The organism is Enterococcus sp. AZ177, from assembly GCF_050544585.1.
In the GTDB taxonomy this organism is placed as follows: Bacteria; Bacillota; Bacilli; order Lactobacillales; family Enterococcaceae; genus Enterococcus_L; species Enterococcus_L plantarum.
In genome coordinates this window covers 1,959,633-2,074,975 of record NZ_CP172944.1, presented here as the reverse complement: position 1 = coordinate 2,074,975, position 115,343 = coordinate 1,959,633, and the positions used below count along the sequence as shown (strand labels likewise).

General features: G+C 36.4%; 120 protein-coding genes, 2 pseudogenes, 1 riboswitch and 1 other annotated feature (2 of these 124 cut by a window edge). Of the genes and pseudogenes, 98 read left to right on the top strand and 24 right to left on the bottom strand.

Features of this window, described 5'->3' with window-relative positions; genetic code table 11:
- The 4 genes from IGJ34_RS10155 to IGJ34_RS10140 all read right to left on the bottom strand — a co-directional run.
- Window positions 1-17: the 5' end (the start) of a QueT transporter family protein gene (locus IGJ34_RS10155; protein ID WP_069655576.1), read on the bottom strand. Its footprint begins 490 nt before the window's first position; only the first 17 of its 507 coding nucleotides appear in the window; it begins with the start codon at window positions 15-17; the stop codon falls past the left edge of the window.
- Between the two features lie 193 nt (window positions 18-210).
- Complete coding sequence (locus IGJ34_RS10150; RefSeq protein ID WP_430597389.1) at window positions 211-975, bottom strand: 3-oxoacyl-ACP reductase; 765 nt, start codon at window positions 973-975, stop codon at window positions 211-213.
- Between the two features lie 206 nt (window positions 976-1,181).
- Window positions 1,182-1,418, bottom strand: a complete 237-nt coding sequence (locus IGJ34_RS10145) for a DUF2829 domain-containing protein (protein WP_069655578.1) — start codon at window positions 1,416-1,418, stop codon at window positions 1,182-1,184.
- Complete coding sequence (locus IGJ34_RS10140) at window positions 1,408-2,067, bottom strand: YigZ family protein (protein ID WP_430597388.1); 660 nt, start codon at window positions 2,065-2,067, stop codon at window positions 1,408-1,410. The genes IGJ34_RS10145 and IGJ34_RS10140 overlap by 11 nt, the downstream gene beginning before the upstream one ends.
- A gap of 196 nt (window positions 2,068-2,263) precedes the next feature.
- Here IGJ34_RS10140 and IGJ34_RS10135 point away from each other — a divergent pair, with 196 nt between their 5' ends.
- The 24 genes from IGJ34_RS10135 to IGJ34_RS10020 all read left to right on the top strand — a co-directional run bounded on the left by IGJ34_RS10135 (window position 2,264) and on the right by IGJ34_RS10020 (window position 26,939).
- Complete coding sequence (locus IGJ34_RS10135) at window positions 2,264-2,551, top strand: DUF7662 domain-containing protein (RefSeq protein ID WP_069655580.1); 288 nt, start codon at window positions 2,264-2,266, stop codon at window positions 2,549-2,551.
- 121 nt (window positions 2,552-2,672) lie between these two features.
- Window positions 2,673-2,996, top strand: a complete 324-nt coding sequence (locus IGJ34_RS10130) for a PTS sugar transporter subunit IIB (protein WP_069655581.1) — start codon at window positions 2,673-2,675, stop codon at window positions 2,994-2,996.
- Window positions 2,997-3,239: 243 nt separating this feature from the next.
- A complete protein-coding gene (locus tag IGJ34_RS10125; RefSeq protein ID WP_430597387.1) occupies window positions 3,240-4,568 on the top strand; it encodes a DEAD/DEAH box helicase in 1,329 nt (442 codons plus the stop codon).
- A 109-nt stretch (window positions 4,569-4,677) separates the two neighbouring features.
- Window positions 4,678-5,244, top strand: coding sequence for a ComF family protein (locus IGJ34_RS10120; protein WP_430597386.1), 567 nt, complete (start codon window positions 4,678-4,680; stop codon window positions 5,242-5,244).
- Window positions 5,245-5,381: 137 nt separating this feature from the next.
- A complete protein-coding gene (gene hpf / locus IGJ34_RS10115; protein ID WP_430597385.1) occupies window positions 5,382-5,933 on the top strand; it encodes a ribosome hibernation-promoting factor, HPF/YfiA family in 552 nt (183 codons plus the stop codon).
- A gap of 260 nt (window positions 5,934-6,193) precedes the next feature.
- Entirely contained in the window at window positions 6,194-8,725 is a 2,532-nt protein-coding gene (gene secA / locus IGJ34_RS10110) for a preprotein translocase subunit SecA (RefSeq protein WP_111247350.1), read from the top strand.
- Window positions 8,726-8,805: 80 nt separating this feature from the next.
- A protein-coding gene (gene prfB / locus IGJ34_RS10105; protein WP_111247351.1) for a peptide chain release factor 2 occupies window positions 8,806-9,907 on the top strand; the annotation gives its coding sequence in 2 pieces (ribosomal slippage) (window positions 8,806-8,877 and window positions 8,879-9,907; 1,101 coding nt in all).
- 107 nt (window positions 9,908-10,014) lie between these two features.
- Window positions 10,015-10,701, top strand: a complete 687-nt coding sequence (ftsE, locus tag IGJ34_RS10100; RefSeq protein WP_069655586.1) for a cell division ATP-binding protein FtsE — start codon at window positions 10,015-10,017, stop codon at window positions 10,699-10,701.
- A complete protein-coding gene (gene ftsX / locus IGJ34_RS10095; RefSeq protein WP_069655587.1) occupies window positions 10,694-11,578 on the top strand; it encodes a permease-like cell division protein FtsX in 885 nt (294 codons plus the stop codon). Before ftsE ends, ftsX begins: the two co-directional genes overlap by 8 nt.
- Before the next feature lie 204 nt (window positions 11,579-11,782).
- Window positions 11,783-13,231, top strand: a complete 1,449-nt coding sequence (gene cls / locus IGJ34_RS10090; protein ID WP_430597384.1) for a cardiolipin synthase — start codon at window positions 11,783-11,785, stop codon at window positions 13,229-13,231.
- Window positions 13,232-13,412: 181 nt separating this feature from the next.
- Entirely contained in the window at window positions 13,413-14,267 is an 855-nt protein-coding gene (locus tag IGJ34_RS10085) for a phosphate ABC transporter substrate-binding protein PstS (protein WP_069655589.1), read from the top strand.
- 372 nt (window positions 14,268-14,639) lie between these two features.
- Window positions 14,640-15,560 carry a phosphate ABC transporter permease subunit PstC gene (gene pstC / locus IGJ34_RS10080; protein ID WP_069655590.1) on the top strand — a complete coding sequence of 307 codons (921 nt, stop codon included), beginning with the start codon at window positions 14,640-14,642 and terminating at the stop codon, window positions 15,558-15,560.
- Window positions 15,560-16,444: a phosphate ABC transporter permease PstA gene (gene pstA / locus IGJ34_RS10075; RefSeq protein ID WP_069655591.1), complete on the top strand. Its 885-nt coding sequence runs from the start codon at window positions 15,560-15,562 to the stop codon at window positions 16,442-16,444. The genes pstC and pstA overlap by 1 nt, the downstream gene beginning before the upstream one ends.
- 16 nt (window positions 16,445-16,460) lie before the next feature.
- The gene (pstB, locus tag IGJ34_RS10070; RefSeq protein WP_069655592.1) at window positions 16,461-17,261 is read left to right on the top strand and encodes a phosphate ABC transporter ATP-binding protein PstB; all 801 of its coding nucleotides are present in this window, start codon (window positions 16,461-16,463) and stop codon (window positions 17,259-17,261) included.
- 10 nt (window positions 17,262-17,271) lie between these two features.
- Window positions 17,272-18,030 (top strand): phosphate ABC transporter ATP-binding protein PstB, encoded by a 759-nt coding sequence (pstB, locus tag IGJ34_RS10065; protein WP_069655593.1) that lies wholly within the window; start codon window positions 17,272-17,274, stop codon window positions 18,028-18,030.
- Window positions 18,031-18,048: 18 nt separating this feature from the next.
- Window positions 18,049-18,720 carry a phosphate signaling complex protein PhoU gene (gene phoU / locus IGJ34_RS10060; protein WP_069655594.1) on the top strand — a complete coding sequence of 224 codons (672 nt, stop codon included), beginning with the start codon at window positions 18,049-18,051 and terminating at the stop codon, window positions 18,718-18,720.
- A 200-nt stretch (window positions 18,721-18,920) separates the two neighbouring features.
- Complete coding sequence (gene uhpT, locus IGJ34_RS10055; RefSeq protein WP_069655595.1) at window positions 18,921-20,300, top strand: hexose-6-phosphate:phosphate antiporter; 1,380 nt, start codon at window positions 18,921-18,923, stop codon at window positions 20,298-20,300.
- Window positions 20,301-20,315: 15 nt separating this feature from the next.
- Window positions 20,316-21,077 (top strand): tyrosine-protein phosphatase, encoded by a 762-nt coding sequence (locus tag IGJ34_RS10050; protein ID WP_111247353.1) that lies wholly within the window; start codon window positions 20,316-20,318, stop codon window positions 21,075-21,077.
- 70 nt (window positions 21,078-21,147) lie between these two features.
- The gene (locus tag IGJ34_RS10045) at window positions 21,148-22,086 is read left to right on the top strand and encodes a sugar-binding transcriptional regulator (RefSeq protein WP_206848202.1); all 939 of its coding nucleotides are present in this window, start codon (window positions 21,148-21,150) and stop codon (window positions 22,084-22,086) included.
- A 105-nt stretch (window positions 22,087-22,191) separates the two neighbouring features.
- Window positions 22,192-22,863, top strand: coding sequence for a deoxyribose-phosphate aldolase (gene deoC, locus IGJ34_RS10040; protein ID WP_430597383.1), 672 nt, complete (start codon window positions 22,192-22,194; stop codon window positions 22,861-22,863).
- 35 nt (window positions 22,864-22,898) lie between these two features.
- Window positions 22,899-24,200 carry a pyrimidine-nucleoside phosphorylase gene (locus IGJ34_RS10035; protein ID WP_430597382.1) on the top strand — a complete coding sequence of 434 codons (1,302 nt, stop codon included), beginning with the start codon at window positions 22,899-22,901 and terminating at the stop codon, window positions 24,198-24,200.
- A gap of 263 nt (window positions 24,201-24,463) precedes the next feature.
- Window positions 24,464-26,062, top strand: a complete 1,599-nt coding sequence (gene liaX / locus IGJ34_RS10030) for a daptomycin-sensing surface protein LiaX (RefSeq protein ID WP_430597381.1) — start codon at window positions 24,464-24,466, stop codon at window positions 26,060-26,062.
- A 194-nt stretch (window positions 26,063-26,256) separates the two neighbouring features.
- Window positions 26,257-26,580, top strand: a complete 324-nt coding sequence (locus tag IGJ34_RS10025; protein ID WP_069655600.1) for a PspC domain-containing protein — start codon at window positions 26,257-26,259, stop codon at window positions 26,578-26,580.
- Window positions 26,580-26,939: a phage holin family protein gene (locus IGJ34_RS10020; RefSeq protein ID WP_069655601.1), complete on the top strand. Its 360-nt coding sequence runs from the start codon at window positions 26,580-26,582 to the stop codon at window positions 26,937-26,939. Before IGJ34_RS10025 ends, IGJ34_RS10020 begins: the two co-directional genes overlap by 1 nt.
- A gap of 41 nt (window positions 26,940-26,980) precedes the next feature.
- On the opposite strand, the gene IGJ34_RS10015 is transcribed toward IGJ34_RS10020, so the two are convergent.
- Complete coding sequence (locus IGJ34_RS10015) at window positions 26,981-27,949, bottom strand: GIY-YIG nuclease family protein (RefSeq protein ID WP_430597380.1); 969 nt, start codon at window positions 27,947-27,949, stop codon at window positions 26,981-26,983.
- 253 nt (window positions 27,950-28,202) lie between these two features.
- On the opposite strand from IGJ34_RS10015, the gene hprK reads away from it, so the two are divergent.
- From hprK to IGJ34_RS09985, 6 genes are all read left to right on the top strand, one after another.
- Window positions 28,203-29,141, top strand: coding sequence for an HPr(Ser) kinase/phosphatase (gene hprK / locus IGJ34_RS10010; RefSeq protein ID WP_069655603.1), 939 nt, complete (start codon window positions 28,203-28,205; stop codon window positions 29,139-29,141).
- Between the two features lie 249 nt (window positions 29,142-29,390).
- Window positions 29,391-30,221: a prolipoprotein diacylglyceryl transferase gene (gene lgt / locus IGJ34_RS10005; RefSeq protein ID WP_069655604.1), complete on the top strand. Its 831-nt coding sequence runs from the start codon at window positions 29,391-29,393 to the stop codon at window positions 30,219-30,221.
- 377 nt (window positions 30,222-30,598) lie between these two features.
- On the top strand, window positions 30,599-31,615 hold the full coding sequence (locus IGJ34_RS10000; protein WP_069655605.1) for an NAD(P)H-dependent glycerol-3-phosphate dehydrogenase: 1,017 nt from the start codon (window positions 30,599-30,601) through the stop codon (window positions 31,613-31,615).
- Window positions 31,616-31,634: 19 nt separating this feature from the next.
- Window positions 31,635-32,531: a UTP--glucose-1-phosphate uridylyltransferase GalU gene (galU, locus tag IGJ34_RS09995; protein WP_069655606.1), complete on the top strand. Its 897-nt coding sequence runs from the start codon at window positions 31,635-31,637 to the stop codon at window positions 32,529-32,531.
- Window positions 32,532-32,965: 434 nt separating this feature from the next.
- The gene (locus IGJ34_RS09990; RefSeq protein ID WP_069655607.1) at window positions 32,966-33,403 is read left to right on the top strand and encodes a DUF948 domain-containing protein; all 438 of its coding nucleotides are present in this window, start codon (window positions 32,966-32,968) and stop codon (window positions 33,401-33,403) included.
- A gap of 28 nt (window positions 33,404-33,431) precedes the next feature.
- Window positions 33,432-34,022 (top strand): YtxH domain-containing protein, encoded by a 591-nt coding sequence (locus tag IGJ34_RS09985; protein ID WP_430597379.1) that lies wholly within the window; start codon window positions 33,432-33,434, stop codon window positions 34,020-34,022.
- Between the two features lie 51 nt (window positions 34,023-34,073).
- On the opposite strand, the gene IGJ34_RS09980 is transcribed toward IGJ34_RS09985, so the two are convergent.
- A complete protein-coding gene (locus IGJ34_RS09980) occupies window positions 34,074-35,174 on the bottom strand; it encodes an aminopeptidase P family protein (protein WP_111247148.1) in 1,101 nt (366 codons plus the stop codon).
- A gap of 213 nt (window positions 35,175-35,387) precedes the next feature.
- Here IGJ34_RS09980 and ccpA point away from each other — a divergent pair, with 213 nt between their 5' ends.
- Complete coding sequence (gene ccpA / locus IGJ34_RS09975; RefSeq protein ID WP_069655610.1) at window positions 35,388-36,389, top strand: catabolite control protein A; 1,002 nt, start codon at window positions 35,388-35,390, stop codon at window positions 36,387-36,389.
- A 110-nt stretch (window positions 36,390-36,499) separates the two neighbouring features.
- Here the strand turns inward: ccpA and IGJ34_RS09970 are convergent, their stop codons facing one another.
- Together IGJ34_RS09970 and IGJ34_RS09965 are read right to left on the bottom strand one after the other, a co-directional pair.
- Window positions 36,500-38,962: a transglycosylase domain-containing protein gene (locus IGJ34_RS09970; protein WP_069655611.1), complete on the bottom strand. Its 2,463-nt coding sequence runs from the start codon at window positions 38,960-38,962 to the stop codon at window positions 36,500-36,502.
- Between the two features lie 151 nt (window positions 38,963-39,113).
- Window positions 39,114-39,443 carry an iron chaperone gene (locus IGJ34_RS09965; RefSeq protein ID WP_430597378.1) on the bottom strand — a complete coding sequence of 110 codons (330 nt, stop codon included), beginning with the start codon at window positions 39,441-39,443 and terminating at the stop codon, window positions 39,114-39,116.
- Window positions 39,444-39,873: 430 nt separating this feature from the next.
- Between IGJ34_RS09965 and IGJ34_RS09960 the strand changes: the two genes are divergently transcribed.
- From IGJ34_RS09960 to lpdA, 11 genes and pseudogenes are all read left to right on the top strand, one after another.
- Entirely contained in the window at window positions 39,874-40,326 is a 453-nt protein-coding gene (locus IGJ34_RS09960; protein WP_430597377.1) for a DUF1801 domain-containing protein, read from the top strand.
- Between the two features lie 87 nt (window positions 40,327-40,413).
- Window positions 40,414-41,304: a deoxyribonuclease IV gene (locus IGJ34_RS09955; RefSeq protein ID WP_430597376.1), complete on the top strand. Its 891-nt coding sequence runs from the start codon at window positions 40,414-40,416 to the stop codon at window positions 41,302-41,304.
- 253 nt (window positions 41,305-41,557) lie between these two features.
- Window positions 41,558-41,779, top strand: coding sequence for a YneF family protein (locus IGJ34_RS09950; protein ID WP_069633758.1), 222 nt, complete (start codon window positions 41,558-41,560; stop codon window positions 41,777-41,779).
- A 163-nt stretch (window positions 41,780-41,942) separates the two neighbouring features.
- Window positions 41,943-43,694, top strand: a complete 1,752-nt coding sequence (locus IGJ34_RS09945; RefSeq protein WP_430597375.1) for an ABC transporter ATP-binding protein — start codon at window positions 41,943-41,945, stop codon at window positions 43,692-43,694.
- A complete protein-coding gene (locus tag IGJ34_RS09940; protein WP_069655615.1) occupies window positions 43,694-45,478 on the top strand; it encodes an ABC transporter ATP-binding protein in 1,785 nt (594 codons plus the stop codon). Before IGJ34_RS09945 ends, IGJ34_RS09940 begins: the two co-directional genes overlap by 1 nt.
- A gap of 391 nt (window positions 45,479-45,869) precedes the next feature.
- Window positions 45,870-46,805 carry a thioredoxin-disulfide reductase gene (gene trxB, locus IGJ34_RS09935; RefSeq protein WP_206848172.1) on the top strand — a complete coding sequence of 312 codons (936 nt, stop codon included), beginning with the start codon at window positions 45,870-45,872 and terminating at the stop codon, window positions 46,803-46,805.
- 571 nt (window positions 46,806-47,376) lie between these two features.
- Window positions 47,377-47,545, top strand: a riboswitch (M-box (ykoK) riboswitch).
- 749 nt (window positions 47,546-48,294) lie between these two features.
- Window positions 48,295-50,919 (top strand): annotated as a pseudogene (gene mgtA / locus IGJ34_RS09930) (magnesium-translocating P-type ATPase); the annotation flags it as partial.
- Between the two features lie 570 nt (window positions 50,920-51,489).
- Window positions 51,490-52,605: a pyruvate dehydrogenase (acetyl-transferring) E1 component subunit alpha gene (pdhA, locus tag IGJ34_RS09925; protein ID WP_010764467.1), complete on the top strand. Its 1,116-nt coding sequence runs from the start codon at window positions 51,490-51,492 to the stop codon at window positions 52,603-52,605.
- 2 nt (window positions 52,606-52,607) lie between these two features.
- Window positions 52,608-53,585 carry an alpha-ketoacid dehydrogenase subunit beta gene (locus tag IGJ34_RS09920; RefSeq protein WP_069655618.1) on the top strand — a complete coding sequence of 326 codons (978 nt, stop codon included), beginning with the start codon at window positions 52,608-52,610 and terminating at the stop codon, window positions 53,583-53,585.
- A gap of 138 nt (window positions 53,586-53,723) precedes the next feature.
- Window positions 53,724-55,370, top strand: coding sequence for a dihydrolipoyllysine-residue acetyltransferase (locus IGJ34_RS09915; protein WP_430597374.1), 1,647 nt, complete (start codon window positions 53,724-53,726; stop codon window positions 55,368-55,370).
- 7 nt (window positions 55,371-55,377) lie between these two features.
- Window positions 55,378-56,784, top strand: a complete 1,407-nt coding sequence (gene lpdA, locus IGJ34_RS09910; protein ID WP_069638714.1) for a dihydrolipoyl dehydrogenase — start codon at window positions 55,378-55,380, stop codon at window positions 56,782-56,784.
- Window positions 56,785-56,842: 58 nt separating this feature from the next.
- Here lpdA and IGJ34_RS09905 read toward each other — a convergent pair whose 3' ends face one another.
- The 3 genes from IGJ34_RS09905 to tyrS form a co-directional block, all read right to left on the bottom strand.
- Window positions 56,843-58,387 carry a glycosyltransferase family 39 protein gene (locus tag IGJ34_RS09905; protein ID WP_430597373.1) on the bottom strand — a complete coding sequence of 515 codons (1,545 nt, stop codon included), beginning with the start codon at window positions 58,385-58,387 and terminating at the stop codon, window positions 56,843-56,845.
- Between the two features lie 122 nt (window positions 58,388-58,509).
- Entirely contained in the window at window positions 58,510-58,824 is a 315-nt protein-coding gene (locus tag IGJ34_RS09900; RefSeq protein ID WP_069655621.1) for a YerC/YecD family TrpR-related protein, read from the bottom strand.
- Window positions 58,825-59,083: 259 nt separating this feature from the next.
- Complete coding sequence (gene tyrS / locus IGJ34_RS09895) at window positions 59,084-60,352, bottom strand: tyrosine--tRNA ligase (RefSeq protein WP_069655622.1); 1,269 nt, start codon at window positions 60,350-60,352, stop codon at window positions 59,084-59,086.
- A gap of 51 nt (window positions 60,353-60,403) precedes the next feature.
- Window positions 60,404-60,606: a binding site (T-box leader), on the bottom strand.
- 383 nt (window positions 60,607-60,989) lie between these two features.
- Between tyrS and tyrP the strand changes: the two genes are divergently transcribed.
- From tyrP to nhaC, 3 genes are all read left to right on the top strand, one after another.
- Entirely contained in the window at window positions 60,990-62,396 is a 1,407-nt protein-coding gene (gene tyrP, locus IGJ34_RS09890) for a tyrosine-tyramine antiporter (protein WP_430597372.1), read from the top strand.
- A gap of 64 nt (window positions 62,397-62,460) precedes the next feature.
- On the top strand, window positions 62,461-64,314 hold the full coding sequence (gene tdc / locus IGJ34_RS09885; protein ID WP_430597371.1) for a tyrosine decarboxylase: 1,854 nt from the start codon (window positions 62,461-62,463) through the stop codon (window positions 64,312-64,314).
- 142 nt (window positions 64,315-64,456) lie between these two features.
- Window positions 64,457-65,830 carry a Na+/H+ antiporter NhaC gene (nhaC, locus tag IGJ34_RS09880; protein WP_430597370.1) on the top strand — a complete coding sequence of 458 codons (1,374 nt, stop codon included), beginning with the start codon at window positions 64,457-64,459 and terminating at the stop codon, window positions 65,828-65,830.
- 67 nt (window positions 65,831-65,897) lie between these two features.
- Here nhaC and IGJ34_RS09875 read toward each other — a convergent pair whose 3' ends face one another.
- On the bottom strand, window positions 65,898-66,326 hold the full coding sequence (locus IGJ34_RS09875) for a helix-turn-helix domain-containing protein (RefSeq protein WP_069655626.1): 429 nt from the start codon (window positions 66,324-66,326) through the stop codon (window positions 65,898-65,900).
- A 121-nt stretch (window positions 66,327-66,447) separates the two neighbouring features.
- Between IGJ34_RS09875 and IGJ34_RS09870 the strand changes: the two genes are divergently transcribed.
- Both IGJ34_RS09870 and IGJ34_RS09865 read left to right on the top strand, forming a co-directional pair.
- The gene (locus IGJ34_RS09870; RefSeq protein ID WP_430597369.1) at window positions 66,448-67,674 is read left to right on the top strand and encodes a serine/threonine protein kinase; all 1,227 of its coding nucleotides are present in this window, start codon (window positions 66,448-66,450) and stop codon (window positions 67,672-67,674) included.
- A gap of 152 nt (window positions 67,675-67,826) precedes the next feature.
- Window positions 67,827-68,345, top strand: coding sequence for a DUF5067 domain-containing protein (locus IGJ34_RS09865; protein ID WP_430597368.1), 519 nt, complete (start codon window positions 67,827-67,829; stop codon window positions 68,343-68,345).
- A 281-nt stretch (window positions 68,346-68,626) separates the two neighbouring features.
- Here the strand turns inward: IGJ34_RS09865 and IGJ34_RS09860 are convergent, their stop codons facing one another.
- Window positions 68,627-69,673 carry an AI-2E family transporter gene (locus IGJ34_RS09860; RefSeq protein WP_111248301.1) on the bottom strand — a complete coding sequence of 349 codons (1,047 nt, stop codon included), beginning with the start codon at window positions 69,671-69,673 and terminating at the stop codon, window positions 68,627-68,629.
- Between the two features lie 199 nt (window positions 69,674-69,872).
- Here IGJ34_RS09860 and IGJ34_RS09855 point away from each other — a divergent pair, with 199 nt between their 5' ends.
- Both IGJ34_RS09855 and IGJ34_RS09850 read left to right on the top strand, forming a co-directional pair.
- Window positions 69,873-71,171, top strand: a complete 1,299-nt coding sequence (locus tag IGJ34_RS09855; RefSeq protein ID WP_206834025.1) for a Y-family DNA polymerase — start codon at window positions 69,873-69,875, stop codon at window positions 71,169-71,171.
- Complete coding sequence (locus tag IGJ34_RS09850; RefSeq protein ID WP_069655631.1) at window positions 71,168-71,509, top strand: hypothetical protein; 342 nt, start codon at window positions 71,168-71,170, stop codon at window positions 71,507-71,509. Before IGJ34_RS09855 ends, IGJ34_RS09850 begins: the two co-directional genes overlap by 4 nt.
- A 133-nt stretch (window positions 71,510-71,642) precedes the next feature.
- Here IGJ34_RS09850 and IGJ34_RS09845 read toward each other — a convergent pair whose 3' ends face one another.
- A complete protein-coding gene (locus tag IGJ34_RS09845) occupies window positions 71,643-72,857 on the bottom strand; it encodes a YdcF family protein (RefSeq protein ID WP_069655632.1) in 1,215 nt (404 codons plus the stop codon).
- Between the two features lie 207 nt (window positions 72,858-73,064).
- Complete coding sequence (locus IGJ34_RS09840; protein WP_430597367.1) at window positions 73,065-74,915, bottom strand: ATP-binding protein; 1,851 nt, start codon at window positions 74,913-74,915, stop codon at window positions 73,065-73,067.
- Window positions 74,916-75,025: 110 nt separating this feature from the next.
- Between IGJ34_RS09840 and IGJ34_RS09835 the strand changes: the two genes are divergently transcribed.
- Window positions 75,026-75,754 (top strand): response regulator transcription factor, encoded by a 729-nt coding sequence (locus tag IGJ34_RS09835; RefSeq protein ID WP_206834022.1) that lies wholly within the window; start codon window positions 75,026-75,028, stop codon window positions 75,752-75,754.
- Between the two features lie 165 nt (window positions 75,755-75,919).
- On the opposite strand, the gene citG is transcribed toward IGJ34_RS09835, so the two are convergent.
- From citG to IGJ34_RS09820, 3 genes are all read right to left on the bottom strand, one after another.
- Complete coding sequence (gene citG, locus IGJ34_RS09830) at window positions 75,920-76,807, bottom strand: triphosphoribosyl-dephospho-CoA synthase CitG (RefSeq protein WP_430597366.1); 888 nt, start codon at window positions 76,805-76,807, stop codon at window positions 75,920-75,922.
- Complete coding sequence (locus tag IGJ34_RS09825) at window positions 76,791-77,495, bottom strand: GntR family transcriptional regulator (RefSeq protein WP_430597365.1); 705 nt, start codon at window positions 77,493-77,495, stop codon at window positions 76,791-76,793. Before IGJ34_RS09825 ends, citG begins: the two co-directional genes overlap by 17 nt.
- Before the next feature lie 130 nt (window positions 77,496-77,625).
- Window positions 77,626-78,969: a CitMHS family transporter gene (locus tag IGJ34_RS09820; protein ID WP_430597364.1), complete on the bottom strand. Its 1,344-nt coding sequence runs from the start codon at window positions 78,967-78,969 to the stop codon at window positions 77,626-77,628.
- A gap of 399 nt (window positions 78,970-79,368) precedes the next feature.
- On the opposite strand from IGJ34_RS09820, the gene IGJ34_RS09815 reads away from it, so the two are divergent.
- From IGJ34_RS09815 to IGJ34_RS09745, 15 genes and pseudogenes are all read left to right on the top strand, one after another.
- Window positions 79,369-79,713, top strand: a complete 345-nt coding sequence (locus IGJ34_RS09815) for a hypothetical protein (protein ID WP_069655638.1) — start codon at window positions 79,369-79,371, stop codon at window positions 79,711-79,713.
- 525 nt (window positions 79,714-80,238) lie between these two features.
- Window positions 80,239-80,619, top strand: coding sequence for an acetyl-CoA carboxylase biotin carboxyl carrier protein subunit (locus IGJ34_RS09810; protein WP_069654459.1), 381 nt, complete (start codon window positions 80,239-80,241; stop codon window positions 80,617-80,619).
- Window positions 80,620-80,663: 44 nt separating this feature from the next.
- Entirely contained in the window at window positions 80,664-81,779 is a 1,116-nt protein-coding gene (locus IGJ34_RS09805) for a sodium ion-translocating decarboxylase subunit beta (RefSeq protein WP_430597363.1), read from the top strand.
- Window positions 81,780-81,815: 36 nt separating this feature from the next.
- Window positions 81,816-81,941 carry an OadG-related small transporter subunit gene (locus IGJ34_RS09800; RefSeq protein WP_010760868.1) on the top strand — a complete coding sequence of 42 codons (126 nt, stop codon included), beginning with the start codon at window positions 81,816-81,818 and terminating at the stop codon, window positions 81,939-81,941.
- Window positions 81,942-81,954: 13 nt separating this feature from the next.
- Window positions 81,955-82,950 (top strand): [citrate (pro-3S)-lyase] ligase, encoded by a 996-nt coding sequence (gene citC / locus IGJ34_RS09795; protein WP_430597362.1) that lies wholly within the window; start codon window positions 81,955-81,957, stop codon window positions 82,948-82,950.
- Between the two features lie 13 nt (window positions 82,951-82,963).
- Window positions 82,964-83,272 (top strand): citrate lyase acyl carrier protein, encoded by a 309-nt coding sequence (gene citD, locus IGJ34_RS09790; RefSeq protein ID WP_430597361.1) that lies wholly within the window; start codon window positions 82,964-82,966, stop codon window positions 83,270-83,272.
- Window positions 83,260-84,147 (top strand): citrate (pro-3S)-lyase subunit beta, encoded by an 888-nt coding sequence (gene citE / locus IGJ34_RS09785; RefSeq protein ID WP_430597360.1) that lies wholly within the window; start codon window positions 83,260-83,262, stop codon window positions 84,145-84,147. The genes citD and citE overlap by 13 nt, the downstream gene beginning before the upstream one ends.
- A gap of 1 nt (window position 84,148) precedes the next feature.
- Entirely contained in the window at window positions 84,149-85,678 is a 1,530-nt protein-coding gene (gene citF, locus IGJ34_RS09780) for a citrate lyase subunit alpha (protein ID WP_430597359.1), read from the top strand.
- Window positions 85,671-86,213, top strand: a complete 543-nt coding sequence (gene citX / locus IGJ34_RS09775; protein ID WP_430597358.1) for a citrate lyase holo-[acyl-carrier protein] synthase — start codon at window positions 85,671-85,673, stop codon at window positions 86,211-86,213. The genes citF and citX overlap by 8 nt, the downstream gene beginning before the upstream one ends.
- A complete protein-coding gene (locus IGJ34_RS09770) occupies window positions 86,210-87,601 on the top strand; it encodes an oxaloacetate decarboxylase subunit alpha (RefSeq protein ID WP_430597357.1) in 1,392 nt (463 codons plus the stop codon). Before citX ends, IGJ34_RS09770 begins: the two co-directional genes overlap by 4 nt.
- A 498-nt stretch (window positions 87,602-88,099) precedes the next feature.
- Window positions 88,100-90,808 carry an aconitate hydratase AcnA gene (acnA, locus tag IGJ34_RS09765; protein WP_430597356.1) on the top strand — a complete coding sequence of 903 codons (2,709 nt, stop codon included), beginning with the start codon at window positions 88,100-88,102 and terminating at the stop codon, window positions 90,806-90,808.
- Window positions 90,809-90,961: 153 nt separating this feature from the next.
- Window positions 90,962-92,107, top strand: coding sequence for a citrate synthase (locus tag IGJ34_RS09760; protein ID WP_430597355.1), 1,146 nt, complete (start codon window positions 90,962-90,964; stop codon window positions 92,105-92,107).
- Complete coding sequence (gene icd, locus IGJ34_RS09755; protein ID WP_430597354.1) at window positions 92,104-93,381, top strand: NADP-dependent isocitrate dehydrogenase; 1,278 nt, start codon at window positions 92,104-92,106, stop codon at window positions 93,379-93,381. The genes IGJ34_RS09760 and icd overlap by 4 nt, the downstream gene beginning before the upstream one ends.
- A gap of 290 nt (window positions 93,382-93,671) precedes the next feature.
- Complete coding sequence (locus IGJ34_RS09750) at window positions 93,672-94,856, top strand: IS110 family transposase (RefSeq protein WP_430597353.1); 1,185 nt, start codon at window positions 93,672-93,674, stop codon at window positions 94,854-94,856.
- 83 nt (window positions 94,857-94,939) lie between these two features.
- Window positions 94,940-95,119: pseudogene (locus tag IGJ34_RS09745) on the top strand (hypothetical protein); the annotation flags it as partial.
- Window positions 95,120-95,215: 96 nt separating this feature from the next.
- Here IGJ34_RS09745 and IGJ34_RS09740 read toward each other — a convergent pair.
- From IGJ34_RS09740 to IGJ34_RS09720, 5 genes are all read right to left on the bottom strand, one after another.
- Complete coding sequence (locus tag IGJ34_RS09740; RefSeq protein ID WP_010760878.1) at window positions 95,216-95,416, bottom strand: cold-shock protein; 201 nt, start codon at window positions 95,414-95,416, stop codon at window positions 95,216-95,218.
- A gap of 477 nt (window positions 95,417-95,893) precedes the next feature.
- Window positions 95,894-97,024, bottom strand: a complete 1,131-nt coding sequence (locus IGJ34_RS09735; protein ID WP_430597352.1) for a hypothetical protein — start codon at window positions 97,022-97,024, stop codon at window positions 95,894-95,896.
- 466 nt (window positions 97,025-97,490) lie between these two features.
- On the bottom strand, window positions 97,491-98,633 hold the full coding sequence (locus IGJ34_RS09730; RefSeq protein WP_430597351.1) for a tyrosine-type recombinase/integrase: 1,143 nt from the start codon (window positions 98,631-98,633) through the stop codon (window positions 97,491-97,493).
- Window positions 98,634-98,646: 13 nt separating this feature from the next.
- Window positions 98,647-99,324, bottom strand: a complete 678-nt coding sequence (locus IGJ34_RS09725; protein WP_430597350.1) for an ImmA/IrrE family metallo-endopeptidase — start codon at window positions 99,322-99,324, stop codon at window positions 98,647-98,649.
- Window positions 99,325-99,335: 11 nt separating this feature from the next.
- The gene (locus IGJ34_RS09720; RefSeq protein ID WP_430597349.1) at window positions 99,336-99,710 is read right to left on the bottom strand and encodes a helix-turn-helix domain-containing protein; all 375 of its coding nucleotides are present in this window, start codon (window positions 99,708-99,710) and stop codon (window positions 99,336-99,338) included.
- 289 nt (window positions 99,711-99,999) lie between these two features.
- On the opposite strand from IGJ34_RS09720, the gene IGJ34_RS09715 reads away from it, so the two are divergent.
- The 3 genes from IGJ34_RS09715 to IGJ34_RS09705 are packed head-to-tail and all read left to right on the top strand — an operon-like array spanning window position 100,000 to window position 100,678.
- Window positions 100,000-100,203 (top strand): helix-turn-helix domain-containing protein, encoded by a 204-nt coding sequence (locus tag IGJ34_RS09715; RefSeq protein ID WP_430597348.1) that lies wholly within the window; start codon window positions 100,000-100,002, stop codon window positions 100,201-100,203.
- Window positions 100,204-100,221: 18 nt separating this feature from the next.
- Window positions 100,222-100,521 carry a hypothetical protein gene (locus tag IGJ34_RS09710; RefSeq protein ID WP_430597347.1) on the top strand — a complete coding sequence of 100 codons (300 nt, stop codon included), beginning with the start codon at window positions 100,222-100,224 and terminating at the stop codon, window positions 100,519-100,521.
- Window positions 100,514-100,678 (top strand): hypothetical protein, encoded by a 165-nt coding sequence (locus tag IGJ34_RS09705; protein ID WP_430597346.1) that lies wholly within the window; start codon window positions 100,514-100,516, stop codon window positions 100,676-100,678. Before IGJ34_RS09710 ends, IGJ34_RS09705 begins: the two co-directional genes overlap by 8 nt.
- A 175-nt stretch (window positions 100,679-100,853) precedes the next feature.
- Here IGJ34_RS09705 and IGJ34_RS09700 read toward each other — a convergent pair whose 3' ends face one another.
- Window positions 100,854-101,477 carry a hypothetical protein gene (locus tag IGJ34_RS09700; RefSeq protein ID WP_430597345.1) on the bottom strand — a complete coding sequence of 208 codons (624 nt, stop codon included), beginning with the start codon at window positions 101,475-101,477 and terminating at the stop codon, window positions 100,854-100,856.
- A gap of 74 nt (window positions 101,478-101,551) precedes the next feature.
- Between IGJ34_RS09700 and IGJ34_RS09695 the strand changes: the two genes are divergently transcribed.
- The 30 genes from IGJ34_RS09695 to IGJ34_RS09550 all read left to right on the top strand — a co-directional run.
- The gene (locus IGJ34_RS09695; protein WP_430597344.1) at window positions 101,552-101,737 is read left to right on the top strand and encodes a hypothetical protein; all 186 of its coding nucleotides are present in this window, start codon (window positions 101,552-101,554) and stop codon (window positions 101,735-101,737) included.
- On the top strand, window positions 101,738-101,941 hold the full coding sequence (locus IGJ34_RS09690; RefSeq protein ID WP_430597343.1) for a hypothetical protein: 204 nt from the start codon (window positions 101,738-101,740) through the stop codon (window positions 101,939-101,941).
- Between the two features lie 12 nt (window positions 101,942-101,953).
- Window positions 101,954-102,178, top strand: coding sequence for a helix-turn-helix transcriptional regulator (locus IGJ34_RS09685; RefSeq protein ID WP_430597342.1), 225 nt, complete (start codon window positions 101,954-101,956; stop codon window positions 102,176-102,178).
- 1 nt (window position 102,179) lies between these two features.
- A complete protein-coding gene (locus tag IGJ34_RS09680; RefSeq protein ID WP_430597341.1) occupies window positions 102,180-102,428 on the top strand; it encodes a hypothetical protein in 249 nt (82 codons plus the stop codon).
- Window positions 102,429-103,115, top strand: coding sequence for a Rha family transcriptional regulator (locus tag IGJ34_RS09675; protein ID WP_430597340.1), 687 nt, complete (start codon window positions 102,429-102,431; stop codon window positions 103,113-103,115).
- 26 nt (window positions 103,116-103,141) lie between these two features.
- Window positions 103,142-103,465, top strand: coding sequence for a hypothetical protein (locus IGJ34_RS09670; RefSeq protein WP_430597339.1), 324 nt, complete (start codon window positions 103,142-103,144; stop codon window positions 103,463-103,465).
- Between the two features lie 71 nt (window positions 103,466-103,536).
- On the top strand, window positions 103,537-103,836 hold the full coding sequence (locus IGJ34_RS09665; protein ID WP_430597337.1) for a hypothetical protein: 300 nt from the start codon (window positions 103,537-103,539) through the stop codon (window positions 103,834-103,836).
- A complete protein-coding gene (locus IGJ34_RS09660; RefSeq protein ID WP_430597336.1) occupies window positions 103,833-104,456 on the top strand; it encodes an ERF family protein in 624 nt (207 codons plus the stop codon). The genes IGJ34_RS09665 and IGJ34_RS09660 overlap by 4 nt, the downstream gene beginning before the upstream one ends.
- A 5-nt stretch (window positions 104,457-104,461) precedes the next feature.
- The gene (locus IGJ34_RS09655; protein ID WP_430597335.1) at window positions 104,462-105,172 is read left to right on the top strand and encodes a putative HNHc nuclease; all 711 of its coding nucleotides are present in this window, start codon (window positions 104,462-104,464) and stop codon (window positions 105,170-105,172) included.
- Between the two features lie 4 nt (window positions 105,173-105,176).
- Window positions 105,177-106,139, top strand: a complete 963-nt coding sequence (locus IGJ34_RS09650) for a Lin1244/Lin1753 domain-containing protein (protein WP_430597334.1) — start codon at window positions 105,177-105,179, stop codon at window positions 106,137-106,139.
- Complete coding sequence (locus IGJ34_RS09645) at window positions 106,139-106,549, top strand: RusA family crossover junction endodeoxyribonuclease (RefSeq protein WP_430597333.1); 411 nt, start codon at window positions 106,139-106,141, stop codon at window positions 106,547-106,549. Before IGJ34_RS09650 ends, IGJ34_RS09645 begins: the two co-directional genes overlap by 1 nt.
- Window positions 106,546-107,049 (top strand): HNH endonuclease signature motif containing protein, encoded by a 504-nt coding sequence (locus IGJ34_RS09640; RefSeq protein ID WP_111248853.1) that lies wholly within the window; start codon window positions 106,546-106,548, stop codon window positions 107,047-107,049. Before IGJ34_RS09645 ends, IGJ34_RS09640 begins: the two co-directional genes overlap by 4 nt.
- Complete coding sequence (locus IGJ34_RS09635) at window positions 107,049-107,582, top strand: single-stranded DNA-binding protein (RefSeq protein ID WP_430597332.1); 534 nt, start codon at window positions 107,049-107,051, stop codon at window positions 107,580-107,582. The genes IGJ34_RS09640 and IGJ34_RS09635 overlap by 1 nt, the downstream gene beginning before the upstream one ends.
- A gap of 12 nt (window positions 107,583-107,594) precedes the next feature.
- Window positions 107,595-107,756 carry a hypothetical protein gene (locus IGJ34_RS09630; protein WP_430597331.1) on the top strand — a complete coding sequence of 54 codons (162 nt, stop codon included), beginning with the start codon at window positions 107,595-107,597 and terminating at the stop codon, window positions 107,754-107,756.
- A complete protein-coding gene (locus tag IGJ34_RS09625) occupies window positions 107,749-108,144 on the top strand; it encodes a YopX family protein (protein WP_430597330.1) in 396 nt (131 codons plus the stop codon). The genes IGJ34_RS09630 and IGJ34_RS09625 overlap by 8 nt, the downstream gene beginning before the upstream one ends.
- Window positions 108,145-108,324 (top strand): hypothetical protein, encoded by a 180-nt coding sequence (locus IGJ34_RS09620; protein WP_430597329.1) that lies wholly within the window; start codon window positions 108,145-108,147, stop codon window positions 108,322-108,324.
- A 14-nt stretch (window positions 108,325-108,338) separates the two neighbouring features.
- On the top strand, window positions 108,339-108,866 hold the full coding sequence (locus IGJ34_RS09615) for a DUF1642 domain-containing protein (protein ID WP_430597328.1): 528 nt from the start codon (window positions 108,339-108,341) through the stop codon (window positions 108,864-108,866).
- Window positions 108,863-109,108, top strand: a complete 246-nt coding sequence (locus IGJ34_RS09610; RefSeq protein WP_430597327.1) for a hypothetical protein — start codon at window positions 108,863-108,865, stop codon at window positions 109,106-109,108. The genes IGJ34_RS09615 and IGJ34_RS09610 overlap by 4 nt, the downstream gene beginning before the upstream one ends.
- 195 nt (window positions 109,109-109,303) lie before the next feature.
- Window positions 109,304-109,891: a hypothetical protein gene (locus IGJ34_RS09605; RefSeq protein WP_430597326.1), complete on the top strand. Its 588-nt coding sequence runs from the start codon at window positions 109,304-109,306 to the stop codon at window positions 109,889-109,891.
- The gene (locus IGJ34_RS09600; RefSeq protein ID WP_430597325.1) at window positions 109,884-110,120 is read left to right on the top strand and encodes a hypothetical protein; all 237 of its coding nucleotides are present in this window, start codon (window positions 109,884-109,886) and stop codon (window positions 110,118-110,120) included. The genes IGJ34_RS09605 and IGJ34_RS09600 overlap by 8 nt, the downstream gene beginning before the upstream one ends.
- Window positions 110,121-110,138: 18 nt before the next feature.
- Window positions 110,139-110,456 (top strand): DUF5406 family protein, encoded by a 318-nt coding sequence (locus IGJ34_RS09595; protein ID WP_430597324.1) that lies wholly within the window; start codon window positions 110,139-110,141, stop codon window positions 110,454-110,456.
- A 65-nt stretch (window positions 110,457-110,521) separates the two neighbouring features.
- The gene (locus IGJ34_RS09590; RefSeq protein ID WP_430597323.1) at window positions 110,522-110,701 is read left to right on the top strand and encodes a hypothetical protein; all 180 of its coding nucleotides are present in this window, start codon (window positions 110,522-110,524) and stop codon (window positions 110,699-110,701) included.
- A gap of 31 nt (window positions 110,702-110,732) precedes the next feature.
- Window positions 110,733-111,167 (top strand): class I SAM-dependent methyltransferase, encoded by a 435-nt coding sequence (locus tag IGJ34_RS09585; protein ID WP_430598519.1) that lies wholly within the window; start codon window positions 110,733-110,735, stop codon window positions 111,165-111,167.
- Window positions 111,164-111,379, top strand: a complete 216-nt coding sequence (locus IGJ34_RS09580) for a hypothetical protein (protein WP_430597322.1) — start codon at window positions 111,164-111,166, stop codon at window positions 111,377-111,379. The genes IGJ34_RS09585 and IGJ34_RS09580 overlap by 4 nt, the downstream gene beginning before the upstream one ends.
- Window positions 111,380-111,523: 144 nt before the next feature.
- Window positions 111,524-112,024, top strand: a complete 501-nt coding sequence (locus IGJ34_RS09575) for a hypothetical protein (protein ID WP_430597321.1) — start codon at window positions 111,524-111,526, stop codon at window positions 112,022-112,024.
- Between the two features lie 304 nt (window positions 112,025-112,328).
- Complete coding sequence (locus IGJ34_RS09570) at window positions 112,329-112,601, top strand: hypothetical protein (protein WP_430597320.1); 273 nt, start codon at window positions 112,329-112,331, stop codon at window positions 112,599-112,601.
- 75 nt (window positions 112,602-112,676) lie between these two features.
- Window positions 112,677-112,859, top strand: a complete 183-nt coding sequence (locus IGJ34_RS09565) for a hypothetical protein (RefSeq protein ID WP_430597319.1) — start codon at window positions 112,677-112,679, stop codon at window positions 112,857-112,859.
- A 212-nt stretch (window positions 112,860-113,071) separates the two neighbouring features.
- Window positions 113,072-113,854, top strand: a complete 783-nt coding sequence (gene terS / locus IGJ34_RS09560; RefSeq protein ID WP_430597318.1) for a phage terminase small subunit — start codon at window positions 113,072-113,074, stop codon at window positions 113,852-113,854.
- A gap of 7 nt (window positions 113,855-113,861) precedes the next feature.
- On the top strand, window positions 113,862-115,253 hold the full coding sequence (locus tag IGJ34_RS09555; protein ID WP_430597317.1) for a DEAD/DEAH box helicase family protein: 1,392 nt from the start codon (window positions 113,862-113,864) through the stop codon (window positions 115,251-115,253).
- Window positions 115,253-115,343 carry the 5' portion of a phage portal protein gene (locus IGJ34_RS09550; protein ID WP_430597316.1) on the top strand. Its footprint extends 1,280 nt past the window's final position, so 91 of the gene's 1,371 nt are visible here — the first part of the coding sequence; it begins with the start codon at window positions 115,253-115,255; its stop codon lies off the right edge, out of view. Before IGJ34_RS09555 ends, IGJ34_RS09550 begins: the two co-directional genes overlap by 1 nt.

Here is a 115,343-nt window from a genome sequence, read left to right as displayed (position 1 = left end):
GTGTTTGGATTATTCATTTGTGTTCTCCTTTGTAAAACAGATGCTCTGTTTTAGTAATAACTATGACCAAAGGAAGTGACAAGAGAATACTGCCAACTGAAGTGTCATAGTGTTGAAACTGGTGAAGCTAGCTTGTAAAAACTGCTTGACTGCTTTTTATGGTATCGAAAATCAGAGCATTTGTAAAGCAGTTATGATCATTTCAGTAGATTATTTTTCCAACCAACCACCATCGATTGTCATGACGGTTCCATGAATATAATCTGCTTGCTCGCTTGCCAGAAAAAGGGATAACGAAGCAACTTCCTCCGGTTTAGCCCAACGTCCAGCTGGCGTTTCGTTCGCAACCCAAGCCGCCATTTTTCCATCACCAGCAAAATCAGCGGCATTCATGGGGGTTTGAATTGCACCAGGAGCAATCGCATTTGCGCGAATACCTTGTTTCACGTAGTCATGATCCAATTGTTTAGTATAGCCGATAATAGCGTGTTTTGAGGCAGTATAGGCTGCTCCGCCACCACCTGCAACCATACCAGCAATCGAAGCCATATTGATGATTACGCCGTGTTTTTCTGCTAACATTTGCGGTAAAATTTGGTTGGTCACTAAAAAAGTTCCTTTTAAGTTGATCGATAATACGCGATCCCACATAGCTTCTGTTATTTCCAAAGTCGGTGTATAGTCATCCAAAATACCAGCAGTATTCAGTAAGATATGGATAGGACCAAATAAGCTGTTTGCTTGTTTAACTGCAGCCGCGATATCCCTTTTTTCGGAAACATCGCCAATGTAAGCAGAAAATTGTCCAGTAACATCAGTTGTTTTTTCTATTGTTGCAGCTAAGCCAATCTGATCAAGATCGAAGCCTAATACATTGGCTCCTTGATTTGCAAAAGCAACGGCTTGTGCTTGTCCTATACCAGAAGCTGCGCCAGTTATAAAAATCGTTTTTTTTCTATATTCATCGAAATGCATCCATGGCCCTCTTTTCTTGATGCTATAAGAAAGGGTGTGGGACAAAAGTAAAATCACTTTTGTTTCACACCCCATATGCGAATAAACGGTGGGAGTAGAAGCAATCACTACGCTTCGCTTCGATCACATCAAATTCTAAGTGCTAAAGCACTAAGATTTGAAGGCTTCGAAAATAAGCTTTTGTCCCAGACTTTTTTATAGAATCTTTAATCAACGCTGACGATTTTCCAGTCTTCTGCCAAAACGTCACATGGCGTTGGTGAAAACATACTATATCCCTCGTCGGATGTTTTGATCAAAAAATAGGGAGTCACTTGAAGAAATGTACCATCCGATGTGCCAATCTCATCCCTGATCTCAATGTACAATTCAAACCCGCCCCAACCTTCTCTTACCGCTTTTGCCCCGTTTTTTATATGAGGTAATACTTCTTCAAATGTCATCTGTTTGCTCCTTTTTTATAATTGGTAATTCATGATAAGAACATTCGCCTTCTTCAAAAGTGACTTGTCCGTTTAATAGCTCCACGATTTCTGACAAAAATTGCTCGGATCTTGCCTCATCTACCAAGCAAATCACCTCAACATGTTCTCCGTAAATCGTGTCTTTTAGAGTATATGGATTGTGCTCCATAAAGTTTTGAACGCTACCTAGGTTAGGATAACTGATTGTTAAACGAATTTCTAGCTGTAATTTTCCTTCAACCAATCCAATAGCATTCAAGGCATGAGAAACTGCATGACTATATGCCCGAATCAACCCGCCAGCGCCAAGTTTAGTACCACCGAAATAACGAGTGACAACAGCGACGACATTGATCAATTCCTGTTTTTTTAAAACTTCTAGCATAGGGGTTCCGGCTGTTCCACTAGGTTCACCATCATCATTACTACGCTGAATCTCGCTTTTTTCACCGATCACAAACGCGCTGCAATTATGAGTGGCTTTCCAATGCTCTTTTTTCTTTTGAGCAATAAATTCTTTGGCTTCCGCTTCTGAATAGACTCGTTTAAGAGAGCAGATAAAACGAGATTTTTTTATCTCGATTTCACTTTCCCCGTCAGAGCGAATGGTAAAATAACGATCAAGCATCTGCTCAGTCCTTTACTACATAATACTTCAAGTATAAAAAAAATAAAGGAGAGAAGCAACTATTCTCTACAAAATAGAGAAGAGACCATCATTTGCTTCTTTAAACTTTTATGAGATAATCATTAAAAAGAGAGGGAATATAGTAAAGCTAGTTCCTGGTAAATAAAGCTATAAAAAGAAAGAAGGAGTGACTGATTTGGCAAAAGAGCGTCAAAAGAAATATGATAGCGTTACCCATTATTTAACAACCAATGGCGGGTCACAAGTAACTTTAACGTTTACTCAGTTTGACGAGTTACTTTTCCCACATTCAGGACTTCCTAAAACGGCACGCACAGATGTCGATTGGTGGGCAAATGATCACAAACATCCTGAAAAAGGTGCATATGGTTGGCTCAATGCTAGTTATCAAGTTGTACAAGTCAATATTGGAAAAGAATACGTAGTTTTTAATAAATTACTGAAATCTAAGTGGCTTTTTTAAATTGCAAAATCAGAATAACTCATAAGCGGGAAGCGTTGACAAAATTCAGTTTTTTACTATACTATGGGTAAAGAGAATATAAACAGTATTATATTATCATTAGAATAAGGAGATGGCTAACATGGCTAAAAAAACAATTATGCTTGTATGTTCAGCTGGTATGAGTACAAGCTTACTCGTAACAAAGATGCAAAAAGCAGCAGATGCACAAGGTTTGGATGCAGATATATTTGCAGTTTCTGCTTCTGATGCAGATAACAACCTAGAAAGTAAGCCCGTGGATGTGTTATTATTAGGCCCACAAGTTCGCTTTATGAAAAATGATTTTGAGAAACGTTTGGAACCAAAAGGCATTCCTTTAGAAGTAATCAATATGGCAGATTATGGCATGATGAACGGGGAAAAAGTTTTACAACAAGCATTGAATCTAATTGAAAATAACTAGTACAATAAGTGAGCCAAGACTTGTTTTAAGTTTTGACTCACTTGTTTTGTTTTTTACTCGAATTGAATGTCAATTTCATTTTCTTCATCTGACTAAGCAACTCATTTAACTAAATAAAAAGCGACTTATTTTTGGGAAAAGAATGAGTCGCTTTTTTCATGATGTCCTAGATAACGACTTAAAAAGTTGAAACAAGAAAAAATAGTCCGTTAAAATTGCGTAAGTTAACAATGGAGGGGATAAATGAAAGAGTTATGGGGGAGAAAAGTTTTAAAAAAAGAAATTGAACATATCGAACAAGCTGAACGACAGAGCCAAAAGCTGGTGACAATGCAAGATGTGAATGAAAAAACTATTCAATGTTTACGCTGTGGTCAGATTCACAATAAGAACACAGTCCAACTGGCGAATCGTCATTATTTTTGCCCAGCGTGCATTCAATTAGGCAGAGTAGATACTAGTCATGAGTTTTATCATTTACCTGAACCAAACCCAGTTAAGAGAACGGTCAATTTTGCTTGGGAAGGGCAACTCACTGAAGGGCAACAAGCAGTATCCAATGATCTTTTAGAATCGGTGAAGAAAGGTGAATCTAGAATGATCTGGGCGGTTACCGGTGCTGGAAAGACCGAGATGTTGTTTGAAACGATCCACTATTCTTTAGAACACGGCTTTCGCGTTGGGATTGCCTCGCCTAGAGTAGATGTTTGTCTGGAACTTTTCCCTAGAATACAGGCTGTTTTTCCAGAGGAGCCAACGATTCTTCTTCATGGAAAGATGGAAGAACAGTATCGCTATACTAAGCTTGTAGTATGCACAACCCACCAACTATTACGTTTTTTTCAAGCATTTGATGTATTGATCATCGATGAAGTAGATGCTTTTCCTTTTGTCGATAACGAACTTTTACAATACGGTGTCGGTCAAGCAATCAAGCAAACTAGTTCACTTGTTTATCTCACTGCAACGCCAACCAAAGAATTAACAAAAAAAACAGCTCAAAATAAATTAAAAACGAGCATTTTACCAGCGCGCTATCATCGAAGAGTCTTGCCGGTCCCAAAATTGAAATGGTGTTCTAAGTGGCATGAGAAAATAAAGAAAGGGAACAGTCCTAGAACCCTTGTAACGAAAATTCGCACATTAGTGACAAAAAATGATGTCCTGATTTTTTGTCCAAGTATTTCTTTAATGGAAAAGTTGAAGGAAGCTGTTGAAAAGCATTTTCCAGAAGTACCATTAGCATGCGTTCATTCACAGGACCCAGAGCGATTAGAAAAAGTTCTAAAGATGAGAAACAAGGAATATCGAATTCTATTGACGTCCACTATATTAGAAAGAGGCGTGACGTTTGATGGTGTTTCGGTGATTGTTTTAGGAGCAAATCATGATGTTTTTGCAACATCAGCTCTTGTTCAAATTGCTGGTAGAGTCGACCGAAGAAAAGAATACACTGCTGGGGAAGTCTGGTTCTTGCATGACGGCTGTACGAAGGCAATGAAAGAAGCGATAAAGCAGATCAAAAAAATGAATACATTAGGTATCGAGAGGGGCTTGATTGATGAGATGTAATTATTGTAGTCAAAGGATCACCAGAAATTTAACAATCAAGGAAATTTTTTTGCCACAAAAAATAGTGTCAGAACAACTGTGTTCCCAGTGTGTCAAAGAATTCATATTATTGGAAAGAAAAGGAAGCTGTTATGGATGTCAACGTCGGTCTAACAATACATACTGCAATGATTGCATAAGATGGCAACAGCTTTATCCGAAGTATGATTTTCATCATGAAGCCCTTTTTTCATACAATCCAGCGATGCAAGAATGGTTTGAAGAATACAAATTTAAAGGGAATTATGGACTTAGATATAGTTTTAGGGAATTTTTGCAGACATACTTCAAGCAAAAAAAGAACTTTTTGGTGATCCCGATGCCGATTTCAACTGAACGAATGAAGAGTAGGGGCTTCAATCAAGTTGAAGGCTTATTGGATGCAGCGAATATCTGTTATCAGCCCTATCTTGTTCGTTTTGCAGATAGCTTATCGCAAGTGCAAAAAACAAGGAAAGAACGAATGGCGTTAAAACAACCTTTCAAACTGACGCTAGAAGGGCAAAAAGCTGTCCTAAATAAAGACATCCTTTTAGTGGATGATATTTATACAACAGGTCGGACGATTTTTCATGCTGCACAGGTTATTTTGGAAAATGATCCTTCAAAACTGTATACGTTTTCTATCGCGAGATAGCAGAACAATTAAAATAAAAAATCGACCGCAATTTGGTTGGCAAAAGGAATATAATTCGTTATAATAGAATTAAGAAGAAGGATAACAGAGTGGTCCTTTTATTCCTTCTTTAGTGGCAGATGAAAGGGGTAATCGTTATGTTTAGATACAATGTGCGTGGAGAAAACATCGAAGTTACTGAAGCAATCCGAGACTATGTAGAGAAAAAAGTTGGTAAACTAAAACGTTATTTCAGTGATTCACCTGAAGCGACTGTTCATGTTAACTTAAAAGTCTATACTGAAAAGACAGCAAAAGTCGAGGTTACTATTCCTCTACCTTATTTAGTTTTACGTGCTGAAGAAACATCACCTGATTTATATGCAAGTGTTGATTTAGTTGTAGATAAATTAGAACGACAAATTCGTAAATTTAAAACAAAAATTAACCGTAAATCTCGTGAAACTGGGATGAATACTGCTAAAGCAGCTATTTTCTTAAATGGTGAAGAAACACCAGACGAAACGCCAGAATTAGACATCGTTCGTACAAAACGTCTTTCATTAAAACCAATGGATAGTGAAGAAGCTGTTTTACAAATGAATATGTTAGGACACAACTTCTTTATCTTTGAAGATTCAGAAACAAATGGAACCAGTATTGTTTACCGTCGTAAAGATGGCAAATATGGTTTAATTGAAACAGATTAAGTCCCTTTGATTTAACAAGGTTATCAAAGGTCGATTATTTTAAACTATTCGATTTGGAAGAGACTGAAGCAAGACGGCATACGTTTTGCCGAAGTCTCTTTTCCTTATTTTTAGAATATGTACATAAAAAGTGATATAATATATTATTAATATTAAGAGAAGTTATTTCCTTTCTTAGCAACTAGTGATAAAATAGAAAGGATGATTGTGCATTTAGTGCAAAAAATAAATAGAGCTTATTGAAAGGAACACTTAAAAACATGGCTAATTTTTTAAAAAAGATGATTGAAAATGATAAAAAAGAACTAAAACGCTTGGACGGAATTGCTGGTCAAGTGGAATCTCATGCTTCAGCTATTGCAGCATTGAGCGATGAAGAATTAAAGGCAAAGACAGATGAGTTCAAATCTCGTTACCAAAAAGGTGAAACACTAGATCAATTATTACCAGAAGCTTTTGCGGTAGTTCGTGAAGCAGCAAAACGCGTCTTAGGATTATATCCGTACCGCGTTCAATTAATGGGTGGTATTGTCTTACATGATGGGAACATCCCAGAAATGAGAACGGGTGAAGGGAAGACGTTGACTGCTACAATGCCAGTTTACTTAAATGCATTGACTGGCGAAGGGGTTCATGTAGTAACAGTCAATGAATATTTAGCAACCCGTGACTCTGACGAGATGGGCGAATTGTATAATTTCTTAGGCTTAACAGTCGGACTGAATATCAACTCAAAAACATCAGAAGAAAAACGTGATGCTTACAACTGCGACATTACCTACAGTACTAATAATGAATTAGGGTTTGATTACTTACGTGATAACATGGTTGTTTATCGTAATCAAATGGTACAACGTCCATTGAATTATGCAATCGTAGATGAGGTCGATTCAATCTTGATCGATGAAGCTCGTACGCCGCTGATTATTTCTGGACAAGCAGAAAAATCAACAGCACTTTATACACGTACGGATAATTTTGTTAAACGTCTAAAAGAAGACGAAGACTACAAAATCGATGTTCAATCTAAAACAATTAGTTTAACCGAAGCAGGTATTGAAAAAGCAGAAGAAAACTTTGGTTTAGAAAATCTTTATGATATTGAAAATACAGCCTTGACACATCATATGGATCAAGCCCTACGTGCGAACTTTATCATGTTACGTGATATCGATTATGTGGTTCAAGAAGGGAAAGTCTTGATTGTTGACCAATTTACTGGTCGTATCATGGATGGTCGTCGTTATTCAGATGGGTTACACCAAGCGATTGAAGCTAAAGAAGGCGTAGAAATCGAAGATGAAACAAAAACAATGGCAACAATCACATTCCAAAACTATTTCCGTATGTACAAAAAATTAGCTGGGATGACGGGGACTGCTAAAACAGAAGAAGAAGAATTCCGTGAAATTTATAACATTCAGGTTTTCCAAATTCCAACAAACCGTCCAATCGTTCGTGATGACCGTGCGGATTTATTATACCCAACACTACAAAGTAAATTTAAAGCAGTAGTTCAAGACATCAAAGAACGTTACCATAATGGTCAACCCGTTTTAGTTGGTACTGTAGCTGTTGAAACGTCTGAATTATTATCAGAGTTATTAAATCAAGAAAAAGTGCCGCATGAAGTGTTAAATGCGAAAAATCACTTTAAAGAAGCTGAAATCATCATGAATGCTGGTCAAAAAGGAGCGGTAACGATTGCGACCAACATGGCTGGTCGTGGTACTGATATCAAGCTTGGTCTAGGCGTTATTGAACTCGGCGGTTTAGCTGTGATTGGTACAGAACGTCATGAATCACGCCGTATCGATAATCAATTGCGTGGGCGTGCAGGTCGTCAAGGGGATCCAGGGGTTTCTCAATTCTATCTATCACTTGAAGATGATTTGATGAAACGTTTTGGTTCAGAAAGAATCAAAGCGTTCTTGGATCGTATGAATATTGAAGAATCAGATGCAGTGATCCAAAGTAGAATGTTAAGCAAGCAAGTAGAGTCAGCGCAAAAACGTGTTGAAGGGAATAACTATGATACACGTAAGAATGTCTTGCAATATGATGATGTAATGCGTGAGCAACGTGAAGTGATTTATGCACAACGCCAAGAAGTTATAATGGAAGATAAAGAATTGACTGATACATTACTAAATATGGTGAAACGTACGATCACACGTGTGGTAGACAGCCATACACAATTAGAAAAAGAAAATTGGAATCTTGATGGAATTGTTGATTTTGCTTCTTCTACATTGGTTCATGAAGATTCTATTTCTAAAGCAGATTTAGAAGGGAAGTCACCAGAAGATATCAAAGATTACTTAGTGAAACGTGCTCAAGAAGTCTATGATGTCAAAGTAGAACAATTAAATGGGCCAGAACAAATTCTAGAATTCCAAAAAGTTGTCATATTACGTGTTGTAGATACAAAATGGACAGATCACATCGATGCGATGGATCAATTACGTCAGTCTGTGGGCTTACGTGCGTATGGACAAAATAATCCATTAGTTGAATATCAAACAGAAGGCTACAATATGTTTGAAGAAATGATTGGAGCCATTGAATACGAAGTAACGCGTCTATTTATGAAATCTGAAATCCGTCAAAATGTGCAACGTGAACAAGTTGCACAAGGTGAAGCTGTTCATCCAACAGAAGAAGATGAGCCTCAAAGTAACACAAGTGCTAAGAAGCAACCTATTCATGTTGACGAAAAAATAGGCCGTAACGATCCTTGTCCATGTGGGAGTGGCAAAAAATACAAAAATTGCCACGGTAAAGATCAATAACAAGCGATGAAGGTGAGGCGTTCGCCTCGCCTTCATTTATTTGTAAACTAGCGTATTGAAAGTGAAAGGAAGAAAATATCATGGAAAATGCTGAAATCCGAACTATTTTAGATGAAATGAATCAATCAATTACTAGCTTCAGGGGGTCTCTTTGACTTAGATCAGTTAGAAGAAGATATCGCAGAAGCCGAAAACAGAATGGCAGAACCTGGATTTTGGGATAATTCAGAAACCGCGCAACAGTTGATTAATGAAACCAATTCTTACAAAGAAAAATATCAACAATTTCATCAATTTGCAGATGAGCTGGAAGAATTAGAAATCATGAGTGAGATGCAGCAAGAAGAGTACGATGCTGATACGCAGGTGGAACTGGAAGAACGTTTATTGACCCTAAAGGAAAAATTAAGCATTTATGAACTTTCTTTATTGTTAAACGAGCCATATGATAAAAATAATGTTATCATGGAACTTCACCCAGGAGCTGGAGGAACTGAATCACAAGATTGGGGTAGCATGTTACTTCGGATGTATACTCGTTGGGCTGAAAGCCATGGGTTTCAAGTTGAAACATTGGATTACCAATCTGGAGATGAAGCAGGTATTAAAAGTGTGACTCTTCTTATTAAAGGATATAATGCATATGGTTATCTGAAATCCGAAAAAGGTGTGCATCGTTTAGTCCGTATTTCTCCATTTGATTCGGCAAAACGTCGTCATACGTCTTTTTGTTCGGTTGACATTATGCCTGAATTGGATGAAAATGTTGAGATTGACATCAATACCGATGATTTAAAAGTCGATACGTATCGTGCGAGTGGAGCTGGTGGGCAGCATATCAATAAGACCGAATCAGCGGTACGAATTACGCATATTCCGACTGGAACCGTTGTTGCAAGCCAAGCTCAACGTTCTCAACTTAAAAACCGTGAGCAAGCAATGGGGATGCTTAAAGCAAAACTTTATCAACTAGAAATGGATAAAAAAGCCCAAGAAGCAGCATCATTACGCGGTGAACAATTGGAGATTGGATGGGGCTCGCAAATTCGTTCCTATGTTTTTCATCCTTATTCAATGGTCAAAGATCATCGTACCAATTATGAAACAGGAAATGTACAGGCAGTAATGGATGGAGACTTAGATGGATTCATTGATGCTTACTTGAAACAAAAATTAAATTGATCAATTTACAGAAATGAAATAAAATTGTAAACTGTTGAAAGAGCCTTGAAACAAAGTCATGTTATAATGGTTGATAGTCTAGAAAACAGAGATGGAGAGAATACGCCATGATTGAAATGAAAGATGTAATGAAGAAATACTCGAATGGTACAACTGCTATTCGAAATATTTCAGTAGAAATAAAACAAGGTGAATTCGTTTATGTTGTTGGCCCTTCTGGAGCCGGAAAATCAACGTTCATCAAATTAATGTACCGTGAAGAAAAAGCAACAAAAGGACGTTTGAAAGTTGCCAGTCATGATTTAATGAAAATAAAAAATTCAGAAGTTCCTTACCTTAGAAGAGAAATCGGGATTGTCTTTCAGGATTACAAATTATTGACAAAAAAAACAGTATATGAAAATGTTGCCTATGCAATGCAAGTTGTTGGGCGTAAACCAAGAGATATCAAGAAAAGAGTAATGGAAGTTCTTGATTTAGTTGGTTTAAAACATAAAGTTAGAGTATTCCCAAGTGAACTATCTGGTGGGGAACAACAACGTGTTTCTATTGCTCGAGCAATTGTAAATACACCAAAAGTGTTGATTGCCGATGAACCAACAGGAAACCTTGACCCGGAAAACTCATGGGAAATCATGAAATTGTTGGACCGGATCAATGCTCAAGGAACAACGGTTGTAATGGCAACACACAACAGCACGATTGTAAACACGATCCGTCATCGCGTAATCGCCATCGAAAATGGCCGGATTATTCGAGACCAAGCGGAAGGAGAATATGGCTACGATGATTAGAACGTTCTTTTCTCATGTCCTAGAAAGTATCAAAAGTTTAAAACGTAATGGGTGGATGACAATTGCTTCAGCCAGCGCCGTTACAATTACTTTAGTTCTTGTTGGGATTTTTATGGCAGTAATTTTTAATGCAACAAAATTAGCAAAAGACATTGAAGAAAACGTAACAGTTTCTGTTTTCGTTGACATCGGTACAACACCGGATGAAATGCAAAAACTAGAAAAAGATTTAAATAAAATCGACAATGTAGAAACAATCTCCTATTCAAATAAAGACAAACAATTAAAGAAAATCCAAAAACAAATGGGTGAAGCTTGGAACTTGTTTGAAGGTGACAGCAATCCATTGTACGATGTGTATTACGTAAGTGCGAAAGAACCATCAGATACGAAAGAAATCTCAGCAAAAGCAGCAAAACTACCGAATGTATTTAAAGCGGATTATGGTGGCGTTTCTTCCGATAAGATTTTTAGTATCGCAGGAAAAGTTAGAACATGGGGACTAGGTGCCGCAATATTACTATTGTTTGTTGCAGTATTCTTAATTTCTAATACGATTCGAATTACGATTATTTCGCGCCAAAGAGAAATCCAAATCATGCGTTTGGTTGGAGCAAAAAATGGTTATATTCGTTGGCCTTTCTTTATAGAAGGAGCTTGGATCGGTTTGATTGGTGCGATCATTCCAATTTTGGTACTAACGTTTGGCTATCAAAAATTTTATACATTGTTCAATCCACAATTGCTAAGTTCAAATTATTCATTATTAAAACCTGAATCATTTGTTTGGCAGATTGATGTATTGATGATCGTCATTGGTATGACGATAGGATCACTCGGATCTATTATCTCAATGCGTCGCTTCTTAAAAATTTAGTGAACTTAAAGAAGTTGGGATAGAATATGATGTAATCGAAGCAAAGCATAATAGTTGCTTATGCTTCAACCGTTTATCCGGATTCCTTAGGGGGTGGGGTGTGACTCGTAGAGTCATGTCCCACCTCCTTTTTTTCTTTACTTATTTTCATAATTTCGTTATGCTTTATTGGGGATGTATGAGTGAAGTGATTGGGGTGCGTAAATGAAATTTTTATATGATAATTTATTTGTTATTATTTTTATTGCTAATATGCTTTTATCATTAATTATCGTTTTTCGAGAACGGAAACAAACAGCTCAGACATGGTCGTGGCTGTTGGTCTTGATGTTTATTCCCGTTTTAGGGTTCATTCTTTATATTTTCTTAGGTCGAGGTATTTCAAAAGATAAAATCTTTGATATGAAAATGCAGGCAAAAATCGGGATGAATGCCGAAATAGAAGCGGAGAAACAATCATTATTAAGAGGGTTATTTCCTCATCCTCCAACTGGAGAAGTAGATTCAAAGCAATTGATTTATATGTTGACTATTTTCGAAAGCTCTTTATATACAACAAAAAATGAGGTTCTTTTATATACAGATGGTCGAGAGAAATTTGATAGCTTGATTGAAGATATCCGACAAGCTACAGATCATGTTCATATGGAATACTACATTTATCGCGGTGATACTTTAGGAAAAGAAATTCGACAAGAACTCATCAATGCTGTGAAAAGAGGCGTAAAAGTTCGTTTGCTTTTAGATGCTTGGGGTTCGACACAAGTAAATATGAAATTTTTTGAAGAACTAAGAAAAATTGGTGGAGAAGTGGCTTTTTTCTTTCCGTTGTTTGTTCCCTATCTAAATCCAAGAATCAATTATCGCAATCATCGGAAAATTGTAGTGATCGATGGAAAAATTGGTTATACTGGTGGATTTAATGTTGGAAATGAGTACCTTGGTAAGGTTAAAAAATTTGGTTATTGGCGAGACAATCATCTTCGAATTTATGGTGAAGCTGTTTATAGTTTGCAAAATCGTTTTTTAATGGATTGGAATTCACAACATCGAAAAGAACTGAGCTATGATGCAGCATATTTTCCACCAATTCATTCTGATGGTAAAAAAGCTGTTCAAGTTGTTACTAGCGGTCCTGATTCAGAACTTGAGCAAATAAAAATGACGTATTTAAAAATGATTTCAATAGCAAAGAAAGAAATTTTGATCCAAACGCCATATTATATACCAGATGCCTCGATTCACGAAGCGCTAAAGTTAGCTTTGTTATCAGGTGTAAAAGTGCGTATGCAAATACCAAATAAGCCAGACCATATGCTAGTTTACTGGGCGACATACTCATTTTCAGCTGAACTGCTAGAATATGGTGCTATTATTGAAACCTATGAACAAGGATTTATTCATGCTAAAACGATGATTATTGATGGTGGAATCGTATCTGTAGGATCTGCAAATATTGATGTCCGTTCATTTCGACTTGATTTTGAAGTAAATACAGTTATTTATGATCAAACATTTTCTGAAGAAGTACGAAATGCATTCTATGAAGATTCTAAAGTATCAGAATTGTTAACAGAAGAAAAATACTGCAATCGCGGTGTACTCATCAAATTAAAAGAAGGTTTAGCTCGGCTAATTTCACCTTTATTATAAATTAGTGCAAAAAGTGCAACCTGGTAGTTCAGTTGTACTTTTTAATTTATTCTGTTTCTTAAACGCTATGTTTGTTATTTAATTCAAAAAAATGATGAACTGGAGCAACTTATAATTTTCAATGGAAAGAGTTAATGTTAAAATGAATTGATTGAATTGAGTTTGGAGGATTATCAGATAAATGAAAAAGAAAATGCTATTATTTTTTAGTTTAATTGGAGTACTAACTTTATCAGGTTGCGCTAAGTGGATTGATCGTGGTGAATCGATCACTGCCGTCGGATCTTCAGCATTACAGCCTTTGGTTGAAACTGCAGCGGAAGAATTTCAAAATCAACATCCAGGTCGCTTTGTTAATGTTCAAGGTGGCGGAAGTGGTACAGGATTAAGCCAAGTTCAGTCAGGTGCAGTGGATATTGGAAATTCAGATTTGTTTGCGGAAGAAAAAAAAGGAATTGACGCGTCTAAATTGACAGATCATAAAGTTGCCGTAGTAGGAATTACGCCAATCGTTAATAAAAAGGTTGGTGTATCAGATATTTCTTTAGAAAACCTAAGAAAAATTTTTTTAGGAGAGATAACTAATTGGAAAGAAATCGGTGGGAAAGATATTCCTATTGTTATGCTGAATCGTGCTGCAGGAAGTGGTACACGAGTGACGTTTGAACGTTGGGTATTAGATGGCAAAACAGCGATTCAAGCTCAAGAACAAGATTCAAGTGGAATGGTACGCTCTATTGTTGCTGATACACCAGGAGCAATTAGTTATACTGCTTTTTCTTACGTTAATGACGAAGTCAATACACTAAGTATTGATGGTGTAAAACCAACAGACGACAATGTTGTCACAAACAAATGGACTATTTGGTCTTATGAACATATGTATACATTAGGAAAGCCAAAACAATTGACAGACGAATTCTTGGACTTCATGTTGTCAGACGATGTACAGGAAAAAATCATTGCGCAATTAGGCTATATTCCTGTGTCTAAAATGGAAGTAGAACGTGATTGGCAAGGAAATCTTATTAAATAATCAACCTTTACACAAAATTTACAAACTTAACATAAGATTTACATGTTATTAAACGTAAATTTATGTTCAAAAGTTAGACTGTTTTTATTATGGAACGTGTTGAGCATATGGGGAATTGTTGGAAAAATTAAATTCTGATCGAGCTCGTTACGTTTTTGCTTTGACACACAGTGAATGAAATGAACTGATGTTGGAAAGTGCAAGGTGAAGCAAAGCGGAACGTTGTTACCATATGATATCTAGCTTCACGAGCTAACTCTTCGGGAAAAAGATAAAAATAGAGTGTGGCAAAAAACGCCACATTCGATTTTTCCTATTTTCCAGTCAGAGTCAAACAAGCTCGTTACGCTTTTAATTTAAGGAGGAATTTTCTTGGAAGATGTTCAGAAGAAATTGTTAACAAAATCAAAGCGCGCCAGAATGGAACAACGAGGGAAATTTATTAGTTTTCTTTGTATCGCTTTGATTGTTTTGGTTGTTTTATCGATCTTTTATTTTGTGGCAAGTAAAGGTTTGGCGACTTTTTTTACAAATAAAATTAAAGTATCCGACTTTTTATTCGGTACAAACTGGAATCCAAGTGAAACGGGAACGGATGGCCAACCAATGGTAGGGGCTTTACCGATGATTGCGGGTTCTTTTATTGTAACATTTATGTCAGCAATTATTGCAACACCATTTGCGATTGGAGCAGCTGTATTTATGACAGAAATTTCACCAAAAAAAGGATCGAAAATTTTACAACCAGTTATTGAACTATTAGTTGGAATTCCTTCTGTGGTATATGGTTTTATCGGTTTATCTGTGATCGTCCCTTTTATTCGTTCAATTTTCGGTGGTACAGGTTTTGGGATCTTAGCGGGTACATTTGTACTATTCATTATGATTTTGCCAACAGTTACAACTATGACAGTTGATGCGTTAAAATCAGTTCCTCGTCACTATCGTGAAGCATCGCTAGCCTTGGGAGCGACCCGCTGGCAAACGATTTACAAAGTGGTTTTACGCGCTGCTGTGCCTGGCATTCTAACTGCTGTAGTTTTTGGGATGGCACGTGCCTTCGGTGAAGCATTGGCAATTCAAATGGTTATCGGAAATGCGGCTATCATGCCATCAAGTTTGACAACGCCTGCGTCTACTTTAACAAGTATTTTGACGATGGGGATTGGAAATACAATTATGGGAACTGTAGAAAACAATGTGCTTTGGTCACTTGCGCTGATCCTATTATTGATGTCATTATTCTTTAATATTATTATTCGGATCATTGGTAGGAAAGGGGCCTTGAAATAATGAATGCAAAAAAAGCAGATAAATTTGCAACAGGCGTCTTATATGCTATTTCAGGCGTGATTGTTTTGATTTTGGCAGCATTGCTGCTTTATATTTTAATTCGTGGGATCCCCCATATATCTTGGAACTTTTTGACAAAACCTTCTAAAGCGTATCAAGCTGGCGGCGGTATTGGGATTCAATTATTTAACTCGTTGTACTTATTATTGATAACGATGCTCATCAGTTTTCCTATCTCATTAGGTGCGGGTATTTATCTATCAGAGTATGCGAAGAAAAATTGGGTTACAGATGTGATTCGCACATCAATCGAAATTTTAAGCTCACTTCCTTCAGTTGTTGTTGGTTTGTTTGGTTTCTTGATTTTTGTAGTGCAACTTGGGTATGGTTTCTCAATTATTTCAGGAGCATTGGCCTTAACATTTTTCAACTTACCTTTATTGACAAGAAATGTGGAAGAATCATTAAAAGCAGTTCATTATACACAGCGAGAAGCTGGACTCTCTCTGGGATTATCCCGTTGGGAAACCGTGATGAAAGTAGTCGTTCCAGAAGCGTTGCCAGGTATTTTAACTGGTGTAATTTTGAGTTCTGGAAGAATTTTTGGTGAGGCAGCAGCATTGATTTATACTGCAGGACAAAGTGCACCAGCATTAGATTTCAGCAATTGGAATCCGTTAAGTGTCTCAAGCCCAATCAGTATTTTCCGTCAGGCTGAAACGTTAGCAGTCCATATTTGGAAAATCAATACAGAAGGTACAATGCCAGATGGCGCAGCTGTTTCTGCTGGAGCCTCTGCTGTTCTGATTTTAGTCGTGTTACTCTTTAATTTCGGCGCACGTTTTATCGGAAACAGATTATATAAAAGAATGACATCAGCCTAATGTTAGGGGAATCAGAATGAAAGAATATAATTTAAATGACACCAATATTATTAAATTACCAGAACCAATCGCTTTACATACCGATGATCTACACGTTTGGTATGGTGAAAATGAAGCCATCAAAGGCGTTGACTTAGAGTTTGAAAAAAATAAAATCACTGCTTTGATTGGTCCTTCTGGTTGTGGTAAATCGACTTATTTACGCTCGTTGAATCGGATGAATGATGGTATCGCTAATACCAAGGTAACGGGAGATATCATGTATAAAGGGGTAAACGTCAATACCAAAGAAGTCGATGTCTATGAAATGCGTAAACGAATCGGCATGGTATTTCAACGTCCTAACCCATTTAGTAAATCTATTTATGAAAACATCACCTTTGCTTTAAAGCAACATGGTGAAAAAGATAAGAAAAAACTAGATGAAATTGTTGAAACTAGTTTAAAACAAGCTGCACTTTGGGAACAAGTCAAAGATAATCTAGATAAAAGTGCACTTGCTTTGTCTGGTGGGCAACAGCAACGTTTATGCATTGCTAGAGCCATTGCCATGAAACCGGATATTTTACTTTTAGATGAACCTGCCAGTGCACTAGATCCAATTTCAACCGGAAAAGTCGAAGAAACATTAGTCAATTTAAAAGATGATTATACGATTATTATCGTAACGCATAATATGCAACAAGCTGCTCGTATCAGTGATTACACGGCCTTTTTCTACCTAGGTAAAGTGATTGAATACGATGAAACAAGAAAAATCTTTACACGACCAAAAATTCAAGCGACAGAAGATTACGTTTCTGGACATTTTGGTTAGGAGGAGCAAGATGACAAAAGAGATTATTTCATCAAAAGATTTGCACTTATATTACGGTAAAAAGGAAGCTTTAAAAGGCATTGATTTGAGCATTAATCAAGGAGAAATCACTGCGATGATTGGTCCTTCTGGTTGCGGTAAATCGACCTACCTACGCTCGTTGAATCGGATGAACGATTTGATTCCAGGCGTAACGATTACTGGTAGTGTAGTGTATAAAGGCAAAGATATCTACGGTCCAAAAACAGATATTGTAGATTTACGCAAAGAAATCGGTATGGTCTTTCAACAACCTAATCCGTTTCCCTTTTCTATCTACGAAAATGTGATTTATGGTTTACGCTTAAAAGGTGAAAAGGATAAACAAGTTTTAGATGAAGCTGTTGAAAATAGCTTAAAAGCAGCCTCTGTGTGGGATGATGTAAAGGATAAACTACACAAAAGCGCCTTGTCTTTATCTGGTGGACAGCAACAGCGTGTATGTATCGCTCGTGTTTTAGCGGTCGATCCTGAAATTATCTTATTAGATGAACCAACAAGTGCACTAGATCCTGTTTCCAGTGGTAAAATCGAAAATATGCTTTTAACGCTAAAAGAAAAATATACGATGATCATGGTAACACACAATATGTCTCAAGCATCTAGAATCTCCGATAAAACGGCTTTCTTTTTACAAGGAGAATTGATAGAATTCAACGATACAAAGAAAATATTCTTAAACCCTAAAGAAAAACAAACAGAAGATTATATTTCTGGAAAATTTGGTTAAAAAAAAGGAGGATAATACATGTTGCGTAGCCAATTTGAAGAAGAGTTATTAAATCTGCATAATCAATTTTATGAAATGGGCATGATGGTAAGTAATGTCGTACATAAATCTGTGCGTGCTTATATTAATCATGATAAAAAGATTGCCAATGAAGTGATCGAATACGATGTACAAATCAATGATATGGAAGTAAAATTAGAAAAGAAAAGCTTTGAAATGATTGCTTTACAACAGCCAGTTACTACTGATTTAAGAATGATTATCACTGTGATGAAAGCCAGCTCTGACTTAGAAAGGATGGCAGATCATGCTGTATCGATCGCAAAATCTACGATTCGTTTAAAAGGAGAAACAAGAATTCCTGAAATCGAAAAAGAAATTTCAGATATGTCTGATTATGTGAAAAAAATGGTTGATAATGTCTTGATCGCTTATGTAAAAACAGATCAAAAAGATGCGCGTATGATTGCTAAGATGGATACTCGTGTGAATGAGTATTTTGATAGTATCTATAGTCATTCGATCAAAGCCATGCAAGCAAATCCAGAAACGGTTGTTAGTGGAACCGATTATCTGCATGTTGCGACATATTTAGAACGTATTGGAGACTATGTAACGAATATCTGTGAGTGGATTGTTTATCTAGCAACAGGAAAAATCACAGAATTGAATAGCAATCACGACGAATAAAAAGATAATTAAAAGACAAGAGGATGACTCAAAGAGTTGTATTCTTGTCTTTTTAGTTAATATAGTTTAGCAGTTAAAATGTAAAAAATAAATTTGAACATAATTTCAATATCGTGTTTACATTTGTTCTTACCTCGTGTATTATACAATTATATTGGAAAGCGCTAACCATTATAATTAAAATTTTGGGGTGAGTTAATTTGGAAGAAACGAATGCAGTTGTTGGTACAATCAGTCGACCAACGTTGGCTGAACAAAGAAAACAATGGTTCAAAGAATTTATGAAACCGTTTTTGGTCGTTGTGGTAATCTACATCACAATGTACATGATTCGTAATAACTTTAAAGCAGCACAACCATTACTGAAAAGCCAACTAGGCCTTACAACGACAGATCTTGGTTACATTGGTTTTGTCTTTTCGATTGTTTATGGATTCGGTAAATTTATTGTGGGTTATATTGTTGATGGGAAAAATACAAAGAAAATCCTATCTATCTTGTTATTATTATCTTCAATCACCGTTTTATGTATGGGAATACTGTTTACAATGAATAATGTCCCTATGGGCTGGATTGTTGTTTTATGGTCATTAAACGGCTTATTCCAATGTGTTGGAGGACCAAGTTGCGCTTCTGTCATCACGCAATGGACAACAAGAAGCAATCGTGGTAGATACATTGGATTATGGAATGCTTCTCACAATATTGGGGGCGGTTTCGCCGGGATTTTTGCGGTCTGGTGTGCTACTACTTTCTTTAAAGGCCAAGTTGCAGGAATGTTTATTATTCCAGCAATCGTAGCTGCTGTCGTTGCGATAGGAACTTTTTTTATTGGCAAAAATAGACCGGAAGATTTAGGGTGGAATTCTAGTGAAGAAATCTTTGGTGAGCCAGTTGAAGAGGCCAACGTCGATGCTGAAAACTTAACGAAATGGGAAATTTTTAAAAAATATCTATTAACCAATCCTTATATTTGGGTGTTGTGTGTTGCGAATGTTTTCGTTTATATTGTACGAATTGGGATCGATAACTGGGCACCACTATATGTTACTGAACATTTGAATTTTTCACAGGAAGCCGCCGCTCAAACCATTTTTTATTTTGAAATGGGTGCTTTAGTTGGGTGTTTAGCTTGGGGATATATTTCAGATTTACTAAAAGGGCGTCCGGCACTGGTTGCTACTGTAAGTACGATTTTACTCCCGATTGGTATTATCGGATATCAGCTTGGTACAACTGAATTTGTGATCAATGCTTCATTATTTATGTTAGGTATGATGGTTTTTGGACCACAATTATTGATCAATCTATCAATGCTGGGATTTGTTCCTAAAAAAGCAACAGTTGTTTCAGGTGGATTATTAGGAGCTTTTGCCTATCTGTTTGGAGATTCAATGGCAAAGATTCTCTTAGCTAAAATTTCCGATCCAGCAAAAGACGGAGTGAATTTTTTTGGTCATGTTTTGCATGGTTGGAATGATACATTTATTATCTTTTACATTTCAATCGTAATCATTGCTGTTCTTTTAGGAATTGTGGCATTTGCAGAAGAAAAAAGAAGAAAACAATTAAGTGCATAAAGGTGGAATAAACAAATGAACGTACAAATTACGAATTTTAGAGATTTAGGTGGTATTAAAAATAAAGAAGGGAAAACAATCAAGTCCAAAAAATTATTGCGCTCAGGTCATTTAGTGAACTTAGATGAAGAAACACAAAGGCTATTAGTAGAAGGGTTTAATCTGACTAGAATCATTGATTTTAGACGAGGTTTTGAAATTAGTGAATCTCCAGATACGCCGATTCAAGAAGTGGAGTATGTTAATTTAGATTTACTTGGAAAAATGAATGCTAAAAACTCTAGTTTGGCTGATTTTGCTAAGTTGAAATCAATTGAAGCTGTTGATAAACATATGTTAGGCGTATATGAAGACTTGATTTTAAATCCAGGAGCACAAGAAGGGTTTACAGAATTTATGGACTACATATTAGCCAATAAAGAGGGAGCAACGATTTTCCATTGTTTTGCTGGTAAAGACAGAACAGGTTATGCATCAGCGTTATTGTTATTGTTGCTAGATGTGGAAAAGGAAGAAATTTACAAAGACTTTCTAATTACAAATACTGAAAGAAAACAAGCCAATGATGAACTCGTACAACACTTCAGAGAGCAAGGATTTAATGAAGAACAACTAGAGTCTTTAGCTACGGCTCTTTATGTAAAAGAAGAATACTTGGATCATACCTTTAAATTGATTGAGAAACAGTTTGGGACAGCTGAAAACTATGCGGCTGAGTGTTTGAATTTCGATCAAGTAAAATTGGCTGAATTGAGAAACATCTATTTAACTGACTAAAAAACGCTATTTGTCTTCCTTGATTGTTCTTGCTATAATGGGCTTAAATAATAAGGAACGGACAATGAGTATGGATAAAGAAAAACAACAACTGAGTATTGAAGTTGCAAGACTGTACTATCAATCTTCGTTTAGTCAACAAGAAATCGCCGAAAAATTAAATGTGTCACGTCCAACGATTTCTCGTCTATTGCAATATGCAAAAGAAAAAGGCTATGTTCAAATCACGATTTTTGATCCTTTTTCTGATTTATTTGAAATCGAAAAAAAACTCAAAGAGAAATATGGACTAACGGAGGTACATGTCGCTTTTTCACCTGATCCAAACTACAATTCGATATCGGAGTATCTAACTTCATACGCAGCTGAGTATCTTGAAGAAACAATCAAAAACGGGGATATCGTCGGGGTGAGCTGGGGTACGACAATGCATAAGACGGTCTCTAAAATGAGTCGACTGGATGTAAAAGGTGTCGAAGTTGTTCAGTTAAAAGGTGGTATTGCGTATTTCGATGTTAATAACTATGCGTTTGAGACAATCACATTATTAGCTGAACAATTAAATACAAAAGCAAGAACCTTTCCTTTGCCAGTCATTTTAGATAGTAAGAAAGCCAAAGATTTAGTTGTAAAAGATCGTCATATCAGCAAGGTTATCGAATTAGGTAGGCAAGCTAATATCGCTGTCTTCACTGTAGGAACAGTCCAAAGTGAATCATTGCATTTCCGTTTGGGTTATTTTACGGAACAAGAAGAAACGTCACTTAAAGGGAATGCAGTAGGGGATATCTGTTCAAGATTTTTTGATAAAAATGGACAAATCAGCGACCAAGAAATCAATAGTCGGACGATCGGTATTGAACTTGATGAATTAAAAACAAAAGAAAAATCAATTTTAATTGCAGGCGGTGACCGAAAGATCAAGGCGATTCATGGCGCCTTAGTTGGTGGTTATGCTAACGTACTGTTGATTGATAAATTTACAGCAATGAAATTGTTACAGCACTAGTTATACTACTAAATCGGAGTAGAGGTTATTTCTACTCTTTTATAAAAATTTTATTTGAACGGAATTTCAATCGTTAAGAACAGATGTTCTGAAAGGGAGAGTACAATGAACGTAAACAAAATGATCGATCACACATTACTAAAACCAGAAGCAAATGAGGACGCTCTATTCGCCTTGATAGAAGAGGCTAAAAAATATGAATTCGCATCGGTATGTGTGAATCCTTACTGGGTTTCTTTAGCCAGTAAAGAATTAGCTGGGACTACTGTTGAGGTATGTACAGTTATTGGATTTCCTTTAGGTGCAAATACAACAGCTACAAAAGCATTTGAAACAGAAGATGCCATCAAAAATGGTGCAACAGAGGTTGATATGGTCATCAATGTTGGCGCGCTGAAATCAGGAAATGACAACATTGTTTTAAAAGATATTGAAGCCGTTGTGAAGGCTGCTCAAGGTAAAGCACTAATTAAAGTGATTCTAGAAACTTGTTTATTGACGGACAGAGAAATTGCGTTAGCATCAAAACTATCGGTTCAAGCAGGAGCTGATTTTGTAAAAACATCAACTGGTTTTTCAACTGGTGGTGCTACAATCAAGGATATTGCGTTGATGCGTAAAACCGTAGGGCCAGATATCGGAGTGAAAGCCTCTGGTGGTGTTCGGACGGCAGAAGATGCTAAAGCAATGATTCATGCAGGGGCTTCAAGATTAGGTGCAAGTTCAAGTGTAGCTATTGTGGATGAAACAAGCAAAAATACAACCGATGGCTATTAAAAAATATAAATAATGGAGAACGCGAGGCCCGAACTATGAGAATGGTAGATATTATTGAAAAAAAAAGAAACGGTAAAGAATTAAGTAAAGACGAAATTGAATTCTTTATTGATGGTTTAACAAATGGTACGATTCCAGATTATCAGGCAAGTGCCTTTTTAATGGCTGTATATTTTCAAGATATGTCAGATGAAGAAAGAGCTAATTTAACATTGGCAATGGTTCATTCTGGTGATGTGATTGATTTATCGAATATCGAGGGAATTAAAGTGGATAAACATTCAACTGGTGGTGTTGGTGATACAACAACCTTAGTTTTAGCGCCTCTTGTGGCGGCTCTTGATATTCCATTTGCAAAAATGTCAGGACGCGGTTTAGGCCATACAGGTGGTACGATTGATAAGCTAGAAGCTTTTGCTGGTTTTCATGTGGAACTGACAGATGAAGAATTTACTGAGATGGTCAATCGAGACAAGATATCAGTAATCGGTCAATCTGGTAACTTAACGCCAGCTGATAAAAAGTTATATGCTTTAAGAGATGTAACTGCCACTGTTAGTTCAATTCCGTTGATTGCAAGCTCGATCATGAGTAAAAAAATTGCAGCCGGTGCTGATGCGATTGTTTTAGATGTAAAGACGGGAGCAGGAGCCTTTATGAAAACCGAGGAAGATGCGGCAGAACTCGCTTCAGCAATGGTGAGAATTGGCAATTTAGTAGGTAGAAATACAATGGCGATTATTTCCGATATGTCTCAACCTTTGGGAAATGCGATCGGGAATTCATTGGAAGTGCAAGAAGCGATTGACACTTTACAAGGCAATGGACCAGAAGATCTAACTGAACTAGTCTTAACATTAGGAAGCCAAATGGTTGTCCTTGCTGGCAAGACTGATTCTTTAGTTAAAGCGAGAGAGCTCTTGCAAGGAGTTATCACAGACGGTTCAGCTCTGGTTAAATTTAAACAATTCATCAAAAATCAAGGTGGTAATCCTGCATGGGTAGATGACCCGAAGCTGTTGCCGCAAGCAAACTTCGAAATAGAAGTTATTTCTGATTCAGACGGTTTCGTTTCTGAGATAGTTGCTGATAATATTGGGGTAGCTGCGATGAAACTTGGTGCAGGTAGAGAAACAAAAGAAGATGACATCGACTTGGCGGTTGGTTTAGTCCTAAGAAAAAAAGTCGGCGATCAAGTGAAAAAAGGAGAAAGTTTAGTCACGATTTTTGCTAATCAAGAAGAGGTTGAGGATGTTGTAACGATGATCAAAGAGAACATTCGTCTCGGATCAGACGTTCCAGAAAGTAAGTTGATTTATCGTGAAATTCACAATTAGTCAAAATAAGTAAAAAGTGCGAGTTTCATGTTGAATATAAGAGGATGGGATGTGACTCGTAGAGTTTTATCCTATCCTTTTTTCTGATATAATACGACTTTCTACCTATTATATGATTCGAAAATTAAAAGAAATGACGAGTTACCCTTTAGGACTACCAAAAATTCATTCTTAAGTCCTATGACAAACAACTAAAAAGAAGGCATAATAGGTACATAAGGAAAACACCCTCGGGTGAAAAATTTGCTAAGGAGGCAATTTCCATGAAAGAAAGAGAAAGAGTATTAGACTTAGTTAAAAAAGGTATCCTATCTTCAGAGGAAGCTTTAGTCTTATTAGAAAATATGGCGACAGAAAAAGATGAAAAACAAATCAAAAAAGCTGCCGACCAAGTAAACGTAACAAATCCAATGGTTGATACAAAAGAAAATGATAAAGTCGTAGATTTATTAAATAAGTTAGAAAATCAAAAAGAAGATACAGTAGAATCAGAAGTTTCTGATGAAGATGTCAAAGCAAAAGAAGCGCAAGATCATGAACGTTTAGAAAAAATTCTAGATGATCTAGCGACAGAAGCAAATCGTGCTTCCGTTGAACTAGATGAAATCAATGCTGAAATTGCTGGCGTTAAAGAAGAAATCAAAGAAGCACAAGAAAAATTGATGGAATTAAACACTAAAGAAGAATTAAGCGAATTAACAAACGAAGATTTAGCGTTAAGAACATCACTTGAAACAGAAGTTAAGTCATTAGAAGATTCTTTAGATGAACGAACGCAAGAAAAAATCGCGTTAGAAGCTGAATTGAAGAATATTCGCAAAGAACAATGGTCTGGTACAAAAGATCGAGTTGCATCAAAATTTGATATTCCAGATGATTGGAAAGATCAAGCCACAGACACAATCAATCAAGTCGGAGAAAAAATGAGTGAAGCAGGATCTCAATTAGGCTCATTCTTGAAGAAAACATTTAACTCATTCTCAGAAACAATGAATGATAACATGGAATGGAAAGATGTTAGTTTTAAAGTTCCTGGTGTTGCTACAACAAAATTTGAACATGAATTTAATTATCCATCTCCTCTTGCGAGTTTGATTGATGTCAAAGTAGCAAACGGAAATATCGTATTTAAAACTTGGGATCAGCCAGATGTTAAAGTAGAAGGAAAAATCAAACTGTATGGTAAAATGGATGCTGAAACCCCACTTGAAGCTTTCTTAGAAAGAAGTCAAATCGATGTGGATGATGAAGTGATTTCCTTCCAAATTCCAAACAAACGTGTTCGGGCAGACCTGATTTTCTACTTACCAGAACGTACATTTGATCATGTATCCATTAAACTATTAAACGGAAACGTAACAATCGAATCATTAAAGGCAAAAGATGTTTATGCTAAATCAACAAATGGGTCAATCACATTTAATAAAATTGATGCAACAATGCTTGAAATTGAAGGTGTAAATGGCGATATCAAAGTCTTAGATGGAGAAATTTTAGATAATATCATTGAAACAGTCAATGGGACTGTAACAATCACTGCAGCACCACAAACAATCGGAGTTTCATTAATCAATGGTGATGTTCGTATCACTGCCAAAGAAAATACACTACGTAAAGTAGAAGCAAGTTCTGTTAATGGCAATGTAAAGATTGCTTTACCAAATGAACTTGGTATCGAAGGGACAGTCAAAACAAGTTTAGGCAGCATCAATAGCCGATTAAGTGATTACGAAGTGATTCGTGAAAAGAAAGAAAGAACCAATCAATTATTACAATTTAGACGTTTAAATGATGATGATATGGCTCAAATCAATGCTTCTACAACAACAGGAAACATTTATTTAAAAGACACAGATAAATAAATGTGTAGAACAATGAATCGACAAAAAGTGTCCATTCTTCCAACAAAAGTTAAGAGAACAACTCTTAACTTTTGATCAAGGAAAACAAATAAAAGAATGGTAGAACAGGAAACAATCTAGTTTTTTCAGTTGAAAAAACTTTTGTCTCACTATCTATTCTAGTGTATAATTTTTAAGATGAGAGGTGAAAAGAGATGAAAAAACAATTGACAAAATCTCCTAATAATGTGGTATTAACAGGAAGTTTAGCAGGGATTGCTGAGTGGATCGGTGTTGATCCTACCATAGTACGTGTGATTTATGTTATTCTTGCAATTTTCTCTGCAGGATTTCCAGGATTCTTACTATACATTGCGTTAGCTGTATTGCTTCCTTCTGGAAGAAGTAGAAATTACGACAATTATGGAAATAAAAATCCGTATAATAGAAATACACGTAATCCAAATCCATATGCAAACTCACAAAAACAAAGAAAACAAGCTGAGAAAGTTGATGATGATGACTGGAGTGACTTCTAATGACCTATTTTCAACGTTTGATCGTTAATACGTTGACATTCGTTTCACTCTCTGTGATTTTTCCAAATATGATTTTCGTAAGAAGTATTTGGATGGCGGTGATCGCAGCATTTGTGCTCTCCATATTGAATATGTTAGTAAAACCAGTGTTGACGATTTTATCCCTTCCATTTACTTTACTTACTTTTGGTTTGTTTAGCTTTATTGTGAATGCAGCCATATTGAAGATGACGTCTTCATTCGTTGGAGAAATGAACTTTGGTTTTTCAAGCTTTGGAGCAGCGATTCTAATGGCAGTGATTATGTCTTTAGTCAATATGATCGTTAGTGAACGTAATTTAGATAAATATAGTGAATAAGGATAAAACCCAACTTAACGTTCTGGGTTTTATCCTTATTTTTATACAAATGGATCAGTAAGTTCCACTAGTTGACATTCTTTATGATAATGAATATAGCTATATAAAATAGTGATAAAATCGACTTGTTGTTTGGAAAATGGGTAAATAGTATCAGGCTTATTTTTAGGAAGAATTTTTTTTGCAAGTTCATTCGGTGTATATTTAGTGGCAGTTCGTTTGGTCAGTGTTCGACTACTTACAACAAGTCCTTGATAGATCAAATAATATTTTATTTTCGATTGAATTGGAATAATTAAAAGTTGCCAATTCGTTTGAGAGGCTAAAATCAATTTTCTATTTTGATTGAAAAAACGTGTAATAAATTGCCAATCTTCTCGTAACTTTAACGCTTTTTCAAATGACTGGTTTTCAGACGCTAAAATCATTTTTGTTTCTAAACGATTTTGGGGCATCTGATTATTTAGCGTAAATGCCTCAAGTAATTCTGTAGAAATTGTTTTTGAGTCAAGTAGAGATGTGGAACTCTCAGAGAATGAGTGTTGCCAATCATTCGTTTGGTTTAATCCGTATAGGTTTTCTAATATTTGTTTTAGTTCTGACAATTTTCTGTTTGTTGAAAAAGGCCCGAAGCAATTTTTTTTCGTGGGAACAGTACGTATATTGATTGAAATTTCTGGTTGTTCAGTATTGATCTCAATGTATTTATATTGTTCAAAAGAATTCATTTGCCGATTATAGATTGGGCGGTATTTTTGAATTAAATGACATTCTAATAATAGTGCATCAAGTTCAGTATCTACTTCAAGAACCTCAAAATCAGATAGTTGTCGAATCATTCGGATTGTTTTACTTGAATGTTGGTTGTTCTTCCTAAAATAGCTACTAACGCGTTCTCGTAATTTTTTTGCTTTGCCTACATATATAACTGTTCCGTGTTTATCTTTCATCAAATAAACACCTGGGGTTAAAGGGAGATGTCTTACTTGCTCTTTTAAATTATCGTTCATAAGAAACACATCCAATTGATTGTTTTTGGCTGGATACGGTAATACAAATTAAGTATACAAATTAATTGGGGATAGTCAATCGTTAACTAGGAATAAATAGGCAGCACAATTTTTGAATAAAAATAAGACCCAGAAAAAATTTATCAGTGAGAACACAAACAAAACAAAGACAATCTTCCTAATAGCTAGAAACTTCCCACATGAAATGATAAAATGGAACGAGTAGGAAACTGGAAAGGAATGAATGATAAAGATGGAAGAAGTTGTAAAAATTCATCAACTGGTAGAAAAGCTTTCTTTAGAAGTCGTTTATGGCGATGAAGAAAGTTTAAATAGAGAAATCACAACAGGAGATATTTCCCGTCCGGGATTGGAATTGACTGGATATTTTAATTATTATCCTCATAATCGTTTACAGCTATTTGGTAGCAAGGAGATTACATTTTCTGAACGTATGATACCAGAAGAACGATTGATGGTGATGCGTCGTTTGTGTGAGAAGGACACGCCTGCTTTTATTATTTCTAGAGGTCTGGAAGCACCTGATGAAATGGTGCAAGCAGCAAAAGAAAAAGGCTTGGCTGTTTTACGTTCGCCAATCTCTACATCGCGTTTGTTAGGAGAATTATCAAGTTATCTCGATAGTCGATTAGCAGCAAGAACAAGCGTACATGGTGTTTTGGTTGATGTTTATGGACTTGGTGTCTTGATTCAAGGTGATAGCGGTATTGGTAAAAGTGAGACAGCATTAGAGTTGATCAAGCGTGGACACCGTTTGATTGCAGATGACCGAGTAGATGTTTATCAGCAAGATGAATTAACCGTTGTGGGTGAACCACCTAAAATTTTACAGCATTTGATTGAGATTCGAGGCATTGGAATCATTGATGTGATGAATTTATTTGGCGCGAGTGCTGTCCGCGGCTTTATGCAGGTTCAACTAGTTGTTTATTTAGAAGCATGGGAAAAGGACAAGAAATATGACCGTTTAGGGTCAGATGATGCGATGGTCGAAATTGCTAACGTGGATGTTCCTCAAATTCGTATTCCTGTTAAAACAGGGCGGAACGTGGCAATTATTATTGAAGTGGCTGCAATGAATTTCCGTGCGAAAACGATGGGATATGATGCAACTAAGTCATTTGAAGAACGGTTGACACGATTGATAGAGGAAAATTCAGGGGGTATCTAGCTATGCGGGCTAGCTCTTCGGAAAAAAGACAAAATCTGATTGTGGTAAAGAACACCACGCTCATATTTTTCTATTTTTCATTCAGAGCTAAACGAGCCCGCTTCGCTTTTAATGTTATCTAGCTATGTGGGCTAGCTCTTCGGAAAAAGACAAAATCTGATTGTGGTAAAGAACACCACGCTCATATTTTTCTATTTTTCATTCAGAGCTAAACGAACCCTTTTCACTTTTAAATTAGGAGGAAGCCAAATGTTAGGACAAGTAAATCCAGTGGCGTTTAATTTCTTTGGAATATCCGTATACTGGTATGCAGTTATTATTGTTTCAGGAATCGTGCTAGCTGTTTGGCTAAGTAGTAGAGAAGCCGTTCGAGTTGGCTTGAAAGAAGATGATGTGATCGACTTTATGTTGTGGGGCTTACCAAGTGCAATTATTGGTGCTCGTTTGTATTATGTGATTTTTCAATGGCAAGATTATGTTGATAACCCAATTGAAATTATTTTGACCAGAAATGGTGGACTAGCAATATATGGTGGGCTGATTGGTGGAGGAATCGCATTGTTTTTCTTTACAAGACATCGATTTATTTCCACTTGGACATTTTTGGATATTGCAGCACCAAGTGTTATTTTAGCGCAAGCAATCGGGCGCTGGGGTAATTTTATGAATCATGAAGCATATGGGCCAGCTACTACACGGACATTTTTAGAAGGATTGCATTTACCGAAGTTTATTATCGACAATATGAATATCGACGGAACATATCATCAACCAACTTTTTTATATGAATCCATCTGGAATGTTTTAGGATTTATTGTGTTGATTGTTTTAAGGAAAAAGAAAAATTTCTTAAAAGAAGGCGAAGTATTCTTCGGCTATATTATCTGGTATGCTTTCGGCCGTTTCTTTATTGAAGGGATGCGGACAGATAGTTTATATGCCTTCGGAAGTATTCGAGTTTCACAAGTAGTTTCCCTGGTGTTATTTTTCGGTGCAATTTTACTTGTGATCATTCGTCGTAAAACAGGAACTATAAAATTTTACGATCGTGATAAAGGAACGTCAAAAAAGGCAGTTTAGAACTGCCTTTTTCAACATAGCTATGGTAAAATGGTAAGTGAGTATGAAAGTTAAAAAGCTAGTTATTTAAAGAGATCGTAAGTGGAGTATTTGAAAGGTTTATGGAGATGTTATGATCTAGCGTCATCAACTAGCTCTTCGTAAAGAAGATAAGAATTAAAGGAGTCAAAGAACGACTCAATAAATTTTTCCTATCTTTCAGTCACAGCTGACAAGTTTATTCAGCTTTTCTATGGTCTAGCTTCACAAACTAGCTCTTCGGAAAGAAGATAAAAATTAAAGGAGTCAAAGAACGACTCAATTAATTTTTTCCTATCTTTCAGTCATAGCTGACAAGTTTATTCAGCTTTTCTTATTTTGAAAGGAGATTTTCACCAATGAAACAAAAAGTTGCTGTTTTAGGTCCCGGATCATGGGGAACTGCATTGGCACAGGTTTTAGCAGAAAATGGTCATGAAGTTCGTATCTGGGGACATAATGAAGCACAAATTGATGAAATCAACAAGCACCATACCAATCATCACTATCTGCCTGATTTGGTTATCCCAGAATCGATTAAAGGGAAATTGTCATTAGAGGAATGTATTCAAGATGCAGATGCAGTCTTGTTTGTTGTTCCAACGAAAGCGATTCGAACGGTTGCACAAGAGTTTGCGGAGAAATGTAAGAATCAACCGTTAATTATACATGCTAGTAAAGGATTGGAGCAAGGGAGTCATAAACGAATATCTGAAGTTTTAATGGAAGAAATTCCAACGAATAAAAGAAGTGGTGTGGTTGTGTTATCAGGCCCAAGCCATGCAGAAGAAGTTGCTGTTCATGACATTACAACAATAACTGCTGCAAGCGAGACGATCGCTGAGGCAACTTATGTTCAGTCTTTATTTATGAATGATTATTTTAGAATCTATACAAATGACGATGTAATTGGTGTCGAAACAGGCGCTGCATTGAAAAATATCATTGCTTTAGGAGCAGGTGCAATTCGTGGCTTAGGATTTGGAGATGATGCGAAAGCTGCAATTATGACACGTGGGTTAGCTGAAATCAGTCGTTTAGGTGTGGCGATGGGAGCAAATCCTTTAACGTTTATTGGGTTAAGTGGAGTGGGAGACTTGATTGTTACTTGTACAAGTGTTCACTCTCGTAACTGGCGAGCTGGAAATCTCTTAGGAAAAGGACACAGTCTAGATGAAGTTCTTGAAAATATGGGAATGATCGTCGAAGGCGTCTCAACAACTAAGGCGGCCTATGAGCTGTCGCAACAGCTAGATGTCGATATGCCAATCACAGAAGCGATATATAACGTCCTGTATGAAGGTCAAGATGTAAAACAAGCGGCAAAAGAGATTATGCTACGTGACGGTAAGACAGAAAACGAATTTTCTATATAATTTTAGGAGGCCAATTGGCATGAAAGTAAAAAAAGCGGTTATTCCAGCAGCTGGGCTGGGAACAAGATTTTTACCAGCAACTAAAGCGATGGCAAAGGAAATGCTTCCAATCGTAGATAAACCAACGATTCAATTTATTGTTGAAGAAGCATTGGCAGCAGGAATCGAAGATATTTTGATTGTTACTGGCAAAGCAAAGCGTCCAATTGAAGATCATTTTGATGCAAACTTCGAATTAGAGAGCAATCTTCGTGAAAAAAATAAAACAGATCTATTAAAATTAGTGGAAGAAACAACTGATGTTAATCTTCATTTTATTCGTCAATCTCATCCAAAGGGATTAGGACATGCTGTATTACAAGCAAAAGCATTTGTTGGAAATGAACCATTTGTTGTTATGCTGGGTGATGATATCATGGAAGATAAAATCCCATTATCTAAACAATTGATGAACGATTATGATGAGACACATGCGTCAACGATTGCTGTAATGAAGGTTCCTCATGAAGAAACATCGAAATATGGTATTATTAATCCAGAGGCAGAAGTGTCAAAAGGCTTGTATAATGTAAATAATTTTGTTGAGAAACCAACACCAGAAGAAGCGCCTAGTGATCTAGCGATTATCGGTCGTTACTTGTTAACACCTGAAATTTTCCACGTGTTGGAATCACAAGAACCAGGAGCTGGTGGTGAAATTCAATTAACAGATGCTATTGACACTTTGAACAAGACTCAACGTGTATTTGCTAGAGAATTTACGGGCAAACGTTATGATGTAGGAGACAAGTTTGGTTTTATGAAAACAAGTATTGAATATGGATTGGTTCACCCTGAAGTGAAGGACAACTTACGTGAGTATATTATTGAGTTGGGTGCTGAACTTGCTAAAGAAGATACTCAAAAAAAGAACTAAGCTAAAGTTTTTTAGGATTTTTTCATTTGAAGGATGCTGGGACAGAAGCGTTTAATCCCGAGAACCACGTAGGTACTGTGCAACATCAACTCATACTTCGTTGTGTTTTACAGCAATAAGAAGGAATTCACGAAAATTGTTTCTCAAATTTTTGTGAATTTCAGCTTATTTCCGAAGCCTTCAAATCTTAGTGCTTTAGCACTTAGAATTTGATGTGATCGAAGCGTAGTGTAGTGATTGCTTTTGCTTCCACCGTTTATTCGTATCTGGTGTGTGAAACAAAAGTGATTTTACTTTTGTCCCACGTCCCTTTTTTTATAAAATTTAGCGCTGTAAATTATACTTAAGATAACAAGGTTAACTGAATAATTTGTGAAAAAGATCAGTTGGTGTTATTCTAAGAATATGGAATAACTGATGGAAGGAGCAAGAAGATGACAGGTGGAGAGGTTGCAGCGATTATCGCTGCAGTAGCGTTTGCTGTATTAGTGGTATTTATTGTTTTAGTATTGATGAAAATCAGTAAGACTGTAGAGAAAGTTACTACTACGGTTGATGAAGCAAATAAAACGATTGAGGTTGTAACGAAAGATGTTGATATTTTATCTAGGCAAGTCGAGGGACTTTTAGTGAAAAGTAATGAGTTGCTAGATGATGTTAATAAAAAAGTTGCGACGATTGACCCATTGTTCGAAGCAGTGGCAGAGTTAAGTGAAAGTGTTTCCGAATTAAACTTTTCTAGCAGAAATTTACTTGGAAAAGTAGGGGCAGTCGGAAAGACGACAGCTAAAGCTGGTGTCGTCAGTAAAGTAGGCGGAGCGGCATTTAGAGCATTCCGTCCAAAAAATCACCCAAAACAAGTGAAACAATAAAATAATAAAAGATAATGGAGGAATAAACATGGCGAAAAAAGGCGGATTTTTTATAGGAGCAATTATTGGTGGAACAGCAGCGGCAGTAGCAGCACTTTTGTTGGCACCAAAATCAGGTAAAGAGTTACGTGAAGATCTAGCAAATCAAGCAGATGATTTTAAAGAAAAAGCAACGGATTATACAGATTACGCTGTGCAAAAAGGTTCTGAGTTATCATCGATTGCTAAAGAAAAAGCTAGCGTGCTAGGTGAACAAGCAGGTGATTTAGCTGGAAATGTTAAAGATAAGACAAAAGATTCATTAGACAAGGCGCAAGGCGTTTCAGATACAGTTTTAGAATCGTTCAAAAAACAAACAGATGATTTGTCTGATCGTTTTAAAAAGGCAGCGCAAGATGTAAACGATCAAGTCGATGAATTAGGTGACATCGCAGAAGACGCTTCTGACGATATCTTTATTGATGTTAAAGAATCAGCGCAAAAAGCTAAAGAGACTGTTTCAGAAGGTGTTGCTGAAGCAAAAGAAGCAACAAAAGATGTTCCAGAAAAAGCAGAAGAAGCAAAAAAAGATACAAAGAAGGCTGTTAAAGAAACAGTTGAAGATGTTAAAGGTAAATAACAGTAAAAAGCAAAGCCCGCATTCGCACAAGGATGTGGGCTTTGCTTTTTGTTATTCGATGATTATTAATTCTTTTGATGTTTTTGTAAATGCTTCACAGCCATTTTTAGTCACATGTAAACAGTCTTCAATACGCACACCGACTTTTCCAGGTATATAAATCCCTGGTTCAATTGAGAAGCACATCCCTTCTTCAATCACCAAATCATTTCCAGTTACTAAAGAAGGGTATTCATGAACAGTAGTACCAATACCATGACCCAAACGATGATTGAAATAGTCGCCATAGCCATAACCACTGATCACGCCACGAGCAACATCGTCTAATTCACCAGCAGTAACGCCAGGTTTAACCGCATCCATAGCCTTTAATTGTGCTTCCAATACGATTGAATAGATTTCTTTTTGGAAATCAGTTGGTTCTTTGTATGCAACTGTTCGAGTAACGTCACTGCAATAGCCATTATAAACAACACCTAAATCAAATAAAACCAAGTCTTGCTTCGCAACAGCCGTATTTCCAGGATTACCGTGAGGACTTGCTGCGTTTTTTCCAGTTAGAACTAAAGTATCAAAGCTCATTGAACGAATACCTTGACGTTTCAGCTGATATTCGATTTCAGCGAGAATTTCTTGTTCTTTAGCCCCTTCCTTAATGGCTTTGAAGCCAATCTCTAAAGCGACATCTGCCCAATCCCCAGCTTCCATTAGTTTCGTTACTTCAGATGGTGTTTTAAGTAATTGTAATTTTTCAATAATTGGAGTGACACTAGCTGAAAAATCGCTATTTGAAAAATAATTAGTTAAAATATCAAAACGGCTGACCGTTAAAGAGTCTTTTTCAGTTGCAATTTTACTTGGATTTCCATTCTTTTTGATCAATTGAGCAATTTTTTCCCAAGGGTTTTCACTATCAAGATATCCATAGACAGGATAAGACCATGAGCTTTTTTCAGCATCTTCAACTTCTAAAGCTGGGGTAAATAGAAAAGGATCATGGTTTAATGAGATAAATAAAGCTAACACTCGTTCATGAGGATCACTTTTGTAGCCAGAAAAATAGGCAATATGTCCAGGATCACTAATATAAGTGAGGTCAATATTCTCGTTGGCCATCCATTTTTTTAATTCATTCATTTTTTCTTGATTCATAAATATCCTTCTTTCTGTTAAGGCTGATTACTGTAAAACTTATCTTTATCATACCACGAAATTGTGTAAAGCGCTTTTTGAAATGTAGAGTAAATTTTCATGAAAATAGGATAAAACGGTTGCAATAATAAAAAAACTCTGCTATTCTTAGTGAGAAATGTAAACAGCGTTTTCAGAAAATGAAAACAACTATAAATATTTAGGAGAATTAACATGGAAAAACAAACAATTACTATTTATGATGTTGCTCGTGAAGCAAATGTATCCATGGCGACTGTATCTCGTGTAGTTAACGGCAATCCCAATGTGAAGCCAGCTACACGCAAAAAAGTGTTAGAAGTAATTGACCGCTTAGACTATCGTCCCAATGCTGTAGCTCGTGGTTTAGCTAGTAAGAAGACAACGACTGTAGGAGTTATTATACCTGACGTGAGTAATGTCTTTTTTGCTTCATTAGCTCGAGGAATCGATGACGTTGCTACAATGTACAAATATAATATTATTTTGGCAAACTCTGACAGTAATGATCAAAAAGAAGTTAATGTATTGAATAATCTGTTGGCAAAACAAGTGGATGGAATCATCTTTATGGGACACCATATTACAGATGAAATTCGTGGCGAGTTTTCACGTTCTAAAACACCTGTTGTTTTAGCTGGTTCAATCGATCCAGATGAACAGGTTGGTAGCGTAAATATTGATTATACAGAAGCAACAAAAGATGCTACAAATCTATTAGCTAAAAACGGCAATAAAAAAATTGCTTTTGTTAGTGGCGCATTGATTGATCCTATCAATGGTCAAAATCGCATCAAAGGCTATAAAGATGCATTAGCTGACAATGGCTTATCTTATAATGAAGGCTTGATTTTTGAAGCTGAATATAAGTTTAAAGCAGGTATCTCTTTAGCTGAACGTATCCGCAATAGTGGCGCGACAGCAGCTTATGTGACAGATGATGAATTAGCAATTGGTTTATTGGACGGAATGATTGATGCTGGTGTGAAAGTACCAGAAGAATTCGAAATCATCACAAGCAATAACTCACTGCTTACGGAAGTTTCTCGTCCGCGTCTTTCAAGTGTGACACAACCTTTATATGATATCGGTGCTGTAGCAATGCGTTTGTTAACGAAATTAATGAACAAAGAAGAGATCGAAGATAAAACAGTTACCTTACCTTATGGAATGGATCAAAAAGGTTCAACTAAATAAAAATTTTAAACACCTAGTTAAAGGATTCTTTTTGGCTAGGTGTTTATTTATCATTTAGAAAGTGAAGACGCAAAAATAAGTCAGCTATTTTTTTAGCTGACTTATTTTTATTAGTTACTATTACCGCTTGAAGTTGGCGTAGAATTTTCTTTCTTATCATCCTCTTTCTTCTTTTCTTCTTTTTTCTCAGAAGAAGAAGGTGGTGTTGAAGAGGAAGGCGTTTTTGGTGTTGCATAGCGGCCCCAATAGGCGCTATAGTTAGCATCTGATCCACCATAGCCAAATTTATATTGACTCTTCGGAGCACCATCTTTCGCATAGAAGGATTCGACATTTGGCCCAGGCGCAGTATAGGTTCCGCCATTATAGGTGAAAGTACCTGGTTTTTCTCCTGTGAAGCTTGAGACAGTTGATTTAATCACGTCTTTTGAAAGCGTGAATTTTTCACCAGCGCCGAATAAATCAGGTCTGACTGAATAGATTGCATTTGCCAAATTTGCTAAGTAGGCACTATTTTGATCACCACTATTTGGGCTCATTGCTGTTGGGTTATCATAACCTGTCCAAGAACCTAAGGTAATAGTCGGTGTTGAAACAACTAACCAAGCGTCTTTATAGGCATCGGTTGTTCCTGTTTTACCGACCCAATCCACATTGCCAAAAGCAGGATTAAGACCATTGATCATATTTTTGAAGGGAGTAGTTATCTTTGAATCTAAGACTGAACGCATCATATCATTCATGATAGAAGCCGTCGCTTCTGAATAGACTTGAACAGGTGCATCTTTATGTTCATAAATAACTTTTCCGCTATTATCAGTAATCTTATCGATCATATAGCCTTTTTGATATTGCCCTTTATTAGCGAGTGTTTGAAATCCATTTGTTTGAGTTAAAACAGTTGCTTCTATAGAACCTAAAGGCGCTGATTCGTAAGCCCATCCATCGTTAGCAGGGTAATTCATTTTGCTTAGATAGTTATTGTAAGCAAAATTATCATCGCCCATCTGTGCTTTCATCGCTTCATTTAGATGATAGACAGGAATATTATACGACCACTCTAATGAATGGCGAACAGTATCGAATGTGTTTGTTCCAGAATTTGTTGCATTTGTTAGCTCATCACCACTTCTGTATGACGTAGGATAATTGGCTAAGCGACTCTCTGAACCAACCATTCCCTGATCGATAGCAGGGCCATAAACTGAAATTGGTTTAATCGTAGAACCAACTTGTCTGAGGGTGTCTAATGCATGGTTGCTTTGGCTGACATTGAAGTCACGACCCGCTACAAATCCAATGATTCTACCTGTTTTATTGTCCATCAAAACATTCCCAGTCTCGACAAGTCCAGCACCATACCCATCATCTAACATATAACCATAGGTTGCAACAGCATTTTGCATGGTATCGTAAACGGTTTGATCGATTGTTGATTGAATCGTATAGCCTCTATTTTGAATTTCCTTTCGAGCTTGATCCTTGTATTGAGAAAGTCCTAGGTCATCTAATGTTTCTTTTTTTACCCCAGCTTTTTCTATATTGATATCCATTACGACATTCGTTGCTTGTTCCAATACGGCATTATATAAGTAGCCTTGAGTATTTTGATTAGATTCTTGTTGTGGTTGGAAATCTTGCTTTAAGTCATAGTTTTTCGCCGCTTCATATTCTTCTTTAGTAATGGCTTTTTCACGATACATACTGAATAAAACAAAATCTTTTCGTTTCATGCCATAGGCCATATTCTCGTCATCTTTTAAAGCGCCTGTATTGCTATATGGCGTATAGATGATCGGACTTTGTGGTAAACCTGCAATAAATGCGGCTTGAGGAAGTGTTAGATCATTGGCATTTTTACCAAATAAACCTTTCGCCGCTTCTTCAACACCTGCAATATTTTCCCCTTTGTTATTACGACCAAAAGGAGAAACATTTAGATATGTTGTCACGATTTCATCTTTTGAAAAATACTTTTCAATACGGTAGGCAAGTAGAATCTCATTTGCTTTTCGCTTGAATGTTGTTTCATCTGTCAAGATTTGTTGTTTGACTAACTGTTGTGTTAACGTCGATCCTCCAGATGAACCGCCTATACCTGTCGCGTCAGAAACGAGCGCTCGGATGACCGCTTTTGGAACGACTCCTTTATGTTCTTCAAAGTATTCATCCTCGGTAGAAATAATCGCCTTTTTCAAGAGTGGTGAGATGTGTTCTGAGTCAACTCTTGTTCTGACTAAATCGGATTTGATCATCGCAATATTTGTACCGTCAGCATAAGTCATTCGGGATACTTCGGAGATGTCACTAATTTCCGTTTGGAGTTCTTCTTTTGTTGGTGGTTGTGTATCTTCAACCAGAAAAGCAAAATACCCCATACCGATCCCAAGGCCTAAAGCGCCTCCTAATAATAGAACAACAACTGCAAAGACAAATAATGATTGCAGTACACGAATCACGACATTTATAGTTAAAAAAATCTTTTTCTTTTCTGGTCCTTTAGTAGAATGTTGTTCCGTTTTACGGGAATTATTCTGATTGTCCAAAAGCTTCACCTCAATATAATGATACATTCCGTGATATTATAGCAAAAAAAATCTATAATGAACAGTTGTTCAGTTATTTCTGGGTACTTAATCAAAAAAACTTACTATAAATGACTGAATAACCTTAGTTTTATTTTTTTAATCTATAAGAAAGTTTTACTTGTTTTTATAACTATTTTTACTTTTTAGTATTTTCTTTTAATCTAAAGAACACGATTTTTTCAATCAATTCTATTGGTAACTCCTGATCAAGAAAAAATCGAATGGCACCTTTACTTGTGGTGAATTTTGTTACTTCATTTTTGAATGCTTTGATTGCAGTTGGTGCTGGATAAAACCTAACATTAGCAAAGTGAACTAAATTCCCGTTTAAATAGAAGGTGGGCATGCCATAAGACATTTTTTCAGTTGCTTCTGGGATAAGTTGCTTGATAGTCGAATAGAGTAATTTTAGTTTAGCTTGGCGATTTTCTGGTGCGTTTGAGATATAGTCTTCAATAATGGGCATGGTATTTACCTACTTTTTTCATGGTTGATGTATTTAGTATACCATGGTGTCAGGAGTGGTGTATTCATTTTCATTCATAAAAATCAAGAAGGAAATAATGGTCTATCGCGACGAAATTTTTTCAGCTCTTAATGTAGATAAAAAGGATAGCTATATCGCAGATAGTACGTTAAAATTTAATCGAATGGTTCTTTTTTATAAACCATAGAATCATTTATTGAAAATCACAAAGAAGCAAAAATCGTCTTCAATCAACTAACATTAGGATATAAAAAAGTTAGGCGAGGTATATCTATAGTGCTAGGAAATTAAAGAACGCAAAGGAAAAAAATGAAATGATTGAGTTTTTGGGAAATGGAGTTAAATCTAAAGAATTATACCGAACAGATAGCTCTGTTAAAAAAGCGTTTAAACTAAAGGGGGGCTGAAGATGGATCAAGTGCAAAATTATATAGAGAACATTGAGGCAAAATGGCAAGATGCATATTTAAGATTAGCGAATGTTATTACGGAAAATATACCTGAAGGATTTGTCTTACGTTTACAATATGGGATGCCAACTTATGTTGTTCCACTAAGTGTTTTTTCAGAAGGATATTTAGGCAGATCGGACGAACCATTACCGTTTATTAGTTTAGCTGCTCAGAAAAAGCATCTATCTTTGTATCATATGGGAATCATGGGAAATAAAGAATTGTTGGCATGGTTTCAAGAAGAATATCAAAAGGTAGTTCCAACAAAACTAAATATGGGAAAGAGTTGTATCCGATTTACTAATCCAAACACAATTCCATATGAACTGATTGGGGAATTGATCGGAAAAATTTCAATGAAAGAATGGATTGCGAGTTATATTCATTTTACAGAAAAAAATAAGAAGTAGTTGTGCTTATTATAAGAGGCAAAAAGATTGTTTTTTCTGTTCGTTTCACGTACTCTTTTAAAGAATGGAAAATTTAGGAGGATCATTATGTTATTAGGTTCACATGTTAGCATGAGTGGGAAAAAAATGTTATTAGGTTCGGCAGAAGAAGCCGCAAGTTATAATGCAACAACATTTATGATTTATACGGGGGCACCGCAAAATACACGCCGTAAACCAATCGAAGAAATGAACATCGAAACAGGTCAAACATACATGGCTGAGCACAATCTGAGCAATATTGTGGTTCATGCTCCTTATATTATTAATCTAGGAAATACAATTAAAGTAGAGAATTTTGGATTTGCGACTTCATTTTTACGTCAAGAAATTGAACGTGCGCATGCATTAGGAGCAACGCAAATCACACTTCATCCAGGTGCTCACGTTGGAGCCGGCGTAGACGCTGGTCTGAAGCAGATTATCAAGGGACTTGATGAAGTATTATGGAAAGAGCAAATTCCGCAAATAGCACTTGAAACAATGGCAGGCAAAGGCACTGAATTGGGTCGTACCTTTGAAGAGTTGGCAACAATCATTGAAGGGGTTAAGTTAAATGAAAAGTTGTCTGTTACAATGGACACCTGTCATATCAATGATGCAGGTTACAACGTAAAAGATGATTTTGACGGAGTTTTGGAAGAATTTGATAAAATTATTGGATTAGATCGTTTGAAAGTAATCCATGTAAACGATTCAAAAAATCCGATGGGTTCTCATAAAGACCGTCATGCCAATATTGGTTTTGGAACAATTGGTTTTGATGCGTTAAATAAAGTTGTTCATCATGAAAAGTTAAAAGAATTACCTAAAATTTTAGAAACACCTTATGTCGGAGCGGATAAAAAAACGAGCAAAGCACCATATGGCTACGAAATTGCGATGCTAAAATCACAAAAATTTGATCCTGATTTATTGGAAAAAATTGAAGGGCAGTAGGCTCAATTTTACTCTTTAAAAAAAGCGAAAAAAAGCGGAAGTTGTCTTTTGAAAATTTCTTGTGAGGAATATGACAAAAGACCTTTTCTTTTTGGTCTGTTTCTAGTAAAATGATTTCTTGAGAGCAATTTGTCAAAAGAGGGATAAATCCCTCATTAAAAATAAGAAACGGTAAGTAAGATAAGAATAGTGACTGCACAACAAATCCGCAGAAGTTCTTGTCTGGCTTTTCTAATAGAAAGGAGAGTTTTATATGTCAACAGGTTTAGTAGTATTGATCGCGATTATCGCTTTATTAGTAGGTGCAGCAGGTGGATTTTTCCTTGCGCGCAAATATATGCAAGATTACTTTAAAAAGAATCCTCCCGTTAATGAGGATATGTTACGAATGATGATGATGTCTATGGGACAAAAACCTTCTGAGAAGAAGATTCGTCAAATGATGCAGCAAATGAAGAACCAAGGAGACAAATAAGTTTTTTTGCTGCTATTCAACATTCAAGAGTGCAACGGGCCGATTTTTTGGTCCGTTTTTTTGTACTTATTTTTTAATAAATGAAAGGAGTTGTACTGAAATGAGTAAACAACAAATAAATGATGTGAGCGCACAGTAGTCAATTTAGAAGAGGAGAATGTAAATGTCTATTTTTAAAAAGTTAGGGTGGTTTTTCAAACAAGAGAAAAAAAGCTATATCATTGGGGTTTTTTCATTGGTTATGGTAGCTCTTGTACAATTAGTTCCGCCAAAAGTAATCGGAATCGTGGTGGATGAGATCGCTGCAAAAAATCTGACGATAAAACCTATTTTATTTTGGGTCAGTATTTTATTAGCAGCAGCATTAGCACAATATATTTTTCGATATATTTGGAGGACGCACATTTGGGGTAGTGCAGCAAAGCTTGAAAAAGAGTTAAGACGGCAATTATTCCATCATTTTACAAAAATGGATACTGTTTTTTATCAGAAATACCGAACAGGTGATTTGATGGCTCATGCAACGAATGATTTAAATGCTATTCAGAATGTTGCAGGAGCAGGGATTCTAACCTTTGCAGATTCACTTATCACAGGTGGGGCCACGATTGTTGCGATGATTTTATTTGTGGATTGGCGTTTAACATTGATTGCATTGATTCCGTTACCATTATTGGCGGTCACGTCTAGAGTTTTAGGGTCGAAATTACATGATGCTTTCCGTGATTCACAAGCAGCCTTTTCAACAATCAACGACAAAACACAAGAGAGTATTACTGGAATAAAAGTTATCAAAACTTTTGGGCAAGAAAAAGAAGATATTCAAGATTTCACAGAAAAGATTGATGACGCGATTGTGAAAAACAAGCGCGTAAACTTTCTAGATGCTTTGTTTGATCCGTTTATTACGTTGATTATTGGGATTTCTTATGTTTTGACAATTATTATAGGCGGACGTTTTATTATGGAAGGCACGATCACGATCGGTCAGTTGATATCGTTTATCAGCTATATTGGGATGCTGGTTTGGCCGATGTTTGCCATTGGTCGTTTGTTCAATGTCTTGGAGCGAGGCAATGCAAGTTATGATCGTGTGAATGAGTTGCTGCATGAAAAAACACATATCATCGAGAAAAAAGATGCAATACAAACACCTGCTATAGGTCAGGTGTCGATGGAAATTACTCAGTTTACTTATCCTAAAGATGACCACGTAACGTTGGAACAAATCAACTTTACGATTGGTGTGGGAGAAACATTAGGCATCGTTGGTAAAACGGGAGCCGGAAAAACAACGATTTTAAAATTGTTGATGCGTGAATACGATCATTATCAAGGTCAAGTGACTTTTGGTGGGCATGACATAAAAGAGTATTCATTGGATGCGTTAATGAATTCAATGGGGTATGTTCCTCAAGATCATTTTCTGTTTTCAATGACTGTACGGGATAATATTCGTTTTGCTAATCCTGATTTTACAGAAGCAGAAGTGGAACAAGCAGCTGAAATGGCTTTTATAAATAATGAGATCAAAGCGTTTCCTAAAGGCTATGATACATTGGTTGGAGAACGAGGTGTTTCTTTATCAGCTGGTCAAAAACAACGGATTTCAATTGCTAGAGCGTTGATTGTCGATCCTGAATTATTGATTTTGGACGATGCTTTATCAGCGGTCGATGCTAAAACAGAAGAAGCAATCCTCTCTAATCTGAAAGAAGCAAGAAAAGAAAAAACAACGATTATTTCAGCCCATCGATTAAGTAGTGTTATGCACGCAAAAGAAATCATTGTCTTAGATGAAGGGAAAATCGTTGAACGTGGGACGCATCAAGAGCTATTAAGTCTTGCTGGATGGTATAAGCGCATGTGGGATAAACAACAATTAGAAGCGAAGATTGAAGGGAGTGAAGCATAATGGAAGAAAAATATGAATCAGAATGGACAAAATCGGTTCCGTTAAAAGAACAAGTCTCGATCGTCAAACGATTGCTAAAATTTGCACGGCCATTTCGGCGGACTTTTTTTACAGCGATTTTGTTTGCATTGATCCTATCAATTATCAATATTATTTTACCAAGAATCATTCAAACCTTCATGGATGATTATTTAACACCGAAAACGGCTACTAATCAAGTGATTCTCTTTTTTGCTGGGCTATATCTATTCGGTGTGATGGTTAAAAGTATCGTCTGGTTTTTCCAGTGGTTTTTATATTCCAATGCTTCGCTAAAAACCTATCAGTATATTCGTGTGAAGTTGTTTGAAAAGTTACAGACATTAGGGATGCGTTATTTCGATCAAACACCAGCGGGGTCGATTGTTTCACGTGTCACGAATGATACAGAAACGTTGTTTGAATTTTGGTATGTCTTTTTGATGGTGTTAACAGGAATTTTTGCCGTAATTTCATCCTTTATTGCGATGTTTCAAATCAGTGGGAAAATTGCGTTGTACAACTTGATTTTCTTACCTATTTTATTGATTGTGATTTGGTATTATCAAAAATTCAGTTCTAGAATCTATAGAAGTATGCGTGAAAAATTAAGTCAGTTGAATACAAAGTTAAACGAATATATATCAGGGATGCAAATCATTCAGCAATTTAGACAAGAACAACGTTTGGAAAAAGAATTCGAAGCGACCAATAATGATTATTTACAGACACGTTTTTCAATGATCAAAACGAATTCTTTGCTTTTGGGTCCAATCATTAATTTCCTCTATACGTTAGCGATTGGTTTGACATTGACTTTGTTTGGTTATGACGCACTACATTCTCCTGTTGAAGTTGGAATGATTTATGCTTTTGTGACCTATGTCCAAGCGTTCTTTAACCCGATGACACAAATGATGGATTTTCTAAGTGTTTTTACAGATGGGATGGTAGCTGGTAGTCGAATATTGAAAATCTTTGATAACGAAGAAGTCACACCACAGCAAAAAATCGGAGCTAATGCCGAAATTATCCGTGGGAAAATTGAGTTTCGTAATGTTAGTTTTTCTTATGATGGTCAGAATAATGTTTTAAATAATATCAGTTTTATTGCGAATCCTGGTGAGACAGTTGCATTGATTGGGCACACCGGGAGTGGTAAGAGCTCAATCATTAATGTTTTGATGCGATTCTACGAATTTTATGAAGGTGAAATCTTGATTGATGATCGGGATATTCGTGAGTACCCATTACCTGAATTAAGAAAAAAATTAGGGCTGGTTTTACAAGATGCTTTTATGTTTTATGGTGATATCGCTGGGAATATTCGAATGTTGAATCCAAAAATCACGGATGAACAAATTAAAGCCGCGGCAGAATTTGTTCAGGCAGATAAATTTATAGAAACTTTACCAAAAAAATACCATGCTAAAGTGATTGAACGAGGGGCAAGCTATTCTAGTGGTCAACGTCAGCTGATTTCATTTGCTAGAACAATTGTGACCGATCCAAAAATCCTTGTACTGGATGAAGCTACAGCGAATATCGATACGGAAACAGAAGGGCTGATTCAAGAAGGGTTAGCAAATATGCGTCAAGGTAGGACTACAATTGCAATTGCTCACCGATTATCTACTATTCGTGATGCCGATTTAATTTTAGTATTAGACAAAGGTCGGATCGTCGAACGCGGCAATCATGAACATTTATTAGCTCAAAATGGATTGTACGCAGATATGTATCAATTACAAAATAGTGAAGGATAAAAAAGAGCCTGAGAAAAGCGTTTAGCTCCTAGAAATAAGAAGAGATTCACGAAAATTACTTTTCAACTTTTTGTGAATTTCTGCCTATTTCGGACGCTATCAAATCTTAGTGCTTTAGCACATAGAATTTGATGCAATGGAAGCACAGCGTACTCGTTCCTTTTCCTTATCGTACAGTTAGATTTAGAGGTGACTTTTAAAGTTAGTTCTAAATCTTTTTTTTCTTATTAAAAGTAAGTACAAAAGAGATGCTATCCAAAAAAAAGCATGCTATAATAAAAAACGAAATAAATTTATTTTGAAAATACCATCATTGGGCAGAAAGATAGACATTCAACTTGTTAAGTTGTAAAGTAAATGTACTTGAAAAATTCGGAGGGTGAAATGACTTATGTATGATGTAATTATAATTGGGGCAGGGCCTGCTGGAATGACTGCAGCGCTATATGCGTCACGTTCTAATCTTTCGGTATTGATGATTGAACGCGGTGCGCCTGGCGGACAAATGAACAACACAGCTGAAGTAGAAAACTATCCAGGTTTTGATTCAATCATGGGACCTGAGTTAGCTTATAAAATGTACGAAAACGTCGAAAAATTTGGGACTGAAAATGCCTACGGTATTGTGATGGATATCAAAGATCAAGGTACCTACAAAGAAGTTATTTGTGATGATAAAACGTATCAAGCGAAAACTGTAATCATTGCGACAGGTTGTGAACATCGTAAATTAGGTGTGAAGGGCGAAGAAGAATTTGCAGGACGCGGTGTTTCTTATTGTGCTGTATGTGATGGGGCCTTTTTCCGCAATAAAAAACTTTTAGTGATTGGTGGCGGGGATTCAGCGGTTGAAGAAGCGATTTATTTAACACAATTTGCTTCAGAAGTTGTGATTGTGCATCGTCGAGATGAACTACGTGCACAAAAAATCATCCAAGATCGTGCGTTTGCCAATGAAAAAATTTCTTTTGAATGGAATACTGTTTTAGAAGAAATCGTTGGGAATGATATGGTCGTGACAGGTGGACAATTAAGAAATATCCTAACCGATGAAGTGAAGGAAATTGAAGCAGATGGTGTCTTTATCTATGTTGGACTTGATCCATTGACTGAGCCATTCAAAAAATCTGGTTTAACAAATGCAGAAGGCTGGATTGAAACAGATCAAGATATGAAAACAAGTATGCCTGGTGTATTTGCTATTGGAGACGTTCGTGAAAAAACATTACGTCAAATCACGACAGCAGTAGGCGAAGGCGGAATTGCAGGACAACAAGTTTATAAATATATTGAAGATATGACTGAGGCGGAAGAATCCTCGTTATAATTTTGGTTGATCAAGAGCTAGGTCAAAACTTATTAAGTTTTGGCTTAGCTCTTTTTTCGTACAAAAAAACTTTTTTAATCATCTAATTAGTCTAGCTTTATTCGTTATGAAAATGTATCCGCTTCTTGTAGTCAATCAGCCAATGCCTTAAACAATATAAAAGAACCAACCAATACCGCGACAAGAATGAAGGCGTTACCGTTGTCGTGTCCAACTTACGTATGGATGTGGGTGACCGATCCAAGTAAAGTCACACAAGCAGACGTTTAATTCAATGAAAAATACAAAGAATACCTAGATATTTTGACGAAACCAGAAAAGGGTTTGGTTGGCGAGTATTTTCAAACAATTACAGGAGAACTGAAAACAGGGAAGCCATTAACGGGTTTAGAAAAAGCGTAACGGTGGTCGACCATCGCAAGTGCGATCACAACCATAGCAATTGGTGCTTATTATGGAGGAAAAGACTTTACTGGTAAAGGGACAAATGCACCGAAAAACAACTATAATTTGTTGGTTTTTTCTTTTGACAATTGTAAAAATATGAACTATGATGGTTAAGGACTAATAACTGAATAATTGTTAGGTGAGGCTCCTATTTGGACACAAGCTACTGCCGCGAAAGAATCGAGAGACTCTTAGTTGGTTGAACAGGAATGATCGTGAAGGTTATTCATAATGTAGCTGATAAGAAATTATCTACGCCCTATAGTGCTAAAGCTCAACGATAGAGAAACTGTTATTTATGTTGCTATTTCACGCACACTCTATTGTTGAGTGTGCGTTTTTGCTGTGAATCACAGCGATTAGCTACGCCAGAGCTGATGATGAACAGTACTTGGCGACCATAGGGAGCGAAGTTCCGCAAAAAGAAACAAGCGTGTAGAAGGAAAACAGAAGCTAGTAAACAAAAAGTTTAAGAACAGAAGAACGTACTGGCTACGCCAGAGCTGATGATGAACAGTACTTGGCGACCATAGGGAGCGAAGTTCCGCAAAAAGAAACAAGCGTGTAGAAGGAAAACAGAAGCTAGTAAACAAAAAGTTTAAGAACAGAAGAACGTATTGGCTACGCCAGAGCTGATGATGAACAGTACTTGGCGACCATAGGGAGCGAAGTTCCGCAAAAAGAAACAAGCGTGTAGAAGGAAAACAGAAGCTAGTAAACAAAAAGTTTAAGAACAGAAGAACGTACTGGCTACGCCAGAGCTGATGATGAACAGTACTTGGCGACTGCAAGGAGAGAAGTTCCGCAGAAAGAACCAAACAGCTAGAAGAAAAACCAGATAGTAAAAAAAGTACAAGGAACAGTCTGCAGGATAGTAAAATACCCACCTAACAAAAAATCCATCGTTCCAAAATAAACGAAAGAGAGGAAGAGTCACATGGAAGACCCCAGTCAGACGAGAAATAAATTAAATGTAGCCTTAATCTTGAAGACGATGGAAATGAAATGATTTTTTCTTTCCCTTCAAACAGATGAAGCAAAGGAGGAAAAGAAAATGATGAATAAAAAAATAGTAGATACAAAGAAAACAACAAAAGACCAAGAATTAAGAAAATTAGCAATGCTTTCTGAACGTGAATTGATGATGGAACTACGGACATCAGAAAATGGGTTATCTGAAGAAGATGCAAAGAATCGTTTGGAAGAATATGGACCAAATGAAGTATCCGCACAGAAGCCAACTCCAGCAATTATCATGTTTTTAGAAGCATTTAAAGATCCATTTGTTTATGTTTTAGCTTTATTGATGGTCGTTTCAGCTGCAACAAAAGATTTTGAAGCAGCACTTGTGATGGGAATCATGATTTTAGCTAGTGTTATTATTGCCTTTATTCAAGAATATCGTTCCCAAAAAGCGAGTTTGAATCTAAAAGAACTTATCGAAAATACGACTGCTGTAACACGTGCTGGTCAAACGAAAGAAATTCCAATGGACGAAGTTGTACCTGGGGATCTTGTAACGCTTGCGACGGGTGATATGATCCCAGCAGATGCTGTGTTGATTTGGACAAAGGATTTATTTATTAATCAATCTTCTCTAACAGGGGAGTCAATGCCAGTAGAAAAATTTGTGGATGCAGGTATTGATAAAAATTCAGAATCTGTTTCCGCCTTAGATATGCAGGACTTGATTTTTATGGGAACTGACGTATTGAGTGGACAAGGAAAAGCGATTATCTTAAAGACTGGACAAAATACTTTTTTTGGTGATATTGCTAAAAATGCTACGACACAACGTGGAAAGACTTCTTTTGATATTGGTTTGACAAAGGTGAGTAAATTTTTACTAAGAATGGTGATGATTCTGTTTCCAATCGTTTTTTTGATCAATGGCATTACAAAAGGTGAATGGGGCGAAGCGTTTTTCTTCGCAATTGCAGTTGCTGTTGGATTAACGCCTGAAATGTTGCCAATGATCGTAACGAGTAACCTAGCAAAAGGGGCATTAAGTTTATCCAAACATAAAGTCATTGTGAAAGAATTACCTTCTATTCAAAATTTAGGTAGTATGGATATTCTTTGCACCGACAAGACCGGTACGATTACAGAAGACAAAGTTGTTTTGGTTCAACACTTAGATCCACTAGGCGAACTTAATAATCAAGTTCTAGATATGGCTTATCTAAATTCTCACTACCAAACTGGTTGGAAAAACTTGATGGACGTCGCTGTGATCAACTTTTATGAGGAAAATAAAAATCACAGTCCATATCATTCCGTGACAAAACTTGATGAAATTCCGTTTGATTTTTCTCGTCGTCGTTTAACGGTGGTGGTCAATGCAGATGGTCATCAATTTATGATCACTAAAGGGGCAGTAGAAGAGATGGAAGCAGTTTGTACACATGCTGAAATCAATGGAGAGATCGTACCGTTAACACCTGAATTACAAAAAAGAATGCGTGAAGTCAATATTCGTATGAATGAACAAGGTATGCGCGCTTTAGCAGTTGCTGTTAAAAAAGATGTGCATAGTGAAGCCATTTATAGTGTTGAAGATGAGCAAGGAATGACGCTGATCGGTTTTATGGGATTTTTAGATCCAGCCAAAAAATCAGCGATCACTGCAATCAAATCCTTACACGAACATGGCGTCAATGTAAAAGTTTTAACCGGTGATAATGATATTGTTGCTAAAAAGGTTTGTAGGGATGTAGGAATTGAAGTGTCTCATGTTGTACTTGGCTCTGATATCGATAATATGTCGGATGAACAAATGAAAGACGAAGTCGAAAAAACCAATTTATTTGCCAAATTAAATCCGATGCAAAAGTCTCGAATTATTGAAACACTGCAAGGGAATGGTCATACAGTCGGTTTCATGGGAGATGGAATCAATGATGCACCAGCACTTCGTAAAGCAGATGTAGGAATTTCAGTTGATACAGCAGCTGATATTACGAAAGATGCTAGTTCAATCATTCTGTTGGAAAAAAGTTTGAACGTTTTAGAAGATGGCGTGATAGAAGGGCGAAAAGTCTTTAGTAATATGATGAAATATATTAAAATCACGATCAGTTCTAACTTTGGAAATGTTTTTTCAATTTTGATTGCAAGTGCCTTTTTACCATTTCTACCAATGCTTTCGATTCAATTACTGATTCAAAATCTAATCTATGATATCGCGCAATTAGCTATTCCTTGGGATAATGTAGATGAAGAAGATCTACTGAAACCTGTACGTTGGGAAACGAATGGCTTGATGAAGTTTACCTTATGTATTGGTCCAGTAAGTAGTATCTTTGATATCATGACCTACCTCGTAATGTGGTTTGTCTTTAGTGCGAATACAATCGGAAGCCAACATTTGTTCCAAACAGGTTGGTTCGTGGTTGGCTTGGTTAGTCAAACATTAGTTGTGCAAATGGTCCGGACAAGAAAGTTACCATTTATCCAAAGTATCGCATCAACTGCAGTAATTCTTTCCAGCTTAGGAGCAGTGGTTTTAGGATTATTGATTGTCTTAACACCAATTCGGGAGTTTTTCGACTTTGTGAAACTTCCAGCTAATTATTGGGGCTGGTTCATTTTGATCATTGTACTATATTTAATTACAGTGGAAGTTGCTAAAAGACTTTATATTCATATGACCAAAGAGTGGATTTAATTCAAAAAAAGACAAAGTTCATTTTTTTAAAGAGCAGTTTTTATCGAAATTAAGATTTTGATTCATTCATTTACAACAAACTATTTAAGTGCAAATGCCGAAATTTTTTTTTGTGATTGAAGTTGTTATTCGTAAAGAATGAAGAAAAACTATTTTTAAATTATGAATATTCGTTTTTTAAAGAACAAAGACAAAATACACCAATTTTTGTCTTTGTTCTTTTTCTTATGTTTTGGAAAAGTATGTTCATTTTTCAGTAAATAATGTCTAACTTGTGAATTTTCTGTAGCATAACAATGAACTGGATGACTATAACAGCCTGTTGTCAAAAGATATGATTAGGAAAGCCATTTGTAAAACGGTTTCCTGTTTGTGATTTTAATCACTAACCTTTGATACGAAAGGTTTCAAGTATTTTAATCAAATTTAAAGAAATGCTCACTTTTTACTTGCTCTTTTGTCTGTTTAGTGATAATTTGTAAGAGTAGTCGATAAAAAGTAATACAGTTTTTAACGCTGTTTTACCTTTTACGAAAAAAAGAAACGTAACAGAGAGGATTGTGTGACAAAATGGCAAAGGCAAAGAAACAAAAACCTATTGACTTTAAAGCACTTATGGAAAAAGTCGACGCTGATTTCCCAACATTTCAAATTTTAGATAAAGATGGGAAAATCGTAAACAAAGACGCTGTACCAGATTTATCAGATGACGAATTAGTAGAATTAATGACTCGTATGGTTTGGTCGCGTGTGTTAGACCAACGCTCAACTGCTTTGAACCGTCAAGGTCGTCTAGGCTTCTTCGCACCAACAGCTGGACAAGAAGCAAGCCAATTAGCAAGTCAATTTGCGATGGAAAAAGAAGATTACCTATTACCAGGTTACCGTGATGTACCTCAATTAGTTCAACACGGCTTACCATTAACAGAAGCATTTTTATGGTCTCGTGGCCACGTAGCAGGTAACCACTACGCACCAGAATTAAATGCTCTACCACCACAAATCATTATTGGTGCGCAATACATCCAAGCAGCAGGAGTTGCTTTAGGGATGAAAAAACGAGGCAAGAAAAACGTTGTCTTCACTTATACAGGTGATGGCGGTTCTTCACAAGGTGATTTCTATGAAGCAATCAACTTTGCAGGAGCGTATCATGCAAACGGCGTGTTCATCATCCAAAACAATGGTTTTGCGATTTCAACACCTCGTGAAAAACAAACAGCAGCTAAAACTTTAGCACAAAAAGCTGTAGCTGCAGGAATCCCAGGAATCGTCGTTGACGGAATGGACCCATTAGCGGTTTATGCAATTGCAAAAGAAGCACGTGAATGGTCTGCAAATGGCAATGGTCCTGTATTGATCGAAACATTAACTTACCGTTATGGTCCACATACATTATCAGGTGATGATCCAACTCGTTACCGTTCAAAAGATATGGATGACGAATGGGTACAAAAAGATCCATTAGTTCGTTTCCGTAAATATCTTGAAGACAAAGGCTTATGGTCTGAAGAAAAAGAAAACGAAGTAATTGAAAAAACTAAAGAAGAAATTAAAGTAGCAATTGCAGAAGCAGATAAAGTTCCAAAACAAAAAGTATCTGATTTCTTGAAAAATATGTTTGAAGTTCAACCACAAAACATTAAAGAACAAATTGCATTCTACGAAGCGAAGGAGTCGAAATAATCATGGCACAAAAAACAATGATCCAAGCAATTACAGATGCCTTAGCTCTTGAATTAGAGAAAGACGAAAACGTACTGATCTTCGGTGAAGACGTTGGTAAAAACGGCGGAGTTTTCCGTGCAACTGAAGGCTTACAAGAAAAATTTGGCGAAGACCGTGTCTTCGATACTCCTTTAGCAGAATCTGGAATCGGTGGTTTGGCTTTTGGTTTAGCTTTAGAAGGATACCGTCCAGTTCCAGAAATCCAATTCTTTGGATTTGTATTTGAAGTATTTGATGAAATCGTAGGTCAAATGGCTCGTACTCGTTACCGTATGGGTGGAACTCGTAATATGCCTATTACTGTTCGTGCGCCATTTGGTGGTGGTGTGCATACACCAGAACTTCACTCTGATAACTTAGAAGGATTGATTGCTCAATCTCCTGGTATCCGTGTGGTTATTCCATCAAATCCATATGATGCAAAAGGACTATTGATTTCTGCAATCAGAAGCAATGACCCTGTTGTTTACCTAGAGCACATGAAATTGTACCGTTCATTCCGTGAGGAAGTGCCGGATGAAGCGTACGAAGTACCATTAGATAAAGCAGCTGTGACTCGTGAGGGTACTGATATTTCTATTATTACCTACGGTGCAATGGTTCGTGAAGCAATCAAAGCCGCTGACAACTTAGCAAAAGACAATATTTCTGTTGAAATCATTGACTTGCGCACTGTCGCTCCTTTAGATGTTGAAACAATCATCAAATCAGTTGAAAAAACTGGTCGCGTAGTCGTAGTTCAAGAAGCGCAAAAACAAGCTGGCGTTGGTGCTATGGTTGTTTCTGAGATTTCTGAACGTGCAGTATTATCATTAGAAGCGCCAATTGGCCGTGTATCTGCTCCAGATACAATCTTCCCATTTGGACAAGCAGAAAACATTTGGTTGCCAAATGCTAAAGATATCGAAGCGAAAGCTAGAGAAATCGCAGAATTTTAATTAGAAACTAAACAAATTTTATTTTAAAAACATGCCTTGATTTTCACGTGATATCTTATCACGTGGAAATTTAGCGCTGTTATTTTCAGTAAATGACTAGTTAGACAGATACGATAAAGGAAGGGAAGGCTTAAAAAAATGGCTTATCAATTTAAATTACCAGATATTGGTGAAGGGATTGCAGAAGGCGAAATCGTAAAATGGTTCGTTAAAGCAGGAGACACCATCAATGAAGACGATACATTACTAGAAGTTCAAAACGATAAATCTGTAGAAGAGATCCCATCTCCCGTTACAGGAACAGTTAAATCGATCGTAGTACCAGAAGGCACAGTAGCAAATGTTGGAGATGTATTGATCGAAATCGATGCACCTGGACATCCTGAAAATGATGCAGCACCAGCGGCTCCAGCTCAAGAACAAACGCCTGCTCAACCAGCAGCTGTTCCAGAAGCACCTGCAACAGACAGTAATGGCGGTGTGTTCCAATTTAAATTACCAGATATCGGTGAGGGTATTGCAGAAGGCGAAATCGTAAAATGGTTCGTTAAATCAGGCGATACAATCAACGAGGATGATACATTATTGGAAGTTCAAAATGACAAATCTGTTGAAGAAATTCCTTCACCAGTTACAGGGACAGTTAAAAACATCGTTGTTCCAGAAGGTACAGTAGCAAACGTTGGGGATGTATTGATTGAAATCGATGCACCAGGACATAATTCTGCATCAAGTTCAGCAGCTCCTGCAACAAGTGCGCCTGCTCAAACAGAACAAGCAGCACCAGCTCCAGCAGCGTCAACAGGTGTTGTAGCAGCGGCTGATCCAAACAAACGTGTGTTGGCTATGCCATCAGTACGTCAATTTGCTCGTGAAAAAGATGTAGACATCACACAAGTTGCACCAACCGGAAAAGGCGGACGTGTTACAAAAGCAGATATCGAAAGCTTTATTTCAGGTGGCGGACAAGTAGCAGCACCAGCACAAGCTGAACAAACTGCAGCAGCTCCACAAACAACAACTACAACTGAAACAGCTGCTCCAAAAGCACCAGCTAAACCATTTGTTTCTGACTTAGGTGAAGCTGAAACACGCGAAAAAATGACACCAACTCGTAAAGCAATTGCGAAAGCAATGGTGAACAGTAAACATACTGCTCCGCATGTTACGTTACATGATGAAGTTGAAGTGTCTAAATTATGGGATCACCGTAAGAAATTCAAAGATGTTGCAGCAGCTAACGGCACGAAATTAACATTCTTACCTTACGTTGTGAAAGCATTGACAGCAACTGTTCAAAAATTCCCAATCTTGAATGCATCAATTGATGACGCAGCACAAGAAATTGTTTATAAAAACTACTATAACATTGGTATTGCAACAGATACTGATCATGGTTTATATGTACCAAACGTTAAAAATGCGAATACTAAGAGCATGTTTGCGATCGCTGATGAAATCAACGAAAAAGCAGCTCTAGCAATCGAAGGCAAATTAACTGGTGCGGATATGCGTGATGGTTCTATCACAATCAGTAATATCGGTTCAGTTGGTGGCGGCTGGTTCACACCAGTTATCAACTACCCTGAAGTTGCGATTTTAGGTGTTGGTACAATCGCTACTCAACCAGTTGTAAATGCAGATGGTGAAATCGTTGTTGGACGTGTTATGAAACTTTCAATGAGTTTTGACCACCGTATCGTTGATGGTGCAACTGCTCAAAAAGCAATGAACAACATCAAGCGTTTATTAGCTGATCCAGAATTATTATTAATGGAAGGATGATTATCACATGGTAGTAGGAGATTTCGCCATTGAATTAGATACAGTCGTAATTGGTTCAGGCCCTGGAGGATACGTTGCAGCGATTCGTGCTGCTGAAATGGGTCAAAAAGTTGCGATCATTGAACGTGAGTTTATCGGCGGTGTATGTTTAAACGTTGGATGTATTCCTTCTAAAGCATTGATCGCAGCTGGACATCACTATCAAGAATCATTAGATTCAACTATGTTTGGTGTAACAGCTAAAGAGGTTGAGTTAGACTTTACAAAAACACAAGAATGGAAAGACAACAAAGTTGTTAATACGTTGACAAGCGGTGTTGGTTTCCTTCTTAAAAAACATAAAATCGAAATTATTGAAGGAGAAGCGTTTTTCGTTGATGAAAACACATTACGTGTGATTCATCCAGATTCAGCGCAAACATACTCATTCAATAATGCAATCGTAGCGACAGGTTCTCGCCCAATCGAAATCCCAGGATTTAAATTTGGCGGCCGTGTCTTAGATTCTACAGGTGGTTTGAACTTGAAAGAAGTGCCTAAGAAATTTGTGATCATCGGTGGCGGTGTTATCGGTGCAGAATTAGGTGGCGCATATGCGAACCTTGGTTCTGAAGTAACGATTTTAGAAGGTAGTCCTTCAATTTTACCAACATATGAAAAAGATATGGTTAAATTAGTTACAGATGATTTCAAGAAGAAAAATGTAACAGTTGTAACCAAAGCGATGGCTAAAGAAGCAATCGACAACGGCGACAGCGTAACGGTTAAATATGAAGTAGACGGCAAAGAAGAATCAGTAACTGCTGACTACGTAATGGTAACAGTTGGACGTCGTCCAAACACAGATGATCTTGGTTTAGAACAAGCTGGTGTTGAAGTTGGCGAACGTGGTTTAGTTCAAGTGGACAAACAAGGTAGAACAAACGTATCAAACATCTTCGCTATTGGGGATATCGTACCAGGCGCTGCTCTTGCTCATAAAGCAAGCTACGAAGCAAAAATTGCCGCTGAAGCAATTTCTGGTAAAAAAGTAGAAGTAGACTACAAAGCAATGCCTGCTGTAGCCTTTACTGATCCTGAATTAGCAAGTGTTGGTATGACAATCGCTGAAGCCAAAGAAGCGGGATTAGAAGCAACAGCTTACAAATTCCCATTCGCTGGTAACGGCCGTGCTATTTCTTTAGGTAAAACTGAAGGATTCGTACGTTTGGTAACAACAAACGAAGACAATGTCATTATCGGAGCACAAATCGGTGGAGTTGGCGCAAGTGATATGATTTCTGAATTATCATTAGCGGTTGAATCTGGCATGAATGCTGAAGATATTGCATTAACAATCCATCCACACCCATCTTTAGGGGAAATTACTATGGATGCTTCTGAATTGGCTTTAGGTTTGCCAATTCATATTTAAATAGCATATTTGTCACACAAAGAAAGACCGAGCTGGCCAGGCTCGGTCTTTTGTTTTTTTACATATTTAATGTTGTTGTTTTCGTCTGTTGAAAATGCAGAAAGAAACCATTGGCGGATAATATATAAATGGTGGGGAGGTACTGAATTAAATACCTCGACCTACCACCTTCAAATAAGAGTAAATATAAAAAAGCGCCCAAAATAGTTAATTTAAAGATGGCTAACAAAGTATCGTACTCATCATCGTTATATTGTTTTTTTGTAACCAATAACAGTCCAATCAAGGTAATGATCCACATGAAATGCATGAAAAAACGGACAGTTTTAACTTTTTCACCTTGCTGATAATAAGTATCTCTTAAAAAGGTTTGTATAGGATTAGTTGATTGTAGATAAATCTGAGGACCACCATCTATGCCCCAGCCAAAATCACCTCTGCTAGTATTGTTGAAATGTTTTTTCATTAGAAATTTAGTATAACCTGCAAAACCATAATTTTTAAGTCGTTCTACGATTTTGGTATTGGCGTAGTTTATTTTTTCCTTTTTTGTAGGGATGGAAATAATTGCTTGCGTGTCTTCTTCACTGAATCCTCCTGAACCAGTTAGTCCCATCATTACAAAATGTTGCCAAGGTTTAGCTTGGTCTTTATTAATAATAATAAGTTTTTGATGGTCTTCATACATATGAAAAAGTTTTATTGTTCCAGTAAAAGGTAGACAAAAGAGTAAAATAACCAGACCACATTTTTTTATCTTTATTTTTCCAGGAGTAGTCAATAAAACCAAGAGTTTAATCATAATAAAGGCAATTAGAAAAACTATCGAAGAAGGTTTTAAAAGGTAACAGATGGCAATTAAAATACCTAAAATAGCAATTAAGGTTTTAGTTTGATTTTTTTCAACGAGTGAATATACCCAAAAAATAAGGCTAACAACTAGCAACATAATAGTATCTGTGTAAACTACCAAGAGCCATGGTGATAAAGCAAGTGGAATAAAAGCTAAGTAAAAGGAGAGGTAGGCAATGTTTTTATTGAATAGATTTTTCGCTGCTAAAAAAATAAAAATAAAGCCTATATCCATAAAAATTGTATTTATTAGTTGCCAATACAGCCAAGAATACCCTAGAGATTGATGAAAAACAGTGCCTATTTGACTTATAAAATACATTAAAAAGAAAAATAAAGTATTATTTGGGTTTTTTGATAAATAAATACTTGCGATAGAATCAGGTGAACTTTTGACCAACTCTGTTACACTAGCGTGAATAGCATCTACATCCCAACCAATTGGCACGTGAATGTAGTATAGAATAATAACCTGCAAAACAAGAGTTAAACAAAACAGTAATTGAGTAATTATAGTTCTATTCTTTTTAAAAATATCTATACATCTCGCTATTTTTTTTAGTATATGCGAACGGATAGTTTTTGAACACAGCGTGATGCTGCAAATAAAGACCAGGATTAGCATCACGTTCCAAATTTTATCACCAATGTTTGAACTATCTAACAGACAACTTCTAAGAGCACCGTAAAAAGTATATAGAATCGATAACAGAAATAGATAGTTTAAGAGTGAAAACATCGTTTTTTTCATTTAAATCTCCTCATAATTAGCATTAGTTACGTTCCTTTATAGATTAGTATAGATTCTTTTGTTATACACCCCCTTTTTAGTGAATAATACAGTTTAATAAGTGGGGGGGAATACTATATTTTCTAGCGATGGCGTTCTCTGTCATCTTGTTCATCGATTCTATGGACCATTTCAAGCAATCCACCATTTCCTTCATCTATAATTCGTTTCACTCTAGAAATCGTTGTAGTGCTGCTACCAGTGGCTTCTGCGATATCACTGTACGTTTTATTCAGTAAGAGTAACTTTGCGACTTCAAACCGCTGAATCATAGAATCTAGTTCCTTTAAAGTCATCAAGTCATCAAAATAATGGTAGCAATCTTCCAATGTTTCTAAAGCTAATAGAGAGCGGAAAAACTCATCACCGTGGCCGTCTTGTATCTTGTCGATTTTCATAAGTTCCTCCTAATTTAAAAGCTGAGTAGGGATGTAAAGCTGGATAACAACATACTGTAAAGATGTCTCACCTATACTATTTGATTTCCAACAAGCATTGTTTATTATAAAACTTTTTTTTATTTTGTCCAGTGAATTGAGTGAATGAATCAAAAAAAGAGCTAGTATATCACTCTAAGAGTCATATTCCAGCCCAAGAAATAAAATTAAGGGTTTAGCTTTTCTGCCCTAATCTCATTTAAACGAACGTCATTATTCTTTAGTTAGAAATTAATTTAACTAAAGTGTATTGTTTTTTACCTTTTCTCACAATAATGAATTTTCCATCAAAGCTATTTTCAGAAGTAACCACAAAATCCAATTCTTTAATTCGATCACCATTAATTGAAATAGCCCCATTTGAAATGTCTTCTCTAGCTTGTCTCTTAGAAGGTTCAATACCCAATTCAATCAGCCAATCTACAAGATTTTGTCCAAGAGACGCTGTTTCAACAGTCGGCATATTTTTAAAGCCTTCTTCAATCTGTTTTGAAGTCAGATTTTTCACATTTCCTGAGAACAATGCCTCTGAAATTGCTAAAGCATCATCTAAATCTTTTTCACTATGCACAAATTTTGTCATTTCTGCAGCTAATACGCGTTGTGCTTGGCGTAAATGTGGTTCTGTTTGGACTTTAACTTCCAAGGCATCGATTTCTTCTTTTGTTAAGAAGGTAAAGAATTTCAAGTATTTGATTACGTCACGGTCGTCTTGGTTTACCCAGAATTGGTAGAACTCGTAAGGCGTTGTTTTTTCTGGATCCAACCAAACAGCACCACCAGCTGTTTTACCGAATTTTGTTCCATCTGCTTTTAACATCAATGGAATGGTTAAACCAAAGGCTTTTGCATCAGCGCCTTCTTTTTTGCGAATCAAATCTAGGCCTGCGGTAATGTTGCCCCATTGATCTGCACCACCGATTTGCATGCGAACATTATTATTTTGGAATAAATGTAAAAAGTCCATTGATTGTAGAATTTGGTACGTAAACTCTGTAAATGAAATCCCTGTTTCTAAACGGCTAGCAACAATATCTTTCGCTAGCATTGTGTTGATATTGAAGAATTTACCGTAATCTCTCAAGAAATCCAGCAAAGTAAGGTTGTGCGTCCAATCGTAGTTGTTGACTAACGTTAATGTGTTGTCTGTATCCACTGCAAATAATTTTTCCATCTGTCTTGTTAAAGAATCAACATTGTGTTGAACAGTTTCCATTGTTTGTAATTGGCGTTCTGTCGTACGTCCACTTGGATCTCCGATCGTGCCTGTTGCGCCACCGATCAAAATAAATGGATGGTGTCCAAATGCTTGGAATCTTTTTAGCATCATAAAAGGAATCAAATGCCCAATATGCATACTATCTCCTGTAGGGTCCACACCGCAATATAGTGAAATGCTTTCGGTTTCAACGTATTCACGTAAACCTTCGCTATCTGTTTGTTGGTTGATGGCGCCACGCCATTCTAATTCATCAATAATGTTTTTCATGTCTTTTCTTCCTCTCTTAAATAAAATAAAAACGTCCCATAGGCTATTAGCCTATGGGACGAACTTCGCCGTGTTACCACCCAAATTGTATATGAGTCATCATATACCTCTCAAATCTGTATCGTAGATAGACGCCTACTTACGGTAGGAAACTAAAAGTGTAATTCACAAAAAATGTATATGTCAACTCTCACTAAATGTTGACTCTCTGAAATAGGAACATTCTTGCTACTTCGCTTTATTAACGTTTGATATGTTATTTTGTAGCAATTCTACGACAAATAAGCCAACTTGTCAAATCCTTCTTTTTTTCTATTATTATTTTTGAATGAGTTATTTCTCATATAAGTCGATGTTGATTTAATCTAGGTTTTTTGAATGACTAGAGATGAAAGTGCTATTTCTAACAATTATGAACGAGCTTTTTACAATTAGCTATTTTATGTTATTTTTTTCACACAATCGCTTTAGCGCGGTGAAGTGTTGACGCGCTGTATAGAGTATATAAATGTTAAATAACAGGCTATTTTTTTAATTCTGCTCTTTTTGACTTGGAGTCTAAAGCTACCTATACTTTGGGAGTGATTTCACATGTGGGAAACAAAAAATAAATTTAATCAGGAGGTCAAATTGAAACATGAATAAGAAATTATCATTATTTGGATTAATTGGAATTACCATGGCCTTTTTTGGAACGGTTCGTAGTGTTCCAACATTAGCATCAACCGGCTGGGCACAAATATTTTATATGTTGATCGCAGCTTGCTGTTTTGCTTTACCAATTGCGCTGATTTCAGCTGAGCTATCAACTGGCTGGCCGGAAGAGGGTGGGCCGCAAGTCTGGGTACGTAATGCGTTTGGTGAAAAATGGGGGTTTGTTACTTCGTGGTTATTATGGGTACAAATGTTTTTCGGAATGGTGATGGTCGCTTCAACTGTAGGTGTATTACTAGGTTACGTGATCGACCGTCCAGATTTAGGGCATAATAATTTATTTATTTTTATTATGATATTGATTTCTTATTGGGGCATTACGTTACTTAATTTGAAATTTGACATGGTAAAAATTGCTGGTGACTGGGGCGCTGTGATCGGTGTGTATATTCCATTCGTTGCGTTAGTTGTTTTAGGCATGATGTATATGGCAAAACATGGAATCAATCAAAATAGTTATTTAGGTCATTTTGAAGCAAGTAAGTTATTACCAGATTTTAGTGATTTAGGTAGCTTACCAACCTTGACTGGAATCATCTTTATCTTTGCGGGAGTGGAAATTTCTTCTGTTCATGCGAATAATATTGATAATCCAAAACGCAATTATCCAATCGCTGTTATTGCTTCTGTTTTACTATTAGTTGTCTTCAACTTAGCTGCTGGTTTAAGTGTGGCTGACAGTGTTCCAGCTGGACAAATGGAACTTGCCAATATTACCCAACCATTTGTCATTATGACACAAGATCTTGGGATTCCAGCTATTTTCAATAATATTATTTCACTGATGATCTTGGTAGGTGTTTTAGTTCAATTGAGCGCTTGGGTCTTAGGTCCAAGTAAATCAATGATCAAAGTTGCAGAAGAGGGAAACTTACCACCATTCTTCCAAAAACGGAATGCAAAAGGGATTCCAATTGTTTTTGTTATGATCCAAGCGATTGTTATTTCACTTGTGTCCTTTTTATACGTAGTAGTTCCGGATATTAGTGCCGCTTTCTTGATCATCACGATTACAACAACGATCCTTTATTGTGTGGTGTATCTATTGATTTCACTTTCAGCTATCAAATTGCGCTATAGCATGCCAACAGTTGAACGTCCATTTAGATTAGGCAGTAAAGGAAACGGTTTGATGTGGGTTGTTTCAACTCTAGCAATTGTGAGTGTTATTATCACGATTCTAGTCAGCTTGATTCCGCCAACCTCCGTTCCTCAAAGTGGACACGTAGCCTATGTTATTTATCAAGTAGCAGCAACAGTCATCATGGTCGGTATTGCCTTGATCATTTATAAGAGAAAGAAACCAGAATGGAAAAAAACGGATAAATAAGAGACGACAATTAAAAATAAATATTTTAGCATGATCAATTATGAAACTATTGGAGGAAAATATCATGAAAGATTTCAACACTGATGATACAAATTTAAAAGCATTATTTATCGGGGATAAAGGTGAAAACGTTGATTTATTCAAAGAACTGCTAAATAAAATGATCGATGAGCATGTTGGCTGGAGACAAAACTATATGCCACAAGATTTACCTGTTATCTCACCCCAAGATAGAAGTTCTAAAAGTTTCCAAGAAACAGCAGATAATATGAGAAGTGTCTTCAATGTGCTGTCTTCTCGTTTACGTACAGAATCACTTCCATGGCACTCAGCAGGGCGTTTTTGGGGACATATGAACGCTGAAACGTTAATGCCATCCATTATTGCCTATACAACTGCAATGCTTTGGAACGGCAATAACGTGGCGTATGAATCATCACCAGCAACGTCACAAATGGAAGAAGAAGTTGGGTTGGAATTTGCTACATTGATGGGGTACAAAAATGGTTGGGGTCATATCGCAGCAGATGGTTCTATCGCAAACTTAGAAGGTCTATGGTATGCCCGCAATATGAAATCTTTACCATTTGCCATCAAAGCCGTTGTGCCAGAAATGGTTGCAGGCACAACAGATTGGGAATTATTGAATATGTCAACAACAGAAGTCTTAGATATGTTAGATCAAGTCCAAGATAACGTTGACGAAATCAAAGCGCAATCAGCTCGTAGCGGTAAAAACTTGGATAAATTAGGTAAATGGATCGTACCACAAACGAAACACTATTCATGGTTAAAAGCCGCTGACATTATTGGGATTGGATTAGATCAAGTGATTGCGGGTGAAGTCAATAGCGAATACCGTATGGATATTGACAAATTAGAAGTACAAATTCGTAATTTAGCAGCTCAAGGTATTCCAACACTTGGTGTCGTTGGCGTTGTTGGTTCAACTGAAGAAGGGCAAGTTGACCGTATTGATCAAATCATTGCTTTACGTGATAAATTAGCCAAAGAAGGCATCTACTTCTATGTACATGTTGATGCAGCATATGGCGGTTATGGACGCTCTATTTTCTTAGATGAAAATAATCAATTTATCGAATGGGATAAAATTGAAGAAACATATGCTAAACATAACATCTTTCAAGAAAAAAATGATTGGTTAACAAGAGAAGTTTATGACTCTTTCAAAGCAATCGAACAAGCTGAATCTGTAACGATTGATCCACATAAAATGGGCTATATTCCGTATTCAGCTGGTGGTGTCGTAATCAAAGATATCCGTATGCGTGACGTGATCTCTTACTTTGCGACTTATGTATTTGAAAAAGGAGCAGATATTCCAGCGTTATTAGGTGCGTATATTCTTGAAGGCTCTAAAGCGGGCGCAACAGCTGCAGCCGTTTGGACTGCTCATAAAGTATTACCATTGAACGTAACAGGTTATGGTAAATTAATGGGAGCAAGTATTGAAGGAGCTTATCATTTCTATCACTTTATCGATGGCTTAGAATTTAAAGTTGGCGACAAAACAATCGAGATCCATGCGTTAACAAAACCTGATTTTAACATGGTGGATTATGTATTCAATGAAAAAGGCAATACAGACCTTGTGAAAATGAACAAATTAAATCATGATTTCTATGATTATGCATCTTATGCAAAAGGTGGATTATATAACAATGAATTCATCACTTCACATACAGATTTTGCTATCGAAGAATACGGTCACAGCCCGTTTGAATTTGTTAATAGCTTAGGATTTTCACGAGCAGAATGGGAACGTGCAGATAAAGTAACGATTTTACGTGCCGCTGGAATGTCTCCATATATGAATGACAAAGATGTTTTCGATGAGTATGGTGAAAAAATTAAACAAGCCATACAAGAAAAATTAGAGGCAATCTACGCTGAATAAATAAACAAGAAAAGCAGTTGATCACTGTGGGTGTGGCAAAGCGATTAATTCGCTTTGCCATAGCCGCAGCTTTTCTATAAAAAAATAGAATAGAGAGAAGTGTTGTTTTTAAACTCTCTATTAAAAATGTGAGGAACACTGTATGAAAAAATATCAAGTAAATTTTAATGAAGCTGTTTTTTTATTGATTACACTATTATTGATGATCGGAACTAGTATTATTGGGTTTGGTATTCCTGCTCATGTAGCTATTTTGAGTGGGATTGGTTACTTGCTCTTATTTGCGGTGTATAAAAAGTATTCTTGGGATTTCATTCATGGTGCATTAGTCGATGGGGTATCTTCAGGTATCATCCCCATGTTGATTTTTATTCTAATCGGCGCGTTGATTAGCGTTTGGATTGCGGCAGGAACGATTCCAACCATCATGGTTTTAGGCTTTTCTTTTTTGTCGGTGAACTATTTTGTTCCAACTATTTTTATTATTTGCGGTATCGTAGGTGGTGCAGTCGGAAGCTCTTTCACTACGATTTCAACGATTGGGATTGCATTTTTAGGAATGGGTGGCTTGATTGGAGTCGATCCTGCATTGACAACAGGTGCCATTGTTTCAGGTGCATTTTTAGGAAATTCGATTTCGCCACTTTCAGACACAGTGAACTTAGCAGCGGCGATTTCAGAAGTCGATTTATTTGACCATTTGAAAAATACATATAAAACAGCAATTCCAGCAGCTGTGCTTTCGTTCGGTTATTTTTTAGTCATGGGATTACACTATGATGGGGCTTTGGATAATACAAGCGTTCACGATATTGTAACTACACTAGATAATCATTTTACGATTTCTTTTGTTGAGTTAATTCCATTGGCAATTTTATTTGTTTGTGCGTGGAAGAAAATTCCGGCAATTCCTACATTACTGTTGAGTATTTTTACATCATTGAGTTTGATGTTCTTTACGAATGCTCATTTTTCATTTATCGATACAGCAGAGATAATCCAAAATGGTTTTGTGTCTCAAACTGGCAATACACAAGTTGATGAATTACTTTCTAGAGGTGGTATCCAAAGTATGATGTGGTCAGTATCTTTGATTATTTTAGCCTTAGCTTTGGGTGGACTATTAGTAAAAATGGAAGTTATTGATTGTTTGCTTTATCAGTTTGAAACAGCGATTAATAACCGTCAAAAGCTGATTTTTGTTACAATGATGAGTTCAATCGGAATCAATGTGCTGATCGGTGAACAATATCTGTCAATCATTTTACCAGGAAAATCATTTATTGCTAAATTTAAAGAGAAGAAAATTCCGTTGTCTATGCTGTCTAGAAGTTTGAATGATGCAGGATCAGTAGTTAACCCACTGATTCCATGGGGCGTAAGTGGTGTCTTTATTTCAGCAACATTAGGGATTGGCACAATAGACTATTTGTCATATGCGGTATTCTGTTATATGTTACCGGTAGTGTCATTTTTAGTCACGATTATTGATAAAAAGAAAACTAAAGCAGAATAAAAAAAACATGAGGTTGGGATTCACGGCATTACATCCCATTCTCATGTTTGTATGCGGATAAACGCAATTATTCACCAAATGTTTTAAGACCTTCATTATACAGATAATCATCGATTTCTGGAATAGCTAGTCCATGTGAAATACCGTAAATAACGACAGCGTCCCAAGGATGTTTCGGATAAAGTTGAGCATAGCCAGTTTTTTTCATTAGTTCATTGGTTTCTTCCAAAGTTAATTCCAAGCCGATCGTCAAGGCAATGACTTTTTCTCTGGAGGGATTCCGTTTACCATCAAAGTATTGGTAGCCAGTTGCCTCAGTAATCCCAGCCTTTTTTAGTACAACACTTTTTGAGCGTTTTTTCTCATGTAACCAATAAGCTAAATAGTTTTTTAGGTTTTGATCAATGACATATTGGCGTGTTTCGGATAAAACCGTTTGAAAATCTTCGGCTTGTTTGAGTGAGTGCAGCAATTTGTCTGTATCTTTTTCATGCATATTTGTTCTCCCCTATAGTTGAACTAAATTATACTATACATCGATTTTAACAAAGATAAATCCTATTACAACTATTTATTTGCTATAATTAAAAAGTAAATCAAATCAATGGAGTGTAATCATGGAAAACATCAAAAGTGAGCCAGCTCTTTGCTATAAAGAAATAGAACCTTTAACAGATAAAACCAATGGACCCATTCTTGTTCGGAAGAAGGACACTAAAGAATTTTTTGTGAAAAAGTGCTATCCATTATATTTAGAAGAGCATCTACTCACACTTCAAAAAATCAAACATGCTCATTTACCTAAAATTCAAGAGTTGATTGTTCAAGAAGGAAAGCTGTGGTTGTATGAAGAATTTGTTCAAGGGAAAACGTTGACTGAAGTGATTCAAACATCTGAAAGGTTAGAAACAAATCAAATTATAACGATTGCAATGTCTATCTTAGAGGCATTAGGTGCCTTGCATAAGAAAGGGTTAGTCCATCGAGATGTAAAACCTGGGAATATTATGATGACAAATGAGGGAAATGTAAAATTGATTGATTTTGATGCAGTTCGGGCTGTTGACGGAGGGAAAGAAAATGATACGGTCCAGTTAGGCACAATGGGTTTTGCTTCACCAGAACAGTTTGGTTTTGCAGAATCTGATGAACGGAGTGATCTATATTCATTAGGAGTTGTGATGAATATTTGCTCAGTACAAGAGTACCCCAAAAAGTATTTGACAGAAGATCATGCACTTAGAGGAATCATTCGTAAAGCTACAAAACTGGAACCAGCAGAACGTTATCAGTCTGCTTTAGAAATGCATCTGGCTCTTAGACAGCAACTGTCACGGCGGATAGTTGCAGCCAAACGAAGCAAACCCAAAGCGGTTACTTATGAAAACAGACCAACAAAAATGTCTACCACTACTAGATTAATTACCGCTAGATGGTCCACAAACAAACACGTGAGGCAGTTTGTTCGCATAAAAAATCCTCTGACAGAAGCCGTTGCTCGTTTTTTTAGGAAGTATATCCCAGGTTTTCGAACGGAAACGATCTGGAAAAGAGCAATTGCCATCGTATGGTATAGTATTTTGTTTATTGGGATAGCAGGAAATGTAATGGATCAACCTACAGGTAGTTTGAAGATGAGAGAATTGTTTGATTATCTTCTGATTTTTGGATTTCCGGCGGTTTTATTCACTAATTTTTTAGATTATCAAAGAAAGTTACCGTTGTTTTCTTCTGAAAATAAGTTGTATCATTATTTAGGATATGGGGGATTATTTTTATTTTGGCTTGTGTTTACAAAAGCGGGGTTAGAGCTTAATTCGTTTATATACAAGTATTTTAATTAATAAAACAGGCTTATTCTGTCATACGAATCATGACTATTCGTAGTAGAATAAGTTTTTTTGTATTAGATTATGCAAAATGCATAAGATTATTTTTGGTTTATTGGGTAATATCAAGGTGTATTAACGGACTAAATAACAAAGGAGACAGCAAAATGAATGTGAAGAAAATTGTTTTGATCGGGGGCGGCGTTTTAGTAGTAGGCGGTATTTTAGCCAATATGGGGTCAGATTTTAAAGAAGAAGTAAAAGCAAAAAAAGAAACAACAACAAGTACCGTTGCTAAAAGCCAAGAATCAGAAGTAGAATCAGCTGCAACAGATGCTGGTGATCTAGGTGATTATCATGTCGTGATCAAAGACTTGACCTTTGCCAAAGACTACATTGGAGAAGATGTCGCTGTAATCGATTATGAATTTACGAACAATAGCGATAAAAATGCGATGTTTTTAACCTCAATCTCAACAAAAGCTTTTCAAAATGGTATTGCATTAGACTCAGCAATTATGGGAGAAGAAGGGTACGTAGATTCAATGACTGAAATTCAACCAAGAGCCACATTGAATTTGAAAGTGCCATATAAATTAGCAGACATGTCAACGCCAGTATCTGTTGAGGCAACGAAATTATTCAGTGATAAAGTGAAATTGACAAAAGAGTTTGTTTTACAGTAAAACGAGATTTACTATAAAATAGTTGTAAAAGGTGGTACAGCTAGTTTTTTTCTTGGAGTAAAGAAGAACTAGTTTTTAGCTTCAAAGGGAGCAAAGGAAAATTGATTTTCCTTATATATGGCCGTGTATTGGGGTATTGATCAGGTAGCTGTTAAGATATAGTTATTTGGTCCGAAATCAATTAGTCTTTGCTGCCTGACTGATTTTCCAAATACGAAAACAGCCAAAACCACAAGAACGTGAATGTCTGGAGAAAATTCCAACATTCACGTTCTTTTTTATCAATTATTTTCTGGATCGTGTGGTATTTTTTCAGTAACAGAATGAATTGGTTTAACCTTTAAAATATCTAAAAAGAAAGTGAAAATCGGGATACCAACGATGAGTCCCCAAACGCCAAATAGCCGTTCACTGATCAGTAAAATAACGAATGTATAAAAAATTGGTAAATCTGTTTTACTAGACATAAATTTAGGATTCAACACATAAGACTCAAATAAATGGACGACGATAATCACAATTAAAATATAAATGACGTCATTGATTCCACCTTCTGAATAAGCGATAAAACTCAATGGAATACAGGAGATGATGACTCCTGCGACGGGGATCAAACTCAAGATAAAAATCATGATTGCTAAACTTGGTAATTGATGAAACCCGATCAAAGCCAAGCAAATCGTTGTAATACTGGTATTCACAACAGCAATAAAAAATTGAGCTTCCATTACCACGCCAAAGGTATTTACAAATTTATCAGCAAAGAAATAAATATCTTGAAAGAACCAGTCAAAATCACTTTTCAAAAACAACTTAGAAAATTCTGTCATCTGTTTTTTCTCGATCATGAAAAAGAAACTTAGGATGAATGAAAGAACAAAGGACAATCCAAGCGAACCGATGTCTTGAATATAACGTAAAATCACACTTGCGCCATTTTGGATTTGAGACATTAAATTCGATTTTTCTAGATAATCATCAATGATCATCAACAACTGATTGTGATCATCTCCCGGATTTTGATAAAAATGAACAACTGAATTATACATTTGAGCAGTTTGATGAATAAGAACAGGTACATATTTTGTAATGGCCAGATAAATTAAGAAAACAATCAAAGAATAGGTGGCTAAAACGAGTATCAATGATGGAATCTTAAAAAAATGTTGAACAAATTTCACGAAATGAAGTACTAAAAACGTAAAAATGAATGTTAATAAAATCATTGTGATCATACTTCTAGCTAAAAATAGGACAAAAATAACAACAGCTAAAACAAAAAAACGTCTTAACCGCTCGTTTTGAATAAATTTTTCATAAATCGACACAGACTTCACTCCTTTTAATCAGTAACTTTATTCTATATAAGATAACTATAATGCTTTTTCTCATTTTAAGATAGCAGTTTTATCTATAATTCTAAAAAAAATTTATTTCTCATATACAAATTTAAAAAAATGTTCCCCTTTACAAAAAGAACGCATGTTCGTATAATTAGGTATGGAATAAAACAAGGAGAGGAATGCTATGTTTTTTGATTATGAAAAAGAGCCTAGAAGAGTGATTTTTTGTATAGATGTAAAATCTTTTTACGCTTCAGTTGAATGCGTTGCGAGAGGATTTGATCCGCTTGAAAAAATGCTGGTCGTGATGAGTCATGCTGAAAATAGCGGGGGGATCGTTCTAGCTTCTTCTCCAAAGGCGAAGAAAGTTCTTGGTATCACCAATGTAACACGTAAATATGATGTACCAGATCACCCAGAATTAGTGATTGTTCCGCCACGAATGAATGAGTATATCAAGGAAAACATGAAAATCAATGATATCTACAAAGAATATGTAGCAGAGGAAGATTTACATATTTATTCAATCGATGAATCCTTTTTAGATGTAACGGCAAGCTGGAAATTATTTGGTCAAACACCGATAGAACTAGCTAAGATTATTCAGCAAAGAATCAAGAAAGAGACAGGACTAGCAATCACGGTCGGTATTGGCGACAATCCATTATTAGCTAAATTAGCGATGGATATTGATGCCAAGCATAATAAGGAGCGCTTAGCTAAATGGCATTATGAAGATGTAGCTGAAAAAATTTGGACAATTGAACCGATGTCTGAGATGTGGGGAATCGGTCAACGATTAGTGAAACGATTAAATAATTTAGGTATCCGTTCTATTTATGATCTGGCCCATGCAGATTTGACGAGTTTAAAACGAAATTTAGGGATTATTGGGGAACAGCTGTATGCCCATGCTCATGGTATCGATCGCAGCCGTTTATCTGAAAAATATATACCAGAAGAACGATCGTATAATAATTCTCAGATCTTGATGCGGGATTATTTAAGACAAGACGAAATCGAAGTCGTGATTCGAGAAATGGCAGAACAAGTAGCGGCAAGACTTAGAAAAGCTCAGTGTCAGACGGAGTGTGTCCATCTATCTGTCGGCTTTTCACGAGCCTCTAAGTCTGGTGGGGCAGGTTTTTCAAGGCAAATGAAAGTGCCTCTAACGAATAGTAGTAAGGTGTTGATTGACTATTGTTTGATGATTTTCAGACAGAATTGGCATGGAGAGGAAGTACGACATATTGGAATTACCTATTCCAAACTGAATTATAATACTTATGTACAATTAGATTTATTTCATGAACCAGATGAGCAGATGAAAGAACAAAAACTAGATCAATTGATTGATGAAATCCGTCAACGTTTTGGCTACGTTTCTTTAGTCCATGCAAGTTCAGTATCGTCTGGTGGTACAGCAATTTCAAGAGCATCATTAGTCGGTGGACATGCTGGAGGAATGGAGGGCTTGCAATGAGCAAGGAACGGGATTATTATTTTGAGCAATATCAAGATCGTAAAATGAAAAAATGGGCCGGTTTTTACTTGTCTGAACATACTGCGATGATTGAAAAAGAGAAAAAGAGACAGCCAACAAAAAAGAAAACTCAAATGAGTTGGATAGAAATTGATGCGGTATTAGCTCAGGCTTTTCAAAATCAAGTTGAAGTGATGATTCAAAAAGAAGAATTGGATTGTGAAGGGAATTATGGAGCGGATATTGTCGGGATGATTCAAGGACATGATGAGTTAGGTATTTATGTGGATGGTCACAAGATTGGCTATGACGAGATCCGTCATGTTCAGTTTCGTTAAAAAAAACGGATGTGATACAAAAGAAAAAATCACTTTTGTATCACACCCTAAATGCGAATAACTAGTTGGAGCAGAAGCAATCCCTTCTTATTTCTCGGAATTAAACGCATCTATCTCAGCCCCAGTTCAATTTTTAGTAATGGGAGACCAGAAAAAATTGAGCTAATGCTGAAAGGATCATCATTAAAGCAATCAAACCACATATAATTAAGTGGCGCCGTTTATGCATCATTACGATTGCAATGAATTCTCTTAAAAAAGCATTTGGCAAAAAGTAAAAGGCTGTTTTCGCACCAATTCCATCTGCTTTTAGATTGGCCATTTTTGCAAAAAGACCTGCACGAAACAGATGGAAATTATTAGTAGTGAAGAGGGCATGGAAGTCTGTTCCCCCAAAATCTGTTTCGATGATTTCTTTAGAAAATTTCATATTTTCTAAAGTATTTTTTGAATTTGTTTCAACTAAAATATCTTCTTCTGGAATTCCTTTTTCAAGAGCATAATGTTTCATTGCAAGACTTTCAGCGATATGTTCATCGTCCCCTTTGCCCCCGGACATAACAAGTTTAGGTGGATTTAAAGTAGCGCTGGATTGAGCTTTATAAAATTGAATGGCTTTTTCGATTCGTTTCCCTAATAGGGGCGGTACCGTTTTCCCATCAATCAAACCTGAACCTAAAACAATGATGTAATCTTGAGTATATTTAGGCTGATTGAATTGATAAATGACGGAAATCGTTAGAAAATTATAAAAAACGATAGAAAAATAAAACATAGTTAGTGGTAAAATCCCAAAGAGTAATGAGGCCCACTGTGGTAAAATTCGTGTTGAATAATGATTGAAAATCAGGAAGGCTGTTAAGCCAATGGCTAAAAGCAATGTCAACAAATTGGCTAAAGAATGACCTTCTTTCCGCATAACAACAATTGCATTCCAATACAAGAAAACAAGCAATGCATAAAGGCCAATCAAGAGAAGCACTAATAAGGCAATACCTGTGATTCCCGCCAAAATAATCAATAATGGATTGTATGTTCTAACAAGTAAGACACCCAAATAAGTCATGCCAATGAGTAGAAATAAATTGAACAATAATCCGTTTATCAATCTACGTTTTTCTTTAAAATAACTGAAAAGAAAAAGAAGTAAAAAGCTTGAGGGAATCAAAAAATAATAAGTGTGAAGCTGTGCTTCCAAATAAATGACATAGACGATAAAACAAATCGAAAACCAAAGCAATTCATAAAATTTCCAATCCTTGTTCAGCTTTTGCTGACGCCACTTTGGAATCGTGAACATGCCAATAAGATAAACAATACCAATGATAATACTAAAATAATTCCCCATAGTAGAACTCCTTCAATGAATGATTTCCTTATTAGTATAACGAAAAATGAGTGAAAAAAATACTATAACGTTTATTTTATACTACTCAGAAATGAGGACATCCAAATGAATAATGTTCAATATACTATAGCAAGTGAGTGTTAACACGCTTACTGGAGGCTAAAAACCGCAGAATAAATGTTCAGTATTGTGCGGTTTTTAGTCCAATTATTTGCAAGAGCAGACGGGAAACGTGATAAAAAAACTAGTTCCAGCGCCTTCTGTTGACTCTAATGAGAGATGCCATTCATATTTTGCAACGATTGAAGTCACTGCAAACAAACCAAGACCAGTACCTTCATCAGCAGATTTCGTTGTGAAGAAGGGTTCAAATATTTTTTCTCTTAACGTTGCTGGGATTCCAGAACCATTATCTGAGATTTCTAATGTAACAAATGTGTCAACATGATTCATTCGGTGATTATCAGCTTTTAAGAAATCCGTTAATTCTTTTGAAGCTGGGGCAACAACGATTTGAATCTTTTGCGGTTTGTTTAGGTTTTCTTTTGTTGCTTGATAGGCATTTGTGATCAAATTATAGATCAAATTCTGCAAATCGATTTCTTCTAATTTCGTGGTTCCCAAATTTTCTTGAATAGATAGGGTCAGTTGAACTTTTTTTGGAATAATTTCTCCAATCAAATGAATAGCTACACCAATAGCCGCTGAGATATCGATCCATTCCTGAACACTTTTTTGAGTTTTAGAAAAGCGTAGGACATTTGACGAAAGTTGTTTTCCTTTTTGAGCAGAATGTAAAATTTCTTCTAAATCAGCCTCTAATACTGGATCATCGCTATGTTCTTCTAGTAACAATTGGGTGTTGCCGATGATTGGTGTTAAAAAATTATTCATATCATGGACGATTGAGGTCGTTAGTAAACCAACTGTTTCCATTTTATTTCGTTGATATAATTCTAATTCAAGTTGATGTTGAATTTTTTGTTGTTTTTGTTTTTCGATCAGTTGCCGATTTTCTGCTTCAATCGTTTCTTTTTTTCTGAAATTATGAATAAAAAGCGAGCAAATAATGATCAATAGTAATAATAGGACTAAAAGAAAAGATAAAGCGATCACAAAATTAAGGATAGCGTCATTTCGTTCATTATAATCCGCGTTGATTGCAACGACCCAATGTGCAAGGCCAACATCGATCCATTGAAATGCGCTGATTTTCAAGACTTCTCTTGGTATGTCTTCATCCCACCAATAAGAGTTGTAGGTCAATTTTCCGGAAGGATGATTGAGTTGATATTTTTCCAAGCGTTTTAAATCAGAATAATCGAAGTCAGGGTAAATTTTTTCTCGGTCTTTGATAATATCTAAACCGACTTGCTCCTTTACTGGATGCATGACAACTGTCATTGATTGATCTTTGATCATCGGGTAGCCTTTATACCCTACTTCAAAATCTTGTAGAAAATTCTTATAGAAAGCCTCTAATTTTAGCGGTAAAATCAAATAACCATCGATATCGCCAGAAGAAGTTTTAATTTCCTGATAAAAATTAACATACGCTTTTTTATTGATAAAATAAGAGTCCCCATTTTGTGCGGTTGGTTTAGCCAAAAGCTGTTTTAAAGATAGATCATGGCTAATAAATGGGCGAATGGTTTGAAGGTCAGCAATTGATACTTGTTTGTTTTTAGAATCCCAGTGAAATGCGTATAGAGGTGTTCCATCTGGTTTCATGTAAAAAAGTGCATCTGCTTCATCATTTAATGATTCAAAAAATGTATTCAAAGAAGAAGAGCTATTTTCGAGATAAGTTGCAGGGGTATCACTGTTCTTTAAGTTCCCATCAATAGCCAGATAATTGAGTGCTTGGTGTCGATTTTTCATAGAAAGTTGTATCACTTTTCCAACATATTCTGTCGATTGCAATAAAAAATCTTGTCCACTGGCGGTAGTTGTTTTGCGAATGACGGAAAACCCGCGAATTGCAAAGAAAACTGACACAACAATAAAGACGATCATTGCGGCTATCATGATGTTCACAATTCTATTCGTTCGTTTCATTGGTCTAGCTCCTTTTAACATTTGTTCGCAACTTAACAAGTTCATGTTGAAATGTAAAGATAATTCCGCTATTGTATAGATAATGTAAAAACAATAATGAGGTGTGTACGTTGCGTAACGAAAAAATTTTAGTGGTAGATGATGATCCTGCAATTCGCCGGTTGATTTGGAAGTCGCTTCAGTCGACGGGATTGTTGGTCTATCAAAGTGATACGATTGAGAAAACATTAGATATCATGAACCGAGTGACGTTTCAATTATTTCTCTTAGATGTAAGTTTAGAACATGAAAATGATGGGTATCATTTGGCTCAGCTGATTCGAGAACGTCAACCTTTGACACCGATTATATTTGTTAGTGGGAAAAAAAGCGAGCAAGATATTATCAGTGGTCTAGAATCTGGAGGGGATGTGTATCTTTCTAAACCATTTGCACCGAATGTTTTACGAGCCCAAGTCGTTAATATATTAAACCGAACAGAACAGTTATTGACATTAAGTCAGCAACGTGAAGAAACGATGCTGCGAGATGGAATTTTTTCATTTGATAAAAATCAATATCAATTTAGTAAAAATGGTGAAATTGTAAATATGACTTCTAAAGAAATCATGATGATTTTATTTTTCATGGAAAATCCTTATCAAGTGTTTAGTAAAGAACAGATATATGCTAGTGTTTGGAGCGATGGAGAGTTGGATAAAAATTTGATCACCGTATATATTAATTACTTAAGAAATAAAATCGAAGATGACCCCAAAAAACCGAGATACTTACAAACTGTTTGGGGCATCGGCTATCTTTTTAATCCAGAAGGGAAAGAGTCTGGTGCAAATGCGTAGCTTTAGGACACTCTATTTATAAAATGACATTGAGAAAGAAGTGTTTCACTCCGAGAAATAAGAGGATGTACTTCTGCTCCCAACGTCTATTCGGATTCCTTGAGACAGAGGTATGACTCGTAGAGTTATATCTCTGTTTCGTTTGTGATTGATACTATGTAACCCTTAAAATAACCCTTCTAACCGACCAAAAAAGAAACTTAGTGCTAATAAATCAGCTGATCCGCCAGGGCTAAGATTTTCACTGATCAGCTGTTGATCAAACAGAATCATCGCCTCTTCGAGATCTTTCACTGAGCAATTTAAGGAAAACATCTCTAACAATTCAGTCGCTTGCTTTTTGACCTTTTGCCAAGCTATGATCCCACCGCGGTTAATGACATTAGAATCTTCAGTCGTGCTCATTAAATGAAGTAACAGCAGTAGGAATAGGAGGCGTAGATCACTAGTTTGATGCTGTCTTAAAAAAGGTAAGGTTTTATTTTTAAGTGTAGGATATCCTAATTCCGCTTCGCCCCTAATCCCAACGATTCCGTGTTCTAAATACAATTTTTCACCATAACTTAATTGTTGTTTTTTAGCTAAACCACTAAAATCTTTTGAAAGTAATCCTTGTGTCATTTGCTTTACATAATTGAAAACGGTTGACGTATCTTCTTTTGAAAAAGGGATTTTAAGTTGTTGATCATGTATTATTTTTCCCGTTGCACTCAAAAGTAAAGCGAAAGAAAAATTAGCTCCTTTATGGGTATTGACGCCATTGGTTTGACTCAGCATAGCCAATTCAGCTTGTTGCCCGAGTGTCCGAACTTTTTCAAATAATTCTAAAGGCGTACCGTCATGAGTAGTTCCTAAATGGACATACTCACTAAGAAAGGGATCAAGGGCAGTGCTACTATCAATAAAAGTAAAATAATTCATATCTACATGTGCACCACAGCTTGTAGGATCGACCAGGCCTGGTTTAGGATATAAGGCAGCTTCATATAATAAAGCTTGTAAAGCAAATTCGCCAATTACTTTTGGGGTAGTCTTTTTATGTTGTTCTTTCATTTAAATGTTTGTCCATTTCTTTGAGAATAAAAGTTTGAGAATAATCTAAATGCTCTGTAATTAATAATTTCAATTGCTCTTCTTCGTGGTTTATCATACAGTTATAAATCAACCAATGCTCTTTCAAAGCCTTGTCTCGTCGATCTTTAGAACGGATCGAGATATCTCGAAAATAAACGAGGTATTCACGTAATTTTATAACGATTGATTTTAACCGTAGCATTTTACTTTTTTTATAAATCAATTCATTGAAATCAGAAAATTTTTGTAATACCTGATCGATTTCATCGGCTTCATTAAATCGTTCTGTATCTTCGAGCAACTCTTTCAATTCATCAAAATCCTCAGCTGACATTTCTTTCATCGCCGTGATTGTTGCTAAGACATCCAACGATTTTCTTATAGCATAAATTTCGTTGGCATCATTGAGTGAAATTCCTCGAACGATAATACCCACACCACGAACATAATCAACAAGTCCTTCTTCCACAAGCTTTTGTAAAGCATAGCGAATAGGGGTCCGACTAATATTCATCACTTCAGAAAATTCTTTTTCATTGATTCGTTGCCCGGCTGGAATTTCGCCAAGAATAATTGTTTTTCTAAATGCTTTGTAAACAAGTTCTTTTAAAGGTTCGTTTATGCTTAAATCTAAATTTTTTCCGACTGCTTCTGATAGTGAACTCATCTGATTACTCCTCTTCTGAATTAATAGTAGAAAAATAAATAACTATTTTTATTCTATAGTGCTAAGAAAAAGATCAGAAAATCGCACAATTCTTTTTATAAAATATGCGATTTTCAGTAAATAAGAATGGCTATTGTGGAATATAAAGAGGCATATGGCCAGTCAAAACAATCGTTACTACAAAGATAACGAAGATTCCTAATGCCCATTTAGCTGCTTCTTTTTGCCATTGTCCCATATCTAAACCAGTTAAACGAAGTAACAAGTAAATGAAAGCGACCAATGGACTTAACAAGTGGAATGCTTGTCCCATCAATGAAGCCAACGCCATTTGCATATCAGTAAAGCCATATGCGCGTCCTGCTTCTGCTAAAACAGGTAAGACACCGAAATAAAACCCATCATTCGAGATAAAGAAGGTACCAGGAGCTGAAATTACTGCGATTACTAAGCCCCAGAAACCAGCTAATTGATTTGGAATGATTTTTGTAAAACTTTGAGCTAATGCATCTGCCATGCCAGTCCCTTGGAAAAGACCCATGAAGACGCCCGCGGCAAAAACCAAGATAACGACTTGAACAGCATCGCCACCGTTTGCACCGATCCGTTTAGATTGATCTTTTAAAACTGGATAGTTGACCATCAACGCTACAACAGTACCAGTCAAGAATAATAATAATGGTGGTAAACCAAGACCAACAAATGAATCTGTAACAAGCAACGCAATCAATGCAATCGTTAAAATAGCATTGAATAACCAAATCTTAGGACGACGAATTGCTAATGTTTCTTCGGCTGTCACAGTGGTCATTGCATCGATTTCTTCATCTGTTAGCTGTTTGATTCCAAGACGAGCACGTTCTTTTCGTCCCATAGAAGGTGCCACGATGAAGATTACATAAAGCAATGCAATGATCATTCCAGGAATGAGATAAGCCAAAATTTCAGCACCTACATTCAATACGCTCATCGCACGAGCTGTTGGCCCGCCCCAAGGAAGTAAATTCATGATCGTGTTTTGCAAAATAACCAAAACACCTAAGTTCATCAATTTCATATCTAATTTTTTATAGATAGGAATAAAAGCAGAACAGCAAATCAAGGTAGTCGTGGTTCCATCTCCGTTAAGTGAAACAGCTGCCGCAACAACGGCCGTTGCGATCAACACTTTCATTGGATCGCCTTTAGCAATATGAATCATTTTTTTCGTGATTGGGTCAAATAACCCAGCATCCAACATGATTGAAAAATAAAGAATGGCAAACAATAACATAATACCCGTAGTGGATGTTGTTTTGATTCCTTCCATAACAAAGTCTCCAATAGAGCCCTTCTTAGAAACTCCTGCAAACATTGCAATCAAAGCAAAAATCAGTGGAATCAAAACCAAAGCTGTAAACGGTGACATTTTCTTTTTCATGATGACAAACATGAAGACGATGATCATCACATAAGACAAAACAGTTAATAACATTTTTTTCTCTCCTTCAACACTAAATTCGTTTTCCGAAACAATCGGGCGTCTCTTTGTGATGTTGGGTCTACAGAAAAATAACAGTAAGGAAAAATTAGAAAGCCCTTTCTTGTTTCGTTAACAATGCTAAGTTTAATCTAAGCAAGTGGAGATAAACAGAAGCCAAGCAGAAAAAGAACACCAAAAAAACACAAATGATAGCGGTTTCTTAAAGAGATGTTAACAAGATGTTAATAAAATATTAAATGCTTGTAAACGTTGATATATCAATGTTTTTATGAGTTTTAGTCGTTTTTTACTAAAGAGGAACAGTGAAAGAACAATTTTAGCTCAATGATTTCATTTTATTGTAATCGTTTTTATCTATAATGAATCCATAAACAGAAAGGATGTGAGTTCATGGGGCTATTTGAACGACTGTTTAATAAAGAGATAACAGAAACAAAAATAGAGGAAACGCCACTTTCACCTATTAGAGAAGAAAAAAATGAGTGGCAAGAAATTGCAGGATATATTCCAGTAGAAAGTGAAGAACATCAAGTTGTTTCATTGATTGCGACAGCAATAGCTGCAGGAGATCGTCCAGAAAGTACGTTCATCGTTAAACGAATTTCAAAAAGAAATCCAGAAGCACAGCTAGTCTCTGTGATCGCTACTAGCATTGCATCAGCTGATCACGCAGAGAGTCAGTTTGTTATTCAGTCTATTAAAGAAAAAAAGGCTGTTTCGTTTTTCATTATTTAGCAAAAGAAACCTTGTTGCAGATGTGTTATCTAGTTCCATAGGCTAGCTCTTCGGAAAAAAGATAAAAATTGAATGTGACAAAAAGCATCACAGTCAATTTTTCCTATTTTTCAGTCAGAGCTGGACGAGCCCATTATACTTTTGTGTTATCTAGTTCCACGGGCTAGCTCTTCGGAAAAAAGATAAAAATTGAATGTGACAAAAAGCATCGTAGTCAATTTTTCCTATTTTTCAGTCAGAGCTGGACGAGCCCATTATACTTTTGTGTTATCTAGTTCCACGGGCTAGCTCTTCGGAAAAAAGATAAAAATTGAATGTGACAAAAAGCATCACAGTCAATTTTTCCTATTTTTCAGTCAGAGCTGGACGAGCCCATTATACTTTTGTGTTATCTAGTTTCATAGGCTAGCTCTTCGGAAAAAAGATAAATAATGAAAGAGGCAAAAAGCACCTCAGTCATAATTTCCTATTTTTCAGTCGAGACGAAACGAGCCTATTACACTTTTAATTTTAGGAGGAAAAAAAATGTTACGTAAGTTCAAAATTTCAATCGATGGGAAAGAGTATTTAGTAGAAATGGAAGAAGTTGGCGGTGTGCCACAAGCACCGATCGCCGCACCAGTTACACCAGCAGCAGCTCCAACACCTGAACCGGTCGAGCAAGCAACACCCCCAGCAAGTACACCAGCTGGAAATGATGCGATGCCATCCCCTATGCCTGGAACAATCTTGAACATTTTAGTATCTGTTGGGGACACCGTACAAGAAAATCAACCGCTAATGATTCTGGAAGCAATGAAAATGGAAAATGAAATCGTAGCTGGAAAAACTGGAACAGTCACAGGGATTCATGTCCAACAAGGTGATATGGTCAATCCTGGCGAACCATTAATTACAATCGGTTAAATAAGAAAAAAGAAGTCTAATTTTAAAAAGAGGAAGTGACGTTTGTGGAGACATTAATTGAAGGCGTAGTAGGAATGGGGCAGGAACCTGGTCGTATTGTAATGATGGTGATCGGTGGTATCTTGATGTACTTAGGTATCAAAAAGGAGTACGAACCTACATTACTTGTGCCAATGGGATTAGGTACGATTTTAGTCAATTTTCCCAATTCGGGTGTATTAAGTGCTGGTGGAGAAGCAGGTCCGTTTCAAGTGTTGTTTGATATGGGAATTTCGACGGAGTTATTTCCGTTGTTATTATTTATCGGTATTGGGGCTATGATTGATTTTGGTCCTTTGTTACAAAATCCATTCTTATTATTGTTTGGTGCAGCCGCTCAATTTGGGATTTTCTTTACGATTATTGCGGCAGTTTTATTAGGATTTGATTTAAATGATGCTGCTTCTATCGGAATTATCGGAGCAGCAGATGGTCCAACATCTATTTTCGTTGCGAACACCTTGAATTCGAAATATATGGGCGCAATTATGGTGGCAGCTTATTCTTATATGGCCTTGGTTCCTATTATTCAGCCAGTGGCGATTAAAGCTGTTACTACGAAAAAAGAACGCAAAATCCGCATGACCTATCGTGCTGGCGAAGTATCACAAATAGCGAAGATTTTATTTCCTATCGTGATTACGATTGTCGCTGGATTGGTAGCACCAGTTTCTCTTCCATTAGTTGGGTTCTTGATGTTTGGGAATTTACTACGTGAATGTGGTGTCTTGGATCGTTTATCCGTGACAGCGCAAAATGAGCTTGTAAACATCATCAGTATTGTGCTAGGGTTAGCGATTTCAGTAAAAATGCAGTACGAAGAATTTTTACAAATTGATACATTAATGGTTATTGGTCTGGGGTTAGTTGCCTTTGTAATGGACTCAGTTGGTGGGGTATTGTTTGCTAAATTATTGAATTTGTTTAGAAAAGAAAAAATTAATCCTATGATTGGTGCTGCAGGAATTTCAGCATTTCCGATGTCTAGTCGAGTGATTCAAAAAATGGCAACAGACGAAGATCCACAAAACTTCATTTTAATGCATGCTGCTGGTGCAAATGTGTCTGGACAGATCGCGTCTGTTATTGCGGGCGGCTTGTTATTAGCGTTGCTTGCGTAGCGTTTTGAATAGAAGAAAAGGAAAGGAGCTTGGCTCATGTCAGCTGATTTATTAAAATCATTAGAACTATTAGTTTTTGGTTGGGGTGGCGTGTTTGTGGTCATTTTTGTGATTTACTTTGCGTCGTTTATGCTAAATAAATTATTTCCACCGAAAAGCTAGGAAGTGTTAAACAATGGATATCAGAAGAATTTGGCTTGATCGAGATGGGGTAGGAAAACAGCAGTGGTCAGATTTTCTGATGAAAGCTGATCTGATACCTGATGATCAGCTAGACTTTACAATCGGCATTTACGATCAGGAGAAGCTTATTGGAACAGGATCGCTTTTTCAAAATATTTTAAAATGTATTGCAATCGATTCTTCTTATCAAAATGAAAATCTGCTCTCTCGAATTGTTCAAGCATTAAGAGAACAATTGCAGGAAATAGGCTATCACCATTACTTTTTATATACAAAGCCAAAAACCAGTAAGCTGTTTCGTTCTTTAGGTTTTACTGAAATTACAGCAACAACTGAACTGGTTTTTATGGAGCAGGGATTTCCTGATTTTGAAGACTATTTAACGGAACTCAAAAAGCATCGGACAAAGACGAAGGACAATGCAGCCATTGTAATGAATGCTAATCCATTTACAAAGGGTCATTTATATTTAGTGACAGAAGCAGCTAAAACTGCCGAGACGGTTTATCTCTTTGTTTTGTCTGAGGAACGTTCGCTATTTAATGCAAAGACACGTTTTACCTTGGTAAAAGAAGGCGTTAGCCATTTATCAAATGTGGTCGTTTTACCAACAAGAGAATACATGGTGTCCAGTGCGACCTTCCCATCTTATTTTTTGAAAGATCAGGCGAAGGCAAGTATTGCGCAAGTTCAGGCTGTTTTGGATGCCACTTTATTTAAAGAAAAGATTGCTTCTATTTTATCGATAACAACTAGATTTGTTGGAGAAGAGCCATTTTCAGAAGTAACGAAAATTTACAATCAGGCAATGAAAAAGACCTTTGGTTCCCAGCCAAATCTAGTTATTTTACCAAGAAAACAAATTGGTGAAGAGGTTGTCAGCGCGACCAAAGTACGAGCTTTAATGGAACAGGGAAATTACACAGCAATCAAACCTCTTGTTCCACCCAAAACGTTTGAAGAAATAATCAAACAAAAAAATAAGTAACGGGGTGTATATTTTGGAAATCAAACAAAACGCATCTGCTGGTACAACTGAATCAAGCGATATTATGATTACAATTGGAAAAAACAGTGGACAAGGAATTCAAATTGAACTAGACAGCAGTGTTGAAAAGCAATTTGGACGTCAAATTCGTGAAAAAATACAAGAGACCTTGAATCAGTTGTCTGTTACGAATGCGAAGGTTCAGGCAATTGATAAGGGCGCATTGGATTGTACTATTCAAGCTCGAACGGTGGCAGCTGTTTATCGCGCTGCTAATGAAGAAAATGTAGACTGGCAGGTGTTAAATACATGGAACGTTTAAGAAGAACCATGATGTTTGTACCTGGAGCAAATGCTTCAATGCTAAGAGATGCGACGTTATACGGTGCTGATTCGTTGATGTTTGACCTTGAAGATGCGGTTTCATTAAAAGAAAAAGATAGTGCACGTTTACTTGTCTATCATGCCTTGAGAACATTTGATTATTCTTCTGTAGAAACGGTTGTCCGAATCAACGGATTAGATACAGTGGGGCGTCAAGACGTTGAAGCAATGGTTTTATCAGGTGTAGATGTGATTCGTTTGCCAAAAACTGAAACGGCACAAGATATTGTTGATGTAGAGGCAGTAATCACAGAAATGGAAACAAAATATGGCATCGCTGTTGGGACAACTAAAATGATGGCGGCAGTTGAATCGGCTGAAGGTGTTTTAAATGCTCGTGAAATTGCGCTTGCAAGTGATCGATTGATCGGTATTGCGCTGGGTGCAGAAGATTATGTAACCAATATGAAAACACACCGCTATCCAAATGGGCAAGAATTATTTTTTGCCCGAAGCTTTATCCTCCATTCAGCAAGAGCGGCAGGCATCGCGGCAATCGATACGGTGTACTCAGATGTAGAGAATACAGAAGGATTTCTTGCAGAAGTTGAGTTGATCAAGCAGTTAGGCTTTGACGGTAAATCTGTCATCAATCCACGTCAAATTCCGTTAGTAAATAGTGTATATGAACCAAGTGAAAAAGAAATTCAAAATGCGAAAGAAGTGATCTGGGGGATTAGAGAAGCAGAAGCGAAAGGTTCAGGCGTCATTTCAGTTAATGGAAAAATGGTCGATAAACCAATTGTTGAACGTGCAGAGCGAGTAATTGCTTTAGCTATTGCAGCAAAATTAATTTCTGAGGAGGAAGTCTAAAATGAAAAATAACGTAGGCAAAGAAATTCCAGATAATTATGCTGAACAATATGGTTTATTCAAAGGGGAACTAGCCAATATTCGTGAATACAAAGAAGCTAGCCGTAAGATTAAACCTGTTAGACCAAGAGATACGAAGCTACTAAGTAGTTTAAGAGAAGCTATTGAAAAAACAGGATTAAAAGATGGTATGACAATTTCTTTCCATCATCATTTTAGAGAAGGCGATTTTGTTATGAATATGGTTCTAAAAGAAATCGCGGCTTTAGGAATCAAAAATCTATCGATTGCACCTAGCTCCATCGCAAATGTTCATGAACCGTTAATTGAGCATATCAAAAATGGTGTAGTAACGAATATTACATCTAGTGGATTACGAGATAAAGTTGGTGCTGCGATTTCTGAAGGAATCATGGGAAATCCAGTTGTGATCCGTTCTCATGGTGGTCGTGCGAGAGCAATCGCTACTGGCGATATCCATATTGATGTGGCCTTTCTAGGTGCACCAAGCTCAGATGCATACGGCAATGTAAATGGAACCAAAGGCAAAGCCACATGTGGCTCATTAGGCTATGCGATGATCGATGCGAAGTATGCCGATCAAGTAGTCGTGATTACAGATAGCTTGATGCCGTATCCAAATACACCAATCAGTATCCCGCAAACCGATGTAGACTTTGTCGTAGAAGTTGAGGCAATCGGTGATCCAAATGGCATTGCTAAAGGAGCAACTCGTTTTACTAAGAATCCTAAAGAACTATTGATTGCAGAATATGCAGCAAAAGTGATTACGCATTCGCCTTATTATAAAAATGGTTTTTCTTTTCAAACAGGAACTGGCGGAGCAGCGTTAGCCGTTTCTAGATTTTTGAAAGACGCCATGGTCAAAGATGGTATCACAGCAAGCTTTGCTTTAGGTGGTATTACAAATGCAATGGTTGAGTTATTAGAAGAAGGATTAGTTGAAAAAATTATAGATGTTCAAGATTTTGATCATCCATCTGCCGTTTCTTTAGGTAATAATGAAAATCATTACGAAATAGATGCAACTATGTATGCTTCGCCATTAAGTAAAGGTTCTGTGATCAATCAACTAGATACAGCAATCCTTTCAGCACTGGAAATCGATACGAATTTCAATGTGAACGTTATTACGGGATCGGATGGTGTCATTCGTGGCGCATCTGGCGGACATTCAGATACTAGTGCTGCTTGTAAGATGAGCTTAGTGATTGCACCGTTGATTAGAGGACGAATTCCGACGATCGTTGAAGAAGTGAATACAGTGGTAACACCAGGTAGCAGCATTGATGTGGTGGTGACAGAAGTTGGGATTGCGATTAATCCAGAACGTCAGGACCTAGTAGAACATTTTAGAACATTAGACGTTCCACAATTAACAATGAAAGAACTACAAGAAAAAGCCTACAGCATTGTGGATAGACCAGATGCTATCGAGTATGGGGATAAAGTAGTTGCATTGATCGAATACCGTGATGGGTCAATTATCGATGTGGTCAGAAATGTCTAAATGCTATCTACAGGGGGAAGCGATTACGTTGTTAGAAATGCTGGATGCAAGAGAAAAACGAGTAACAATTCAGCAAGAATTTTTACAAAAGTACCCTACAAGTGCTTTATTAAGCGCTACGATGAATATTCCAGGACCTGTAAAAAACAATGAGCAGCTAAGACTGGCCTTTTTAACTGTCATTAAAGAGCTAGAGTCTCTTTTTCCTCCTAAAAAAATAGCTGCTGGTAAACAACGAGAATTAAAAACAGGTTCTGAATATTATTTGGCCCTTAATGAAGCACCAGAAGAACTGAAAAGAAAAGTCATTGAAATCGAAGAAACACATCCTTTAGGGCGTTTGATGGATTTGGACGTAATTTATTTAAAGAATCATACCTGCCATTCCATTAGTCGTACGGAACTAAATTACAAACCAAGAACTTGTTTTATCTGCGAAGAAGAAGCCAAAGTTTGTGGAAGACAGAGAAAGCATAGCATAGCAGAAATGCAAGAAACAATCAGTCAACTTATTGAGAAAGGAAAGATGAAATGACAAAAAAAATCCTTTTTACAGAAACTGTTTTGCGGGATGGTCAACAAAGCCAGATTGCCACAAGAATGCCGACAAGTGATATGTTGCCAATCATTCAAACTCTAGATGAAGCAGGCTATCATGCTCTAGAAGTGTGGGGCGGTGCAACGTTTGATGCCTGTATTCGCTTTTTGAATGAAGATCCCTGGGAACGATTAAGAGCAATTCGAAAAGCTGTTAAAAATACAAAGCTACAAATGCTTTTACGAGGACAAAATTTACTTGGTTATAAAAATTATGCCGATGATGTTGTAGAAGCTTTTGTTCAAAAATCAATCGAGAACGGTATCGATATTATCCGTGTCTTTGATGCGCTAAATGATACTAGAAATCTACAAACGTCAATTGAAGCAACCAAAAAATTCGGCGGTCATTGTCAACCAGCTATTTCCTATACGACGAGTGATTTTCATACAATCGACTATTTTGTAGGATTGACCACAGAATTGGAAAAAATGGGCGCTGACTCGATTTGTATTAAAGATATGGCGGGAATCTTGACACCAGATGATGCGTATCGTTTAGTTACGGAAATCAAAAATAAAATTCAAGTACCGCTAGAAGTTCATACACATGCAACAAGTGGAATTTCAGAAATGACCTATCTAAAAGCCGTTGAAGCAGGAGCAGATATTATTGACACCGCTATTTCGTCATTTTCCGGTGGAACAAGTCAACCAGCTACAGAATCAATGGCACTTGCATTGGAGAATTTAGGATACGATACACACTTAGACATGAAGAAAGTGGCTGAAGTGGCCGATTATTTTAATCCGATTCGTGATAAATTCAGAGAAGAAGGATTGCTGAACCCTAAAGTGAAAGATACGGAGCCAAAAACATTGATTTACAAAGTACCTGGAGGCATGCTGTCTAATTTATTGAGCCAACTGACAGAGCAAGGACTAGCGGATAAATACGAAGAAGTGTTAAAAGAAGTACCAAAAGTTCGTGCCGATTTAGGTTATCCACCGCTTGTAACACCGTTATCACAAATGGTTGGGACACAAGCCGTTATGAATGTAATCAGTGGAGAACGTTATAAAATGATCCCAAAAGAAATTAAAGAGTATGTCAAAGGACTTTATGGAAAACCACCTGTGGCAATTTCAGAGACAATGACAAATTTAATCATTGGTGAAGAAGAAGTAATCACAGTTAGACCTGCTGACCTATTGGCGCCAGAACTTCCAACCTATGAAAAAGAAATTGAACTGTATGCAAAATCAACAGAAGATGTTTTGATATATGCGTTATTCCCACAACAGGGAAAAGATTTCTTAGGCAGAAGAGACGATCGATTTTATGATGTTCCTTTGCAAGAAGTGAGTGTTACATTGGATATTTAATGAAAAGGAGTTGTAAAATCAGACGATTTTGCAACTTTTTTTTATGACTGTTTAAAGGATTTTTTGAAAGAAATAAATTTTTTTCATATTACATGAAAACGATAAAAGTTACTTGAAATCGGTCAAATAGTACTTAGTAAATGTTATCTGTGTTAAGGTGTTTTTTTGTTTTTTTATGATGGGTTTTAGATTAAAAAAAAATGTGAGAAATATGTTATATAGCTAATTATTATTGTGTAAATACGTTTGGAAATTGATTATACCTTTATATATGAGGATTTTTATTATATGACATAATTATGCCGTAGATATGTTAATTAATATAACTTTTCTCATCGTTAGAAAGGTTTACTTTTAAGGATTATGCCGTTATAATGGCTAAAATCAAGTCATATGTAAGATGGCCGTATAGGTTTTATTTTTGGTACAGTACATAAATATGAATTAGATTATTTAGTAAAACAAGTTCGTTTTTCTCAATCGTTGAATTTAGGAGGGATGTTTTTGATTACCAACAAAAAATCATCAAATGCTTTTTTTGAGTTGAATCATCAGATGTATCATTACTATTCGCTTGCGTCATTAGAAACGGAAGGTCATTCTTTTGTTGCTAAGTTACCGTTTAGTATTCGTGTGTTACTAGAATCATTATTAAGGCAGTCAAATCATAATGGAATCACAGAAGAACATATTAAACAATTAGCCAATTGGTCGGCGAATCAGCCGAATAAAGGTGAAGTCCCATTCAAACCAGCTCGAGTGATTCTTCAAGATTTTACAGGCGTTCCAGCTATAGTCGATTTAGCCTCTTTACGAAAAACAATTGCTGATTTTGGCGGTGATCCAACCAAAATCAATCCCGAAGTTCCTGTTGATTTAGTTGTTGACCATTCAGTGCAAGTAGATGTAGCTGGAGTAAAACAAGCACTACAGTTAAATATGAAAATGGAGTTTCAACGCAATCAAGAGCGTTATCGCTTTTTAAGCTGGGCGCAAAAAGTATTTGATAATTATCGTGTTGTTCCACCTGCAACCGGAATCGTCCACCAAGTCAACATTGAATATCTGGCAACGGTTGTGACGCAAAAAAAACAAGCAGATGATACGATTTTACTTTACCCTGACACGCTAGTTGGGACGGATTCCCATACGACAATGGTCAATGCATTAGGTGTTTTAGGCTGGGGTGTTGGTGGAATTGAAGCAGAAGCAAGTATGCTTGGCGAACCGTCTTATTTTCCTATCCCAGATGTTGTTGGTGTCCGTTTTGTGAATGAACTATCACAAGGTGCTACAGCGACAGATCTAGCCTTAAAGGTAACGCAAGTATTAAGAAAACAAAAGGTTGTCGGCAAATTTGTAGAATTCTTTGGTTCAGGGTTAATTAGTTTAAGCTTGGCCGATCGAGCAACTGTCGCAAATATGGCACCCGAATATGGCGCGACCTGCGGTTTTTTCCCTGTAGATGATGAAACAATTCGTTATCTGCGACTAACAGGAAGAGAAGAACAGAACGTAGCGGTAGCTGAACGTTATCTAAAAGAAAACCAATTATTTTATGATCCAAAAAACGATCAAGAACCTAATTATACAAAGGTGATCGAAATCGATCTAAGCGAGATAGAAGCCAACCTTGCTGGCCCAAAACGACCACAAGATTTGGTCCCGCTATCTGAAATGAAAACAGCATTTGAACATGCGGTGAAAGCGCCAACTGGATTGCAAGGCTTTGGTCTCACAGAAAAACAGTTGACAGAAAATGTGACGTTAGAGTTAGAAGGAGAACGGCATCAATTAAAGCCTGGAGCAATTGCAATTGCAGCGATTACTTCATGTACGAATACCTCGAATCCATTCGTTATGTTGAGTGCAGGCTTAGTAGCTAAAAAGGCTGCATTGCTTGGTTTAAACGTACCAAATTATGTAAAAACGTCTTTAGCTCCAGGTTCAAAAGTTGTGACAGCCTATCTAAAAAAAGCAGGTTTACTGCCTTATTTAGAACAGTTAGGTTTTCATCTTGTTGGGTATGGTTGTACGACTTGCATTGGTAATTCGGGAGCATTGAAGCCGGAAGTCGAAGATGTAATCAAAGAAAATGATTTATTAACTGCGGGTGTTTTAAGTGGAAACCGTAATTTTGAAGGACGTATTCATCCTTTAGTGAAAGCTAATTATCTGGCATCTCCGCCACTGGTTGTTTTATATGCACTTGCTGGAACAGTCGATATTGATGTATTCAACGAACCAATTGGAATTGGAGAAAACGGTATACCAATTTATTTCAATGATATTTGGCCGTCCAGAGATGAAATTCAAGCATTGATCGACGAATGTGTTACGCCCGAACTTTACCAAGCAGAATATGCACGGGTTTTTAGTGACAATGAAGAATGGAATCAGATTGAAACGAACGATGAACCTTTGTATGGCTGGGAAGAGGAATCAACCTATATTGCAAATCCGCCCTATTTTACGAAAATGACAAAAGAAAGAGAACCGAGAAGACCTTTGAAACGATTAGCTGTCTTAGCGAAGTTTGGCGATTCAGTTACAACTGATCATATTTCGCCAGCTGGAAGTATTCAAAAAACTAGCCCTGCAGGTCAATATTTGATTGATAGAGGCGTTGAGGTCCGCGAATTTAATTCTTATGGCGCCAGACGTGGCCACCATGAGGTGATGATGAGAGGAACGTTAGCTAACATTCGTATTCGTAATCAATTGGTTCCAGAGGTAGAAGGTGGCTATACGATCTTTATGCCAACGAACGAAAGAATGGCGATCTACGATGCTGCGATGAATTATCAAAAACAAGGAACAAAACTTGTGATTTTAGCAGGTGACGATTATGGTATGGGTTCTTCAAGAGACTGGGCGGCTAAAGGAGTTCAGTTACTTGGTGTCGAAGCTGTGATTGCCAAAAGTTATGAACGGATTCATCGTTCGAATTTAGTAATGATGGGTGTATTACCATTACAATTCAAACCAGGTGAAGATGCGGATAATTTAGGTTTAACAGGAACTGAGTTATTTGATATTGACATTGATGAAACAAAAGGGATTTTGGATACGGTAAAAGTAACTGCGAGTAAGTCAAATGGAGAAGTAATTGAATTTGAGACAGTTCTTCGTTTTGATTCAGCAGTTGATATCACCTATTATCAACATGGTGGGATTTTACCGATGGTCATCCGTAAAAAACTTTAAAATGATCGTTAAAACAATTAAAACATAATAAAAAGCCTGTTTTGCCATCTAGTGTCTAGCGATGCAGGCTAAAATTTCGGGAAGTAGAAAAATATGAATGAGGCAAAAAAGTACCTCAGTCATATTTTTCTATTACATTAAGGAGGAGCTTGGATGGAGATTCACAAAGGCTTAGAAGGTGTCGTAGTTTCTGAAACAAAAATCAGCTCGATCGTAGAAAATCAGCTATTGTTTGCAGGAGTTAATATTGATGATTTAGTAGCAGAGAATGCACAGTTTGAAGAAGTGATTTATCTATTATGGTTTTTGAAAATACCGACAAATCAAGAATTAAAGATATTTAAAAAAGAATTATCTGTTCAAATGCCAATATCTGATACGATTATTACATGTTTAAAAATTCAAACACGTCAGAATCTTCATCCTATGAGTGTTTTACGGTCAACGATTTCACTATTAGGGGTATTTGATCCAAATGCTGAAGCGACAGATGAACGATCAACGTATCAGCAAAGCCTTGCATTACAGGCAAAAATGCCAACGATTATTGCGGCTTATGCAAGGCTAAGAAAAGGTTTAGACCCAATTCCTCCAAAAAATAATTTATCGATTGCGGCAAATTTTCTTTATATGCTGACTGGAAAAGAAGCAGAAGAAGTACAGATTTCGGCCATGAATCAAGCATTAGTCTTGCATGCTGATCATGATTTAAATGCAAGTACGTTCACCGCAAGAGTCTGTGCTTCTACATTGTCAGATGCTTATTCATGCATTACAGCTGCAATTGGTTCTTTAAAAGGGCCACTGCATGGTGGCGCAAACGAAAAAGTGTTTGATATGTTGAAAGAAATTGATTCCAACAATCTAAATGTTGAAGAGTACTTAAATCGAAAACTAGATCGAAAAGAAAAAGTCATGGGTTTTGGGCACCGTGTATACAAAACAGAAGATCCAAGAAAGAAACATTTAAAAAAACTAGCAAAAGAGCTAACGTCAATCACCCAAAAAGAACAATGGTATTTTTTATCGTGTCAAGTGGAGCGCTATTTAAAAGAGACCAAAGGATTGATTCCAAATGTCGATTTTTATTCTGCTACGGTTTATCATTGTATGGATATCGATAGTGACTTATTTACGTTGATTTTTGCTATGAGTCGTGTTTCTGGCTGGTTAGGTCATATTGATGAACAGAAAAAAGATGATTGCTTGATTCGTCCGCGTTCACATTATATTGGTCCGAAACAGTTAGAGTATAATAGAATAAACACCGAATTACATCCAGGAGGAATGGAAGCATGATAAATGGAGAAAAAATTGGGTTTGAAAATAAAAAATTAGTTGTTCCAAACTATCCAATCATTCCTTTTATAGAAGGTGACGGAATTGGACCTGAAATTTGGCAGGCTGCTAAAAATGTATTTGACGCCGCGGTTTATAAGGCGTATAAAGGAGAACGTAAAATTATTTGGCAAGAAGTTTTAGCAGGTGAAAAAGCGTTCAATGAAACTGGGAGTTGGTTGCCAGAAGAGACGTTGGAAACCATCAAAACGCATCTCGTTGCAATCAAAGGCCCACTAACAACACCAATTGGGGGCGGTTTTCGTTCGTTGAATGTAGCATTGCGGCAAGAGCTAGACTTATATATTTGCTACCGACCAGTACGTTACTTTGATGGAGTGCCTTCTCCGTTAAAGCATCCAGAAAAGACAGATATGATGATCTTTAGAGAAAATACAGAAGATATTTATGCAGGAATCGAATTTTTAGCTGAAAGTCCTGAAGCAAAAAAATTGATTACATATTTAAACAAAGAGTTTGGTGTCAATAAGATTCGCTTTCCTGAAACATCGGCGATCGGGATCAAACCTGTTTCTAAAGAAGGAACAGAACGTTTAGTTCGAGGTGCAATTAAACACGCATTAAAGAATAAGCGAAAATCAGTCACACTTGTTCATAAAGGTAATATTATGAAATTTACAGAAGGGGGCTTTAAAAACTGGGGCTATGCTTTAGCCGAAAATGAATTTGGAGACAAAGTATTTACATGGCAAACCTATTTGAAAATCAAAGAGGAGTCAGGTAACGTTATAGCAGATCAACAATTAGCAACTGCTGAAAAGGAAGGTAAATTGATTATTAAAGATCGCATTGCCGACATCTTCTTACAAGATATTTTGCTTCATCCTGAAAATTATGATGTAATTGCAACTTTGAATTTAAATGGAGACTACATTTCAGATGCATTAGCGGCTCAAGTTGGTGGAATTGGGATTGCACCAGGGGCTAATTTGAACTTGGTAACGGGACATGGAATCTTCGAAGCAACGCATGGAACAGCACCAGAATTTGCCGGATTAAATCAATTGAATCCATCATCTTTACTTTTATCTGGAGTATTAATGTTTGATTATTTAGGTTGGAGCGAGGTTAGTGAGTTCATTACAAGAAGTATTGAAGAGGCATTGGTGAACAAAACAGTAACGAAAGATTTTGCAGACCAAATGGAGGGGGCAACTGTATTAAGTTGTTCCGATTTTGGAGAAGTATTAGTCCAATTAATAAAAAGCAACTAGCAATAAAGAGGTCGGGACAAACACCCATGAGGGCGATCGCCCTCACCAAACAGAATGAAAACGAAAGTGATCGACCTGCAGGCTTTTTCCTGTCATACTTAGAGATGACAGGAGTGGCTTGTAGGTCGATCACTTATTTAGGTTCTGCTCCAAGTAACCTTGAGGGACAAACTAGATCATTCTACTTATTTGCACCAATCATTAGGTCATAGAACCTGCGTATAAAAATAAATTGTTTCTATAAGTAGAATAACCTCTTCTGTAATTTTTTTCAAGGAGGAATGTTGAAAATGGAAGATGTACTTCGTTCTTGTTGTGCTGGATTAGACATCCATCAAAAAGTAATTGTTGCGTGCATTATTCGTTCTGCTGAAGGGAAAAAACGCCCAGAAAAATTCTTTGGTAGTTTTGATACGACAACTCGTGGTCTTTTTGACCTATCTGATTGGTTGACTTCTTACGAAGTCACACATATAAGTATGGAAAGTACCGGTGTTTATTGGAAATGCGTGTGGCGGATTTTACAGAATCATTTTGAGCTGCAGTTAGCGAATCCTCGTCACATCAAAAATATTCCAGGAAAAAAAACGGATATGAAAGATGCGGAATGGATTGCTCGTCTCACACGATTAGGAGTCGTTCCTACAAGTTTTGTTCCACCAGAACCTATTCAAGAATTGAGAGATTTAACACGTTATCGCAAACATTTAGTGGAAGATTTGAATCGGGAAAAAAATCGAGGTCACATGGTATTGCAGAATGCTGGAATCAAATTAACCTCAGTGATTAAAGATATTTATGGAAAATCTGGCAGAGGGTTACTCTATGCTTTGGTTAAAAACAAGCGAATCACAGAAACACTTATTCTCGAATGTGTTTATACAACATTACGCAGAAAAGTTCCTCATTTGCTCGAATCCTTAGAAGGGTTTATGACGCCTCATTATCGTAAAATGTTATCTCTTCATCTCACTCAAATTGAGTGCTTAGAAAAACAATTAGTAGAAGTCGAAGAAACAATAAACGACTATCTCGTTCCTTATGAAGAATACTTAGAACGTTTAGAGGAAATCCCAGGAATTAATCGAAGGACGGTGGCAGTTGTACTCGCAGAAGTGGGGATAGATGTGTCTGTTTTTCCCTCAGCTGGACATTTAGCTTCATGGGCAGGAGCGAGTCCAGGAAATAATCAAAGTGCTGGAAAGACACGAAGTAAACGTGTAGGGAAAGGAAATTCTTATCTAAAGAAGGTCTTAGCGCAAGGGGCCCTGGCCGTTTCCCAAGGGAAACCCAATCGAAACCAAGCATTTTTCTTTCGGGTAAGAAGAAATGCTGGACACAAAAAAGCGGTTGTTGCGACCGTTCATTTAATAATACGTATCATTTATCGGATGTTTTCCGATCAGTCCCGCTATAATGAACTTGGAGGAAGTTATTTACAAAATAGAAAGAACACTCTAACATTTAGTCGCTAAAGCGTTCTAGACCAATTATAGCTAACTACGCATTAGGTAGGAGGTAGCTTTTTTTGCTTTTTTTACAAGTTTAGTTTTCGTATAAGAAGTGTTTAACTCCGAGAAATAAGAAGGAATTCACGAAAATTGCTCTTCAAATTTTTGTGCCCAAGTAGGTACTGTGCACCATCAACTCGTTCTTTGTTGTGTTTTACAACAATTTCAGATTATTTCCGAAGGAGTTGCTTCTGCGCCCACCGTTTAATCGGTTACTAAGAGCCTGAAACATAACCTTTTTAGTTATGTTTCAGGCTCTTTATTTTTTGAGTTATAAAAAAACCTGACGACTAGTCGTCAGGTTTTGAATTTACTAAAGTTAATTAAGCTTTGTTAACGTTAGTAGCTTGAGGGCCACGTTGGCCTTCTTCAACGTCGAAAGTCACTGCTTGACCTTCTTCTAAAGTTTTGAATCCGTCGCCTTGGATAGCTGAGAAATGTACGAATACATCGTTACCGTTTTCTGCAGTGATAAATCCAAAACCTTTGTCTGAGTTAAACCATTTTACTGTACCTGTTTCCATAATAAAAATCCTCCTTGTGATATACACATATTTTGCAATTACTTGAAAGGTGAAAATGTGGAAGATGTTTATTTGAAACAGCTACACATATATTACCGAACAAAAACTACACTCTTACTATAGCATATTTAGGCCCACTTGGCTAGTAATATCTCTCCTAAAAATAAAAATTTGTTAAGAAATGAGGATTAATTGTCAAAATAAGTGTATTTCTGTTATAGTATAGTAGTATTGAGCGTTAAATATGAAAGTAATGATAGAGTTATATCGTAGAAATCTATTCCGAAGGCGCAGCCTTGGAGCTGCATAGATTTGAAAGTAGGAAGGGTTCAGATTGTTTAGATGAGAATAAGGTTATCCTTACTAATAGATAGTTTTTACATGGTTTTATAGCTAACAAAATATTTAATTAACTTAATTAAAGAGCCACTCAACGTATCTGTTGAGTGGCTCTTGTCCATTTCATAGGTGAAATTCTTAGTAGCGCAGAACCGCTAATAAAGTTTTTTCATCTGGAACGGCTTTTTGATCTAGCACAAACACTTTTCCGCCTGTTCTAAGAACATTATCGGTTACTTTGTTCAAGACTTTTCGACGGTCAAATTCTTCTGTTGACATGTCAGTTGTTTCATTAACAAAATTAGCCGTGGAGATGAAGAAATGGGATACCTTCCCTTCATCAGAAGCAGGTACGATATCAACAAGTTGATCAACGAATTTTTTGTCTAATAATTGATTATAAGCTGCTGTTTCTATTGCTTCTAATTCTTGATTGATTTTATAAGCACCTTTTTCGATGTCCTGAAATGAAACTTGGGCAGGAGAAAGTGAAACAGAGGCATCTGTTACGAAGTAAGGATTTTTTGCAATTTTTTTAAATAATGTTTGATTTTCAGGCAAAGCGTATAAGCGAATAGGTAAATTATCAGGGTTTGAGAATGTGTCCTTTAAGTAACTATCGATGGCTTGATAATAGTTAGTCCAATCAATTTTTACTTCTTCATCTTTGGTGTTGACACCATGATAAGCAACGCCTTCTTTAGATGAACCATTGTACCCGTTTCCGCCTTGAATAGAGTAGTTCATACTGCCACCAGTCAACTCATCACCTAAAGTGCCCACAAGATCAGTTGGTGCATCAGCAGGTAATTCAATCGCTTTTACCCGATTGTTTTCAACTAAATACAGTTGCATAGCATCACGGTTTAAAGCCATTAAATAGTAACGATAGTTGAATTGGTTATTTTTGATGATGCCTAGGAGATAAGGTCGGTCGTCAACGTAATATTGATTGTCAACGGGAACATTTAATCGATGAATAAAGATGTCTTTTTCACTTATAATGATGGATACACTTTTTGTTGCATTACGCCAAAATGAAGCATCAGCAAGCAATGCATCGATTTTTTCTTGAAATGGCACCCAAGACAAGTCAGTATACTTTTTTTCGAAGCGGACTTTTGCAGCTTTAGCAAAATTTTTTAATACTAAAGAATCTTTTTCGACATCTTGGTGAGCGACATGAGTATTTAGAATAAATGTTACAAAGGGACCTTGAACTTCGTCAGAGAACAGAACAGATAAATTGTCTTTTTCTTGATCTAACATAATACATTCCTCCTAAATTTAAAGATGTAACAAGCTATTCGATGAAGCCTATAATGCTCAAGTAACCATTAGTAGCTACTATTAAAAGTGTAGCACAGGCATAAAAATGTTGGAACTAATAAGGGTTAGAAGAATAGAAACAAAAGCAAATCATAAAGAATCATTGTATGAGTAATTCCTCATAGTTTTTTTATGAAATACAAAATAGGGATTCATTTTTATTTTAAGGAGAGATGCTAATATGTCCTCATGCCAATTATCCCGAATTGGTTTTTCATACTTACTCCTACCAAGAGTAAATAACAACCTTCATTTCCACCACAGACGACGGTCGTGGTGGTTTTTTTATACTTTTGAAAGCTATGTATGACGGTCATTTTTATATTTTAACAGTTATTTTATATTTTAGGTTTTATCAGTTTGAAAGTGTTTTTCCACAAACTTTCCACAGCTATGGGTAAAAAAATTAAAGCTTATCAAGTATTTCAGCGAACATATCCCCTGTTTCAATTTCTTTGTTTTTCAATAAATGAGTATAGGTATCTAATGTTGTGGTAATTTTCTTGTGTCCTAATCGTTCCGATACATATTTTGGATCTGCTCCCTCAGCAAGTAAAAAAGTAGCGTGAGTGTGGCGCAAACCGTGTATAGTGATGTTTCGTATAGTAGTTTCACCGTGCTGATCGTTTATAGTGGTAATAATTTTATCAAAAGCGTACCTAGCATTCACTGGGCTATACGGATTATCGTATTCGTTGTTGAATAAATAATCGGTTGAATGAGTAAATCTAGCAGCTACTTTTAATTGCTTTAATAAAGAGATTACATTTTTGTGCACAGAAATGATTCTTCTACTAGTATATGTTTTTGTTTTTCCTAGCCCATTAGCATTTCTAGATTTGTTAATATCGATCTTGCTATTTTCAAAATCAACGTCATTCCAGGTTAGACCTAAAGCCTCCCCAATTCTCATTCCTGTATTTAAGATTAGATTAAATAAAGTTCTGTTGGTTAAACTCTCATTGACTAACTGAGCATTGAATAGCTTCAATTCATTTTTTGTAAATGCCTTGATTACTTTTTCTTCAGTAGGTAGTTTTATACCGCTTAGTCTATTACGATCAAGTTTTTCGTGTTCTACGGCTGCATTTGTCATTGTCATAAAACGTCTATGATAGAGACGAACAGTTGCAGGTTTGTAAACCTCTAGTAACTGATCAATAAATAATCTTTTATAAGTCACTTTATCTAACTTAGCGTACTTTTGAGTACCTAATTTCGGAACAATGGCTTTTTTTATTGCTTGATTAGTGTTCTGTAGTGTACTTGGCGACCATGTATCTTTATAAAAATTAAACCATTCCGTCGACCATGCTTCTACGGTCATATTTTTACTGTCAAACAATTGAAGGTTTCCATTCTCAATCTGATTAGTAACATCTAATAACTCTGCATATGCTTTTTTTTCAGACGAAAAGCTTGATTTGCTAGCTTCTACACGTTTGCCAAGCGAATTATAGTAAGGGTATCTATATCCCCAGAAAGTGCCTTTTTTATTTGTATAAGAATAGACATGCTTAAATCTTTCAGACCAAATTTTCTTTACCATAAAAAAATCCCTCCTACATACTGTTTTCAAAATCTAATAGTATTTGTTTTTTTACCACTGATCCGTAACCTGATAACGCCATATTGATATGTTGTCTGCCACCAGTGTTCTGGAATCTTTTAATCAAACTAGAAGCATACTCCGAATCGTAGCCAAAATGATTCATGCAAAATTGAATTAACCTATTATAAAGAGCTGCATTACTAATCCTTAAGTTATCTGCCATTTTATAAAATGAGTAATCAGTTTCTAAATATTTGACTATAACTATATCTGGGAGCATTAAGACGCCAGCTCCCGCATTAGCTAAATTCTCTTGTTCTAATTCTTCCGTGGTATAAAAAGTGGGATTATTATCTACATTAAATAATTTTTGAGTTTTGAGTTTATAATTCATATCAAAGAGAATGTGGTTGCACTCGTGACTTTTACTAAATCTTTTTCTAGGTTCATAAACATCAGGGTTAATAAATATCGCTATGCTATTTTCGCTCCTAACAGTTACACCTAGAAAAAATTCAGATTCAATTTTCGGGATATTTTCAAATACTTTAATATTGTTCTTTTCTACGAAGTCGCTAAAAAAATCATCAAAACAATAACTCAGAGGATTAGTATCTGTCCTTAATAAAAATTGGTTAGCAACTATATTGGTTAGGCAAAGTCTATTTTCAACATCTTCATTTGTCATAAGCGGCACTCCTATTTGTTTTTATTCTCTTCGTCCAAATCTTTCATTGTCTCAGATATGAACCCCATCAAATCTGTAACTTGTTTGCGATACAGTTCTTTCTTTCCTTCTGGAATTTCACTTTCACCACGTCTAAACATCATCAATAATTCATCTTCATGTTTATCAAGCGGTTTTTCAGAAATGTGATGGTCATCGGTTCTACCTAATAAATAATCTACTGATACATCGAAATAATCAGCAATTTCCTCTAAACGTTCTGTAGAAGGATTAGAGTTTTTCAATCTATATAAGACATTTTTACCGTATCCCAACTCTTCTTCAACTTTATTCAATGATTTTCCTTGATTCTTTGCTAATAACTTTATCCTCTCAAACGTTGTCATATCAATATTCCTTTCGCCCAAGAAAAAATAAATTAACAAATAATGTTAAAATCGTTGACGAAATTAACAAATGGTGTTAATATTTATCTTGTAAACAGATTTAACAACTATAAGCATAACAAAATCCGATTGATTAAAAACGCTGTCCGCCAAGAAAGCAACTAGATCAATGTGTTTTGCATCTTATTTTGTCATGGGTATATTTTAACATTACATGTTAAAAACGTCAATAAAATTTACAAAATAGTTGTTAAATTTGTTTACTAAACATAGGAAAGGAGATCAATTAATGGCTGAAATTGCGGAAATTACTCTACAAGATAGAGAAAAAATTAAAAACTATGTTAAAAATTCTAATTTTTTAACATACACAATGTTAGCTGAAAGATTTGGTGTTAGTAAAAGCGAGTTGTCTTTAATCATCAATGGTAAAAAGACATCAGCAGAAGCAAACAAAATCATCGATTCGATTATTACGATGTATGAATTGTGATAAAGGAGAGGAGCTTAGATGGAAGAAGAAGCAGGATTAAAAAGAGCTTTGTATGATCTGGTCTATAAAATTTTATCCAAAATGCTTAAAGAATCTATTGAACTTTCTATTGAAAGGTTGAATTTAGAAAAAGATACCTTTGATAGGAAAGAGATAGCCAGAAGAAATTCAATGTCATTATCTACTGCAGAACGTGAAATATTTAGTGATCCTCGAATGGTCGCTATCGAGCGTAAGAAACCCAATGGCAAATGTTATTACGAAGCTAAAGAAGCAAAACGGATTTGCAAAGAAATCATTGGTGAATGGGATGGATAAATGGTTGAAATTGGTCACCACAGCCAACCTAATCTTACTAACAGTATCGATCATCTGTTTTGCCACAGGCGAGACGGTGCAAGGCTATGCGTTATTAGCGGTGATGTATACATGTTGTGTAGTAGATAGAATACAGAAAACAGGAGGAGAAGAATGAAAAGGATTGTCTATAAAATTTTACCAGTATTTGTAATTGATTTGTACATTAAAAAAATAAAACGCCCACCTTGTATCAAGTGCGAAGGAATAGGCGTTTTAAATATCAATGATAAAGAATATATTTGTGAAAATTGCGCTCTGATTATGAGTGAGCTAAGTTGCAAAAGTAATACCTAGACTTGATTCCATATGTTCAAAATGAATTCTGCATCCATTTCTAATTCAAGAATACTCTCTGATCGTAACGGACTAGATTCAATTACTTTTCCATTCTGAAAATTGAATACACAGTATTTTTGATTATCAGGGACAGAGAAATTTTTTTCGGCGAGTTGCATCAAAGTTAATGTTGCGTTGATATTTCGTTTATCAATTTTGTTCGATGTAGATCTTTTCTTATAGTTGTTCTTTACTAGCATTGGTTCACCGTTAATGGACAATCCAAATTCGGGGGAAGCATTAACATATAGATCGTCTCTAAGTTTCCAAAATGACTGACCTGTCTGGAAATATTCAACTTCGTTTGAATTGATAAATCGCTTGTAAGTTTTTACAGCTGCGATATAATTCTTTAGTTTTTTCTCGTCAGTAGTTCGTTCAATTAAATCGTCTAAAGTTTCGATGGGTAATCCATTCTCGTGGATACGTTTAATCTCGTCTCGCAACGGTTTCCAGTAATCTTTAGCAGGATGATAGTCTGAATCGTTTTTGACTTCTTTGATGTAATTTATTTTAGCACTTGTACTGACTTTAGTAGAAAATGTTAAGAATTGTGTTAGCGACATATTTATGGACATATATTTTCACCACCTTTCTATATAAAGTATACCAAGGTGAATGATTTCTAACAATACAGAAAGGAGCAACCGAAATGAAAATTGACAAGGAACGATATGAAGAGTTATTGCAAACAGAAAAATTTTTGAAAATTCTATATGAATTAGGGTTTCAAGATACATTATTACACCGTATCGCTTTTGATATTAGTGTAGGCAAAGAAATTACAAATTGGACAATAGAAGAATTTCAAATTGATAGAAAGGTAGGTAGAAACTAAATGAAACTAATATCAAAAAATCTAAACAAAATTACCTATATTGTTTATGTAATCGGCATGATTCTACTCTTAACGTTAGATGTTAATAGTAAAGTTTGCCTAGGCTATTCTTTGTTATTGATGACCTATAGCTTAGTAGCTGAGTATTTATCATTTAACGTTTGGATTGCAGAGGATGCGCTTAGAACATATAAAAAAGACTAGGAGGAACCGATCATGTTTAAAAAGAAAGAACCAGTATATGTAAGTCACCTTAACGAGATCAGACGTGCTAAAGGATTGTCAGTTGAAACATTAGCCGAAAAAGTCGGTGTGTCCAAACAAACAATTGACAGTATTGAGTTAGGGAAACACAAATTATCACTGGAATTAGCTTATGAGATTTCAGGCGCTTTGGATTGCCGTGTCGAAGAAGTGTTTCCGAGAGTAGGAGGGAAATAGAATGTCAGCGCCAGCGAGATTGAGAGTAGCATCAGCAAACGTGATTACACTTCCTAAGAATCACAAGATGTACAAGGCTAGAAAGAAAATTGCAACAGATTTAGAAATAGGCGATCAAGCATTGATTGATTGCGATGTAGTCGTAAGGATTGTAAATAAGGGTAACTGCTCTGCGGTAGTGGAAGATGCATATCATAACCGTACAAATATTAGTTTTGATCGGTTGAGTAAATTGGAAGGGGAAATATAAATGCAAGAACTAGTAATAATGAAAAATAAAGAAGCTGTAACTACTAGTTTGCAAGTAGCTGATAGCTTCAACAAGAAACATCAACATGTATTAAGAGACATTGATACATTGCAAGAAGATGTGTCCAATTTTGGACAGATGTTTATAGAAGGGACTGAACCTGATTTATATGGGAGACCAAGACGAATCTATTTTATCAGTCGTGATGGCTTCTTCCTTTTAGCGATGGGATTTACTGGAAAAAAAGCAATTGGATTTAAGCAAAAATATATACAAGCGTTTAACGATATGGAAGACACAATTAGAAAAAATACAGTTCCTCAAACAATTGAAGATATGATGATTTATCAATTAGAAGACATGAAAGAAGTAAAGAAAGACGTAACTGTTTTAAAAGACACGATGCGGATCACTGGGCAACAAGAATTCGAAATTAAGCAGCAGTCCAATAAGAAAGTAGTAGAGTGTCTTGGTGGGAAAGATAGTCCAGCTTATAAACGACATGCTAAAAAAGTATTCTCAAACTACTGGAAAGATTTTAAACAGTATTTCCACCTACCAAGATATGGAGAACTACCAAGAATCAAGTTTGATGATGCTTTAGCATACATTGACGAATGGTTACCAGATACAGATTTACGCTTGTTGATCAAAGAAGCGAATAGACAACGTGAATTATTTGAATAAAAAAAGACCGATAGGAGCAAATGGTAATGAATGAAGAGATGTTATATCTAGTTAATTTTTTAGCAAGCATTAAAAATAGCAAAAGTTATGTGGTTAATTTTGAATTCAATAATTATATCTATCTCACATTTAGTTTACAGTTGGAATTTGTTAGAGAAGGATTTAGAGATAACGCAGTGTGCATTGAGCGTGATGCTTGGAAAGGACTTTTTGTAAATGTCGGAAGTAGCTATAAACCGATTAAAACAATAAAGATTGATTCGGATTGGGTCGGAGAGGCATTAGTAGTAGCGCAACACGAATTAGCAAAAATGAATTGGGTTCCAATTGAAATTGAAAAAGACCGATAGGATGGCAGTCCTGTCAGTCGATAACGAAAATATATTAACAAAATTATACCACGGAAAGGTGGATTTTGACAATGACACCAAAAGAAGCAGAAGCATTGGACCATTACTTGACTACTCCGCCAGAAGATTTTTACCAGGAGTATGGAGACGAAATAGATGATACAGCGAATTGGAACATAGATGATTTCGGAAATGTCGTATACGAGAGTGATTGGGTATTCGTTATGTATTTTAAGCATATGGATATCGAAAAGAAACTAGTAGGTAGCCAAGAAGGATTCATGACCGCATTAGACGAATATGATCCATCAAATCTAATTGCTGAAAAATTAGAAATTATCAGTGGGAAAGAGTGGTTGAACAAACAATGAAATTTAGTGAAACGAGACAAGAAATATTCAAAGCATTAGCTCTATTTAGAAAAAACCTAAAACAACCAAAAAAAGATGCTGACAATCCTTTCTTTAAAAGTAAATACGTTCCTTTAGAGAACGTGACAGAAGCTATTGACTTAGCGATAGAAGGTACAGGAATGAGTTACACACAAGAAGTAACAAGTGCTTCCAACAACCAAGTTTCAGTTGCCACATTAGTAACTCACGAAAGCGGAGAGTATATTTTATACGATCCACTAACTGTTAATACATCTAAAATTGATGTCCAAGCTTTTGGGTCTGCCGAAACATACGCACGAAGATATACACTAGGTGCAGTATTCGGCGTTACTAGTGAGCTGGATGATGACGGAAATGAAGCAGTTAAAAATGCGCCTAAGATGATATCAGACTTAGAAATACAAAAGTTAAACAAACAAATCGAAACATTCTCTTTAGAACACGAAACTAGCGAGGAAAAGACTTATAAAGCAGCACAGAAAAAAACGAATATCCACAAAAGTGTTGAACAACTCACAAATGAAGAATACGGCATTATATCAAATTGCCTAATTCAAATTAGCAAAAATCTAAAAAAAGAAGCTAAAGAGAAGTGATTTAAATGATTGGAAAAATCATATCTCACGACAAAAACAAACTGACAATTGAGTTTGACGAAGATATCAATCCTGAGTACCTAAAACTTTTGAGCAGAGGAAAATCAAACTATGTACTAGCTAAACTACTAGACAATGAAAAAATGTCCTCTGCTCAAAATGCAGTGTCTCATACATTGATTAGGGATATAGCGAATCATTATTTTGTAGATGCTCAAGAGATGGAGATCAGTCTGAAATATCAATACAGCTATAGAGAAATCAATGGATTTTCTCATTCAGATGCAACTATGGATGATGCAGCTAAATGGATTGAGTTTTTAATTGAATTCATATTGATGAACGGCGTTGATTTGCCAAAAAGGTATACCTATTTACTAGACTACGACAAGTTTTTTTACTTCGCTTGTAAGCACAGGAAATGCTGTGTATGTGCGAAAGAAAATGGTCAAATACACCATGTCACTGCAGTTGGTAACAGAAAGAGAAAGAACGTTGATCACAGGCTTTTCCCATTCGCTTGTGTCTGCTTAGAGCATCATAACATAGCACATGCGCTAGGAGAAAAAGAATTTCTGGCACGATATGAAGTTACACCAGTTTATCTGGATAAAGAAACATTAATAAAAATTGGTATAACCTCAAATGCTCAGATTATGAAGTTTGATGAAAAGTACAAAGATGAAGAACTATACAAGAAAGCGATAGGAGGGTGATCAAGTGGCAAGACCCACTAAAGATGGTCTTGATTATTTTCCTTTTGATGTAGATATGTTTGAAGACGAAAAAATAGAAGCTATTGCAGGAGAGTTTGGCATCAAAGGAGAGCTTGCGGTAGTCAAGCTGCTATGTGCGGTATACAAAAAAGGATACTTCATTGTGTGGAATGATTTAACCAAAGCAACTCTTTTGAAACGCCTTCCTGGAATGAGTAAGGAATTATTAGATCAAATTGTCATCCGCTTAGTTACATGGGAATTCTTTCATGAAGACCTGTTTAACTCGGCTAAGGTTCTGACAAGCAAAAATATCCAAGCTATCTATTTTGAAGCAACAAAAAGAAGAAAATCACCAAAACCTACTAAGTACGTAATTAGTGAAAACAATAATTACATTCCAAAGGAAGTTAATGTAGACATTAATGCACAAAGTAAAGTAAAGGAAACTAAAGTAAATAAAAGTAAAGTAAACAATAAAAAACAAGAAAAAGATTTTGTCGATGAGTTGTCCTCTAGTTATCAGTTTATCGAGCAACCTTTTGGAAGCGACAAGCTAGGAGAATTAATTGATTATTACTCTAAAAATGTTAGTCCAGCAACACCAGTCAATATTACTGACCTTGAATATGATTTAAACGATTTTAATGGAGACTTAGAACTGATGAAAGATGCAGTAAATATATGTGCCAGGGAAAATAAGAGAACCTACAACTATTTTTCTGGCATCCTCAAACGATGGAGAGCGGCAGGGGTAAAAACTCATGATGATTACCTCGATTCTGAACGCAAATGGCAAGAAGAAAAACAGGCATCGCCTAAACAATCTTATTACCGCCAACCAATTAGAGAAGAGACTATGCCAGAATCGGTAACCAATCCAACACCAGAAGCTAAGTTATCACCAGAGGAACAAGCCAAGTTGGATGCAGAAATACAAGCGTTCTTGAACGGAGGCGGTAACTGATGTTGATCACAATACCAGTAGCACCTAAGCCACAAGCTAGACCGAGATTTAACAGTTTTAACAAACGAGCATACGAAGATAGTGCTATGACAGCATACAAACGAGCGGTTAAATACCATGTGATGGCTAGTAAGCCTAAATTAATTGAGACAGGACCGATTGGCGTGTCCATTACGTTTTTTGTCTATCAGCCTAAGTATTTGTTAACCAAAAAGAAAATGGACCAAGAGCTGGCGAATGAAACACTGTACGTGGACAAGAAGCCTGATATCGACAATTATTTTAAAGCGGTGACAGATGCCTTAGAAGGTGTCTTATACAAGAATGACGGGCAGATCGCTGCAGTGACTACGCAAAAGTTATACAGCTTAAACCCGAGGACAGAAATTGAAGTGGAGGGAATTAAATGATTAATAATGTTGTCGAAGTTAAACCGATTAAAGGTAAATTAGGCTATTTCGCTGACGTAGATGGAAATATTTATTCTTTATGGATAAATAAAGGACGACATGGCTTGGTAATGGGGAATAGATTCAGAAAGCTCAATTTTTCTAAAAGTAAATCAGGTCACTTTGTTGTTTCGTTCGGCAGAGAAGATAAAGAGTTAGTGCATCGGGTTATATACCAGACGTTTGTTGGAGATATTGAGGAAGGTAAATTTATAAGGCATTTGAATGATATTAAATCAGATAATCGAGTATGCAACTTAAAACAAGGGACACAAAAAGAGAATATGTCTGATGCTATGAAAAACGGTGTTTTAAAAACGAAATTAGACAAAGAAGCTGTTAAAACCATCCGATCATTAAAAGGATATAAAAAGCGAAAAGAAGTAGCTCTTATATATCAAGTAAGTGAAAATACTATAAAACAAATTTGGAATTTCAAGACATGGAAAGAGGTAGTTTGATGAACGCAGATAACCTAGTGGTTTTAAATGGTCGATTAACAAAAGAAGTAGACCTAAGATATTCGCAAAATGGAAATGCTGTAGCAAAGTTTACTGTTGCAGTGAGTAGAAGTCGGAAAGAGCAAGACGGAAGCAGAAAAGCTGACTTTCATAATTGTATAGCATTCCTCAAAACGGCTGAGATCATAGCGGATCATTTTATAAAAGGGTCAATGATTGGCATTGTAGGTGAATTGCAAGATAACAATTATGAGAAAGATGGCGTTAAGCATTACAACAAACAAATCGTAGTTGATACGTTCGGGTTTAGAGAAAGTCGTTCAAGTAGCGATAATTCGCCACAGAATCAAAATACAGACGTTTCAAACCAGTTCGAGGGTAATTCTTCATCGAATCAAAGCAACACGTTTAAATCGCAAGATAATAGCCAAGGATCACAAGACCAATTTTTCAATCCGAATAAGCCGATACAAGACAATCCATTTAGTGGCTCGGGAATTGTCAGTGACGATACAGACGGCTTACCATTTTAAGGAGTGGATGACATGTATAAAGCAATTGGTAAAGATACAGGGGCGGTATACGGATACGCAGATACAAAATGTGACTTGTTGAGGAATTTAGATAAAAGTTTCCGCTACGACAAAAATAAGACTGGCATTTATCCAGAAGCGTTGATAATAGGGAGGACTGAACCAAATGAATAAACCGAAGTTTAGAGCGTGGAAGAAAATACGTATCCAAGAAATGTTTGACGAAGTAGTCGCAATTGATTGGTTGAACAATAAAATAAAAATCAAATATCCGAATCCTGGAGGAAATACTTTTAGGATTGATGAGGAAAGCTTAGATAACGTCATCCTCATGCAATACACAGGACTAAAAGATAAGAATGGTGTGGAGATATTTGGTAAAGATTTTGTAGAAGGTTTTTACGGTGGAACTTATGTAAAAGGGGTCATCCAATTCATAGATGGATGTCATTGCCTCCAGAGGATAGGAGATTTTCATGCAATCTGTTTGTTTGAAGTTGATAATAGAAATATTCTAGGATCAATCCACGCCAACCCAGAATTACTAAACGAGGTGGAGTAGATGCATGAAGATTGCTGTATACCAGTATGCCCGAATTGCGATGAAGAATTAGAACGTCTTTACTATTGCGTGGATTGCGATAAAGAGTGGACGCAAAAAGAACTTGATGAACATCAAGAAAGAGAAAACGAATCTTACGTGAAATGGTGTAAAGAACAACATTCAGAATGGTTTGAATAAGGAGGACACAACACATGGGAAAGATTGAGGAATTGATAGAGGAACTAGAAAACGTAAGCAGTAAATCGATAAATAAGGATTTTGAGGATGGGTATAACGGAGGAATAAGGCATGCTTTAGAGTTAGCCAAAGAGTACAAATCATCACTACCAACCCAACAAGACAAGGTTGTGGTGCCAGAGTTTGTGGCGGAATATTTGGAAATGAGAAAAGATCAATTTCAAATTGGTGGTTTAGGAGTTGCTATTATGCATGTGTTCGATGCCAAGGAGTCCCCTAAATTATTTAATTGGATGAACAACAACGTAGAGATATTCGCCCGTGCATGGCTAGACGGCTACACCGTGGAAAAAGAGCAGTTGTATTGGATTTATGATCCGATCGCAGATCAATATTTAGGTTATGACAGAGCGGAAGGGAAAGTCTGGTGGTTATTGAAGCAAAATGACGGCGCCAGAGCTGAATTGACTGATGAAGAAATCACTAAGGTTGGCGAACAATATAGGGCGTTTGCTGTACCAGTAGAGGAGGAAGCAGAATGAGCAAAAGAAAAAAATATATTCCTGCTCGAAACGTCATATTGATTACGGAATTTGACGGAGAAACTGATAAATTTGAACGCTCTTATTTACTAAACAACTTTGAAAAAGGCGGCTTTGTTTTTGGCACAAGAGAGACTGACTTGGCTCTAGCTAGGATCGGGCAAGTTACTACTGGTAAAAAGTATCATGTCGATGTTCATGACCTTAGTGTTACATCAGTTAATTTACAAAATGTGATTTGAGGAGTGTAAAAAAATGAATTACGAAGAAAAATACAAAGAACTAGTCGAAAAGATAAAAGTAACCTATTGGGCAACATAAACTACTATCCAAAATATGGAAAAATCAAAAGCTACAGACACGTCAGCTCTTAAAGCGTACAAAGATCAACAGTTTGCGATGCGGTATCAATTTGGAGATATATTGGAGGGAACACAATGACAGAGAAAACAATAGAATGGTATCAAAAAGAACTCGGAGATAGATTTCAACATTTTTATATGCAACTTGATGGATCATACAATTTTCCGAATAGCTTGGAAGGTGACTTACTGAGAATGACCCATAACATGTTGACATTAATGGAAAAAGAAAAAAGCACCCCATCCTTTGCGGTCGGGGAGTATTACAGTGATGGAAAAGTAATTTATAAAGTTCTTGAAATAGAGGAATATCCTGATACGAAAGAAGTTGGGTTGGCTGTATTAGCTTTATACAGCGGTGATCTATATGAAGACACTTACGAGATTGATTTTCCGTGCGAAGACAAACCAGCCACCGCAGAACAGATAGTAACGTTTCATCGTGCCGAGCAGTTTGCAAAACACGGGCGTAAGTTGGATGAGTTTCGTGATCGAGACATAGTGAAGTATGAGGGAGAGCTATTTTTCGCAAAGACAACTAGCGAATCGAACTTAATTAGTGTGAGTGGATTTGACGGTTATGGCTGGGAGGATATGAACGCCGATGAATTTGAACTCATCCAAACAGCCGAAGAACTGCAGGAGGTAGAGAACAATGATTAAACACTTAGCAAGTTTTACCATGGATAGTGAGTATATGGAGATTTTAGAAAAAAACGGAAATATTTATGTAGTTAATTTTGATAGTTACGATATAGAGTTTTTTGAACTAGAAGAATTATGCAGAGACTTTTATGAAGAGGCTGAGGAAGACTTTGAAATAACTTATCACGACGAAGAGTTTAAAAAAGAATGTGAAAATATGAGGCAACTTTGCCGAGAAAAGTATTAACGAAAGGAATGAATAGGGATGGAAAACTATGATCAAAATATTAGCCGTGGAGTACACACTATAAAAGTGAATTTCCAGTCATTTGAATTTAAAGGTTTTGTGACCTATGAAGTTGGAGGTGATTGTAAAGGTGTAGCACTATTACAAGTTGATCCTGACGACTTTTATGATAAAACATTCAAAGAGAACCCAATTAAACTAAAAGACTTAGGTGATGATTGGTATTCAATGGAATTAACCAATGAAGACGGAGATACCTGTTTAATCGAGGATGAATGGGACTCAATTGGTGAAAATGTAATTGGAATCGAATTAATTGATTTTGTAGAAGAATAACCCAAGAAAGGAGTGGAGGTTTGTCGGCCGACATTAAAAAGCTTTTTACTCCTTTGTGATTAAAGATGGACTACTCAATATACAAAGGTGATAACTTAATCACCACAGGCACAAAACAAGAATGCGCTGAGGCACTAAACGTTAAACAATCAACGATTGAGTTTTGGGCAACGCCTAGCAATGTAAAGCGTGACAAAGGCAAGAGGACGGTTGCTGTTAGATTGGATGGTGATAGCTGTGACTAAAAAAATATTAGATGCCTGTTGTGGCAGTCGTATGTTTTGGTATGACAAACAAAATAAAGATGTCCTGTACATGGATAACCGACAACTAGATGATACTCTCTGCGATGGTCGGTCATTAAAGGTTGAGCCTGATGTGGTAGCAGACTTTAGGTTCATGCCGTTTGATGATAATAGCTTTTATCATGTGGTATTTGATCCACCGCATTTAATCAAGGTGGGCGAAAATAGTTGGTTGGCCAAGAAATATGGAAAGCTTGACGAATCGAATTGGAAAAGCGATATCAAACAAGGTTTTGACGAGTGTATGAGAGTACTTAAGACTAACGGTACACTTGTTTTTAAGTGGAACGAGGACCAGATAAAACTAGCTGAGATTTTAAAGGTGATTGATTACGAACCTCTTTACGGCAACAAAAGAGCGAAAACTCATTGGATTGTATTTATGAAAGCAGGTGATAACCAATGATTAAAAAAGGCGAAAAAGTAAAATATATCGGAACAGGGGTACGTAAATATACTGGTCAACTACTAGAAGTAAAGTCTGTCGGTAAGAATTGTGTGATCCTGTATTTCCCCAAAGCTGACAGGCATCAATTGGAGATTGAAAACGGCGGCGGGATTTGGAAACAAGACTCTTTGCTGTGTGGACATAGTGAGGTGGAGGAGGTAGAGGTATGAAAACTTACAAACTAATTTGCAAATCACACAAGGGTGACTTTGGGACACTGACACTTGAACAGCCAACTAGAAAGGCAGCCATCAAGTGGGCTATGGAGTGTAAAGCGGTTCAGAAAGTTGTTAAAGTACAGGAGGGATAGCGGATTGAGTAAAATTACTGAACTATCAGATGAACAACTAGATATACTAGCAGATAAAATCACGATTAGACTAACCAGAGAACAACAGAATGAATTTGAAAAAATGAGGCAATATGCTTTTCATAATACAAGATTGCTGCTTAAAAACTATGATAAGTTAAAAGCTCATGTCCAAACAGTAGAGAATCAATTGATTGGTGATCAAGAAACGTTCTGGAATCATAAGTATTTAACGCTAAGCGCATTGATGCAGAACAGGGCAAAGACAGTAAAGATAATGCATCATGTTATAAATTGCTTAGGTGAATATGAAAGAATTTGTAATGAAAATCAAAGTCGCGGGTATGAGCTACTGAAGAAGAAATATTTTGGCACGAAGCTAAGTGATGAGGCGATAGCCAGTTACTATGATATCTCTAGGCAAGCAGCTAACAATCAGATTAAAGAAGCAATCAATGAATTTTCAATATTACTATACGGCGTTGAAGCATTGGAGATTAAGTAGTAGTTGCATTTCGGTTGCAAAGCACTTGCCACAACGCAACATTTTCCATTGTATAATGATATTGTGGAAATAAACCAAACATTAAACAAAAGACAACTACACAAAAATATCAAAGCTAATTCAACTTTTCAGTATTTGGTGTCTGGCTTGTTTCCGCTAAGTTGATGGAGAGATAAAGAATAGACTACTCACATAGTGCCGTTCTTAAATCAACCGTTGACAGAGAGATTTCACTCACAGGCAAATACCTAGTTTACAGCCTGTGGGTGATTTAGAAAATAGACAGAGAGAGAGGAATATTGACATGTTATTACAAATCGACAAATTTTTAAAAGCTGATATCGGTGAAGGAAAAGAAGCTACGTTGCGGACAGATATAGCAGATGGTGTTAAACGGACAAATTGTTGTGAGGATTTTGTAATGGTAGAGTTCAACGACGGAAAAGTCCGATCATTTGCGAAAGGTGAGATTGATTATTCGTTTGATGCTGATGTAGCAGAAGAATTCAAAGAATATGTTATCTCGCAAGTTTGGCTATTAAATGATGACGGCAAAACACTGAGACAACTAATTTAATTATCCGGGTGCTTTGCGCCTATATAGTCATCGCATAAGCGGTGGCTTTTTATATTACATAAAGGAGATGATTTTATGTTGCAAGAAGCAATATTAAAAGGCCAAGCAATGTATGTAAAGAGATTAGCCAACAAAAAAGATATAAGTAGCATCGAACTGATTGGTGCAAAAAATGTGATGGATAACAAACTAAAAGGAATTAAACTAGATAGAGCAATCAATAATTTCATTGATCCGTCTGGTAAATTTAAAATCTAGATCACTCATTGAGTGGTCTTTTTGTTTGGAGGGAACAGGATAGGAATTAATGAGTTGCTGTTAATAGGAATTGCATTTAGCTCTATGTGGTGTGTAACTTCATTAGGATTATTAATTTACATCAATAAGAAATTTAAGTAACTAACCGTCATTCGTGGCGGTTGTTTTAGTTTTACAAAACAAACACGAAAAAGTGAGGTGGTGTGATATGGATGGCTAGAGCTAGAAATCCGAACAGAGAGAAGGCTAAAGAGATATGGCTTGGCTCTGGAGGAATGAAGAAACTAAAAGATATTGCAGAAGAATTAGGTTGTTCTGATTCTCAGATTCGTAAATGGAAATCTCAAGATAAATGGGATGAAGAACTTAAAAGGAACGCACCGAATGACAATAGTAACGTTACGAATGAAACGGAGCGTTACCAATCAGCTAAAGGGAACAATAACGCTAAAGGGAATAAGGGCGGTGCAGCGCCTCCTAAGAATAAAAATGCAGTGTCTCATGGTCTTTTCGCTAAATGGTTACCAGATGATACTAGAGAGCTGTTGCAGGAGATTTATACATCTGAGCCAGCAGACATCATCTGGAATAATATTATGATTCAGTATACAGCGATCATACGGTCACAGCGCATTATGTTTGTGCAAGATGAGTTAGATACAACATCAAACGTAACTGAGGTTGTTGTCGAACCTACCCTTTTAGATAAGCAAACGAATATGCCTGTTAAACGATCAGAGAAGCGTGAATATCAATATGCATGGGACAAGCAAGCTAATTTCCTTTCAGCTCAATCTAGAGCGATGGGTACACTGTCTAATCTGATCAAGCAATTTGTTGCTATTGCTGATGAACAAGACGAGAGGAAACTGAAACTCGAATTAATGCAAAGTCAGATAGACACTTTAAAAGGTGGAGGCAAGAATGCGGATGCTATTGAATGGGCTGAAATGGTAACAGAAGCTGAACAGGAAATAGGTGTTGCAGATGGATAAAAAAGCAATGAAAAAACTCATTATCATCTGGCGTAAAAATCCTGTTATCTTCGCAAAACAAGCGCTAGGGTTCGTTCCTGATGAGTGGCAGCATGAAGCATTAAACGATGTACGTGACAATCCGCAAGTTGCTATCCGATCTGGACAAGGTGTTGGTAAAACATCTATCGAGGCAATTATTATTTTGTGGTATCTCGTTTGTTTCCCGAATGCGAAAGTAATATGTACAGCACCGACAATGCAACAGTTAAACGATGTGCTTTGGGCTGAGGTGGCTAAATGGCTAAATGCTTCTAAGATCAAGAACATCCTTAAATGGACTAAAACGAAAGTTTATATGATTGGGAATGAAGAGCGCTGGTTTGCTACAGCAAGAACGGCGACAAAACCTGAGAACATGCAAGGATTCCATGAAGACTACATGTTATTCGTTGTCGATGAAGCTTCTGGGATTGATGATAACATCATGGAAGCTATTCTTGGAACGCTTACGGGTGAACACAATAAAATTATAATGATGGCTAACCCGACAAAAACAAGCGGAATTTTTTATGATGCATTTCATAAAGATCGAGCAGACTGGAAAACTAGAAAAGTTTCTTCTCTCGAAAGTTCCAGGACCAATAAGAGAAATATTGAACGATTGATTCGCCGTTATGGTCCAGAGAGTGACGTTGTTCGTGTTCGTGTCTATGGTGATTTCCCTCTCGGCGAACCGAACGCTTGGATCTCATTGTCAGCAGTTGAAGCAGCAATTAATCGAGAGTTACCCGAAGAATATGAACTGATTGATTCAAAAGAAAATTTATATAACATTCCTAATCATGCGCCTATTGATTTAGGGCTGGACGTTGCCAGATTTGGTGACGATGAGACAGTCCTAGCTATTCGATTAGGGGCTATTTGTTTGCCACTAAAAAGCTTTCAAGGTCAGAACCTTATGAAAACTGTAGGAATGGCTTTGAAAGAAGCGAACAAATATCATGATCTTTACCCAAGTCACAACATACGCATTAAACTTGATGATACTGGTGTTGGTGGCGGTGTTACCGATCGATTGAGAGAAATCATTTATGAGGACGACCTTGAATGGCTATCCGTTCATCCTATCAATTTTGCTAGTAAAGGGAATAAAGAGTATGACGGAATCATTTCTCTGATGTATGGAAAATTCAAAGATGATTATTTAGACGACATTATCTTGCCGAAAGATGATGATTTGATGGGTCAATTATCAATCAGGCGCTATTCATTGACTTCAAAAGGGAAAGTTCTGATTGAACGAAAAAAAGAAATGAAAAAAAGGGGTCTACCTTCACCGGATAGAGCTGAGGCAGTAATAATGGCTTTCTATGAACCGACAGTAATTGGTATGCAATTTATGAAAGGGGGAATTTGATGTATGTAAGCAACAACGACTGGTACTTTCCTTTACCAGAAGTGATGACGTGTAAGTCTGATGTTGAAATTGACAACAAATTATTAGCGA

What these genes read in the sequence shown, in the direction of transcription:
- IGJ34_RS10150 (WP_430597389.1), bottom strand. Translation starts at nt 975, where the DNA reads ATGCATTTCGATGAATATAGAAAAAAAACGATTTTTATAACTGGCGCA.
- IGJ34_RS10145 (WP_069655578.1), bottom strand. Translation starts at nt 1,418, where the DNA reads ATGACATTTGAAGAAGTATTACCTCATATAAAAAACGGGGCAAAAGCG.
- IGJ34_RS10140 (WP_430597388.1), bottom strand. Translation starts at nt 2,067, where the DNA reads ATGCTTGATCGTTATTTTACCATTCGCTCTGACGGGGAAAGTGAAATC.
- IGJ34_RS10130 (WP_069655581.1), top strand. Translation starts at nt 2,673, where the DNA reads ATGGCTAAAAAAACAATTATGCTTGTATGTTCAGCTGGTATGAGTACA.
- IGJ34_RS10125 (WP_430597387.1), top strand. Translation starts at nt 3,240, where the DNA reads ATGAAAGAGTTATGGGGGAGAAAAGTTTTAAAAAAAGAAATTGAACAT.
- hpf (WP_430597385.1), top strand. Translation starts at nt 5,382, where the DNA reads ATGTTTAGATACAATGTGCGTGGAGAAAACATCGAAGTTACTGAAGCA.
- secA (WP_111247350.1), top strand. Translation starts at nt 6,194, where the DNA reads ATGGCTAATTTTTTAAAAAAGATGATTGAAAATGATAAAAAAGAACTA.
- ftsE (WP_069655586.1), top strand. Translation starts at nt 10,015, where the DNA reads ATGATTGAAATGAAAGATGTAATGAAGAAATACTCGAATGGTACAACT.
- ftsX (WP_069655587.1), top strand. Translation starts at nt 10,694, where the DNA reads ATGATTAGAACGTTCTTTTCTCATGTCCTAGAAAGTATCAAAAGTTTA.
- cls (WP_430597384.1), top strand. Translation starts at nt 11,783, where the DNA reads ATGAAATTTTTATATGATAATTTATTTGTTATTATTTTTATTGCTAAT.
- IGJ34_RS10085 (WP_069655589.1), top strand. Translation starts at nt 13,413, where the DNA reads ATGAAAAAGAAAATGCTATTATTTTTTAGTTTAATTGGAGTACTAACT.
- pstA (WP_069655591.1), top strand. Translation starts at nt 15,560, where the DNA reads ATGAATGCAAAAAAAGCAGATAAATTTGCAACAGGCGTCTTATATGCT.
- pstB (WP_069655592.1), top strand. Translation starts at nt 16,461, where the DNA reads ATGAAAGAATATAATTTAAATGACACCAATATTATTAAATTACCAGAA.
- pstB (WP_069655593.1), top strand. Translation starts at nt 17,272, where the DNA reads ATGACAAAAGAGATTATTTCATCAAAAGATTTGCACTTATATTACGGT.
- phoU (WP_069655594.1), top strand. Translation starts at nt 18,049, where the DNA reads ATGTTGCGTAGCCAATTTGAAGAAGAGTTATTAAATCTGCATAATCAA.
- IGJ34_RS10050 (WP_111247353.1), top strand. Translation starts at nt 20,316, where the DNA reads ATGAACGTACAAATTACGAATTTTAGAGATTTAGGTGGTATTAAAAAT.
- IGJ34_RS10045 (WP_206848202.1), top strand. Translation starts at nt 21,148, where the DNA reads ATGGATAAAGAAAAACAACAACTGAGTATTGAAGTTGCAAGACTGTAC.
- deoC (WP_430597383.1), top strand. Translation starts at nt 22,192, where the DNA reads ATGAACGTAAACAAAATGATCGATCACACATTACTAAAACCAGAAGCA.
- IGJ34_RS10035 (WP_430597382.1), top strand. Translation starts at nt 22,899, where the DNA reads ATGAGAATGGTAGATATTATTGAAAAAAAAAGAAACGGTAAAGAATTA.
- liaX (WP_430597381.1), top strand. Translation starts at nt 24,464, where the DNA reads ATGAAAGAAAGAGAAAGAGTATTAGACTTAGTTAAAAAAGGTATCCTA.
- IGJ34_RS10025 (WP_069655600.1), top strand. Translation starts at nt 26,257, where the DNA reads ATGAAAAAACAATTGACAAAATCTCCTAATAATGTGGTATTAACAGGA.
- IGJ34_RS10020 (WP_069655601.1), top strand. Translation starts at nt 26,580, where the DNA reads ATGACCTATTTTCAACGTTTGATCGTTAATACGTTGACATTCGTTTCA.
- IGJ34_RS10015 (WP_430597380.1), bottom strand. Translation starts at nt 27,949, where the DNA reads ATGAACGATAATTTAAAAGAGCAAGTAAGACATCTCCCTTTAACCCCA.
- hprK (WP_069655603.1), top strand. Translation starts at nt 28,203, where the DNA reads ATGGAAGAAGTTGTAAAAATTCATCAACTGGTAGAAAAGCTTTCTTTA.
- lgt (WP_069655604.1), top strand. Translation starts at nt 29,391, where the DNA reads ATGTTAGGACAAGTAAATCCAGTGGCGTTTAATTTCTTTGGAATATCC.
- IGJ34_RS10000 (WP_069655605.1), top strand. Translation starts at nt 30,599, where the DNA reads ATGAAACAAAAAGTTGCTGTTTTAGGTCCCGGATCATGGGGAACTGCA.
- galU (WP_069655606.1), top strand. Translation starts at nt 31,635, where the DNA reads ATGAAAGTAAAAAAAGCGGTTATTCCAGCAGCTGGGCTGGGAACAAGA.
- IGJ34_RS09990 (WP_069655607.1), top strand. Translation starts at nt 32,966, where the DNA reads ATGACAGGTGGAGAGGTTGCAGCGATTATCGCTGCAGTAGCGTTTGCT.
- IGJ34_RS09985 (WP_430597379.1), top strand. Translation starts at nt 33,432, where the DNA reads ATGGCGAAAAAAGGCGGATTTTTTATAGGAGCAATTATTGGTGGAACA.
- IGJ34_RS09980 (WP_111247148.1), bottom strand. Translation starts at nt 35,174, where the DNA reads ATGAATCAAGAAAAAATGAATGAATTAAAAAAATGGATGGCCAACGAG.
- ccpA (WP_069655610.1), top strand. Translation starts at nt 35,388, where the DNA reads ATGGAAAAACAAACAATTACTATTTATGATGTTGCTCGTGAAGCAAAT.
- IGJ34_RS09970 (WP_069655611.1), bottom strand. Translation starts at nt 38,962, where the DNA reads ATGTATCATTATATTGAGGTGAAGCTTTTGGACAATCAGAATAATTCC.
- IGJ34_RS09965 (WP_430597378.1), bottom strand. Translation starts at nt 39,443, where the DNA reads ATGCCCATTATTGAAGACTATATCTCAAACGCACCAGAAAATCGCCAA.
- IGJ34_RS09960 (WP_430597377.1), top strand. Translation starts at nt 39,874, where the DNA reads ATGGATCAAGTGCAAAATTATATAGAGAACATTGAGGCAAAATGGCAA.
- IGJ34_RS09955 (WP_430597376.1), top strand. Translation starts at nt 40,414, where the DNA reads ATGTTATTAGGTTCACATGTTAGCATGAGTGGGAAAAAAATGTTATTA.
- IGJ34_RS09950 (WP_069633758.1), top strand. Translation starts at nt 41,558, where the DNA reads ATGTCAACAGGTTTAGTAGTATTGATCGCGATTATCGCTTTATTAGTA.
- IGJ34_RS09945 (WP_430597375.1), top strand. Translation starts at nt 41,943, where the DNA reads ATGTCTATTTTTAAAAAGTTAGGGTGGTTTTTCAAACAAGAGAAAAAA.
- IGJ34_RS09940 (WP_069655615.1), top strand. Translation starts at nt 43,694, where the DNA reads ATGGAAGAAAAATATGAATCAGAATGGACAAAATCGGTTCCGTTAAAA.
- trxB (WP_206848172.1), top strand. Translation starts at nt 45,870, where the DNA reads ATGTATGATGTAATTATAATTGGGGCAGGGCCTGCTGGAATGACTGCA.
- pdhA (WP_010764467.1), top strand. Translation starts at nt 51,490, where the DNA reads ATGGCAAAGGCAAAGAAACAAAAACCTATTGACTTTAAAGCACTTATG.
- IGJ34_RS09920 (WP_069655618.1), top strand. Translation starts at nt 52,608, where the DNA reads ATGGCACAAAAAACAATGATCCAAGCAATTACAGATGCCTTAGCTCTT.
- IGJ34_RS09915 (WP_430597374.1), top strand. Translation starts at nt 53,724, where the DNA reads ATGGCTTATCAATTTAAATTACCAGATATTGGTGAAGGGATTGCAGAA.
- lpdA (WP_069638714.1), top strand. Translation starts at nt 55,378, where the DNA reads ATGGTAGTAGGAGATTTCGCCATTGAATTAGATACAGTCGTAATTGGT.
- IGJ34_RS09905 (WP_430597373.1), bottom strand. Translation starts at nt 58,387, where the DNA reads ATGAAAAAAACGATGTTTTCACTCTTAAACTATCTATTTCTGTTATCG.
- IGJ34_RS09900 (WP_069655621.1), bottom strand. Translation starts at nt 58,824, where the DNA reads ATGAAAATCGACAAGATACAAGACGGCCACGGTGATGAGTTTTTCCGC.
- tyrS (WP_069655622.1), bottom strand. Translation starts at nt 60,352, where the DNA reads ATGAAAAACATTATTGATGAATTAGAATGGCGTGGCGCCATCAACCAA.
- tyrP (WP_430597372.1), top strand. Translation starts at nt 60,990, where the DNA reads ATGAATAAGAAATTATCATTATTTGGATTAATTGGAATTACCATGGCC.
- tdc (WP_430597371.1), top strand. Translation starts at nt 62,461, where the DNA reads ATGAAAGATTTCAACACTGATGATACAAATTTAAAAGCATTATTTATC.
- nhaC (WP_430597370.1), top strand. Translation starts at nt 64,457, where the DNA reads ATGAAAAAATATCAAGTAAATTTTAATGAAGCTGTTTTTTTATTGATT.
- IGJ34_RS09875 (WP_069655626.1), bottom strand. Translation starts at nt 66,326, where the DNA reads ATGCATGAAAAAGATACAGACAAATTGCTGCACTCACTCAAACAAGCC.
- IGJ34_RS09870 (WP_430597369.1), top strand. Translation starts at nt 66,448, where the DNA reads ATGGAAAACATCAAAAGTGAGCCAGCTCTTTGCTATAAAGAAATAGAA.
- IGJ34_RS09865 (WP_430597368.1), top strand. Translation starts at nt 67,827, where the DNA reads ATGAATGTGAAGAAAATTGTTTTGATCGGGGGCGGCGTTTTAGTAGTA.
- IGJ34_RS09855 (WP_206834025.1), top strand. Translation starts at nt 69,873, where the DNA reads ATGTTTTTTGATTATGAAAAAGAGCCTAGAAGAGTGATTTTTTGTATA.
- IGJ34_RS09850 (WP_069655631.1), top strand. Translation starts at nt 71,168, where the DNA reads ATGAGCAAGGAACGGGATTATTATTTTGAGCAATATCAAGATCGTAAA.
- IGJ34_RS09845 (WP_069655632.1), bottom strand. Translation starts at nt 72,857, where the DNA reads ATGGGGAATTATTTTAGTATTATCATTGGTATTGTTTATCTTATTGGC.
- IGJ34_RS09840 (WP_430597367.1), bottom strand. Translation starts at nt 74,915, where the DNA reads ATGAAACGAACGAATAGAATTGTGAACATCATGATAGCCGCAATGATC.
- citG (WP_430597366.1), bottom strand. Translation starts at nt 76,807, where the DNA reads ATGAAAGAACAACATAAAAAGACTACCCCAAAAGTAATTGGCGAATTT.
- IGJ34_RS09825 (WP_430597365.1), bottom strand. Translation starts at nt 77,495, where the DNA reads ATGAGTTCACTATCAGAAGCAGTCGGAAAAAATTTAGATTTAAGCATA.
- IGJ34_RS09820 (WP_430597364.1), bottom strand. Translation starts at nt 78,969, where the DNA reads ATGTTATTAACTGTTTTGTCTTATGTGATGATCATCGTCTTCATGTTT.
- IGJ34_RS09815 (WP_069655638.1), top strand. Translation starts at nt 79,369, where the DNA reads ATGGGGCTATTTGAACGACTGTTTAATAAAGAGATAACAGAAACAAAA.
- IGJ34_RS09810 (WP_069654459.1), top strand. Translation starts at nt 80,239, where the DNA reads ATGTTACGTAAGTTCAAAATTTCAATCGATGGGAAAGAGTATTTAGTA.
- IGJ34_RS09800 (WP_010760868.1), top strand. Translation starts at nt 81,816, where the DNA reads ATGTCAGCTGATTTATTAAAATCATTAGAACTATTAGTTTTTGGTTGG.
- citC (WP_430597362.1), top strand. Translation starts at nt 81,955, where the DNA reads ATGGATATCAGAAGAATTTGGCTTGATCGAGATGGGGTAGGAAAACAG.
- citE (WP_430597360.1), top strand. Translation starts at nt 83,260, where the DNA reads ATGGAACGTTTAAGAAGAACCATGATGTTTGTACCTGGAGCAAATGCT.
- citF (WP_430597359.1), top strand. Translation starts at nt 84,149, where the DNA reads ATGAAAAATAACGTAGGCAAAGAAATTCCAGATAATTATGCTGAACAA.
- citX (WP_430597358.1), top strand. Translation starts at nt 85,671, where the DNA reads ATGTCTAAATGCTATCTACAGGGGGAAGCGATTACGTTGTTAGAAATG.
- IGJ34_RS09770 (WP_430597357.1), top strand. Translation starts at nt 86,210, where the DNA reads ATGACAAAAAAAATCCTTTTTACAGAAACTGTTTTGCGGGATGGTCAA.
- acnA (WP_430597356.1), top strand. Translation starts at nt 88,100, where the DNA reads ATGTTTTTGATTACCAACAAAAAATCATCAAATGCTTTTTTTGAGTTG.
- IGJ34_RS09760 (WP_430597355.1), top strand. Translation starts at nt 90,962, where the DNA reads ATGGAGATTCACAAAGGCTTAGAAGGTGTCGTAGTTTCTGAAACAAAA.
- icd (WP_430597354.1), top strand. Translation starts at nt 92,104, where the DNA reads ATGATAAATGGAGAAAAAATTGGGTTTGAAAATAAAAAATTAGTTGTT.
- IGJ34_RS09750 (WP_430597353.1), top strand. Translation starts at nt 93,672, where the DNA reads ATGGAAGATGTACTTCGTTCTTGTTGTGCTGGATTAGACATCCATCAA.
- IGJ34_RS09740 (WP_010760878.1), bottom strand. Translation starts at nt 95,416, where the DNA reads ATGGAAACAGGTACAGTAAAATGGTTTAACTCAGACAAAGGTTTTGGA.
- IGJ34_RS09735 (WP_430597352.1), bottom strand. Translation starts at nt 97,024, where the DNA reads ATGTTAGATCAAGAAAAAGACAATTTATCTGTTCTGTTCTCTGACGAA.
- IGJ34_RS09730 (WP_430597351.1), bottom strand. Translation starts at nt 98,633, where the DNA reads ATGGTAAAGAAAATTTGGTCTGAAAGATTTAAGCATGTCTATTCTTAT.
- IGJ34_RS09725 (WP_430597350.1), bottom strand. Translation starts at nt 99,324, where the DNA reads ATGACAAATGAAGATGTTGAAAATAGACTTTGCCTAACCAATATAGTT.
- IGJ34_RS09720 (WP_430597349.1), bottom strand. Translation starts at nt 99,710, where the DNA reads ATGACAACGTTTGAGAGGATAAAGTTATTAGCAAAGAATCAAGGAAAA.
- IGJ34_RS09715 (WP_430597348.1), top strand. Translation starts at nt 100,000, where the DNA reads ATGGCTGAAATTGCGGAAATTACTCTACAAGATAGAGAAAAAATTAAA.
- IGJ34_RS09710 (WP_430597347.1), top strand. Translation starts at nt 100,222, where the DNA reads ATGGAAGAAGAAGCAGGATTAAAAAGAGCTTTGTATGATCTGGTCTAT.
- IGJ34_RS09705 (WP_430597346.1), top strand. Translation starts at nt 100,514, where the DNA reads ATGGATAAATGGTTGAAATTGGTCACCACAGCCAACCTAATCTTACTA.
- IGJ34_RS09700 (WP_430597345.1), bottom strand. Translation starts at nt 101,477, where the DNA reads ATGTCCATAAATATGTCGCTAACACAATTCTTAACATTTTCTACTAAA.
- IGJ34_RS09695 (WP_430597344.1), top strand. Translation starts at nt 101,552, where the DNA reads ATGAAAATTGACAAGGAACGATATGAAGAGTTATTGCAAACAGAAAAA.
- IGJ34_RS09690 (WP_430597343.1), top strand. Translation starts at nt 101,738, where the DNA reads ATGAAACTAATATCAAAAAATCTAAACAAAATTACCTATATTGTTTAT.
- IGJ34_RS09685 (WP_430597342.1), top strand. Translation starts at nt 101,954, where the DNA reads ATGTTTAAAAAGAAAGAACCAGTATATGTAAGTCACCTTAACGAGATC.
- IGJ34_RS09680 (WP_430597341.1), top strand. Translation starts at nt 102,180, where the DNA reads ATGTCAGCGCCAGCGAGATTGAGAGTAGCATCAGCAAACGTGATTACA.
- IGJ34_RS09675 (WP_430597340.1), top strand. Translation starts at nt 102,429, where the DNA reads ATGCAAGAACTAGTAATAATGAAAAATAAAGAAGCTGTAACTACTAGT.
- IGJ34_RS09670 (WP_430597339.1), top strand. Translation starts at nt 103,142, where the DNA reads ATGAATGAAGAGATGTTATATCTAGTTAATTTTTTAGCAAGCATTAAA.
- IGJ34_RS09665 (WP_430597337.1), top strand. Translation starts at nt 103,537, where the DNA reads ATGACACCAAAAGAAGCAGAAGCATTGGACCATTACTTGACTACTCCG.
- IGJ34_RS09660 (WP_430597336.1), top strand. Translation starts at nt 103,833, where the DNA reads ATGAAATTTAGTGAAACGAGACAAGAAATATTCAAAGCATTAGCTCTA.
- IGJ34_RS09655 (WP_430597335.1), top strand. Translation starts at nt 104,462, where the DNA reads ATGATTGGAAAAATCATATCTCACGACAAAAACAAACTGACAATTGAG.
- IGJ34_RS09645 (WP_430597333.1), top strand. Translation starts at nt 106,139, where the DNA reads ATGTTGATCACAATACCAGTAGCACCTAAGCCACAAGCTAGACCGAGA.
- IGJ34_RS09640 (WP_111248853.1), top strand. Translation starts at nt 106,546, where the DNA reads ATGATTAATAATGTTGTCGAAGTTAAACCGATTAAAGGTAAATTAGGC.
- IGJ34_RS09635 (WP_430597332.1), top strand. Translation starts at nt 107,049, where the DNA reads ATGAACGCAGATAACCTAGTGGTTTTAAATGGTCGATTAACAAAAGAA.
- IGJ34_RS09630 (WP_430597331.1), top strand. Translation starts at nt 107,595, where the DNA reads ATGTATAAAGCAATTGGTAAAGATACAGGGGCGGTATACGGATACGCA.
- IGJ34_RS09625 (WP_430597330.1), top strand. Translation starts at nt 107,749, where the DNA reads ATGAATAAACCGAAGTTTAGAGCGTGGAAGAAAATACGTATCCAAGAA.
- IGJ34_RS09620 (WP_430597329.1), top strand. Translation starts at nt 108,145, where the DNA reads ATGCATGAAGATTGCTGTATACCAGTATGCCCGAATTGCGATGAAGAA.
- IGJ34_RS09615 (WP_430597328.1), top strand. Translation starts at nt 108,339, where the DNA reads ATGGGAAAGATTGAGGAATTGATAGAGGAACTAGAAAACGTAAGCAGT.
- IGJ34_RS09610 (WP_430597327.1), top strand. Translation starts at nt 108,863, where the DNA reads ATGAGCAAAAGAAAAAAATATATTCCTGCTCGAAACGTCATATTGATT.
- IGJ34_RS09605 (WP_430597326.1), top strand. Translation starts at nt 109,304, where the DNA reads ATGACAGAGAAAACAATAGAATGGTATCAAAAAGAACTCGGAGATAGA.
- IGJ34_RS09600 (WP_430597325.1), top strand. Translation starts at nt 109,884, where the DNA reads ATGATTAAACACTTAGCAAGTTTTACCATGGATAGTGAGTATATGGAG.
- IGJ34_RS09595 (WP_430597324.1), top strand. Translation starts at nt 110,139, where the DNA reads ATGGAAAACTATGATCAAAATATTAGCCGTGGAGTACACACTATAAAA.
- IGJ34_RS09590 (WP_430597323.1), top strand. Translation starts at nt 110,522, where the DNA reads ATGGACTACTCAATATACAAAGGTGATAACTTAATCACCACAGGCACA.
- IGJ34_RS09585 (WP_430598519.1), top strand. Translation starts at nt 110,733, where the DNA reads ATGTTTTGGTATGACAAACAAAATAAAGATGTCCTGTACATGGATAAC.
- IGJ34_RS09580 (WP_430597322.1), top strand. Translation starts at nt 111,164, where the DNA reads ATGATTAAAAAAGGCGAAAAAGTAAAATATATCGGAACAGGGGTACGT.
- IGJ34_RS09570 (WP_430597320.1), top strand. Translation starts at nt 112,329, where the DNA reads ATGTTATTACAAATCGACAAATTTTTAAAAGCTGATATCGGTGAAGGA.
- IGJ34_RS09565 (WP_430597319.1), top strand. Translation starts at nt 112,677, where the DNA reads ATGTTGCAAGAAGCAATATTAAAAGGCCAAGCAATGTATGTAAAGAGA.
- terS (WP_430597318.1), top strand. Translation starts at nt 113,072, where the DNA reads ATGGCTAGAGCTAGAAATCCGAACAGAGAGAAGGCTAAAGAGATATGG.
- IGJ34_RS09555 (WP_430597317.1), top strand. Translation starts at nt 113,862, where the DNA reads ATGAAAAAACTCATTATCATCTGGCGTAAAAATCCTGTTATCTTCGCA.